This window comes from Actinoplanes sp. CA-015351 (assembly GCF_050955685.1).
Classification (GTDB): Bacteria; Actinomycetota; Actinomycetes; order Mycobacteriales; family Micromonosporaceae; genus Actinoplanes.
In genome coordinates, this window is sequence record NZ_CP192102.1 from 6,088,624 (window position 1) to 6,203,966 (window position 115,343).

91 protein-coding genes, 1 tRNA gene and 3 pseudogenes (2 of these 95 only partly in view) are annotated in these 115,343 nt (G+C 68.7%); 39 read left to right on the forward strand and 56 right to left on the reverse strand.

All coding sequences use genetic code 11. The features are described from left to right. From ACQP2E_RS27840 to ACQP2E_RS27855, 4 genes are all read right to left on the reverse strand, one after another. Positions 1 to 39, reverse strand: the 5' portion of a protein-coding gene (locus ACQP2E_RS27840) for an ABC transporter ATP-binding protein (RefSeq protein WP_433825908.1). It extends 753 nt beyond the left edge of the window; 39 of the gene's 792 nt are visible here — the first part of the coding sequence; it begins with the start codon at positions 37 to 39; the stop codon falls past the left edge of the window. Beyond that, on the reverse strand, positions 36 to 1,277 hold the full coding sequence (locus ACQP2E_RS27845) for a peptidoglycan-binding domain-containing protein (RefSeq protein WP_433825909.1): 1,242 nt from the start codon (positions 1,275 to 1,277) through the stop codon (positions 36 to 38). The genes ACQP2E_RS27840 and ACQP2E_RS27845 overlap by 4 nt, the downstream gene beginning before the upstream one ends. A 7-nt stretch (positions 1,278 to 1,284) precedes the next feature. After that, positions 1,285 to 2,214 (reverse strand): hypothetical protein, encoded by a 930-nt coding sequence (locus ACQP2E_RS27850; RefSeq protein WP_433825910.1) that lies wholly within the window; start codon positions 2,212 to 2,214, stop codon positions 1,285 to 1,287. A 96-nt stretch (positions 2,215 to 2,310) separates the two neighbouring features. After that, on the reverse strand, positions 2,311 to 2,844 hold the full coding sequence (locus tag ACQP2E_RS27855; protein ID WP_433825911.1) for a PadR family transcriptional regulator: 534 nt from the start codon (positions 2,842 to 2,844) through the stop codon (positions 2,311 to 2,313). A 532-nt stretch (positions 2,845 to 3,376) separates the two neighbouring features. On the opposite strand from ACQP2E_RS27855, the gene ACQP2E_RS27860 reads away from it, so the two are divergent. Beyond that, positions 3,377 to 5,098: a BTAD domain-containing putative transcriptional regulator gene (locus ACQP2E_RS27860; protein WP_433825912.1), complete on the forward strand. Its 1,722-nt coding sequence runs from the start codon at positions 3,377 to 3,379 to the stop codon at positions 5,096 to 5,098. On the opposite strand, the gene ACQP2E_RS27865 is transcribed toward ACQP2E_RS27860, so the two are convergent. The 3 genes from ACQP2E_RS27865 to ACQP2E_RS27875 are packed head-to-tail and all read right to left on the reverse strand — an operon-like array spanning position 5,052 to position 11,185. Beyond that, positions 5,052 to 5,903, reverse strand: coding sequence for an alpha/beta fold hydrolase (locus tag ACQP2E_RS27865; protein ID WP_433825913.1), 852 nt, complete (start codon positions 5,901 to 5,903; stop codon positions 5,052 to 5,054). The two genes, ACQP2E_RS27860 and ACQP2E_RS27865, sit on opposite strands and share 47 nt — an antisense overlap. Before the next feature lie 9 nt (positions 5,904 to 5,912). Continuing rightward, complete coding sequence (locus ACQP2E_RS27870) at positions 5,913 to 7,292, reverse strand: M1 family metallopeptidase (RefSeq protein ID WP_433825914.1); 1,380 nt, start codon at positions 7,290 to 7,292, stop codon at positions 5,913 to 5,915. After that, positions 7,256 to 11,185, reverse strand: a complete 3,930-nt coding sequence (locus ACQP2E_RS27875) for a Pls/PosA family non-ribosomal peptide synthetase (RefSeq protein WP_433825915.1) — start codon at positions 11,183 to 11,185, stop codon at positions 7,256 to 7,258. Before ACQP2E_RS27875 ends, ACQP2E_RS27870 begins: the two co-directional genes overlap by 37 nt. Positions 11,186 to 11,475: 290 nt before the next feature. On the opposite strand from ACQP2E_RS27875, the gene ACQP2E_RS27880 reads away from it, so the two are divergent. Next, entirely contained in the window at positions 11,476 to 12,252 is a 777-nt protein-coding gene (locus ACQP2E_RS27880; RefSeq protein ID WP_433825916.1) for an NPP1 family protein, read from the forward strand. A gap of 6 nt (positions 12,253 to 12,258) precedes the next feature. On the opposite strand, the gene ACQP2E_RS27885 is transcribed toward ACQP2E_RS27880, so the two are convergent. From ACQP2E_RS27885 to ACQP2E_RS27900, 4 genes are all read right to left on the reverse strand, one after another. Beyond that, entirely contained in the window at positions 12,259 to 12,942 is a 684-nt protein-coding gene (locus tag ACQP2E_RS27885; RefSeq protein WP_433825917.1) for a maleylpyruvate isomerase family mycothiol-dependent enzyme, read from the reverse strand. A gap of 310 nt (positions 12,943 to 13,252) precedes the next feature. Further along, a complete protein-coding gene (locus ACQP2E_RS27890) occupies positions 13,253 to 13,819 on the reverse strand; it encodes a Uma2 family endonuclease (protein WP_433825918.1) in 567 nt (188 codons plus the stop codon). A 398-nt stretch (positions 13,820 to 14,217) separates the two neighbouring features. Then, a complete protein-coding gene (locus ACQP2E_RS27895) occupies positions 14,218 to 15,072 on the reverse strand; it encodes a calcium-binding protein (protein WP_433825919.1) in 855 nt (284 codons plus the stop codon). Between the two features lie 80 nt (positions 15,073 to 15,152). After that, positions 15,153 to 15,434, reverse strand: coding sequence for a hypothetical protein (locus ACQP2E_RS27900; protein ID WP_433825920.1), 282 nt, complete (start codon positions 15,432 to 15,434; stop codon positions 15,153 to 15,155). 525 nt (positions 15,435 to 15,959) lie between these two features. Between ACQP2E_RS27900 and ACQP2E_RS27905 the strand changes: the two genes are divergently transcribed. After that, entirely contained in the window at positions 15,960 to 22,304 is a 6,345-nt protein-coding gene (locus ACQP2E_RS27905) for an RHS repeat-associated core domain-containing protein (RefSeq protein ID WP_433825921.1), read from the forward strand. Between the two features lie 30 nt (positions 22,305 to 22,334). Then, the gene (locus ACQP2E_RS27910) at positions 22,335 to 23,057 is read left to right on the forward strand and encodes a hypothetical protein (RefSeq protein ID WP_433825922.1); all 723 of its coding nucleotides are present in this window, start codon (positions 22,335 to 22,337) and stop codon (positions 23,055 to 23,057) included. Between the two features lie 180 nt (positions 23,058 to 23,237). Here the strand turns inward: ACQP2E_RS27910 and ACQP2E_RS27915 are convergent, their stop codons facing one another. From ACQP2E_RS27915 to ACQP2E_RS27935, 5 genes and pseudogenes are all read right to left on the reverse strand, one after another. Continuing rightward, positions 23,238 to 24,032: an SGNH/GDSL hydrolase family protein gene (locus tag ACQP2E_RS27915; protein WP_433825923.1), complete on the reverse strand. Its 795-nt coding sequence runs from the start codon at positions 24,030 to 24,032 to the stop codon at positions 23,238 to 23,240. A 66-nt stretch (positions 24,033 to 24,098) separates the two neighbouring features. Continuing rightward, positions 24,099 to 24,656 carry an alpha/beta hydrolase gene (locus tag ACQP2E_RS27920; protein WP_433825924.1) on the reverse strand — a complete coding sequence of 186 codons (558 nt, stop codon included), beginning with the start codon at positions 24,654 to 24,656 and terminating at the stop codon, positions 24,099 to 24,101. A 525-nt stretch (positions 24,657 to 25,181) separates the two neighbouring features. Continuing rightward, complete coding sequence (locus tag ACQP2E_RS27925; RefSeq protein ID WP_433825925.1) at positions 25,182 to 25,676, reverse strand: hypothetical protein; 495 nt, start codon at positions 25,674 to 25,676, stop codon at positions 25,182 to 25,184. A 141-nt stretch (positions 25,677 to 25,817) separates the two neighbouring features. Further along, the gene (locus ACQP2E_RS27930) at positions 25,818 to 25,943 is read right to left on the reverse strand and encodes a hypothetical protein (protein ID WP_433825926.1); all 126 of its coding nucleotides are present in this window, start codon (positions 25,941 to 25,943) and stop codon (positions 25,818 to 25,820) included. 469 nt (positions 25,944 to 26,412) lie between these two features. Further along, positions 26,413 to 26,565 (reverse strand): annotated as a pseudogene (locus ACQP2E_RS27935) (ABC transporter ATP-binding protein); the annotation flags it as partial. 352 nt (positions 26,566 to 26,917) lie between these two features. Here ACQP2E_RS27935 and ACQP2E_RS27940 point away from each other — a divergent pair. The 3 genes from ACQP2E_RS27940 to ACQP2E_RS27950 all read left to right on the forward strand — a co-directional run bounded on the left by ACQP2E_RS27940 (position 26,918) and on the right by ACQP2E_RS27950 (position 30,485). Next, positions 26,918 to 28,390: an MDR family MFS transporter gene (locus ACQP2E_RS27940; protein ID WP_433825927.1), complete on the forward strand. Its 1,473-nt coding sequence runs from the start codon at positions 26,918 to 26,920 to the stop codon at positions 28,388 to 28,390. A 75-nt stretch (positions 28,391 to 28,465) separates the two neighbouring features. Further along, the gene (locus ACQP2E_RS27945) at positions 28,466 to 29,728 is read left to right on the forward strand and encodes an amidohydrolase family protein (RefSeq protein WP_433825928.1); all 1,263 of its coding nucleotides are present in this window, start codon (positions 28,466 to 28,468) and stop codon (positions 29,726 to 29,728) included. Positions 29,729 to 29,771: 43 nt separating this feature from the next. Beyond that, positions 29,772 to 30,485, forward strand: coding sequence for a TetR/AcrR family transcriptional regulator (locus ACQP2E_RS27950; RefSeq protein ID WP_433825929.1), 714 nt, complete (start codon positions 29,772 to 29,774; stop codon positions 30,483 to 30,485). Positions 30,486 to 30,501: 16 nt separating this feature from the next. Here the strand turns inward: ACQP2E_RS27950 and ACQP2E_RS27955 are convergent, their stop codons facing one another. Then, the gene (locus tag ACQP2E_RS27955; protein WP_433825930.1) at positions 30,502 to 31,443 is read right to left on the reverse strand and encodes a DMT family transporter; all 942 of its coding nucleotides are present in this window, start codon (positions 31,441 to 31,443) and stop codon (positions 30,502 to 30,504) included. Positions 31,444 to 32,431: 988 nt separating this feature from the next. Here ACQP2E_RS27955 and ACQP2E_RS27960 point away from each other — a divergent pair. From ACQP2E_RS27960 to ACQP2E_RS27975, 4 genes are all read left to right on the forward strand, one after another. Next, positions 32,432 to 33,775, forward strand: coding sequence for a hypothetical protein (locus ACQP2E_RS27960; protein WP_433825931.1), 1,344 nt, complete (start codon positions 32,432 to 32,434; stop codon positions 33,773 to 33,775). Further along, the gene (locus ACQP2E_RS27965; RefSeq protein WP_433825932.1) at positions 33,772 to 34,881 is read left to right on the forward strand and encodes a class I SAM-dependent methyltransferase; all 1,110 of its coding nucleotides are present in this window, start codon (positions 33,772 to 33,774) and stop codon (positions 34,879 to 34,881) included. Before ACQP2E_RS27960 ends, ACQP2E_RS27965 begins: the two co-directional genes overlap by 4 nt. A 321-nt stretch (positions 34,882 to 35,202) precedes the next feature. Beyond that, positions 35,203 to 35,352, forward strand: coding sequence for a DUF72 domain-containing protein (locus ACQP2E_RS27970; protein ID WP_433825933.1), 150 nt, complete (start codon positions 35,203 to 35,205; stop codon positions 35,350 to 35,352). A gap of 103 nt (positions 35,353 to 35,455) precedes the next feature. Further along, on the forward strand, positions 35,456 to 35,869 hold the full coding sequence (locus ACQP2E_RS27975) for a CBS domain-containing protein (protein ID WP_433825934.1): 414 nt from the start codon (positions 35,456 to 35,458) through the stop codon (positions 35,867 to 35,869). Positions 35,870 to 36,203: 334 nt separating this feature from the next. Here ACQP2E_RS27975 and ACQP2E_RS27980 read toward each other — a convergent pair whose 3' ends face one another. From ACQP2E_RS27980 to ACQP2E_RS28050, 15 genes and pseudogenes are all read right to left on the reverse strand, one after another. Further along, positions 36,204 to 36,437: a hypothetical protein gene (locus ACQP2E_RS27980; RefSeq protein ID WP_433825935.1), complete on the reverse strand. Its 234-nt coding sequence runs from the start codon at positions 36,435 to 36,437 to the stop codon at positions 36,204 to 36,206. Positions 36,438 to 36,512: 75 nt separating this feature from the next. Then, on the reverse strand, positions 36,513 to 37,349 hold the full coding sequence (locus ACQP2E_RS27985) for an ABC transporter permease subunit (RefSeq protein ID WP_433825936.1): 837 nt from the start codon (positions 37,347 to 37,349) through the stop codon (positions 36,513 to 36,515). Continuing rightward, positions 37,346 to 38,302, reverse strand: coding sequence for an ABC transporter ATP-binding protein (locus ACQP2E_RS27990; RefSeq protein WP_433825937.1), 957 nt, complete (start codon positions 38,300 to 38,302; stop codon positions 37,346 to 37,348). Before ACQP2E_RS27990 ends, ACQP2E_RS27985 begins: the two co-directional genes overlap by 4 nt. Before the next feature lie 133 nt (positions 38,303 to 38,435). Further along, positions 38,436 to 40,982, reverse strand: coding sequence for an FtsX-like permease family protein (locus ACQP2E_RS27995; protein WP_433825938.1), 2,547 nt, complete (start codon positions 40,980 to 40,982; stop codon positions 38,436 to 38,438). A gap of 3 nt (positions 40,983 to 40,985) precedes the next feature. Beyond that, positions 40,986 to 41,726 (reverse strand): ABC transporter ATP-binding protein, encoded by a 741-nt coding sequence (locus ACQP2E_RS28000; protein ID WP_433825939.1) that lies wholly within the window; start codon positions 41,724 to 41,726, stop codon positions 40,986 to 40,988. Continuing rightward, a complete protein-coding gene (locus tag ACQP2E_RS28005) occupies positions 41,723 to 41,962 on the reverse strand; it encodes a hypothetical protein (protein ID WP_433825940.1) in 240 nt (79 codons plus the stop codon). Before ACQP2E_RS28005 ends, ACQP2E_RS28000 begins: the two co-directional genes overlap by 4 nt. A 137-nt stretch (positions 41,963 to 42,099) precedes the next feature. After that, positions 42,100 to 42,324 carry a hypothetical protein gene (locus ACQP2E_RS28010; protein ID WP_433825941.1) on the reverse strand — a complete coding sequence of 75 codons (225 nt, stop codon included), beginning with the start codon at positions 42,322 to 42,324 and terminating at the stop codon, positions 42,100 to 42,102. Between the two features lie 66 nt (positions 42,325 to 42,390). Beyond that, entirely contained in the window at positions 42,391 to 43,095 is a 705-nt protein-coding gene (locus ACQP2E_RS28015) for an alpha/beta fold hydrolase (protein WP_433825942.1), read from the reverse strand. A 12-nt stretch (positions 43,096 to 43,107) separates the two neighbouring features. Next, complete coding sequence (locus ACQP2E_RS28020; protein WP_433825943.1) at positions 43,108 to 44,061, reverse strand: alpha/beta hydrolase; 954 nt, start codon at positions 44,059 to 44,061, stop codon at positions 43,108 to 43,110. A 27-nt stretch (positions 44,062 to 44,088) separates the two neighbouring features. Beyond that, positions 44,089 to 44,550, reverse strand: a complete 462-nt coding sequence (locus tag ACQP2E_RS28025; RefSeq protein WP_433825944.1) for a RidA family protein — start codon at positions 44,548 to 44,550, stop codon at positions 44,089 to 44,091. 118 nt (positions 44,551 to 44,668) lie between these two features. Beyond that, on the reverse strand, positions 44,669 to 45,934 hold the full coding sequence (locus ACQP2E_RS28030) for a helix-turn-helix domain-containing protein (RefSeq protein ID WP_433825945.1): 1,266 nt from the start codon (positions 45,932 to 45,934) through the stop codon (positions 44,669 to 44,671). A gap of 165 nt (positions 45,935 to 46,099) precedes the next feature. Beyond that, positions 46,100 to 46,417, reverse strand: coding sequence for a hypothetical protein (locus ACQP2E_RS28035; RefSeq protein WP_433834286.1), 318 nt, complete (start codon positions 46,415 to 46,417; stop codon positions 46,100 to 46,102). A 124-nt stretch (positions 46,418 to 46,541) separates the two neighbouring features. Next, positions 46,542 to 46,649: pseudogene (locus ACQP2E_RS28040) on the reverse strand (ATP-binding cassette domain-containing protein); the annotation flags it as partial. Between the two features lie 138 nt (positions 46,650 to 46,787). After that, on the reverse strand, positions 46,788 to 47,597 hold the full coding sequence (locus tag ACQP2E_RS28045) for a MerR family transcriptional regulator (protein ID WP_433825946.1): 810 nt from the start codon (positions 47,595 to 47,597) through the stop codon (positions 46,788 to 46,790). Positions 47,598 to 47,630: 33 nt separating this feature from the next. After that, positions 47,631 to 48,881, reverse strand: coding sequence for a serine hydrolase domain-containing protein (locus ACQP2E_RS28050; RefSeq protein ID WP_433825947.1), 1,251 nt, complete (start codon positions 48,879 to 48,881; stop codon positions 47,631 to 47,633). Positions 48,882 to 49,035: 154 nt separating this feature from the next. On the opposite strand from ACQP2E_RS28050, the gene ACQP2E_RS28055 reads away from it, so the two are divergent. Together ACQP2E_RS28055 and ACQP2E_RS28060 are read left to right on the forward strand one after the other, a co-directional pair. Continuing rightward, positions 49,036 to 49,872 (forward strand): helix-turn-helix transcriptional regulator, encoded by an 837-nt coding sequence (locus ACQP2E_RS28055; RefSeq protein WP_433825948.1) that lies wholly within the window; start codon positions 49,036 to 49,038, stop codon positions 49,870 to 49,872. 176 nt (positions 49,873 to 50,048) lie between these two features. Further along, a complete protein-coding gene (locus ACQP2E_RS28060; RefSeq protein WP_433825949.1) occupies positions 50,049 to 51,320 on the forward strand; it encodes a serine hydrolase domain-containing protein in 1,272 nt (423 codons plus the stop codon). Positions 51,321 to 52,464: 1,144 nt separating this feature from the next. Here ACQP2E_RS28060 and ACQP2E_RS28065 read toward each other — a convergent pair. Beyond that, a complete protein-coding gene (locus ACQP2E_RS28065; protein ID WP_433825950.1) occupies positions 52,465 to 55,176 on the reverse strand; it encodes a hypothetical protein in 2,712 nt (903 codons plus the stop codon). Between the two features lie 558 nt (positions 55,177 to 55,734). Between ACQP2E_RS28065 and ACQP2E_RS28070 the strand changes: the two genes are divergently transcribed. Then, positions 55,735 to 55,941, forward strand: coding sequence for an MMPL family transporter (locus tag ACQP2E_RS28070; RefSeq protein ID WP_433825951.1), 207 nt, complete (start codon positions 55,735 to 55,737; stop codon positions 55,939 to 55,941). Between the two features lie 273 nt (positions 55,942 to 56,214). Here the strand turns inward: ACQP2E_RS28070 and ACQP2E_RS28075 are convergent, their stop codons facing one another. Beyond that, on the reverse strand, positions 56,215 to 56,730 hold the full coding sequence (locus tag ACQP2E_RS28075; RefSeq protein WP_433825952.1) for a hypothetical protein: 516 nt from the start codon (positions 56,728 to 56,730) through the stop codon (positions 56,215 to 56,217). A gap of 789 nt (positions 56,731 to 57,519) precedes the next feature. Between ACQP2E_RS28075 and ACQP2E_RS28080 the strand changes: the two genes are divergently transcribed. Both ACQP2E_RS28080 and ACQP2E_RS28085 read left to right on the forward strand, forming a co-directional pair. Continuing rightward, positions 57,520 to 58,227, forward strand: coding sequence for a hypothetical protein (locus ACQP2E_RS28080; protein ID WP_433825953.1), 708 nt, complete (start codon positions 57,520 to 57,522; stop codon positions 58,225 to 58,227). Positions 58,228 to 58,894: 667 nt separating this feature from the next. Then, positions 58,895 to 61,882 carry a CHAT domain-containing protein gene (locus ACQP2E_RS28085; protein WP_433825954.1) on the forward strand — a complete coding sequence of 996 codons (2,988 nt, stop codon included), beginning with the start codon at positions 58,895 to 58,897 and terminating at the stop codon, positions 61,880 to 61,882. A 13-nt stretch (positions 61,883 to 61,895) separates the two neighbouring features. Here ACQP2E_RS28085 and ACQP2E_RS28090 read toward each other — a convergent pair whose 3' ends face one another. Then, on the reverse strand, positions 61,896 to 62,480 hold the full coding sequence (locus tag ACQP2E_RS28090) for a Pycsar system effector family protein (protein ID WP_433825955.1): 585 nt from the start codon (positions 62,478 to 62,480) through the stop codon (positions 61,896 to 61,898). A 35-nt stretch (positions 62,481 to 62,515) separates the two neighbouring features. On the opposite strand from ACQP2E_RS28090, the gene ACQP2E_RS28095 reads away from it, so the two are divergent. Further along, on the forward strand, positions 62,516 to 62,887 hold the full coding sequence (locus tag ACQP2E_RS28095) for a hypothetical protein (protein WP_433825956.1): 372 nt from the start codon (positions 62,516 to 62,518) through the stop codon (positions 62,885 to 62,887). A gap of 280 nt (positions 62,888 to 63,167) precedes the next feature. On the opposite strand, the gene ACQP2E_RS28100 is transcribed toward ACQP2E_RS28095, so the two are convergent. Next, entirely contained in the window at positions 63,168 to 66,257 is a 3,090-nt protein-coding gene (locus ACQP2E_RS28100; RefSeq protein ID WP_433825957.1) for a CHAT domain-containing protein, read from the reverse strand. Between the two features lie 39 nt (positions 66,258 to 66,296). On the opposite strand from ACQP2E_RS28100, the gene ACQP2E_RS28105 reads away from it, so the two are divergent. Next, positions 66,297 to 69,263, forward strand: a complete 2,967-nt coding sequence (locus tag ACQP2E_RS28105; protein ID WP_433825958.1) for a CHAT domain-containing protein — start codon at positions 66,297 to 66,299, stop codon at positions 69,261 to 69,263. Here ACQP2E_RS28105 and ACQP2E_RS28110 read toward each other — a convergent pair. Beyond that, the gene (locus tag ACQP2E_RS28110) at positions 69,211 to 70,932 is read right to left on the reverse strand and encodes a CATRA conflict system CASPASE/TPR repeat-associated protein (protein ID WP_433825959.1); all 1,722 of its coding nucleotides are present in this window, start codon (positions 70,930 to 70,932) and stop codon (positions 69,211 to 69,213) included. The two genes, ACQP2E_RS28105 and ACQP2E_RS28110, sit on opposite strands and share 53 nt — an antisense overlap. Beyond that, complete coding sequence (locus tag ACQP2E_RS28115) at positions 70,910 to 71,266, reverse strand: CATRA system-associated protein (protein ID WP_433825960.1); 357 nt, start codon at positions 71,264 to 71,266, stop codon at positions 70,910 to 70,912. Before ACQP2E_RS28115 ends, ACQP2E_RS28110 begins: the two co-directional genes overlap by 23 nt. Positions 71,267 to 71,354: 88 nt before the next feature. Between ACQP2E_RS28115 and ACQP2E_RS28120 the strand changes: the two genes are divergently transcribed. The 5 genes from ACQP2E_RS28120 (at position 71,355) to ACQP2E_RS28140 (ending at position 81,352) form a co-directional block, all read left to right on the forward strand. Next, positions 71,355 to 75,395 (forward strand): CHAT domain-containing protein, encoded by a 4,041-nt coding sequence (locus ACQP2E_RS28120; RefSeq protein WP_433825961.1) that lies wholly within the window; start codon positions 71,355 to 71,357, stop codon positions 75,393 to 75,395. Positions 75,396 to 75,988: 593 nt separating this feature from the next. After that, positions 75,989 to 76,675 (forward strand): integrase core domain-containing protein, encoded by a 687-nt coding sequence (locus ACQP2E_RS28125; protein WP_433825962.1) that lies wholly within the window; start codon positions 75,989 to 75,991, stop codon positions 76,673 to 76,675. A 425-nt stretch (positions 76,676 to 77,100) separates the two neighbouring features. Beyond that, positions 77,101 to 79,713, forward strand: a complete 2,613-nt coding sequence (locus ACQP2E_RS28130; RefSeq protein WP_433825963.1) for a CHAT domain-containing protein — start codon at positions 77,101 to 77,103, stop codon at positions 79,711 to 79,713. Between the two features lie 542 nt (positions 79,714 to 80,255). Next, complete coding sequence (locus tag ACQP2E_RS28135) at positions 80,256 to 81,146, forward strand: transcriptional regulator (protein ID WP_433825964.1); 891 nt, start codon at positions 80,256 to 80,258, stop codon at positions 81,144 to 81,146. Continuing rightward, positions 81,143 to 81,352: an integrase gene (locus tag ACQP2E_RS28140; protein WP_433825965.1), complete on the forward strand. Its 210-nt coding sequence runs from the start codon at positions 81,143 to 81,145 to the stop codon at positions 81,350 to 81,352. The genes ACQP2E_RS28135 and ACQP2E_RS28140 overlap by 4 nt, the downstream gene beginning before the upstream one ends. A 77-nt stretch (positions 81,353 to 81,429) precedes the next feature. Here ACQP2E_RS28140 and ACQP2E_RS28145 read toward each other — a convergent pair whose 3' ends face one another. Both ACQP2E_RS28145 and ACQP2E_RS28150 read right to left on the reverse strand, forming a co-directional pair. Further along, positions 81,430 to 81,576: a hypothetical protein gene (locus tag ACQP2E_RS28145; RefSeq protein ID WP_433825966.1), complete on the reverse strand. Its 147-nt coding sequence runs from the start codon at positions 81,574 to 81,576 to the stop codon at positions 81,430 to 81,432. Positions 81,577 to 81,629: 53 nt separating this feature from the next. Further along, complete coding sequence (locus ACQP2E_RS28150; protein ID WP_433825967.1) at positions 81,630 to 83,267, reverse strand: hypothetical protein; 1,638 nt, start codon at positions 83,265 to 83,267, stop codon at positions 81,630 to 81,632. A 1,123-nt stretch (positions 83,268 to 84,390) separates the two neighbouring features. Between ACQP2E_RS28150 and ACQP2E_RS28155 the strand changes: the two genes are divergently transcribed. From ACQP2E_RS28155 to ACQP2E_RS28170, 4 genes are all read left to right on the forward strand, one after another. Continuing rightward, entirely contained in the window at positions 84,391 to 85,767 is a 1,377-nt protein-coding gene (locus tag ACQP2E_RS28155) for a hypothetical protein (protein ID WP_433825968.1), read from the forward strand. Between the two features lie 66 nt (positions 85,768 to 85,833). Continuing rightward, a complete protein-coding gene (locus ACQP2E_RS28160) occupies positions 85,834 to 88,050 on the forward strand; it encodes a DEAD/DEAH box helicase (RefSeq protein ID WP_433825969.1) in 2,217 nt (738 codons plus the stop codon). 88 nt (positions 88,051 to 88,138) lie between these two features. Beyond that, positions 88,139 to 88,705, forward strand: a complete 567-nt coding sequence (locus ACQP2E_RS28165) for a hypothetical protein (RefSeq protein WP_433825970.1) — start codon at positions 88,139 to 88,141, stop codon at positions 88,703 to 88,705. Beyond that, entirely contained in the window at positions 88,702 to 89,247 is a 546-nt protein-coding gene (locus ACQP2E_RS28170; protein WP_433825971.1) for a hypothetical protein, read from the forward strand. The genes ACQP2E_RS28165 and ACQP2E_RS28170 overlap by 4 nt, the downstream gene beginning before the upstream one ends. A 129-nt stretch (positions 89,248 to 89,376) precedes the next feature. Here the strand turns inward: ACQP2E_RS28170 and ACQP2E_RS28175 are convergent, their stop codons facing one another. Then, entirely contained in the window at positions 89,377 to 90,648 is a 1,272-nt protein-coding gene (locus ACQP2E_RS28175; RefSeq protein WP_433825972.1) for a hypothetical protein, read from the reverse strand. Positions 90,649 to 90,937: 289 nt separating this feature from the next. On the opposite strand from ACQP2E_RS28175, the gene ACQP2E_RS28180 reads away from it, so the two are divergent. Continuing rightward, a complete protein-coding gene (locus ACQP2E_RS28180; RefSeq protein ID WP_433825973.1) occupies positions 90,938 to 92,311 on the forward strand; it encodes a tyrosine-type recombinase/integrase in 1,374 nt (457 codons plus the stop codon). A 139-nt stretch (positions 92,312 to 92,450) separates the two neighbouring features. After that, positions 92,451 to 93,329, forward strand: coding sequence for a hypothetical protein (locus ACQP2E_RS28185; protein ID WP_433825974.1), 879 nt, complete (start codon positions 92,451 to 92,453; stop codon positions 93,327 to 93,329). A gap of 79 nt (positions 93,330 to 93,408) precedes the next feature. Here the strand turns inward: ACQP2E_RS28185 and ACQP2E_RS28190 are convergent, their stop codons facing one another. The 10 genes from ACQP2E_RS28190 to ACQP2E_RS28235 all read right to left on the reverse strand — a co-directional run bounded on the left by ACQP2E_RS28190 (position 93,409) and on the right by ACQP2E_RS28235 (position 102,618). Further along, the gene (locus ACQP2E_RS28190; RefSeq protein ID WP_433825975.1) at positions 93,409 to 95,355 is read right to left on the reverse strand and encodes a DUF7380 domain-containing protein; all 1,947 of its coding nucleotides are present in this window, start codon (positions 95,353 to 95,355) and stop codon (positions 93,409 to 93,411) included. A gap of 803 nt (positions 95,356 to 96,158) precedes the next feature. Further along, positions 96,159 to 96,830: a hypothetical protein gene (locus ACQP2E_RS28195; protein WP_433825976.1), complete on the reverse strand. Its 672-nt coding sequence runs from the start codon at positions 96,828 to 96,830 to the stop codon at positions 96,159 to 96,161. A gap of 27 nt (positions 96,831 to 96,857) precedes the next feature. Next, positions 96,858 to 97,097: a helix-turn-helix domain-containing protein gene (locus ACQP2E_RS28200; RefSeq protein WP_433825977.1), complete on the reverse strand. Its 240-nt coding sequence runs from the start codon at positions 97,095 to 97,097 to the stop codon at positions 96,858 to 96,860. Between the two features lie 234 nt (positions 97,098 to 97,331). After that, the gene (locus tag ACQP2E_RS28205; RefSeq protein ID WP_433825978.1) at positions 97,332 to 98,459 is read right to left on the reverse strand and encodes a tyrosine-type recombinase/integrase; all 1,128 of its coding nucleotides are present in this window, start codon (positions 98,457 to 98,459) and stop codon (positions 97,332 to 97,334) included. Between the two features lie 170 nt (positions 98,460 to 98,629). Then, a tRNA-Pro gene (locus ACQP2E_RS28210) sits at positions 98,630 to 98,706 on the reverse strand. Positions 98,707 to 98,758: 52 nt separating this feature from the next. Then, positions 98,759 to 100,195, reverse strand: a complete 1,437-nt coding sequence (gene der / locus ACQP2E_RS28215) for a ribosome biogenesis GTPase Der (protein ID WP_433825979.1) — start codon at positions 100,193 to 100,195, stop codon at positions 98,759 to 98,761. Beyond that, the gene (gene cmk / locus ACQP2E_RS28220; protein WP_111653368.1) at positions 100,192 to 100,872 is read right to left on the reverse strand and encodes a (d)CMP kinase; all 681 of its coding nucleotides are present in this window, start codon (positions 100,870 to 100,872) and stop codon (positions 100,192 to 100,194) included. Before cmk ends, der begins: the two co-directional genes overlap by 4 nt. A gap of 147 nt (positions 100,873 to 101,019) precedes the next feature. Beyond that, positions 101,020 to 101,484 carry a MarR family winged helix-turn-helix transcriptional regulator gene (locus ACQP2E_RS28225; protein ID WP_433825980.1) on the reverse strand — a complete coding sequence of 155 codons (465 nt, stop codon included), beginning with the start codon at positions 101,482 to 101,484 and terminating at the stop codon, positions 101,020 to 101,022. A gap of 5 nt (positions 101,485 to 101,489) precedes the next feature. Beyond that, complete coding sequence (locus ACQP2E_RS28230) at positions 101,490 to 101,969, reverse strand: deaminase (protein WP_433825981.1); 480 nt, start codon at positions 101,967 to 101,969, stop codon at positions 101,490 to 101,492. Position 101,970: 1 nt separating this feature from the next. Continuing rightward, complete coding sequence (locus tag ACQP2E_RS28235; protein WP_433825982.1) at positions 101,971 to 102,618, reverse strand: GTP cyclohydrolase II; 648 nt, start codon at positions 102,616 to 102,618, stop codon at positions 101,971 to 101,973. Between the two features lie 324 nt (positions 102,619 to 102,942). Here ACQP2E_RS28235 and ACQP2E_RS28240 point away from each other — a divergent pair, with 324 nt between their 5' ends. Then, positions 102,943 to 103,464 carry a GrpB family protein gene (locus ACQP2E_RS28240; RefSeq protein ID WP_433825983.1) on the forward strand — a complete coding sequence of 174 codons (522 nt, stop codon included), beginning with the start codon at positions 102,943 to 102,945 and terminating at the stop codon, positions 103,462 to 103,464. A 3-nt stretch (positions 103,465 to 103,467) separates the two neighbouring features. Here the strand turns inward: ACQP2E_RS28240 and ACQP2E_RS28245 are convergent, their stop codons facing one another. Further along, positions 103,468 to 104,061 (reverse strand): hypothetical protein, encoded by a 594-nt coding sequence (locus ACQP2E_RS28245; RefSeq protein ID WP_433834068.1) that lies wholly within the window; start codon positions 104,059 to 104,061, stop codon positions 103,468 to 103,470. Positions 104,062 to 104,170: 109 nt separating this feature from the next. Here ACQP2E_RS28245 and ACQP2E_RS28250 point away from each other — a divergent pair, with 109 nt between their 5' ends. The 3 genes from ACQP2E_RS28250 to ACQP2E_RS28260 all read left to right on the forward strand — a co-directional run bounded on the left by ACQP2E_RS28250 (position 104,171) and on the right by ACQP2E_RS28260 (position 106,341). Continuing rightward, a complete protein-coding gene (locus ACQP2E_RS28250; protein ID WP_433825984.1) occupies positions 104,171 to 104,380 on the forward strand; it encodes a helix-turn-helix domain-containing protein in 210 nt (69 codons plus the stop codon). A 66-nt stretch (positions 104,381 to 104,446) separates the two neighbouring features. Next, complete coding sequence (locus ACQP2E_RS28255) at positions 104,447 to 105,631, forward strand: calcium-binding protein (protein WP_433825985.1); 1,185 nt, start codon at positions 104,447 to 104,449, stop codon at positions 105,629 to 105,631. 140 nt (positions 105,632 to 105,771) lie between these two features. Beyond that, positions 105,772 to 106,341 carry a hypothetical protein gene (locus tag ACQP2E_RS28260; protein ID WP_433825986.1) on the forward strand — a complete coding sequence of 190 codons (570 nt, stop codon included), beginning with the start codon at positions 105,772 to 105,774 and terminating at the stop codon, positions 106,339 to 106,341. A gap of 3 nt (positions 106,342 to 106,344) precedes the next feature. Here the strand turns inward: ACQP2E_RS28260 and ACQP2E_RS28265 are convergent, their stop codons facing one another. Continuing rightward, entirely contained in the window at positions 106,345 to 107,058 is a 714-nt protein-coding gene (locus ACQP2E_RS28265; protein ID WP_433834070.1) for a sigma-70 family RNA polymerase sigma factor, read from the reverse strand. A 330-nt stretch (positions 107,059 to 107,388) separates the two neighbouring features. Then, the gene (locus ACQP2E_RS28270; protein ID WP_433825987.1) at positions 107,389 to 107,991 is read right to left on the reverse strand and encodes a TetR/AcrR family transcriptional regulator; all 603 of its coding nucleotides are present in this window, start codon (positions 107,989 to 107,991) and stop codon (positions 107,389 to 107,391) included. Positions 107,992 to 108,079: 88 nt separating this feature from the next. On the opposite strand from ACQP2E_RS28270, the gene ACQP2E_RS28275 reads away from it, so the two are divergent. Next, positions 108,080 to 109,012: an NADP-dependent oxidoreductase gene (locus ACQP2E_RS28275; protein WP_433825988.1), complete on the forward strand. Its 933-nt coding sequence runs from the start codon at positions 108,080 to 108,082 to the stop codon at positions 109,010 to 109,012. An 89-nt stretch (positions 109,013 to 109,101) separates the two neighbouring features. Here ACQP2E_RS28275 and ACQP2E_RS28280 read toward each other — a convergent pair whose 3' ends face one another. After that, complete coding sequence (locus ACQP2E_RS28280; protein WP_433825989.1) at positions 109,102 to 110,451, reverse strand: glycosyl hydrolase family 18 protein; 1,350 nt, start codon at positions 110,449 to 110,451, stop codon at positions 109,102 to 109,104. Between the two features lie 214 nt (positions 110,452 to 110,665). Between ACQP2E_RS28280 and ACQP2E_RS28285 the strand changes: the two are divergent. Both ACQP2E_RS28285 and ACQP2E_RS28290 read left to right on the forward strand, forming a co-directional pair. Beyond that, positions 110,666 to 111,946, forward strand: a pseudogene (locus ACQP2E_RS28285) (M14 family metallopeptidase); the annotation flags it as partial. Positions 111,947 to 111,959: 13 nt separating this feature from the next. After that, the gene (locus ACQP2E_RS28290) at positions 111,960 to 112,859 is read left to right on the forward strand and encodes an aminoglycoside phosphotransferase family protein (RefSeq protein WP_433825990.1); all 900 of its coding nucleotides are present in this window, start codon (positions 111,960 to 111,962) and stop codon (positions 112,857 to 112,859) included. 1 nt (position 112,860) lies between these two features. On the opposite strand, the gene ACQP2E_RS28295 is transcribed toward ACQP2E_RS28290, so the two are convergent. Then, entirely contained in the window at positions 112,861 to 113,400 is a 540-nt protein-coding gene (locus ACQP2E_RS28295; RefSeq protein WP_433825991.1) for a hypothetical protein, read from the reverse strand. Between the two features lie 133 nt (positions 113,401 to 113,533). Here ACQP2E_RS28295 and ACQP2E_RS28300 point away from each other — a divergent pair, with 133 nt between their 5' ends. The 3 genes from ACQP2E_RS28300 to ACQP2E_RS28310 form a co-directional block, all read left to right on the forward strand. Then, positions 113,534 to 114,328 (forward strand): S1 family peptidase, encoded by a 795-nt coding sequence (locus tag ACQP2E_RS28300; protein WP_433825992.1) that lies wholly within the window; start codon positions 113,534 to 113,536, stop codon positions 114,326 to 114,328. A gap of 82 nt (positions 114,329 to 114,410) precedes the next feature. After that, positions 114,411 to 115,076 (forward strand): alpha/beta fold hydrolase, encoded by a 666-nt coding sequence (locus tag ACQP2E_RS28305; protein WP_433825993.1) that lies wholly within the window; start codon positions 114,411 to 114,413, stop codon positions 115,074 to 115,076. An 18-nt stretch (positions 115,077 to 115,094) separates the two neighbouring features. After that, positions 115,095 to 115,343, forward strand: partial view of an SDR family NAD(P)-dependent oxidoreductase gene (locus tag ACQP2E_RS28310; RefSeq protein ID WP_433825994.1) — the 5' portion only. The gene runs 426 nt beyond the window's last position; 249 of the gene's 675 nt are visible here — the first part of the coding sequence; its start codon is at positions 115,095 to 115,097; its stop codon lies beyond the right edge, outside the window.

Here is a 115,343-nt window from a genome sequence, read left to right on the forward strand (position 1 = left end):
GCGGCTCACGCCGTCGAGGGCGAACGCGGGCGCCGTCACGGCGTCTCCCCGCCGACGATCACCGGAGTGCCCGCCGGGAGCGCCGCCGGATCGTCCGGAGCGACCTCGACCCAGCCGTCGGACTGCACCCCGGCGATGACCTCGACGTCGGTGTTGGTAGCCGGATCGCCCGCCTTGCGCACGGTCACGAACGCCGTCCCGTCGACGCGCTCGTTGACTGCCATCACCGGCACCACCAGCACTTCCCCGTCGGTGTGCCGGCCTTCGACGGTCACCTTGTAAGAGCGGCCGGCGCCGAGCGTGCGTCTCTTGTCCAGAACCACCGCGACCGGCACCTCGTCGCCGGACGCGTTGCTCTGCGAGCCGTCGTTCCCGGCCTCCGCTCTGTCCGCGGTGGTGATCTCGCCGCCCACCTCGGTCCCGTCGACGTCGACGGTGACCCGGGTGCCCTCCTCGAGAGCCTCGGACCGGTTGGCGGCGACCGTCCCGCGCAACCGGGTGGCCGCGGTGTATCGGGACAGCACGGTGTCCGCGCCGGCCGCGGTCTGCCCGATCCGCACGTCGACCCGGTCCACCGGGCGCGGCAGGCTCGCCAGGATGAACAGTTCGTCGGCACGGGCCGCGATCGTGCGTACGGTAGACGGCTTCTTGGGTGTGGCAGACGCCGCAGGCGTCGCGGAGGCCTCGAGCGGCGCGGGGTTCTGCTCCGGCTCCGCCGGCTGCTCCTGCACCTGGTACGGCGGCTCCCAGCCGACGTGGCGGTAAAGCTTGCCGAGTGCGGTCTGGGTTCCCTTGCCATAGACACCGTCGGCGTCACGAACGCGGTATCCGAGCTCGCGCAACGCGTCCTGCAGCTGTTCGACGTCCGGGCCGGTGTCGCCGTCGACGATGTCGCGGTAGGCACGGAACCGGCCGGGCAACGCGATGACCGGGCGGCCCTCGACCTCGAGGGGGACGCCACCCGCACGGACCGTCCCGCCGGCCTTGAGCCGGACCCGGGTGATGACGCCCTCGATGCCGGGGGTGAGCCGCAGCGACGCCTGCGCGGCGTCGTCCACATTGGCGCGGAACGAGAAGGTCTCGTTGAGTTCGCGCTCCTCCACCGCCACGACGACCGGCTCCGACGTCACGGCCTGCGCGTTGGCGATCGCCTCCGCCTGTGAGGTGACCCGGTCGCCGAGGATGAGGATCGTGCCTCCGGTGCTGACGGTGCTCACCACCGCGGTGAGCGCCACGACGAGCCCGACGCGCCGGCGGACCTTTTCTTCGCTGGACAACGCCTGACTACTTTCCGTTGCGAACGGCGGTGTTGAGTTCGGTCACCATCGCGGCGAGCCGGACCTCGTAGCGGTCGTTCAGCTTCTCGCGCGGCTCGGCCTGCAGCTTCTCCAGCTCGTCGACGAACTTCTGCTTCTCGCCGCACTCGACGTAGGCCAGCGCGAACTTCACCTCGTCGGCGCGCGGCGTGTAGCTGCCCGGATCGCTCGGCGGCACCACGATCACCTCGCCCTTCTTCAGGGCCGGCTGCTCCGGGACATCGGCCTCCACCCGGCCGGCCTCGATGCCGACGCCCTTGAGCATGTCGCCGAACTCGTCGGCCTCGATCGCGGCTTTCGGGTCCATCCGCTCGTAGCCGGAGTCGCGTACGCACGCCAGGCGCTGCGACAGCAGGTCGGTCATCGGCTCACTCGTCGCGTCCAGGAACGCGGCCCGGACCTCGGTCTGCAGGTCGGAGCTCTGTTTGAGCAGACCGTTGACGTCGCTCGCTGTGCGTTTGTCGAACTTGCTCTCACAACCGGTGCGGGCCTTGTCGAACGCCGGATCCTCGGAGATCACCGAGCCGGGTTCGGGCTTGGCGAACAGCAGCACCGAGCCGACCATGCCGTACTTGCGGGCGTGCTCGGCGGTGTACGGGCCCATCTCCAGCGGGTCGAGCCGCAACGGCTCGAAGTGAGCCTGCGGGGTGCGCTGCGCGGACAGCTCGTGAGCCCGCATCAGCTGCGGGAAACCCTCGTCCGCCATGCACTGCCGGACGTCGGCGAAACGTTGCTGTTCCAGCGCGCCGGTCAGCTCGACGATCTCGCTCATCGTTCCGGCCGTCACCTTCGCCGTCGCGGGTGCGCTCGCCTGCTGCTGGGCCGGTTGTTCGTCACCTCCGGCCTTGCTGCTGCATCCGCTCAGCAGGAGCGATCCGCAGACTACGAAAAGTCCCATCTTTTGCCGCTTGCCTGGCATAAGTCCCCCGATGTCGCGCAGCCGCCATCACCCGGCCGGCTCCATCGGAGCCGGCCGGGGGCGGTGCTCTGTTGATCAGCTGAGTTCGAGTGCCTTGCGGATGTTGTCGAGCCGGCGCTGCGTGCCGTCGATCCAGCGCAGGTCGGCGTCCAGGTGCAGAATCGCCAGGTCGGCGGCGACCACGGCGAGCGTGTCGGAGCCGGGCGCGGTCTTCACCGTGGTCATCTGGCGCATCACCGCGCGGTGCGCCGCCCGCTGAACGTCGAGAACCCGTTCCGCGTCGCGCTCGGTCAGGATCGCCAGCACGACCTTGGCGTAGAGGTCCGGCTGCAGGTACGAGTGGACGCCCTCCGGCTCGAAGAACCACTGATCCAGCCCGCTCGACCCCTCGTGGGTCGCCTGGAACGAGGTCCGCTCGGGTCCGGCGCTCTGGTCGACGCCGATGGCGGCGACCAGCCCGTCGCGCTGCAAACGCTGCAACGTCGAGTAGATCTGGCCTGATTTCAGCGGCCGCCGGAGCCCGAGCAACGCGTCGTAGCGCCGGCGGAGCTCGTACCCATGCAGGGGACGGCGCTCCATCAGCGCAAGGAGGGTTTCCGGTACGGCCACGACGCAAGTATGCACTCAGTGGCTAGTCCCGACAAGTCCTTCGTGGATCGTGTCGGAATAACGATGATCAATTTGATTCACGCCCTCGCGCACATGCCCACGCGCACTCGCGCCTCCTCGCGTGCGCGAGCGCTCGCGCGATTAAAAGACATTTCCAGGATTGCAATTATGAACGGGCCGGTAGCGCTTCGACGATCCGGCGAGTCCTCGGCTCCGGCATGCTAGCACGCGCCTCAAAACCGGGCGAACAACCGCAAAGACCCACCTCAGAGCGATGGCTGTCATAGGCATTGCGTAATCGATAACCGATGGGCGATGATGCGACTGCATCCACACGCATTGATGATCAGGAATTTGGAGACACTTCTCAAGGCAGTTGTACAATCGCTTACGACGGGGACGAAAAGTGATTGACATCGTGGCCGAGCCGCGCTCGCCCGTTCCATTCTTCCGCCTCTTGGGCCCACCGCGCATGGAGATCGCCGGACGCCCGGTTCCCTTGCCCGGGGTTCGTCAGCAGAGACTGCTGACCATGCTGGTGGCCAACGCCAACACCCTGGTCACCCGTGACCGGCTGGCCGAGGCCCTCTGGGCCGAGCCACCCCGATCGGCACGCCAGCAGCTCTACAACGCTGTCAACGGGCTGCGCCGGCTTCTCGCCCCCGCCACCCCGCACGCGACGCTGCTGACCGCCGCGACCGGATACCAGTTCCAGGCCGCCACCGACCTGATCGACGTCTTCTGCTTCGACAAACTCACCCGCCGGGCCGAGGAGGCGCTGCGCCGCGGCGCACCGGACCAGGCCCGCAAGCTCCTCGAACAGGCGCTCGCCCACTGGCGCGGACCGGCGCTGGAAGGGGTACGGGGACGCCACCTCACCCGGATCGCCGAGCAGCTCACCGAACGCCGGCTGGCCGCCGTCGAGCAGCTCTTCACCATCCGGGTGCATGCCGGCGAACAGGGACCGCTGATCGACGACCTCATCCGGCTGGTGGCCGAACACCCGTACCGGGAGATACTGCGCGCCACCCTGATGGAGGCGCTGTACCGCAACGGTCGCCAGACCGACGCGCTCGCCGTCTTCGAACAGGGCCGCACCCTGCTCGCCGAGAACTACGGGATGGATCCCGGTCCCGCCCTGCACGACCTGCACCTGCGCATCCTGCGCAACGAGATGGCCGACGAACTGACCGCGGCGCCGGACGCCGAACCGGTCGCGCCCACCGACGAACCGGAGACACGCAACAACTTCCTGCCGCACGACACCCCCGGATTCACCGGGCGCGACAGCGAGCTGGCCGTGCTCACCGAGGCCACCGCCAGCGCGATGGTCATCTGCATCGTCAACGGCATGGGCGGCGTCGGCAAGACCGCCACCGCGGTGCACCTGGCACACCGGCTCACCAGCCGCTACCCGGACGGCCAGTACTACCTGGATCTGCAGGGATTCACCCCGCAACGCGATCCGCTGACCTCTTCGCAGGCACTGGATCACCTGCTGCGGCAGGCTGGTGTTCCGGCCGGCGAGATCCCCTCCGACGAGGAACGCCGCAGCGCGCTGTGGCGCTCCCACCTGACCGGACGCCGGGCCCTGCTGCTGCTCGACAACGCTGCCGGCACCACCCAGGTACGCCCGCTGCTGCCCGGCGCCGCCGACATGCTGGTCGTCGTCACGAGCCGGCGGCGACTCACCGCCCTCGACCGGACCGCGACCCTCTCCCTCGACGTGCTCTCCCCGTCGTCCGGCGCCCGGCTGTTCACCCGGATCGCGGGCGAGGCCCGGGTGCAGGGCTTCGCGGCCGAGGTCGGCACCGTCGTCGAACTGTGCGGCCGGCTGCCCCTCGCGATCCGGGTCGCCGCCGCCCGGTTCCGCGACCACCGCACCTGGCCGATCGGCCACCTGATCAGCCGGTTGAGCGACAGCGGCAGCCGGGGCAGGCTGCTCGCCGTCGGTGACCGTGACGTGATGACGGTGCTCGCCGCGTCGTACCATCGGCTCGACCACAAGACGCAGCGCGTCTTCCGCCTGCTGAGCCTGAGCTCAGACGCCGACTTCGACGCCCACACGGTGTCCTCGCTGGCCGGCGTCTCCCTCGATTGTGGAGAACGGGCACTCGACAGCCTCTACGACGCGAACCTGCTGACACAGCACGGCGTCGACCGTTTCGGCATGCACGGGCTGGTACGCGACTGCGCCCGGGCGCTGCTCACCGCGGAGGCCGAGCAGTTGCTGTGGTCGACCGCCAGCAGCTGATCCGGCCGATACCGCGGACTCCGGCACCTGTCGCTCCAGACCTCGGCTGCCGCGAACATTCCGTCGGCGCGTGCCCGCCGTCGCGGTGGGCGGACTCGGTGAGGAAGGTTGTCACCTCGGTGGCGAAGGCTTCCGGGGCGAGGCTGTGCACCCGGTGGCCGACCGGGATCGTCGCCAGCCTCGCGTCCGGCAGCGCGGCGGCCACACCGGCCAGCCGGCGCGGCGGGATGCAGCTGGTCCGGCCGCCGGAGAGCACCAGGGCCGGCTGGCGCACCTCGCGCAGCCGCGCCCACCAGGCCGGATCCGGGCGGGACAGCTGGAGGAAGATCGACGCCTTGACGGCCAGCTCGTGGTCCGGGCGGGCCGTCAGCACACGACCGGCGACGTTCAGCAGCCGGTGCGGCCCACGCCGCGGCGGGGCTGCCAGGTCCTCCAGGACCAGGCCGGCGAAACGGTCCGGGGAATGCTGCGCTGCCGCGAGGGCCGCGTAGCCGCCGACCGAGTGGCCGACCGCCAGGACGTCTCGCAGGCCGAGTGTCTGCACCAGGCCGAGGAGGTCGTCGCGCAGGGTGTCCAGCCGATAATCACCCGTTCGCGCGCTGTCCGCGTGGCCGCGCAGGTCGACGGCGATCACCCGATGTCCCCGCGCGATCAGCACCGGCGCGAAGCGGTCCCACGTGCCTGCCCAGCTCCCGGTGCCGTGCAGCAGCACCGCAGGCGCTCCGCCCGGCTCGCCGGCCTCCCGGTAACCGAGCCGGATGCCGTTGACTTCCAGGGTTCCGAGGTTCGACCACACCGAAGTCATCCACGATGTTTACCAGATGTTCGGTGGCCGAAGAGCCATCCTCGGTAGCGGCGGCAACGCGGGACGATCCAGCCAGGCGGCGAACAGGTCGTCCAGGGGCTTGGCCGAGAACCTCGCCGCGTGCTCGCGGAACTGCTCCGTCGTCACCGTCTGGTGGCGGTGCTCGGCGACCCACGACCGCAGCAGCGCGAAGAACGACGCCTCGCCGATCCGCGCCCGCAAGGCGTGCAGGGCCAGCGCCCCGCGCTTGTAGACCACGGTGTCGAACATCCGGTCCACACCCGGGTCGGCGACGGCGATGTTCGCCGGGTGGGACGCGACCCAGGCGTACCACTGGGCCGCGTGCGCGTCCACGGACAGGCCGCCGGAGGCGGCCGACCAGAGCCATTCGGTGTACGTCGCGAAGCCCTCGTTGAGCCAGATGTGCCGCCAGTCCGCGACGGTGAGGCTGTTGCCGAACCACTGGTGGGCGAGTTCGTGCACGGCGAGGCGTTCGTGGGTGCGCCGGCCGTCGAGGTGGTTGCGCCCGAAGACGGCCATCCCCTGCGCCTCGATCGGGTCGTCCAGGTCGTCGTCGGCGACCACCACGACGTACTCCCGGAACGGGTACGGCCCGAAGATCCGCTCCAGGGCGATCATGATCTCGCCGTGCCGGCCGAAGTCGTGCCGGAAGACGGTACGCAGGCGCGGCGGGACGGCAGCCCGCTGGACCACCCGCCCCGGGGCCAGCTGGATCAGGTCGTACCGGCCGACCTGGACGCTCATCAGGTACGGGGCGGTCGGCTCGTTGCGCTCGTACACCCAGGTGGTGGTGCCGACGCCACGGCGCCGCTCGACCGGGTCGCCGGTGACCACCACGGTGTACGCCGAAGCCGTGGTCACCGACACCAGGAACGTTGCCTTGTCGTCGGGCCGGTCGTTGCACGGGAACCAGGACGGCGACCCGATCGGTTGACTTGCGACAAGGGCACCATCGGTCAGCTCGTCCCAGCCGATGTCACCCCAGCGTCCTGAGATCGGTGCGGGCTTCCCCGCGTACCGAATCTCGATCTTGAAGGTGGCGCCGTAGCCGATAGGTCTCTCGGGTCTGATCTTGATCTTGTTGGGTCGATGCTCGAATTTGGCCGGGCGGCCGTCGACGCGCACGTCCTGGACGCGGAAGCGGCCGAGGTCGAGGGTGAGCCGGGAGAGCTGCTGGACGGCTCGCGCGGTGATGACGGCCCGGCCGGCGAGCCGGTTCGTCGCCACCTTGTAGTCGAGGTCGAGGTCGTAGTGCAGGACTCGATAGCCGCCGTTGCCGTGGGCGGGAAGATAGGAATCGGTCGAGCGGTCGGCGCCCGGAGAGGCGGGTATCACGACCGCCGGGAGGCGATCGGGTTGCCGAGCCATTGACTGTCGTCGGGCACGACGTCACCGCGAGTGACCAGCGAGCCGGGTCCCACGGTGGTACGCGCGCCGATGCTGGCGCCGGGCAGCACGATCCCGTGCGGGCCGAGCGTGGCGCCCGCGCCCAGAGTGACCTCGTCCATGCTCATGATCCGATCATGGAACAGGTGGGTCTGCACAACGCACCCCCGGTTCACGGTCGCGCCGGCGCCGAGACGCACCAGATCGTACTCGGGAAGCCAGTACGTCTCCAGCCACACACCGCGGCCGATCCGCGCGCCGAGCGTGCGCAGCCACATGCTCAGCAGCGGCGTGCCATTGGCGAAACGGAACAGCAGTGGCGCCGCGAACGCCTCGACGAACGTGTCGGCGAGTTCGTTGCGCCAGACGAACGACGTCCACAGCGCGTGCTCGGTGACCCGGAACCGGCCGACCAGGATCCACTTCGCGGCCGACGCGACAAGCGCCGCGCCGATCGCCGCGCCGAGCAGCACCGGTCCGGCCGCGAGCGCGGCCACCCAGCCACCTTCGGTACGCCAGATCAGCGCCAGCGCCGCGAGAACGAGCACCGCCAGCATCCCGGCGAGCATCACCGGCACGATCCGGCACAGCTCGATCAGGGCGCGGGCCACCTTCAGCCGCGCCGGCGGGTCGAAGGTACGCCCGGCGTCACCGGTCTCCACGACACGACGCAGCGGCATCGGCGGGGCGCCGAGCCACGACGAGCCCTTCTTCGCCTTGTGCGGCGCTGACGACAGCACCCCGACCAGGCCACGCTTGGGAACCGACCGGCCCGGCGCCGCCATCCCGGAGTTGCCGAGGAATGCCTGCTTGCCGATCCGGGCCGGGGCGACCCGCAGCCAGCCGTGGCTGAGCTCGTAGGTCGCGACCATCGTGTCGTCGGCCAGGAACGCGCCGTCGTCGACAGTGGTCATCGCCGGCAGTGCCAGCACCGTCGACGCCTCGACGTTGCGGCCCACCTTGGCGCCGAGCAGCCGCAGCCAGACCGGCGTGAACAGGCTGGCGTAGATCGGGAACAGCGCCACCCGCGCCATCCCCATCAGGCGCTCGGTCGTCCACACCTGCCACGCGACCCGCCCCTGCACGGGGTGGAAGCCGGCCCGCAGACCGATGCCGAGCGTACGCACGGCGACCAGCACGACCAGGGCGTACCCGATCAGATAGAGGACCGAGGCGAGCGGGACGACGGTCAGCACCGCGCCGAGGTCCGGCTGCTCGGAGATCCTCCAGCCGATCAGCGCGAGCGCCGGCAGCAGCGCCACCACCGGCACGAGACCGAGCAGCTGAGCGGTGAGGCTGTACGCGCCGACCCAGAACGTCTTGCCCAGACCCGAACGAGCCGGGCGTTGCGCCGGCCAGCCCTCGGTGTCCTTGGAATTGACCCGGACGGCGGGTGAGCCCGCCCAGCGCTGACCGGCCGGCACCGAACCCGTCACTGTCGAACCCGCGTCGACCTTCGCGTTCTTGCCGACCCGCGATCCCGGCATCAGCGTGCTACGGGATCCGACCTTGGCACCCGCGCCGACCCGGACCATGCCGACCCGCACGATGTCGCCGTCGATCCAGTAACCGGACAGGTCGACCTCGGGCTCGATCGCCGCGCCCCGGCCGAGTTTCAGCAGGCCGGTGACCGGCGGCGCGGAGTGCAGGTCGACATCACGGCCGATGCGCGCGCCGAGCGCCTTCGCGTACGTGATCATCCAGCCGGCTCCGGCGACACCGTTCGCGCCGGTCAGCTCGGCGAGCCGCTCGGCCGCCCAGATCCGCAGGTGGACGCTGCCGCCACGGGGGTGGTCGCCGGGGCGTACGCCGCGCAGCAGCAACCGGGCGCCGCCGGCGGCCACCGCGATCCGGCCGGCCGGGCTGAACAGCACCAGCCAGCCCGCCGCGATCCACCACCAGGAGACCTGCGGGGCCAGGGTCGTCACCTTGCCCAGCGCGGCCAGGACGGTGAGCCAGCGCAGCCCGACGAGCGCGAGCATCGGCAGCATCAGCAGGCCCTGAACCAGCCCGGACAGGCGGGGCGTCGGCCGGACCTCACGGCGGGCGGTGGCCTCCGAGCTCAGCGCCTCGACCACTGTCGCCATCTGGGACAGCAGCGGGCTCTGGTAGATGTCAGCGACCGCCACCTGCGGGTACTTCAACCGGATCCAGGCGACCAGCTGCGCCGCGTTCAGGCTGCTGCCGCCGCTGCTGAAGAAGTCGGCGCCGGCCTGGGCAGGGCGGATCCCGAGGATCTCCTCCCAGCCGCCGGCGAGCCATTCCTCGGTGGCGGTGAGCTCAGCGGTGTCCTCTGTTGCGGACGCGAGCGGCCAGGGCAGTGCCGCCCGGTCCACCTTGCCGGACGTCCGGGTCGGCAGATCGTCGATCACGGCCAGCAGCGGAACCAGCGCGGCCGGCAGCTGCTCGCGGATCCGCTGGGTCGCGGCCGCCAGGTCGAACTCGCCCTCGCGCGGCACCAGGTAACCGACAAGCAGCTGGTTGCCCGCGGCGGTCTTCTTGATCGCCGCTGCCGCGCCGGCCACGCCGGGCAGCGCCTGCAGGGCGGCGTCCACCTCACCCAGCTCGATCCGGCGGCCGCCCAGCTTGACCTGCTCGTCACCCCGGCCGAGGAACAGCAGTCCCTCCGGCTCGGCGCGCACGATGTCACCGCTGCGGTACGCCCGCACCCAGCCGAGCGACGGCAGCGGCGCGAACTTCTCGGCGTCCTTCGCGGCGTCGAGATAACGCGCCAAGCCGACCCCGCCGATGACCAGCTCACCGGTCTCGCCCATCGCGACCGGGTTGCCCGCGGCGTCGACCACGACGAGCTCCCAGCCGGCGAGCGGCAGGCCGATGCGTACCGGGCCCTCACCGGTCAGCCGCGCGGCGCAGGCCACCACTGTCGCCTCGGTCGGGCCGTAGGTGTTCCAGACCTCACGACCCTCGACGGCGAGGCGCTCCGCGAGCTCCGGCGGGCAGGCCTCCCCACCGAAGATCAGCAGCCGGACGTCCTCGAGGGCCTCGACCGGCCACAGCGCGGCGAGCGTCGGGACTGTCGACACGACGGTGATGCGCTGCTCGGCCAGCCACGGACCCAGGTCGACGCCGCTGCGTACCAGCGACCGCGCGGCCGGGACGAGGCAGGCGCCGTACCGCCAGGCCAGCCACATCTCCTCGCAGGAGGCGTCGAAGGCGACGGACAGGCCGGCCAGGACGCGGTCGTCCGGGCCGAGCGGTTCTGTCTTCTCGTCGACCTTCTCGTCGACCTTCTCGTCGACCTTCTTGTCGACCTTCTTGTCGGCGAGGAACAGCTGTGCCTCGGCGTCCACGAACGCCGCCGCCGAGCCGTGCGAGACCGCGACACCCTTCGGGGTGCCCGTGGAACCGGACGTGAAGATGATCCAGGCGTCATCCGCCGGTCCAGGCCGTCGTTCCTCGGCCATTTCTTGGGTACGCCTCAGCGACACGGCCAGTCCGTCGCCGAGCACCGCGCAGACGTCCGCCTCGGCGAAGACCAGCTCGGCCCGTTCCTCCGGGTCGTCGGCGTCGACGGGCACATAGGCCGCGCCGGCCGCCAGCACACCGAGGATCGCGAGGTACAGCTCCGCCGTACCGGACGAGATCCGGATACCGACCCGGTCACCGACACCGACACCGTGGCCGGCCAGCTTCACCCGCAGCGCCTCGACCTCGTCGGCCAGCTCGCGATAGGTCAGCGTGGTTTCCCCGGCGTCGATCGCCGGTGCCCCCGGGTGATCGCGTACGGTCGCCTCGAAGATGTCGACCAGGGTGCGCCGGATCGGTGTCGACGTGGAACTGAACAGCGCCGGTGCCTCCGGTTCCTGCTCGATCCCGGGAAGCTCGATCAGTCGCAGGTCAGTTGTCACGGTCACCGTGGCGCGCTCCATTTCCACCTGAGAATCGCGGTCGGCCAGGCGCACGGCAGCGAGCCACCCAGGCGGCACTCAACGCTACGGGCGAAAACCAGAAAATGACGTCTCAATGTCGACTTCGTGTCGACCGCCACACTGACGATCACCCGTCTGTGCAGGTCAGCCGCTTTTGTCCGGGCCCTCGGGCGGCCCGGCCTCCCAGATTCCGGAACCGGAACCTATTGACCCGCCTCTATAACGCTGGCGAAGATCACTGCGAACCGCCACCCCGATGGAAGGTTTGACGACGTATGCGTCGTAACCGCACCCTGGCCCGGATCGCCACCACATCCGGCCTCGCCGCCCTCGTCCTGGCGATCTCGGCCTCCCCGGCCTTCGCCGACCCGCCCGGCAGCCTCCCGCAGAACGCCGGAGGTTACGAGCAGTCCTTCTCCCCCGCCTTCGACTACGACACCGACGGCTGTTACGCCACCTCGGCCATCGGCCCCGACGGCACGATCGCGGGTGGCCTCAAGACCACCGGCGCGGTCAACGGCAGCTGCCGCGACCAGGTCGACCTGGACAACTCACAGACCTACGCCCGTTCGAAGTGCAACAACGGCTGGTGCGCGATCGTCTACGCCAGCTACTTCGAGAAGGACCAGGCGGTGGCAGGCAGCGGGCTGGGCGGTCACCGCCACGACTGGGAACACGTCATCTCCTGGGTCGACCAGGCGACCAACCAGGTGGAATACGTCAGCACCACGCAGCACAGCTCGCAGAAGACGTACACCCGCTCGCAGGTCCGCTTCGACGGCTCGCACCCGAAGGTCGTCTATCACAAGGACGGCGCGTCGACGCACTTCTTCAGGCTGGCCAACAGCAACGACGAGCCGCCGGAGAACCATTACCACAACTGGCGCTATCCCCCGCCCGTCGACTGGAACGGTTACCCCAGCCTGGCCTTGCGCGACAAACTGATGGCGGCCAACTTCGGCTCGGCGACCATCAAAATCAAGGACGGCTCCTTCGAATCCCTCCTCAACGCGGCCAGACCCACAAACATCCCCTTCAATCCGTACGCATAGAGGGTTTCAGCCAAGCGTGAGCCACCGGATGCCCAGCCGCTCGACCCGCGTGATGTCCGCGGGTTCGAGTGCCCGGCGCCCGGTGGCTTTGCGGATGAACTCCAGGCGATCCCAGCCCAGCTCGTGCAACGCGATCGTCCACTCCGGCCCGAGCAGCAGCTCCGCCACGGTGTCGGCGGCCTGCCGGGTCAGCCAGGGCGCCCGTCTCAGGGCGTCCGCCAGATCCAGGCCGTGGACGGCGACCTCGACCACCCTGGTGACCAGGAAGTCCGAGAGCAGCATCGCGTCACCGTGCCGGGTGAGCACGACCCGGCCGGCACGCTCGGCGCGGCACAGCTGATCCACGCGGTGGCACGCAGCGGTGAAGTCCTGGACCAGCGCGGCGCCGCCGGCCTGTTTCGCCGCGTAGTCCTGCGCCAATCCGATCCGCGCCACATTGGTCGCGGCGGCGAACCGCTCATCCGGCCGGTAGTACTCAACGGCGGAGACGTCAGCCTGTTCAGGTTCGGCAGCGGCCAGCATGCCGGGCAGCCAGCCGATCGCCACCCGCACATGCCCCAGCAGCTCCCGAACCGTCCACGGCTCACACCGGGTCGGCAGACCCCAGTCGTCCTCGGAGAGGCCCGCGAGCGCCTGCGTCAGGGCCGTGGCCTCCCGACGGAAAGCGTCCAGTTCCAGGCCTGAAGTCATGCCGAGCAAGCTATCAACCCCCATGATCTTGCTCGCCCGTCTGGCCGCCACCAGCATCGTCACCACACTTTCGCTCGCCGTTATCGGCACTCCCGCTTACCCGGCCACCACCGTCGTTCGGCGCCACGCTGTACGCGGCCGTCGAGGGACGCACCCCGTTCGCTCGCGGTGACACCGAGGCGCCGACCTGCTCAACGGCGGCACCAGCAGTTCCCCGGGAGACTTCTGCTACGGCACGAGCCAGGACAGCCGAGTCAGCTGCGAGCGCTGAAGAACGGGCCGGAGGTGATACCGGCGGAGATCTCGGAAATCAGATCTGCCCGAGATCGACCTCGAGGGTGAAGGGCGCGGCCAGCCTCACGACGCCCGGAAAGATCTCGCTGTCACGGTAGCGGCCGGTCGCCGGGTCCAGGACGTATGTGTAGACGAGAGGCACACCAGTGGCCGCCTGCTCGACACGCCAGTAGAACTGGATGCCCGCCCTCGCGTACTGATCAGCCTTGACGATCCGGTCGGTCGTCTCCGACCCGGGTGAGACCACCTCGACCACGAGCAGCACATGCTCGGGTCGCGTCGGGGAGAGGTCGATGGTCTCCGCCCGGTACACCGTGACGTCAGGACGGCGATTGTTCAGCGGCACGTCCTGGAGCCGGACATCGAAGTCGGTGTCAGCGTTCCAGTCCGGCCCCGCGGCGGCGTCCAGAGCGTTCGCCAGAAGCCGGGCCAGGCGGTTGTGCCGCTTGGACGCGCTCGGACTCACCAGGACCATCCCATCCACGATCTCGATGCCGGCGCACTGCTCTGCCGTCCAGGTCGCATATTGCTCGGCCGTGACCTGCTCATGCATCCAGGCCGGCGCGACCATCTCGGCAGTCATGAACACCTCCTGGAATCAGATCGGCCACCGGTCTCAAGATACCGTGACCACGGCAACAGACCTCGGCCCTCAGCCCATGTCGAGCCAGACCTGGGTGGCGCCGGTGGTGGGATCCTGACCGTCCCGGTGCGCCGGCGTTGAACGTGTGGTTCGCGACCATGTTGCCCGGCCGGGTGGGCCCCACCTCCTGAAGAGCGACGATCTCGGCGGCCCGGCGGACGCCCGGCCCGCTGTCACGGCGACGGCCGCCGAACAGATCAGTACGGCGAGCAGCGCCCGCGACCTCCAGCTCGTCATGCGGAGTCCTCTGCGGAGGTTAATGATCGAGCGCACTCCATACGGGAGCGCCCGGCCGCCGACGATCGGCGGCCGGGCGGCCTCATCGAAAACCCGCGGAATTACGGGGTGAGCGTGTCGGCGCCGGCCCCACCCACCAGCTTGTCCTTGCCGGAGCCGCCGACCAGGTTGTCGTTGCCGGCATTGCCGTACAGGCCGTCGTTGCCGTACCCACCGAGCAGGTAATCGTTGCCGGCGCCGCCGTGGATGGTGTCGTCGCTGTCCGGCGCGTCGCCGTCGAGGACGCCGCCGATCAGGTCGTCGTTGCCGGCGTCGCCGTAGATCTTGTCCCTGCCGGGGCCGCCTTCGACGTAGTCGTTGCCGCGGCCGGCGCGGATGGTGTCGTTACCCTGACCGCCCTGCAGGTTGTCGCCGCCGTCGTGACCGAGGAGCGTGTCGTTGCCGTAACCGCCGAAGACGATGTCGTTACCGGTCCCGCCCTGCAGCCAGTCCTTGCCGGCCTGCCCGTCGACGAAATCGGCGCCTGCCCCTCCGTCGAGGCGGTCACGACCTGCTCCGCCGCTCAGCACATCGTTGCCGCTGCCACCCGCGGCGATCAGTACGACCTTGGTCTTGTTGGTGACCTCGTCGTTCTTGTTGCCGAGAGAGACCTTGAGCTCGGTCGGCTTCTTCGCCGTGGTGCACTTGACCTTGGTCTGGTCACCCTTGACCGCCTTGCAGCCCTTGCCCGCCTTGATCGCGACCTTGTCGTCGAGCGTCACGGTGCGCCCGGAGATCGTGATGACCAGCGAGTTCGCCTGCCCCGCCGCCGCAGTGAACCGGACAACGGTGGCGTTCTTCCCCACCACCGACGCCGTGGCTGCCGTGGCGGCCTGCGCCGGAGAGGCGAAGAAAGCGGTCGTGAGACCAGCCGCCACACCGATCGCGGCAAGCTTCTTACGGTCGAGACTGAACATGGGATCCCCCGTCTGCGCTGCTGTTACGCAGATCCTATGAAGACATGAGCACCCCTCGTCTCCTGCTTTCGTGTCACCTCTCAGGCGCGTTCCAACGGGAGAGCGATCATGCCCGGGAAGGCCGCGTCCTCGGCTTCGTCGACCGTGGCGGCCGCCACGGTCGCCCGGCTCCCTCGCGCGGGGAAGAATCGCCGCGGTGCCGCGGCGAGGCCGACCGTACGCCGGGTCGGGCTGAGCGGCCCGTTCGACAGCGTTACGACACCGGCGCCGGACACGCTTGGCTGCGCACCCAGGCCCGCCAGGCACTCACCGCCGCCGCTCCCTAGCCGGGAAGGTGGCGGCGCCTCGTCGAACAGAGCCATGCCGCCCTGTTGGCATCAGCGCGGTGACGGACGCTCGGCTCCAGGCAGGGCCCTGCCAGGTGCCCTATTTGTGAGTTCGATCATCGATGCGCGCGGTTGCGTCGCTGACGGTGACGACAGCTGGGCAGCCGCTTCCCAGCTCGGGCGGATGATCTAATCCCGGCCGCGGCCGGATCGTCGCGGGCCGTGACGCAGCGATGAGATCCGCCGCCGGTGGCGGGTTTACATCGTTGATTTTCGTTATCTACAGTCCACGATCAATGAAGATCGTTACTCGGGGGAGACGATGATGGACGCTGCGATCACGTCGTGTCGCCGACCGGCGGCGGCGCCCGTCTGATCGGTCCGCGGCATGAGGACCACCGCGTCCTCCCTGTTCCGCGCCGACCGGCAGACCGCACCCGTCCCGGCCTCATCCGGCGCATCGCCCCGTTCCGGCCATCGATGCGATGACGCCGAGCCACTGATGCGACCAGCCCTCCGGCTTCGATCGACCGTCCTGACACCTCATCGAAGGAGCCCTGGGTGAGCTCGCCCTCGTCTGCCGACCTGCCCCCGCCACGCAGATCACTGCTCACACCGCGGACGCTCATCGCCGCGGCCCTCACCGTCACTCTGCTGGCCGGTCTCGGCAACGCGCCGGCGGCCGCGGCGGCGGAGCCGAAGCCGTACTCCCCGCAGGCCGCGAAGGCGGTACCCGACGTACCGGTCAAGGCCGCCGAGATCACGCCCGCGCCGCCGGCCAAGCCGGTGCCGGCCGCGGCGGCGCGTCCCGCGCCGGTCTGGCCGGCCGCCGCGGCGGAGGTCCTTCAGGTGCAGGGCGAGGCCGCGACAGTTCCGGTACGAGTAGAGGCGCCCACCGCGGCCGCGGCTGCCCGTTCGGCACAGGCGGCGCCGTCCCGGGTCCGCGCGGAGGTCCTCGACCGTAAGGCCACCGAGCGCGCCGGAGTCCGCGGCGTGCTGCTGCGCCTCGACCGTGCCGACGGTGTCACGACCACCGGGAAGACCCGGGTCACCGTCGACTATCAGAAGTTCGCCACCGCATACGGCGCCGACTGGTCGAGCCGCCTGCGCCTGGTGACCCTGCCCGCGTGTGCGCTGACCACCCCGGCGAAGGCGGAGTGCACCGCCACCACGCTGGCCTCCGAGAACAACCCGGAGGCCCGGACCGTCTCGGCCGAGGTCGCGGTCTCCGGCGTCTCGACGCTGGTCGCCGCCACCGCGGCCGCGTCCGGCCCGTCCGGCGACTACAAGGCCAGCACGCTGAACCCGTCGTCGAAGTGGTCGGCCGGCGGCAACTCGGGCGACTTCACCTGGAACCACCCGATGCGGGTGCCGCCGTCGCTGGGCGGCCCGACCCCGCAGGTCGGCCTCTCCTACTCGGCGCAGTCGGTCGACGGCCGCCACGCCGCGAGCAACAGCCAGCCGTCCTGGACCGGCGAGGGCTTCGAAGCCACCGCGAGCGGCTTCGTCGAGCGCCGCTACGTGTCCTGCGCCCAGGACATGAACGGGTCGGCCAACAACGACAAGAAGACCGGCGACCTGTGCTGGGAGACCGACAACGCGGTGCTCTCCCTCGCTGGGCACTCCGGTGAGCTGCTTTACAACGCCACCGAGAAGCGCTGGCACCTGCGCGGTGACGACGGCACCAGGATCGAGCGCAAGACCGGCGCCACGAACGGCGACAACGACGGTGAACACTGGGTGGTCACCACCACCGAGGGCATCCAGTACTGGTTCGGCCTGAACCGGCTGCCCGGCTGGACCACCGGCAAGGCGCTGACGAATTCCACGCTGACCGCGCCGGTGTTCGGCAACGACCCGAGCGAGCCGTGTCACGCTACGGAGTTCGCGGACTCGGACTGTGTTCAAGGTTGGCGGTGGAACCTTGACTACGTGGTCGACCCGTCCGGCAACTCGATGTCCTTCTGGTACCAGAAGGAGACCAACAAATACAGCCGGAACATGAAGGCCGACGACGCCGCGAACTACGACCGCGAGTCATGGCTGGAGCGCATCGACTACGGCACCCGCCGGATCAGCGGCGTCGACTCGGTGCACAACACTCTCGCCCCGATGCGGGTTGACTTCGCGGCCGCCGACCGGTGTCTGAGCGAGTGCGACACGCACAACGCCACCCGCTGGCCGGACGTGCCGTGGGACCAGTCCTGCACCGGCGACACGTGCGACGACGAGGACGTCTCGCCCACGTTCTGGACCACCAAGCGGCTGTCCTCAGTGACCACGCAGGTCCGCAGCGGCACCGGTTACCGCAACGTGGACCGGTGGACCCTCACCCACACCTTCCCTGACCCGGGCGACGGCACCCGCGCCGGCCTATGGCTATCCAAGATCAGCCACACCGGGCTCGTCGGCGGCAGCATCACCGAGCCGGACATCGAGTTCACTCCGATCCAGATGCCGAACCGGGTCGACAAGACCGGCGACTTCGCACTCGCCATGAATTGGATGCGCGTCTCCCGGATCCGTAACGAGTACGGCGGCTCGACCAGCGTCGTCTACTCCGAGCAGGACTGCACGGCGGACGGGACCAAGCCGAGCCCGGCGTCCAACACCACCCGCTGTTACCCGGTCAGGTGGGTCCCGGACGGCTACGAGGAGCCGGTCACCGACTGGTTCAACAAGTACGTCGTCACCACGATCTACGAGAACGACAACACAGGTGGCGCGCCGCCGATGGGCAGCCCGCGGGTGGTCTACTCGTACACCTACTACGACGGCGCCGCGTGGCACTACACCGACGACGACGGTCTGACCAAGAAGAAGTTCAAGACCTGGTCGGACTACCGCGGCTACGGCCGGGTCGGGGTCACCATGGGCGACGCCGGCGAGCAGACCTACTCCGAGACCCGCTACTTCCGCGGCATGAACGGCGACCGGCTGGGCGCTGACGGCGGCACCAAGTCGGTGACCGTGGACGGCGTTGCCGACGAGGACTGGTTCGCCGGGCAGACCCGCGAGACCAAGGTCCTCAACGGGCCCGGCGGCGCTGTGGTGTCCCGCGTGGTGAACACCCCGTGGGCGTCCGCGCCGACCGCGACCCGCACTCTCAACGACGACACGGTGACCGCCCGATTCGTCGGCATCGGCACCACCACGAACCACGTCGTGCGCGACGGCGGCCGCGGCGAGCGGGTCACCAAGAAGGTCACCACCTTCGACACGTACGGCATGGCGGCCCAGGTCGAGGACCTCGGTGAGGACGGCGTCGACGGCGACGAGCAGTGCACCAAGCTCGACTACACCCCGCGCAACACCACCGCGTGGATCCTCAACCAGGTCCACCGGACCCAGAAGTACGCGGTCACGTGCGCCGCCAGCACCGGAACGCTCACCGAGGCACAGGTGATCGGGGAGACCCGCATCTCCTTCGACGGCCAGGCGTTCGAGGCGACACCGACCAAGGGCCTGTCGACGCAGGTGCAGACGATGTCCGCGTGGAACAGCGGCTCGCCGGCGTTCGCTGTGACCGGCAAGACCGGCTACGACGTCCACGGGCGGATCACCTCGGTCACGGACGCCCTCGGCGCCGTCACGAAGACGGCGTTCACCCCGGCCACGGACGGCCCCGTCACGGCGACGCTGGCCACCAACCCGCTGCTGTACGAGACGGCGACCACGATCGAGCCGGCCTGGGGAACGACGACCGCGACCGTCGACCCGGACGGCAAGCGCGTCGAGACCGGGTACGACGCGCTGGGCAGGCTCACCGGCGTGTGGAAGCCGGGCCGGGTGAAGGGCACCAGCTCGGCGAACCTGACTTTCGGCTACGACATCAACGTCACCACCCCGTCGGTGGTCTCCACCTCGACGCTGAACGCCAAGGGCACGTACAACACCAGCTACACGCTCTACGACGGCCTGCTGCGACAGCGGCAGACCCAGTCGCCGTCACCGACCGACGGCCGGATCATCACTGAGACCTTCTACGACAGCGCCGGGCGGTCGCGGCTGAGCTTCGGCTCCTACCACGCCACCGGCAGTCCCGGCGGGACGCTGCTGGCCACCACGGATCGGGCGTTCGTGCCGAACCAGACCCGTACCGTCTACGACGGAGCCGGCCGGGTCGTGGCGAGCGTCTTCCAGCCGTACGGCTTCGAGCGCTGGCGTACCACCACCGCGTACGGCGGCGACCGCACCGACGTCACCCCGCCCAGCGGCGGCACCGCGACCTCCGCCGTCACCGACGCCCGTGGCCGCACCGTGCAGCTTCGCCAGTACTCCGGAGCGGCGCCGACGCCGTTCACGGCCGGCAGCTGGGACGCCACGACGTACCAGTACGACGGGCGCGGCTACCAGACGGCGGTCATCGACACGCTGGGCAACGACTGGATCTACAAGTACGACGCCCGCGGCCGGCAGATCGAAACCGACGACCCGGACCGCGGCAAGACCACCTACACGCACGACAACGCCGGCAACATCCTGACCGTCACCGACGCGCGCGGCAAGAAGATCGCCTACCTGTACGACTCGCTGGGCCGCAAGCGCGCCGCCTACGACAACGAGGTCGGCGGCTTCATGCGCGCCCAGTGGATCTACGACACGGTGGTGAAGGGCCAGCTGTCCCAGTCGACGCGGTTCGTCGGCTCGGCCGCCTACCAGGTCAAGATCCTCGACTACAACAGCGAGAACCTGCCCGGCAACACCCAGATCATCATTCCGACCAGCGAGACCGGTCTGGGTGGCACGTACAACTTCAACAACACCTACAACGTCGACGGCTCGATCAAGTCGACGAGCGTCCCGGGCACCAATACCGACCTGCAGCCCGAGACGCTCACCTACGGCTACGACAGCCTCGGCCTGCCAACCACCGTCGACAGCCTCTACGGCAGCACCAACCAGCCCTACGTAACCGGCACCGACTACAACGCCCTCGGTCAGCTCGACCAGGTCAAGCTCTACACCGGCACCGGTGAGGGCAACCGGGTCTACACCAAGTACACCCGAGAGCTGGAGACCGGCCGGGTCACCGGCATCCGCACCGACCGTGACTCGGTCGCGCCCTACATCCAGGCCGACACCACGTACACCTACGACGATGCCGGCAACATCGTCAAGGTCGACGATGCCGCGCCGGCGAACGACGACACCCAGTGCTTCACCTACGACCACCTCCGCCGGCTGACCCAGGCCTGGACCCCGGCCGCCGGAGACTGTGCCGCAGCGCCATCGGTACCGGCGCTCGGCGGGCCCGCGCCGTACTGGCAGAGCTGGGGCTTCGACAAGATCGGCAACCGTACGCAGGAGGCCGTGCACTCGGCATCCGGCAACGCCACCACCAACTACGCCTATCCGGCCTCCGGCGCCACCGCCGTACGCCCGCACGCGGCCACCGGCACCTCCGGCGCGCGCACCGGCACCTACACCTACGACGCCACCGGCAACACCCTGACCCGGCCCACCGCCTCAGCCGGCACTCAGACGCTGACGTGGGACGCAGAGGGTCACCTCGAGACGGCTGCCGACAGCACCGGGCAGACCAGCTACATCTACGACGCCGACGGCAAACGGCTCGTCCAGCGTGACCCACAAGGCCGCACCCTCTACCTGCCGGGACAGGAGATCCGGTACCGCAACGACACCGCGGCAACGTCGTGCACCCGCTACTACACCCACGCAGGCGGCACGATCGGTTCGCGCCGCAGCTCCGGCGTCACCTGGTTGTCGCCGGACCACCAGGGCACCGCGTCCATCGCCATCAGCGCGACGAACCAGCAGTCGACGGTACGCCGGCAGACCCCGTACGGAACGCCGCGCGGCACCACCGCCGGCGCATGGCCCAACAACCGGGGCTTCGTCGGCGGCGTCACCGACAACACCGGGCTGACCCACCTCGGCGCCCGCGAGTACGACCCGGGCCTCGGCAAGTTCGTCTCCGTCGACCCGGTCCAGGATCTGTCGGACCCGCAACAGTGGAACGGCTACTCCTACGGCAACAACAGTCCGATCACCCTCAGCGACCCCACCGGCCTGAGCCCGATGCCGGACATGCTGCCCGGCTACGACGGCGACGGCAGCGACAGCGGCGGGGGCGGCATCCCGTGCCCGCAGTGTGACGGGACGTACGGCGACGGCGAGAACAGCGGCGACGGCGGCGGCGACAACAACAACAACGGCGGGGGCGGGACCACCCCCTCGCCCAGCCCGTCGCCGGGAGGCGGCACGTCCAGCGGCGGGACCACCCCGGTCGTGAGGCCATCACCCTCACCCAACCCCAACGAGAACCCCGCGAAGCTGGCGGACAAGTCCCGGCGTTTCGCCGAGATGTGCTCGCAGGCGCTGTTCGCGGAGCTGTGTGCGGACTGGGAGAAGCGCGGGTACGCGGAGGCGGTCAGCTGGCTTCCCTGGGTCGGCCCGGTCGCGGACGGTTACCTCGTCTACGACGCCGCAAAGCACGGCGACTACTGGGGCGCGGGCATCGGCGCCGGGCTTGCGATCATCCCGGGTCCGGGATCCAATTTCGCTAAACCGCTGAAGAACATTCCGCTCAAGAAGGACCTGAGCAATGTCCACGTCGTCAAGGAATGGGATCAGACGATGTGGAACAGGTATCTCGGCAACGCCTATCGGGACCACGTCGCCGAATACTTCCTGTCCAAGGGATTCAAGGTGGTGACCGATGCGGTCGACCCAGCGGCCGTCACCTTCAAGCTGCCGAAAGGCAAGAGCCGCATCTTCGACATCCGGGTGACCGACAAGCACGGTAACCACACCTACATCGAAACGAAGTCGGGGAACGCCGGGGAGGATCCGGTGCAGAACGCGAAGGACCAGTACCTCAAGAAGAAGTACGGGATCACGATCAACTATGTTTACGATGACCTGCCCAATGTCATGTACTGACGCGGCGTACCCGAGGCGAAGGACGGTGGCGTGAGCGTGGAGAGCGACCTTCTCAGCGAGGACGAGGACACATTTGAGGCGGCGCTCGTCGCGGCGGTCGCCTCAGGGGCTTCCGGGGAGCGCAAGCTGCTCGATGCCCTCGGCGCCGCGCAGGACGAGAACCACGCCGCGGGTATCGTCTCGGCGCTCGGGGAGGTCGACGGGCCGGACGGGCCCGCGGTGCTGCGGGAGATCATCGCGCAGCCGGCCGACCCGCTCGAGGTGCGTACCACCGCCCTGGTGGCACTCACCAAACGGGAGGGAGTCGCGGCATCCGGCGTCTTGCTGGGCTGCCTCACCGACGGCGATCCGCACATGCCGGGGTACGCCCTGATGGGCCTCGCGAGCGTCGGCGACGACCGCGCCCGCGGTGAGGTCCTGGGGTGGCTCCGGCACACGTTGGAGGGCCGGCCGGCCAACCCGGAGCACGATTTCGACGACCGTACCCTGGTCGCCCAGTCCGACATCGTCGCCGCGGTCTCCTATCTGGCCCGCCACTCCGCGGCCAGCTGGGAGAAGCAGGAGCCCGTGGTGCGGTTGCTGCGTTCGCGCTGGGACCGTCTCCGAGGCGCCGAGCAGCGCTGGCTGACCGTCAACTGGTCAGCATGCGATCCCGCGCACCCGGAGACCGTCACGGCGCTGGACCCGACCTGGTTCGCCGACTGGATCAGCGAGCCGCTGTTCGAGGTTCTCTATGCGGAGGACGCCGAATAGGACCAGCACACGGCGAGCCTGGAGTCCTCGTGGCTCCGGGCTCGCCGTATAGGGGTAGTCCCTCCAAGTCCCGGTAGGCACGCTTGACCATCCGGGCGCTCGGTCGTGCGGCCCGCACCCTGCCGACGTGCGGTAGATCAGGCCGAGCAGCCACCGGTAGTTGTAGACGGTGCGTGCCGGCTACCGCGCGCTGCGGGTTTGCGGGATGACGCCTTCGGCGCGTAGCGCGGCCAGTAGTGGTGGCAGGCTGACAGCGGCGGCTCGTGCGTACCCTTCCGGCGAGGGGTGGAAGCGGTCTGCGCCGAACATGCGGACCGGGTCGGCCTCGAAGTAGGGGTTGAGCAGTTCGGCCAGGGGGATCGGGTGGCCGCCGGCAGCCTCGACCGCGGCTGTTTGCGCGGCTGCCAGCCGTTGGCTGCGCTGGGCGGCCAGCCAGCGCAACGGTGGTCGTAGCGGTGGTAGGACCTTGAGGTTGGGGCAGGTCCCGACGATGACGTGGCAGCCGGCGACGCGGAGTTGCGCGACCGCGTCGCCGAGATGCTGTGCCGCCGTCCTGAGCGGCGCGAACCGGGTGACGTCGTTGCCCCCGATGAAAATGATCGCGACGTCCGGCGCCTGACTCAGTGCGGCGTACACCTGGTGTGGCAGATCTGATGACATGGCGCCGACGAAGGCCGGCCGGTGCAGTCGTACGGGCCGCCGGGCACGGCGGGCGAGGGCGGTACCCAGCAGGACGCCCAAGGTCTCCCGCGGTTTGGAGGCTCCGTAGCCGGCCGCGAAGGAATCGCCGAGGATCGTCATGGTCAGCGGTGGGCCGGGAAACCGCGGGCCGATCACGCCCTCGGCCCGCGGTGGCGGCTGCATCGCGACGGGAATGATGCGTTGCATCCGGCGTGCCTGCCCGGCGATGATCGCGATCGTGCCGGCTGCCACGGCAGCCACCGCACCGAGCACCGCGCCGAGAAGTCCGGTCATCGACGAAGGCTCTGAATGATCGCCGAGCCCGACTCCTCTCTCCGGCTATCGGGTTCTGGGCTCACCTCACCGAGCCGTCGCAGCGCGGACGATCAGGTCTGCTACCGGCTCGGGGTGGGAGACCCCGACAGCATGGGACGCTTTGCGGATCTCCACGGTTTCCACCGGATCGAGAGTCGCGCCGAGGGTGCTTCCGGGGAACGTGTTTGACAGCTCCAGTGCGCTTTCGCCCCGGTCGGGTGCGAAGGCCGCGATGTAGACGAGCGCTGTGACGTCCGGGTCGCCGGCGGCGGCGTCTGTCATCACCGCGCCTCCGTACGAGTGGCCGGCGAGCACGATCGGGCCGGAGATGGAGTTGATGACGGTCCGGAGGTAGCCGGCGTCGGAGCTGAGTCCTCGCAACGGGTTGGCGGCGGCAACGACCGGGTAGCCGCGCCGCTGGAGTCGCTCGATCACACCGGTACCACTCGCGGCGTCGGCGAACGCGCCATGCACCAGAACGACGGTCGGCATGGGCTCGGCATGTGCGCCGGCCACCGCGGCGGATGCGCCGGACACGGCGGTGGCGCCGGCCAGAGCGACGGTGACGGCGAGGACAGCCGCCTGGGAAGTGCGGAATCGCATGGATTTTCTCTCTTCGAGTTCAGTGATACGGCGGTTGCGAGGTATCAGCCGATCGACGTGGCAGCCCGGATGATGAACTCGGCCACGGCGGCGGGTTGCGAGGCGGGGATCGCGTGCGACGCCCGGGCAGCTCCACGCCGCGTCGATGCCGACCAGAGCATCCACCGCGGCCAGGGCGTTCAGTGCGGCGGTGCGTGCCAGGTCGGCCGCCTGTGCGACGTCGACGCAATGCCGTCGCATCATCGGCCGGCAACTGCATGAGGTTGAATCGATGAACGCCTTCCAGCCCGGCAAGCAGCCGGCGACTGGTGATGACGGATCGTCACCACGCCGGCCGGCCCTAGCGGCGGCCAAGAAAGCCGGCTGGTCGACCGCGGGCAACGCCAGCGCCTGGACGGTACGCCGTTGCGGCGCCACGCTGCGTTCCCGTTCCATGTCGCTGATCGCGCGGGCGCTGACTCCCGGCCGCTCCCCCAGTTGTCCATCGTCAGCCCGGCCGCGTGCCGGTGTTCTCGCCGCGGGCAGTCAGCCGGCCGGAGTGGCGACGCCAGGGCTGGTGACGGTGACGACGCCGACCGGCTCGCCGTCGCGCACGAGGAGCGCCCTCGTCGGCGGCTTCGTGCCACCCGTTTCAGCGGCCCACGCGGTGATCGATTTCTGCGCCTCAGCGGGCAGTTCGATTCGTTTGTCGCTGCTGGTCACGGTGATGGTTCCCAGCCGCTCCCCGAGCGTGGCGCAGATGGCTGAGCCGGCCGACTCGACATACCAGGAATCGAAGTCGCACGGTGCCGACAGCCCGCCGAACCAACCGTCCTTCTGGCCGGTGGGTGCCGTTGTGGTCAGCTCATCCTCGATGAGGTGAACCTCGACCTCACTCGCACCGGTGGGTAGTCCGGCGGCCTTGGCCGGCCATCCCAGCCACAGCACGCACGCGGTGATCAGCACGGTGACGGCAACCGTCCCCCAGATCAGGGTGGGACTGAGCCGGAATGTCGCCGGGGCGTCAACGGGAGTGCTCATCGGGTGCTTCTTTCGGTCGATGCGGAGAATGTGGCCGATTCGTGTGCCTCGATCACGGGAACGACGTTACGGACGCGGAACGGTCCGGCCATCCGACCGCGGTGCCCATTCGCGGTGGTACCGCGGTACCGGTAACCGGGGTCAGACGAGACCGTGCGTGTGGGTCCAGATCACCGCTTGGACGCGGTCGCGGGCGCCGAGTTTGGCGAGGACCCGGCCGGTGATCCGAGGCGAAACGACCGCCTCTCCACCGGCGACCGTGCGCACCGCCGAGACGAGGTCGGCTGACGGGACGTCCTTGAGCAGGAAACCGCTGGCTCCGCCGCGGCCGTCACCAGCGCAGGCCCTCCTGTTCCTTCTCCCGGGCGAGCCGGGCCGCCGAGGCCACCACGGTGACGCCGTAGAAGAAGATGAAGGTGCCCAGGCCGTCGCGGCCGGACCGGTGCACGGTTTCGGCTCCCAGCACGGCGAGCGACCCGAGCGTGCCGGCCGTCGCCTCGTTCAACGAGCGGTTCGACGCCAGCGAGTACATCGCCACCGCGTACGCCGCCACCAGGGTTGAGCCGGTCAGGGCGTCGCCGGTGACCGTCACCGTCAGCACGAACCACGGCCATGATCGTTGCCAGATCAGCGACAGCGCCACCACCGCGTCGGCCGTCAGACTCCACCAGCCGGTCCGTCCGGGACCCCACAGCAGCACGTCGCTGCCGAGGCCCATCAGGAAACAGAACGCGGACCGCAGCAACGACCGGATCCAGATGATGCCGTCGGGATCCATGCCGTTCGCCGGCTCGTCGAGCAGCGCCGCCGGATCGAGCAGCAGCGCCACGGCCAGACCGAGTCGCTGCCGCATACCCAGCGAATAGTCGCGGACGCGCCGCCCGCTCGCGTCGCCGACCCGGACGCCGGCCGGGCAAGCCCCACCATCATGCGCATCGTCGTGGACTTGAGGCGAAAGGACAGGTTGTCGACTGCGGTGACGGCGCCGAACGTCTTGGTCAGTTCATGCCTCCCGCGCCATGATCAGGTCCGGGACTCGGCGGTGTCGGCCCGTTGCGGGGCCGATCTACGTCCCCTGCTCGCGGCGTAAGTCCCAGCGACCCCTCCCAGGGCCAGGCCCCATCCAGCGTGACCGGAACGCCAGCGCGACCGTGACGAACACGTTCGTTGCGAACTTGTTTTACATACTGTACGTTCCTAACGAACACGTTCGTTGGAACCGGTCGTCCTGAGGAGTTCCCATGTCTGCTGCCCCTGCTGCCCCTGCGGCGCCTGAGGGCGGGACCCCGCACATCCGTCTCGCCCTGCTCGGTGTGATGTTCGGTCTGCTGTTGTCGATGCTCGACGGGTTCATCGTCGGGACGGCGATGCCGACGATCGTCGGTGATCTAGGCGGGGCGTCGCTGTTGTCGTGGGTGGTCACCGCGTATGCGCTGACCACGGCGGTGTCGACGCCGATCTGGGCGAAGTTCGGGGATCTCTTCGGCCGTAAGCGGATGTTCCAGCTGTCCGTCGCGGTGTTCGTGGCGGCCAGCGTGCTGATCGCGGCGGCGCCGAGCATGGGACTGCTGATCGCCACCCGGGCGCTGCAGGGCATCGGTGCCGGCGGATTGGCGGTGGGCGCGTTCGCGGTCATCGGCGACCTTGTCCCACCGCGGGAGCGGGGCAAGTACCAGGGTCTGACCGCGATCGTGGTCGCGTCCGGCACGATCGGCGGTCCACTGGTCGGCGGTTTCATCACCGACACTCTGGGCTGGCGCTGGGCGTTCCTGATCAACCTGCCACTCGGTGCGCTCACCCTGGTCTGGGTCGCACTGGCACTCAAGCTGCCGGCGGTGCGCCGCCAGGCCCGTATCGACTGGGCCGGAGCCGGTCTGCTCAGCGTTGCGATCGCGGCCCTGGTACTGCTGACCACCTGGGGCGGATCGGAGTTCGCGTGGGTCTCGGCGGAGGGCCTCGGACTCGTCGCGATGAGCGCGCTGGCCGGTGCCGGCTTCGTGTGGCGGCAGCACCGCGCGCCAGAGCCGCTGCTCCCGCTGGGCGTGTTCGCCTCGCGTAGCTTCACGATGGCCTCGATCATCGCGTTCACCACCGGCGCGGTGATGTTCGCCAGCGTGCTCTACCTGCCCCTGTTCCAGCAGACCGTCCAGGGCGCCTCGGCGAGCACGTCCGGGCTGCTCCTGCTACCGATGATGATCCCGGTCGTGGTGGTGTCACAGATCGCCGGCCGGGTCATGACCCGGACCGGGAAGTACAAGATTTTCCCGGTCATCGGCGCTGCCTCGACACTCATCGGCGCGCTGCTGCTGACGACCATGACCGCGAGCACTCCGTCCTGGGTGACCGCCGTCTTCATGATTTTCATGGGCGTCGGGTCGGGCCTGACGCAGCAGATGACCACGACCATCGCGCAGAACAGCGTCGAGCAACGCGACATCGGCGCCGCCTCCGGCGTCGTCACGCTACTGCGGACCCTCGGCGGCTGCATCGCGGTTGCCGTGTTCGGCACCGTGTACACCGCGCACACCAACGGCCTGCCCGCCGCGGCGCTGGGCAACGGGGTCGCCGACAGCATTCAGATCATCTTCGCCACCGTCGCGGTCGTGGCCGCCTGCAGCCTGGCCGCCGCCCTCGCGATCAAGCAGCTGCCCCTGCGCGGCCGCCCGGCCACCCCGACGGCGCCCGCCCCCGTGCCGGTGGCCGCCACCCGATAGGCCCGGTCCACGACCCTCGAGCCCTGCGGCATCGACCACCAGCGTCATTCCACCCATTACGAAAGGTCAACCACCATGAAAACCGCAATCATCAACGTACGAATCTTCGACGGGACCGCGGTGCTCGATGCCACGACCGTGCTGCTGGACGGCGACCGGATCACCGCGGTGGGCAGTGAGCCGCCGGCGGACGCGACGATCGTGGACGCCACGGGCGCGACGCTGCTGCCCGGCTTGATCGACGCCCACGTGCACACCAACCCGGCGAACCTGGCCCTGGCGCTGCGGTTCGGAGTGACGACCGAGCTGGAGATGCAGGGCACCAACACCCGGCACAACCGGGCTCACCTCATCGAGAACGACACGGTCGCCGACGTACGCTCGTCCGGGTTCGGGATCACTCCGCCCGGTGGGCACCCCAGTGAGCTGTTCCCCAAGGATTTCCGTCCCGGCCCGCCGCCCGGTGCGACCCCGCCGCCGGGAGCACGCCCGGCCGGCCCGCCGCCGGTGATGCCGTTCTCCACCACACCGGAGGAAGCGGTGGCGTTCGTTCCGCAGCTGGTCGAGACCGGCTCCGACTACATCAAGTTCATGGTCGACGACGGCAGCGTCGAGGGCCACCCCGGACTGCCCATGCTGGACCAGGCGACTCTTGACGCGGGCGTCGCCGAGGCCAAGCGGCACGGCATGCTCACCGTCGCTCACACGCTGACCATCGACGCGACCCGGATGGCCATCGAGGCCGGGATCGGCGGCCTGGCACACCTGTTCATGGACCGGCCGCACACGGACGAGATCATCACCCTGGTCGCCGCTTCCGGAGCGTTCGTCGTGCCGTGCGTGGTCCTCAACGCCTCGATGATCGGCATCACCGGCGGCGAGCTGGCCGACGACCCCCGCGTGGCCTCCCGGCTGCCCGACGACTGGATGACGACCCTGCGTTCCAGCTTCGGCCATTACCCGCAGGGCAGCCTCACCGACGTGCTCGCCTCCGTGAAGGCCCTGCACGACGCCGGGGTCGACATCCTGGTCGGCACCGACGCGTCGGTGGCCCTGCCCTTCCTCGGCGGTCTGGCCCACGGCGCCAGCGTCCACCACGAGCTGCAATACCTCGTACAGGCCGGGCTCACTCCGGTCGAGGCCCTGCGCGCGGCCACCAGCGTCCCGGCCCACCGCTTCGGCCTCGACGACCGCGGCCGCATCGCGCCCGGCCTGCGCGCGGACCTGCTGCTCGTTGACGGCGACCCGACCACCCTCATCAGCGACACACTCAACACCCGGGCCGTCTGGCGCCGCGGCACCCGCGTCGCCCTTGACCGCATCACCACCGAGCGCTGAGCCAGCTGTTGTTGCGGACGAACGCGTTCGGTACGATCGCGTTATGAGCCCTCGTCGAGTTCCGGTCAGCCGGCGTGACCGGCCGGCCAAGCCGCCGCTGAGCCGCGCGGGTGCCGTCACCGTGGCACTGCAGATCATGAAGGAAGAGGGGCTGGAGCGGGTGACGATGCGGCGGCTGGCCGCTGAGCTCGACACCGGCCCGGCCTCGCTCTACGTCTATGTGCAGAACATGGCCGAGCTGCACGGCGCGATCCTCGACGAGCTGCTCGCCGGCCTCACCCTGCCCGATCCGGGTGGGGCAGGCGAGCGCTGGCGCGACGAGCTGATCGGGCTGCTCACCGGCTACACGCAGTTGCTGCTCGGCCAGCCCAGCCTGGCCCGGTCGGTCCTGGCGCTGCGTCCGTCCGGCCCGCGATACGTACGCCTGATCGACACGCTGCTCGGATTGCTGCACGCTGGCGGCGTGCCGGTCGCGCAGGCGGCCTGGGGTGTCGACCTGCTCCTGCAGCACGGCACCGCCACCGCCGCGGAGCAGGGGGTACGCAGCGAGACGGCCGAGGCGCAGACGGAGCAGGACGCGTTCGTCGAGGCATTGAACGACGCCGCCGACGGCGACTGCCGAAACATCGCCCGAGCCCGGTACGAGCTGTTCTCCGGCACCGGAGGCCAGCGCCTGGCCTGGATGTTCGACGCGATGATCGCCGGCATCTCCACCGTCGCCGCGCCGGAGCCGGAGCCGGAGCCCTCAGCGAACTAGCGGGATTCCGGCCACGTCATCCGCGGCTGACCTTCTCCGACTCCGCCGTCTCCGCGACCAGCGGCTCGGTGTCGGCGGCCGCCCTCTTGCGGGTCACGATGAAGACCACCGCCGCCACCACCATGCCGGCACCGACGAAGTCCTGCCAGCGCAGCTGCTCCCCGCCGACGAACACGCCGACGGCCACCGCCACCACCGGAGTGACGAAGGCGTAGGCCGACGTCCGGGTCGGTCCCCACTTGGCCAGCAGGTAGGTGTAAGCGGTGAAGCCGACCATCGAGCCGATCACGACGAGGTAGAGCCAGCTGCCGAAGGCCCGGGCGTTGGGCATCAGCCCGTCCTCGGCGAGCCGGCCGCCCTCCAGGACCAGCGAGACGGGCAGCAGGAGCAGACCGCCGATGAGGTTCTCGTAGGCCGACATCAACGGCGCCGGGTAACGGCTCAGCAGGCCGCCGCCGTACACCCCGGCCCAGTCGTAGATCAGCGTTCCGACGATGATCGCAACCGTTCCGGCGAGGACGCGGGTGTCCGCCTCGTAGCGGATCTGTGTGAGGATCAGCAGCGCGACTCCGGCCAGCCCCAGCAGCAGGCCGACGAGCTGCCGGCCGAGGACGCGCTCCTTGCCGAGCAGCACCGCGAAGGCGAAGAGACCGATCGGCACGAACCCCTGGACCAGCACGCCGGCCAGACCGGACTCGACGTACTGCTCGCCCCAGAAGATCAGGCCGAAGCAGATGCTGATCGCGCCGGCCGACATCACCACCAGCCGTCCCAGGTCGGGCCGGGAGATCCGGTGCCAGCCGCCGACGAACCGCGCGACCACCAGCAGCAGCAGGCCGGCGACCACGAACCGGCTCGATGCCAGCCAGAGCGGTGGTGTCTCCTGGACGCCGATCCGGATGGCCAGCCAGGTGCCACCCCATGCCAGGCAGAGGGCGACGAATGCGAGAGCAGGCAACGGTTCTCCCAAGTTGTAGAAGGGGCGGCGCAGGTGTGGCGCGAGAGCCGAACGAGACCGGTGGACTACGCGACATCATTCGAGCAGCTCAGCGCAACCACTTCTCCCATCAATACTATTGGATATGAGATTTACGCCTCGATCGCAATCAACAGGATAAGCATCTTTCACCCTCATGGCATTCGTCATGGAACCTATCGGCGACAGCCTTCAGGAACAACCTTGACAAGTGTTACGCGGGCGTAAATTTTGCCACTTGTTGATCTCGCTTTACATCCGCCCGCCAATCGCGCACTCGTTCAACCCGGGCAGCCTAGAGCACATTTCCGCAGCTCACGAACCGGTTAGCGACGGCGCGGTGAGCTACCTTTACTACTCTTTTTGCCTTTTCGTTTCGCCCGTTTTGTACTTAAAAGTAGGAGCTGGTTCGTCAGGTATCCGACTGGACGAGGCTTTTCATAGGAATGCGCCGGCCGCTCGCTCGCCCACTCGGCGCAACCCTGCCCGCCGGCCCGGTTGAAACCCAGGGCTAGCAGGCGATTCCCCGACCGAGAAGGAATCCTTCACTGACGAAGTAGATCGACCTTCATGCTTGTAACTCGTACCCTTGACCCGATTTGACACGGATAGTGGGATCTGATGGTCGACGACGATCAATGTGAGAAGCGCTAAAAAGCGGCCCTGGCGCATCGATGCAGTCACATGCAAGGATCGCTACCGTTGAATGGTCCCACGGGGGAGGGTCTGTCCATGGATTCCGTGCTGCGGTCCAGTGTGCGTCGTCGCTCAATGGGCGTTCCGGCAGTGGCGAAGCACGAATAACCGCAATCGGTTCCTATTTCCTGCCACTGACGCCGACCGTGTCCGCACATCGCGGATCGTGCCCGATCGGCGCCTTTCACGCTGTCCGTCCTGACGATTCTCGCTGTCCGCAGAATGGTCAGGAAGTGGAACAGCCGACCCTGGTTCACACGATTGAGGTGCCTACGTGACTGTGATCATCGATTCCCGAGGCGTTCCGCATCTTGTCGGCGAGCCGTCGGACGGGGAGCTCGTCGAGCGCGCGATCGTCCAACTGGTCTCCATGAAGCTGGACTACGAACGATGTGGTAGGTCCGATCCGTCCTCCGCCCCGGCGGCGCTCCGGCTCATGCTCGCCATCGACCTGCTCTGCTCCATGGAACGACCGCTCGCGGCGGAGGCCGCCGGCATCTGCGCCTCCATTTTGGAAAGCGGGCCCGCGGAGCCGCGGACCAGGGCGATACTGACCGCGATCCAGTCGTGGAGCACCGGCGATCTGGTCGGCGCCCGCAACGGCCTGCAGGCCGTCATCGACGAATACCCCGGCGACGCCGTGTCGGTGTTCGCCGCGCACATGCTGGACTTCTACATCGGCGACGCGGCGCACATGCTGTCGTCGATAGCCGGCGCCATCGAGTTTTTCGCCGCCGACGACCCGGTCATCGGGTACCTGCACGGGGTGTACGGGTTCTCGCTCGAGGAGAACGGCCAGATCGAGCCGGCTGTCGAACACTGCCGGATCGCCCTGGACCGTAACGCCGACGACGTCTACGCGATGCACGCGATGGTGCACTGCCTCTACGAGACGGGCCGGCACGACGAGGGAGCCCGCTACATCCAGGAGTACATGCGCAGCCGGGACAGCTCGACTCCGATGCGCATCCATATCTGGTGGCATTACGCCCTGTTCGAGCTCTACGCGGAGAACATCCGGGAAGTCCTGGCCTGCTATCGCATCGGCATCCGCCGGAAGGCCGCGCTGAGATCGGCCGAGGATTTGGACGCCGTGACGCTGCTCTGGCGTCTGGCGCTGATCAAGCCGTCGCTCGACCTCTCGGCCTACTGGGAGTCGCTCTTCCAGGACTGGCAGCCCTATCTCGACGAGAACTGGTACCTCTTCAACGACTTCCACGCGTACATCGCCTATTGCCAGGTCGGGGATCTCGGACGCGCCGATTCCCTGCTGGAGGCGGTCCAGGCACGCGGAGAAGGAAAGGACGTGCCGGAGGAGATCGTCGACATCTTCCTCGGTTTCCGGTCCTTCGCGACCGGCGATCACGCCGACGCCGCGACCCGGCTGGCCCGCGGTTACCACCGCTCGTTCCTGATGGGCGGCAGCAACGCTCAGCGCGACGTCATCGAGCTCACCGGGCTCGAGGCCGCCATCCGCTCGCAGAACTCCGAGCTCGCGGAGCAGTTCCGCGTGTCCGGCCGGATCCTCCGGCACCAGGGTCCGGTCCTCCAGAAATACCAGGACCGGCTAGCGGCTCTGCGCTCATCCGATCACCACGGCCAAGGGGTACCGAAGTGAGTCTCTACCAAGCAATTCTCGATGGCTCCGTACCGGACGGAATGCGACTGACCACGACCGAGCTGGCCGACCGGGACACCGTGTGGCAGTTGGAGGGCTCGTCCGGGTTCGCCGTGAAGGTGGCTCGGGGCCGGGTGGCGATCTTCATCTGCAAGAAGGTCGCCGTGCTGACACCGGACGTACTGAAGGCGTGCTGCGCCCCGTTCGGAGTCGGCGAGGCGGTGGAGTGCGACGAGTCGGAATACATCCTGGCGATCGGGCTTCTCGACGACACCGCGCTCACGGTTCTCAGCACGGAGAAGGACGAGGAGGGCGTGGCATCGGCGGTGGAGTTCTCCCCCACCTGCCAGGACGTGCGGACCATCGTCAGCAAGCTCGACGACTACTACTTCGGGTACGAGGACCGGTACCGGACCGTCTACGAGAACGGCGCGCAGCTGTGGGAGTCCGCGGAGCCGAATGCTTCTCTGCTGCAGATCATGCGGGACCGCCCGGACGTCTTCTCCGGCCGCATCATCGACCTCGGCTGCGGCGAGGGCCGCGATTCCCTCTATCTGTTGTCCCAGGGGTACGACGTCGTCTCGGTCGACGTGTCACACTCAGCGCTGGGCCGAGCCCGCCAGCGGGCCGCCGCAGCGAACCTGGACGCCTCCGGGTTCATGGAGCGCGACATCATCTACCTTCGCGGCTTCGACGAGAACGGTTTCGACCTCGCCATGAACATGGGCTGCCTGCACATGCTCATCGATGACGTCCAGCGGGCGCGGCACATCTCCCGGGTGTTCGACATCGTCCGCCCTGGCGGGCATTTCATCGTGGACCACTGCGCGAGCGAATGGGGCAAGGGTTTCTTCTCCATTCCGGAGTACGACAAGGTGGCCGCGGACCTCGTGCCGGGCCGGGTGATCCCGCGCAAGATCCGGGTCACCGGCGGTGAGAAGAACATCGACCTGGAGGTGCTGCCCTACTCCGAGCGGTCCGGTGACGCTCTGGTCGAGGAGATCAGCCGGTACGGCTTCACGCTCATCGACAGCACCTACACCAACACCGAGGCCTTCGGGTCATCGACGATGCTGCTGTTCCAGAAGCCGGCGACCACCTCCTGAAACTTCGACGGACGGGGGCCCCGGAGTTTCCCGGGGCCCACATCCGTCAGGCGAGCGGCGTGCTCACCGCGCACGCGCCGCCCTACCGAGTACAGCCTGTCCGGGGTTCCCACCAGAGTTCAGCGAACGAAACCGGCGCGATCAGGACCGCGGCGTCGGTCGCAGCACGCCGCACTGAGCGCGGATGTCGGCGTACCAGGTCCCGTCTAGAGCGAGGCGCCACATTCGCACTGACTGCCGTAGGTGTAGCCCGCGTATTTGTTAGTCCTGGACCTGGTTGGACGCCGGGCCGAAGCCGGCGACGTTCGCCAGCTTCTACCGGTGGCGTACTGCGTGAACAGCCTCGCCTGGTGGGCCGACCGGATCCGGGAGTGGAACGGCCAGGGCCGAGAGGTCTACGTCTCCTTCAACAACGACGGTGAGGGCAACGCCGTCCGCGACGCGGAGACTCTCCGGCACCTTCTCACCTGAACGAGGCCGTCACCGGTCGGCGATAACCGATCGGCATCGGCGAATGATCCGGGCCGTCCCGGGTACGCCCCAGGTAGAGCGATTTAGGGAAGGGAGCTGCATCATGACCACCGCACGCGACATTATGACTCCCGACGTCACCTGTGTCGGAGAAAAGGAAAGCCTGGGCGACGCGGCCAGGAAGATGGCCGATCTCCGGGTTGGTTCGCTGCCGATATGCGGCGAGGACAACCGGCTCAAGGGCATGGTCACCGACCGCGACATCGTGGTGAAAGCCGTCGCGGCCGGCCGCAACCCCGCCGACGTGAGCGCCGGCGAGCTCGGCACCGGGAAACCTGTCACGATCGGCGCTGACGACGACGTAGCCGAGATCCTGCGCACCATGGCCGAGCACCAGGTCCGGCGGCTGCCGGTGATCGACGGCCACCAGCTGGTCGGCATCGTCGCGGTGGCGGACGTCGCCCGCGCGCTGCCCGACCGCCCGGTCGGCGACCTGATCGACGCGCTCAGCGAATAACCCTGTCATCACCGTGATTCTGTTCCCCGGCGTCGGCGAGTGAGCTGCCGGCGCCGGCAGCTGCGTCGCAGGGAGTGATGTGAAACGCCGTCATGGGCTCTCCGGCGTGAGCATCGCTGCCTTCATCGATGAGTCCGCTCCGCGCGGGCGGGGCTCCGCCGGCAATGTCCACGAGCCCGGCATTCGTGACCTGTATGCCGTGATACTCCGATCCGCTGAAACCGACGCTGACGGTAGACCCGTCGCCCTCAGCGGCCAGATGAGGATGCCGGTTGCGTTGATGAACCGACGATCAGGCGTCACTGAGTGAGCTGAACTGGATACCAGCCAGCCGCTAGCCTTCCGGCAGTTCGACCCAGGTCTGACTGACGCGGACCGCCAATGTCATCTCCTGCTCGCGCCAAATCGAGTGACCACGCTGGACGCACCGAATGATCGCCGCGTGACCGTAGAAGCACACCTCTCCGTCGCTGCTCTCCAGGCTCGTGTAGGCGAACTCGGCGAACTTGCCGAGCCATTGAAGCTTGTCGAGCACGAAGCCCTGTTCCCCCAATCGACCGGAAGTCATCGGTCAACAACCCGTCCAGCGAATCGAGGTCGCGGTGGACCGCACACCGCTCCCGAGCGGACTCCGCCGACAGCTTCAGGCGTCCCTTCGCCGAAGCAGCACGCCGGCCACAGCAAGCACGGCAGCCACCCACGCGAGCATGACCCCATATCCCGCCCAGGGGGACAGCGCGGTGCTGCTCGATGCTGTGACCACCGATCCGGCGTCCCCGGCGAGCAGCACCCGGCTGCCGGCGCTGGCCGGCAGGTAGGCGCCGAGCGTCTGGAGCGGTTCCCACGGGACCAGCGCCAGGGCGTTCTCCAATACCAGCAGCAGAGCCAGCACGATCACGATCCCGCCCGCCGAGCTGCGCACGATCGTCCCGATGCCGAACGCCAGGGCTGTCGCGGCGGCGAGGTAGAGCGGCACGCCGAGCATGATTCGGGCGTCCTGCTCGCGGGACAGATCGATCGACAGGCCCGTCTCGTCGAACCATGGGGCACTGCTGGCCCACGCCAGCGCGATGCCGACGAGGGAGGCGACGACGACCGCGGCAAGTGTGACGAGCAGCTTGCCGGCCAGAGCCGGTATACGGGCGGGGGCCGCGGCGAAGGTCGATCGGATCTGCCCCGTACCGTATTCCCCGGTGATGGCAAGGACACCCAGGGTGCAGAACGCGAGCTGGGTCAACGCGACTCCCGAGGTCACGTAGACAGCGCCCACCATGCCCGGCTGGCCGGCCAGCTCGGGGACCTGGGCGATGCTCACCATCCTCGACACGGCGAAGGCCGGGATGACGAGCACTCCGAGCGCCAGGATCCACCAACTCGACCGCACGGTACGAAATTTGATCCATTCGGCGATGACGAGCCGGGGAAGGGTCGACGGGTGCACTCGTACCCGATGATTCGCAGGCGCGGTCGTGGCGGTCATCGTGCGTCTCCTGTCGTGGCGCGGGCGCCCGCCGGGGCATCTGAAGGAGCAGCCGAGCGGTACTCGACTTCGGTGGCGGTCAGCTCCATGTAGGCGTCCTCCAGGGAGACCTCCACGGGGGTGAGCTCGTGCAGCACGAGTCCGGCAGCGGCGGCGAGGGCGGCGATCTGCGGGGCGGTGCTCCCCGTGACGTCGAGGGCGTCAGGCTCCGTGAACGTGACGCTGATGTCGGGTCGGGTACAGAGCAGGGCACGAAGCTGCGCGGCCATGGGCGTCCGGACGCGGACGCTTGCCCCGTGCGCCCGCGACACGATGTCACTGACCGGGGCGTCGGCGATCACTCGTCCGCGCCCCAGGACGATCAGGTGGTCCGCCGTCAGCGCCATCTCGCTCATGAGGTGCGAGGACAGCATTACGGTTCGGCCCTGCGCGGCGAGCGCGCGCAGCAACTGACGTACCCACAGCACGCCCTCGGGATCCAGCCCGTTGACCGGTTCGTCGAGGATGAGGGTGTGCGGGTCGCCGAGCAGCGCGGCGGCGATGCCGAGGCGCTGTCCCATGCCGAGTGAGAAGGTGCCCGCACGTTTGCGTGCGGCGGCGCCCAGGCCGGTGGCGTCGATGACTTCGTCAACGCGCCGCCGAGGAATGCCGTGGGTCGCTGCCTGGGCGAGTAGGTGGGCGCAGGCGGAGCGCCCCTTGTGCAGAGCTTTCGCGTCGAGCAGGGCGCCGACTTCGCCGAGTGGGGCGCGGTGCTGAGCGTAAGGCTTGCCGTTGACGGTGACCGAGCCGGCGGTCGGCCGGTCCAGGCCGACCATCATCCGCATCGTCGTGGACTTCCCGGCGCCGTTGGGTCCGAGGAACCCGGTGACCCTTCCCGCGCGAACGGTGAAGGAGATTCCGTCTACGGCCACCTTCTCCCCGTACTTCTTCGTCAGGCCGACGGCCTCGATCATGATTCCTCCTGGTTCGGTGTCGCATGTGTCAGGGCGATCGGGACGCCGGTACATGCCTGATGGGTCATGGTTCGGCCTGTTCGAGAACAGAGCTCGGGACACCGGGCTTGGCGACTGGTCCTCCCCGTGCCGGTCATGGTCGGGCCAGCGCCGCGGCGGGTGGCGTGCGCAGTGCCTGGCGGGTCGGCATTTCGGTGGTGAGGAAGGCGAGACCGACCACCGTGGCCGCGATGACCGGGAGCAGCCACAGCGGCCCGGCCGGCCACGGCCGGCCGAGGAAGGCAACGCCGAGCAGGCCGAGCGGCACGGCACAGACCGCCAGCGCGCCGACGAGTGCGCCCGCGCACACGATCGCCGTCTCCCACCTCATCACCGCGAGCACCTGACGAGGGGTGGTACCGACCAGCCGCAGGGTTGCGATGTCCGTACGGCGCTGCGCGGTGGCTGCCACGAGGCGGTTGGCGATGCTGAGCAGCAGGTAAGCCAGCAGCACCGTGACGACGGCGAGATTGACCCACACCTCGGGTGGTGTCTGCTGCCCGATGCCGGTTCCCTCCTCGACGCGTCGCAGGACGAGGCCCGGTGCCGAGGTGAGCGCCGTGAGCCCGCGCTGGGCCTGGGGGCTTCCGTCGGTGCGCACCAGGATGCTCTGGTCGAGTGCGGCCGAGTGCCCGGCGGTCAGGTCGCGTGACAGCACCACCGGGCCGAAGCCGAGAGTGCGTGCATAGATGGCGACGACTCGTGCCTCGACGGGAACGCCGTCACCCAGCGCCAGCGCCACGACCTCACCCACCGCGGCTCCGCGAGCCCGCGCGGCGTCCTCTCCGAGTGCGATCGTGCTCCCGGAAAGCCCGTCGAGGCTGCCCTCGCGTACATCGAGGTCTATCAGTTCGGGAGCTTCCGGGGTGAGCACCATCGCGCTCGCCGCCGAGATCTCCTGCTCTCCGAAGAGCCGCTGGCTCCATACGACGGTGGTGGTGGAGACGGGTGCGGCGGAGCGTACGCCCGGCGTCGTGCGGACGTCTTCGATCAGGCCGACGGGCAGACCACCGAACTGTGGGGCGCTGATGCTCAGCTGGGCCAGGGTCCCGTCGTCCACCTGCCGGGCTGTCGCGGAGATGACGGTGGTCTGGGCGAGCACGTAGGTGAGGGCGAACACGACGGCCATTGCGAGGCTGGCGACTGTGCCGGCGATGCGCAGCGGGTGCCCCTGGATGCCCGTGACAGCAAGCCACCGTGGTGCGCTGACATCCCGTGGGAGCAATCGGGCCAACTGGCCGGCCGCCGGGCCGACGAGGGCCGGGCCGGACAGGGCGAGACCGATGGCCGCGAGGATTCCCGCCATCGAGGTGCCAGCGGCACCGACCGGACTGGGCGCGAGCAGCGGAGCAACGGAGAGCGTGGTCGCGGCGGCGATGAGCAGCAATCCGACGCGTGCCCGGGTGGCCGAGGGCGTACGCGCCTCACTGGCCGACTCGGCGACGGCCTCCACAGCGGGCATCCGGGAGGTACGCCATGCGGCGGCGCGCGCTGCGATCTGCACCACAGCGCCCAGCAGCAGCAGGGCCAGCAGCGCTGGCAATGGGCTGACACTCAGCGGCAGAGCCGCGGGCAACAGCCCGCCGTCTACGAGCAGCTCACGGAACTGCTGGGCGACCGGGTAGCCAAGCGCCGCGCCGGGCGCGGCGGCGACCGCGGCGATGGCGCTCGCCTCTGCGGCGGCTAGCCGCCGGACCTGCTGCGGCGTGGCACCGATGGCCCGTAGTAGGGCGAGTTCACGACGCCGGCCGGCGATCCACACGGTGAGCGCCCCGGCGACGGCGAAGCCGACGACGAGCAGGGTGACGCCGGCGAGGGATCCCGCGATCAGCAACAGCACCGATCGTGCTGCGCCCGAACCGGGGGCGACGGCGTTGCCGAGGTCCCCGCGGGCGAGGACTGTGAGGCCGCCGGGTGCGTTTCGCAGGTGCTCCTGCACGGCAGCATGCACCGCTGATTCACGGCCGGAGGCGACCCGCAGCCCGACGAGGTCGACGGTGTCTGCGCGTACTCCGTACGTGCGTGCGGCGAGGGCGAGTGCCGTCGTGTCGTCGACGTACAGGCTGGCGTCGGGTGAGTCGATGTGAGCGGACACGCGGTAGGTGCCGGAGCGGCCGGCCACCACGACCGTCACGCGGTCGCCCAGGTCGGCACCGGCGGCCACGGCGAGGTCCGTGCCCAACGCGACCTCACCCGGACCGGCGGGTGCCGAGCCCTTGACCCGGGCGCTGTCGAGCAGGACTGTCGAGGACCAGCCGTGTCCGGCGTCGCTCGGGTTCTCGACGCCGGGGATGACCCGGCCGCGAGCGTCGACGACGGCAGCGGGGAAGCTGACGTCGCCGACGGCGGCGGTGACACCGGGCACGGTGGCCAGCGCGTCGACGAGGTCGGCGGGCATGGTGGCCCGTTCCGGCAGGGTGACAGTCGAGAGCCCGAGCTCACCGGGGGGCGCGAGGCTCTGGGGCGCCGCGACGACCAGGTCGGCGCCGGCAAGGCGACCGGGGGGCACGTGAGAGCGCAGACCGGACTCCGCGAGCACGCCCGTCGTGGTCACCAGGGCGGTACCGCCGAGCACCGCGAGGGCGACGGCTATCAGGGCGGCGACGCGTCGGCCGGCCATACGCAGGGCGAGGACCAGCACGGATCAGCCCTGCCCGGCGGAGACCAGGGAGACGAGTTCCTCCGCCAGCTCGGCCGCCGTGGGTGCCAGCATCCGATCGACGACGCGGCCGTCGGCCATGACGAGGACCTCGTGAGCGCGAGCGGCCGCCGACGGGTCGTGGGTGACCATGACGACGGTCTGGCCGAGGTCCTCGACCAGGTCGCGCAGCAGTCCCAGCACCTGGTGCGCGCTGCGCAGGTCCAGGGCCCCGGTCGGTTCGTCGGCGAAGACGACCGCGGGTTTCGCCGCCAGTGCCCGCACGATGGCGGCGCGCTGTTGCTGCCCGCCGGACAGTTCGGCGGGGCGGTGACGCAGCCGGCCGTTGAGGCCCACCCGCTCGACCAGCGATGAGATCCAGGCGCGGTCGGGAGCGGTGCCGGCCAGTCGCAGCGGCAGCGTGATGTTGTCGGCGACGCTGAGCGACGGCACCAGGTTGTAGGACTGAAAGACGAAACCGATCCGCTCCCGTCGCAGCTCGGTGCGTCGCGTCTCGTCGAGCCGGCTGATCTCGGCCCCGTCGATGACGACGCTGCCGGCTGTCGGGGTGTCGAGCCCAGCGGCGCAGTGCATGAGCGTGCTCTTGCCCGAGCCCGACGGGCCCATGACAGCGAGGAAGGTGCCGCGTTTGACCGTGAGGCTGACATCGTCGAGTGCTGTGACGTCGTCGCCGTAGGTTCTGCTGACGCCGCTCAGGACGATGGCCGGGGTCTCGGCGGCGCTCATCGGCGGCGTACGCGGCGCGCGATGAGCAGCGCCGCGCAGCAGAGGGTGATGACGCCGGTGGCCAGCTGCACCGGCAGAGGCCAACCGGCGACCGAGGAAAGCGCGTTGAGAACGAGGGCCATGACCAGCGCCGACCACAGCAGAGCCGGCCGGCCGGCCGGCGCGGCCCTCGGAGGGCGGCCGGGCGCCGCCGGGACGTCGTCGCGGTGCTCGGGCAGGGCATAGGGATCTGTCATGGTTTCGTCCTCCGGTTCGTCGGCTGACGCGGTCGTCAGCGTGGATTGCTTCTCGGTGCGGTGGCAGGCGCGCGCCCCGCCTTCTGGTGAGGTCACCGCGGCGGGGCGCGGCCTGCGGCCGCCGGGACCGGGTCGGGTCAATCCCTGGCGCGGACGATGAGCTTGACGACCAGGTCCGGCCGTGACCCATTTCCGAGGAACCAGGAGGGAATCGTCTTCCACGCCGGTTCCCCGGAACCCTCGCTGAGCGCCGTGTCCCGGATCGGCCGCTGGGTGATGGCCATCAGCGCGGCATCCTTCTTGGACACGTCAGCGGCGAACGCCGTGCCGGTGAGAACGATGGCGGCGGCGAGCGCCGCCACTGTGGATATACGGACGCATGATGCTCTTCTTCGATCAGGTACGAAGAGGGGCCCGGACCCCGGATGTCAGACGATGGCGGTGGCGGCCTGCAGGATGATTCCGGCGACCGCGGCCGGTTCTGAGGTGGGGATGGCGTGTGAGGCGCCGGGCAGTTCCACGCGCTCACGGGCGCCGGCACGCTCGGCCATGAAGCGGTGGGCTTCGAGCGGGATGTTGTGGTCCAGCTCCGGGTACACGAACCAGGACGGCACGGTCTTCCAGGCCGGCTCGCCGGATCCCTCGTTGAGCGCCGTGGTGTTCAACGGGCGCTGCGCGGCGGCGTCGAGGGCGGCGCGCTCGGCCGGGACGTCGGCGATGAACTGCTGGTGGTATTTGTCCTGCCGGATGTACAGGTCCACGGTGCCGTCCGGAAGCGGCACCTCGGTGAGGGTGTCGCCGAGGGTTCCGCCGGGAAACTTGCCGGACAGTTCGCCGATGCTCTCGCCTGCCTGCGGTGCGAAGGCGGCGACGAACACGAGTGCCTTGACGTGGTCGTGGCCGACGGCGGCGTTGGACATGACCGCGCCGCCGTAGGAGTGGCCGACGAGCACGATCGGCCCGTCGATGGTGGCCAGGACGCTGGAGACGACGGCGGCGTCACCGGACAGGCTGCGCAGCGGGTTGGGCGCGGCGATCACCGGGTAACCGTCGGTGAGCAGACGCCGGGTCACCTCGTTCCAGCTGGCGGACTCGGCGAACGCGCCGTGGACGAGAACGATCGTGGGTTTCATGGCAGTGCCCTTTCAGTGGGTCGACAGGACGGTGGACAGGAAGTCGGCGGCCTGGCGGATCGCGCCTTCGGCCGCATGGGTGTCGCGCAGCGCGTTGAGCATCACGAAGTCGTGGATGACGCCCTGGTAGCGCACCGCGGTGACGGGCACGCCGGCCTGGCGCAGTTTCTCGGCGTACGCCTCGCCCTCGTCACGCAGGACGTCGGCCTCGGCGACGATCACCAGGGCCGGCGGCAGTCCGGTGAGCTGCTCGACGGTGGCGCGCAACGGCGAGGCGGTGATCTCGGCCCGCTGGGCGGCATTGGTGGTGTACTGGTCCCAGAACCACCGCATGGCGTCACGGCGCAGGAAGTAGCCCTCGGCGAACTGCTCGTACGAGCCGGTGTCGAAATTCGCGTCGGTGACCGGATAGAACAGCACCTGCCCGGCAAGGGACACGTCACCGTGCTGCTTGGCGGTCAGTGTCAGGGCAATGGCCATGTTGCCGCCGACCGAGTCCCCGGCGACCGCGATGCGGGCCGGGTCGAGTCCGTGGTTGGCGCCGTGGGCGAGGACCCACCGGAGGGCGGCGTAGTTCTCCTGGATGGCGATCGGGTACGCGGCCTCGGGCGAGAGGCTGTAGTCGGGGAACACCACGGCGGCGCCGACGCGGACGGCGAGTTCCCGGGCGAGGCGGTCGTGGGTGTGATCGTTACCGAACACCCACCCGGCGCCGTGGATGTAGAACACCACTGGCAGCTGGCCGGTGACGCCGGTGGGCCGGAACACGGTCACCGACACGGATCCGGTCGGCCCACCGGGGATGGTGAGCGTCTCCTTGTCGGTGCCCGGCACGTCGACAGCGGGACTTTGCACCGCGTCGACGGCCTTGCGGCCCTCGGCGGGCGGGATCTGGAACAGGTACGGCGGAGCAGCGGTCGCCTCGGCGAAGGCCTGCGCGGCCGATTCCAGTACGGGCTTGTTCATGGCATTGCTCCGGTTCGTTGTCTGAGGTCAGGGCGTGATCTCTACGTGGAGTTCCACCTCGACCGGGCTGTCCAGAGGCAGTACCGCCACACCGACGGCCGAGCGGGCATGGATCCCGGCCGGGCCGAAAACGTCATGCAGGAAGGTGGAGGCGCCATTGAGGACCTGAGCCTGACCGGTGAAGGACGGCAGCGACGCAACGAACCCGATCACCTTGACGACCCGGACCACCGCGTCGATGCCGACCAGTGCGTCGACCGCCGCCAGGGCATTCAAGGCGGCGGTACGTGCCAGGTCTGCTGCCTGCGCGACATCGACGCTGTCACCGACCTTGCCGGTGACCGGCAGTGTCCCGCCCACGAAGGGCAACTGACCGGAGGTGTAGACGTACATGCCGGAACGGATCGCCGGCGTGTAGCCGCCGACCGGTGTGGCGACATACGGCAGTGTGATGCCGAGTTCGATGAGCCGGTCGTTCCAGATTCCCATGCTGTGCGCCTCTCGTGTGGCGGGCGGGCCGCTCTGCTGCGCCCGTCATCGATCTCACCCGGGCCGGGGGCCGTGGAACACGCGTAACCACATGCAGAAGTGCTTCCGCATGTGCAGATCAGCCGGCGAGCGAACGACGCCCGCCTGCCGGCTCCTCTTCGGCGAGCCGTTCCCGGGCGAACAAACGGATCAGGTTGTGGAAGCGGTACCGCCCGTCGACATGGGCTTGCAGGAGGCTCAGTTCCACGAGCTCGTCGAGGGCGTCCTCGATGCCGTCCGGGTCCGCCGGATCGAGTGATGCCGCGATCCGTGCGTCGAAGTCCGAACCGGGCGCCAGCGACAACCGGCGGAACAGACGCCTGGCCTGTGGGGACAGCTGCGCATACGAAAGATTGAAGGCGGCAGCGATCCGCAGGTCCCCGGCGATGAGCTGGTCGAGGCGCCGCCGTTCGCTGGTCAGCCGGTCGGCCAGATGCCGCACTGTCCATCGCGGCCGGCTCATCAGCCGGTTGCCGGCGATACGCAGCGCCAGGGGCAGCCGGCCGCACAATTCGGACACCTCATCCACCGCGTCGGGCTCCCGGTCGCCGATGATGCGCCGTAGCAGTGTCGCCGCGTCGTCGGCCGGGAGTTGCGGGAGGTTGAGCCGGTGGACGCCCTCGAGTCCGGCCAGCAGCCGGCGACTGGTGATGACGGTCAGAGAGGGTCCGGGACCGGGCAGCAGCGGCCGGACCTGCGACTCGTCCGCGACGTTGTCGAATACGACGAGCACTTGCCGGTGCAGCAGTGACTCCCGGTACATGCCCGCACGGTCCATCTCAGCAGCGGGGATCTCGTCGTCTCGGACGCCGAGCGCACTGAGCAGGCGGGCGAGGGCTTCTGTGGCAGGTGCCGGGCGGGTGTCCATTCCCCGGAGGTCGATGAAGAGTGTCCCTCCGGGGAATGCTGTGCCGAGCAGGTGAGCCGCCTGCACGGCCAGCGTGGTCTTGCCGGCCCCGGCGGTGCCGGACACGGTCACCACCGGCGCGACTGCCGGTGCCGGTCCGGCCGAGTTCGCCACCTGGGTCAGCTGTGCCAGCTCCCGGACACGGCCGGTGAAATCGGGTACCGGGCGCGGTAAGGCACAGCAGCCGGGCGGCACGGCCGCCGTGACTTTGGGACGCCCTGCTCTGGCTGCGGCGAGAAAGGCCGGTTGCTCAGTCTCGGGCAATGCCAGCGCCTCGGCCAGCGCCTGGACGGTACGCCGTTGCGGTGCGACGCTGCGTTCGCGTTCCATGTCGCTGATCGCGCGGGCGCTGACTCCCGACCGCTCGGCCAGTTGCTCCATCGTCAGCCCGGCCGTGTGCCGGTGTTCTCGCAGCCGCCGACCGAACGTGTCACTCATCGATCAGGCGTGCCGTTCTCCGCCGAGCGGGCTCACACACGTCGCATCCTCTCGTCCCCGTAGCGTCGAACGCTGGCATGGGGTGCACCGTCCTGCCAGGGATGGTCAGTCCCTGGCAGGACGATGGCGCTGGAGTACGCGCAGGTCATGGGCGACACGAGGCACTCAGGTGGCAGGAACGGCGACGTCCGGGTTTGCGACGGCGACGATGCCGGCCGGCTCGACGTACCAGGAATCGAAGTCGCACGGCGCCGAGAGGCCACCGAACCAGCCGGCCGCCTGGCCGGTGGGTGCCGGTGTCGTCAGTTCGTCCTCGATGAAGTGGACCTTCACCTCGCTGGTGCCGGCGGGTAGCTCGGCGGCCTCGGCCGGCCAGCCCAGCCACAGAACGGAGGCGGTGATCAGAGCGGTGACGGCGGTGATTCCCCAGATCAGGATGGGGCTGAGCCGGAATTTCGCGGAGGTGGCAGCGTGCGTGTTCATCGCGTGATCCTTTGATAAATGTTTGTCGATATACATGAATCGCCTCCACGTCGAGCAGCGCACCGACCGACCGCAGCGGCGCCTCCAGATCCCGGTACGGCCGGCCGTCGATCAAGCACTGTCCGGACGCCGGCCGGTACAGGCCGACCATCATCCGTATCGTCGTGGACTTACCCGCGCCGTTCGGACCGATGAACCCGTTGACGACACCCGGCCCCAGCCGGAACGACACATTCTCGACCGCGGCGACACCACCGTGGGTTGGTCAGTTCATGGACTTCGATCACGGGAATGACGCTACGGACGCCACGGCCTTCAGCCATCCGACCGCGGTGCCCTCTACCGCTGGTACCGCGGTACCACACGACCGCTATCGATCGGCGCGGCAGATCGGCGCGCTGAACTCCACGCCGTCCTCGTGGCTAAGGTGACGCAGTCGCCCGATGTCCAGGAAGGCATCACCGATCGGGTGGGCGAGCAACCGGCTGATCGCCGTGCAGTACTTCGCCATCGAGTGACGGCCCGGCATGGTGATCGACAATTCGTCGCCGCCGCTGTACTCCTGCGCCTCGACGTCCGCGGGCACGGCAGCCAGCATCGTGGCGTCGCCGACGACCGGGATCTGCACCAGCCAGAAGGCACCTTCCCGGGCGAGGGCGGCCCTCGGAGCCAAAATCCGCCAGGGCCGGCCGGCCGGCGTAGCGCCGCACGACTCCACCACCTTGATCAGGTCCCCGGTCGCGGCGGTCAGGGTTTTCTCGGCCAGGTCCCAATTCTGCCGGTCGTGCCCGAGCGGGGTGACCGGTGCCGGTCTCGACACCACGGTCATCGCAGGTACGCGGCACACGCACGGTTCCGGCTGTGCCTCAAGCAGGTCCCGGGCGGTCCGGATCGCCTCGTCCTGTTCTTCACGTTGTCGCTGGACCTGCTTGGCGTGCTCCCGCAACAGAGCGGGTGCGGCGTCCGGTTCGTCACGAGCCCTCTTAACCTGCTGGACGCCCAGACCGGCCTGCCGGAGGACGGTGATCAGCATGGCCTGCTCGACCTGATCGAAGGTGTACGAGCGGTATCCGGTCTGCTCGTCGACCCGGGCGGGGACGAGCAGACCTTCGGCGTGGTAGTACCGCAGTGTCTGCGCGGACAGGTGCGTCATCTCGCTGAAGTCTTTGATCGACAACATGGTTCCAGCGTGGCCCTTACAGCGGGCACAAGGTCAAGCCGGGCCTATTCCTTGACCGCGCGTCCGGCCCTTTGTGGAGTCGGGTCGCTGCGGCATCTCGCCGAGCACGGTGACGAACAGCGCTTCACGCAACGCCACCTCACGCGGGTCGTCCCACAGGTGGAAACCGAGCCGGTTCATGGCGTAGGCGAATCCGATTCCCGTATCCGGATCGGCGAAGCCGAACGATCCACCCAGGCCCATCGTGCCGAACGCTGTACCCGAGGCGGACCCGAACCGGAACGCGGGGAACGGCTTGACATACCCCAGCGAGTACTGGGTGGGCAGGCGCAACACCTGATCGGCGAGTCCCCGGGACGGCGGCTGCGCCGGGTTCTTCAAGGCGTCGAGCGTCGACGCGGTGAGCCCCAGATCGGCGCCACCGGCCGCGGCGTCACCGTAGAGCCGTGCGATCGATCGCACCTCCCCGACACCGTTGACCGCCGGAATCTCCGCGGCCTGTACATCGGGACGGTTGATGTTCTCGGGGACTCCGAGCACCCTCGGGTTCTGGAACGCGCGGGCGGTCAAACTCCGCGGGTTCGCGAACGCCCATGCGAAAGCCGGCGGCATCGCGCTGATGTGCAGCATCATCTCCCAGGTCCGGAAGCCGTGGATTCGGGCGATGCGGCTGCGGTCGGCGCTTTCCGGCAGGCCGATGTGGAATTCGAGGGCCAGTGGCGCGGCCACCTCCTCGGCGAAGAACCGCCCCAGGTGACGGCCTTGCGGGTCGATCCGGCTGACGAGTTCGCTCTCGTACCAGCCGAGCGTCTGGCCGTGATACCCGTGCCGCTCACCCGGCGTCCATGCCGGTCGCTGCTCCGCCAGCGCCGCGGCCAGCGTCGCCGAGCCGGACAGGTCGGGCAGATCAAGCGGACGGTCGATCACCGGCAAACCGGCCTGATGGGAGAGCAACTGACGCACCGTGACATCGGCCTTGCCGGCGGCGGCGAACTCGGGCCAGTAGGCGGCCACACGCTCGTCATAGTCCAGCAGACCGCGGGCGTGCAGCACCGCGACCGCCGTCGACGACACACCCTTGCTCGTCGAGAAGACCGGCACCATCGTGTCGCGCTGCCACGGCTCGCGTGCCACCCCGTCGCGGTAGCCGCCCCACAGGTCGACAACCTTGCGGCCGTCGCGATAGATCACGCAGGCGGCGCCGACCTCCTGGCCCTGCGCGAAGTTGCGCCGGAACGCATCAGCCACCGGGCCGTAGCCCTGCTCCACATCACCATGAACCATGGCCGACGGCACTTGAACCCTGAGAACCAACTCGATCTCTCCTCATCCGCAAGACACCGAACAGTGCCAGGAGGCGCAGGCCCCTACCAGGGATTGGCAATCCCTGGCATGCGGGCACAACGGCAGGTCAGAGACCGCGTCGTACGATCACGAGGTGAATCGCGAAGAGTTGGCAGACTTTCTGCGGCACCGCCGGGCGGCCCTCACTCCCGCTCACCACACCACTCGCCGAACCCGCGGGCTACGGCGCGAAGAGGTCGCCGAACGCGCCTACATCTCGATTGACTACTACACCCGGCTCGAACAGCGGCGCGGGCCACGACCATCACCCGAGGTGGCGTCGGCGCTCTCCCGGGCGCTGGACCTGACCATCGACGAGCGCGACCACCTGTTCCACCTGATCGGCCACAACCCGCCCCAGCAGACCACGGACCTCGACCTGATCGATCCAGGCCTGCGCCGAGTGCTGCACGCGCTCGACGGCAATCCCGCGATGATCATGTCGAACCTGGCCCACACCCTGGTACAGAACCCGTTGGCCCTGGAGTTCTTCGGCGACCAGACCCACTTCACGGGGCTGAACCGAAGCGGCTACTTCCGGTGGTTCATGATGCCGCAGGAACGCAGCTGTTATCCCGCGGACATCCACGCCGGCCAGAGCGCGACTTACGCCGCCGCTGTCCGGGCAGCGGCAGACCTGGAACCCGATCCCGCCGAAGGCCAGCAGATGATCGCGACGCTGCTGGCCGAAAGCGCCGAGTTCCGCGAGTTGTGGGACAACCACGATGTGCGGCTCTGCCGTCAGGAGACCACGTCGCTGCTGCATCCGACCGCAGGGCGAGTCGACTTCGACTGCGAGGTTGTCTTCAGCCACGGCCGTCGGCAGCGGATGCTCGTCTTCACCGCCCGCGACGGGAAGGACCTGCGAAACCTGGTGCCGGCCGGCCGGACGGGCGGCCGTGCGGGATCAGCTGTCGTTGGCCGTTCGTGACATCCGCCCGCTGCCGGACTGCGAAGGGACTGAGCAGTCCTTCGGGCGGCTGGTTGATCGGCAGGCCGGTCGCTTCGAACTCCAGCGGCCGTGCCGTGGCTTGGTACAGCAGGCACTACCGAAACCGGGGAGCCAGCTGCAATGACGACGAACCCATATTTCGCAACGATCAATGCATGACGACGGACATCACCACAGCGAAGGCCATGCGCCACCTGCGGAAGACAGCAATCGTGCTGACCACTGCTGTCGCGCTCACCGGCTCAGGCGCCGCCGCCGCGGCCGCTGAGACGCCCTTGGGTACCGGCGCCTACGGCACCTCCGGAAGCGGTCCGACAATGCGCGATGTCGCGCGGCTGGTGCTGGCCGCCGGGGCTCCCGGCTATGTCGCTCGCATCGACGACGGCCGGCGCGTCTCAGCGACGGCCGCCGGGGTTGCCGACCGGGCGACCGGGCGACCACTCACGGCGCGGGACCAATTCGAAATCGGCAGCAACACGAAGACGTTCACCGCGGTCCTGGCCCTGCAGCTGATCGACCGTCGCCAGCTGCAGCTGGACGCACCGATCGAGAAATATTTGCCCGGCCTGGTGCCGAACGGGCGGAACATCACGGTCCGGATGCTGCTCAGTCACACCAGCGGCCTGTTCAGCTACACAGCTGACGCGGACTTCTTCGCCTCAGTCAATGCGAACCCGCAGCATGTCCACACTGAGCAGGAACTGCTGGACGTGGCCTTCCGGCACGAGCCGAACTTCGCTCCGGGCAAGGGCTGGTCCTACTCCAACACGAACTACACCGTGCTGGGAGTGCTCCTGCGGAAGCTGACCGGCAAAAGCCTGCCCGTGCTTGTCCAGCAGCGCATCACCGGACCGCTCGGGTTGAAGCACACCTACTTCGCCGACCCGCGGGCGACGAACACCGGCGTGGGCTATGCCCACGGGTACTCAGTCAGGTTCGCCGGCCCGGAACCGATCTACACCGACATCTCCAACCGGCCGCTCGGCGGGTTCGCCGGTGCCGCCGGCGCGATCATCTCCACTCCCGGGGAACTGTCCCGCTTCTTCTCGTCGCTGCTGAGCGGAGAGCTGATCTCACCGCGGCAGCTCAAGGAGATGAAGACAACGGTGGCTCTGCCGGAAACGTTCGGCAAGGGCGGATACGGGCTGGGGCTCATGCGCATCGACTCGCCGTGCGGGAGCGTCTGGGGCCACGGCGGTGACACTCTGGGACATCACAGCACCGCCGTGACGACTGGCAACGGCCGCCGCAGCGCTGTCAGCAACACCACCGCCAACCTCGGCGACGGCACCCCCAACGAGGGCGTGAACCGGTTCATACAGGTCGTTACCGCGGCCGACACGGTGACCATCTGTCACATGCTCGGCAGATCGGCTCCGGGCGAAGTCATCAAGGCTCTGCACGGCGGCAGCATGACAACGAGCTAGTGCGCTGACCGGAACGTTGGCCGGGTTGAGTCAGGCCGCGTGGGCGGCGAGTCGACCCCATCGATGTTGGCGTCCGCTGCGGACGCAGGCTCGTTTCGCCTTGAACGGCACCCCGATGTCCGCTACGCAGCCAGCATCTCCTTCATGACGCGGGCTGATGCCGGGTGGACTGGACGGGATCAGCCGGGACACCGCCCCGGAGGCCGGTGCTGACGGGCGGACCCCGCACACTGAAGACACGTATCGCCACGCCAGGCCGGCACCGATCAACCGGCTTCGTCCTGTCGCGGAGGTGTCGGGGTATCTACAAAGGAGCACGCTCACGCTGGTTGTTCGTGCTTCCAGCCATGAGGTTCGGCACGTCGAGATTGATCACGCAAGTTATGAACGCCCTGCTTAAACGGCGGCCGCTCCCGGCGCGAGCCCGATTCATATGAAGACTACGGATCAACGCCGAGTAGACGACCGACAAGATCGCATGCGAACCCGTGACAACCGTACGCGCGTACGTGCAAAAACACGTGTCACGCCGCCGCGAAAGCATCGATGCGTGAAAATGAAAAAGGTCAGCTGAGCTGGCCTTTTTACAACGTCGAGCTGACAGGATTTGAACCTGCGACCCCTTGACCCCCAGTCGCATTACAATTCGATTAAGCAGTGCCAGCAAGTGTCAATACATACGTAAAAGTGGACAGAACGGCACCGCCATGCCGTCCCATTTCGTCCAATCCTGGAGAAGTTGATCTTCGCTGTGACCAGGCGTGTGACCACGGAAAATCAAGTGCGCTGCCTGCCATTCACTCCGAGGCCGTTTATCGACGAGAACGAAGAGCCTTTGATATCGCGCCGTGCGCGAGGAGTCATGGGCCTGCCAGAGCCTGCGGACACTAGATAGCATCATACGAATGGGCGGGGCCGCAAAAGCCGACCACTTGACAGCTTATGAGAGGCTCGTCCCTCCCCACAAGAAATCGCGGAGTTCGAAGTTCCGCACCTTGCTTCCAAATTCGATACTACCCGCCACCAATCCGCTGCGACGATTCCACGCGCCTTTCCCGTCCGAAGAACACCACGAGCTGTCATCTCCCGCGAAGCGCATTCACGCCGACTTGCGTGCCGTGCGGATTGAACCGCTGTTCCGGCGTCAGGACACGGCGCTGGATAGATGGAAGACCTGGACCGCCTCAGACGGCATCTCGGCAGCCCACCCTAGCGAGACACCGGCCATGAGCTGTGCCGTCGGTTCCTGGGTGTGCTCCGCGTAGTCACGGATGGACACCGCGATGCCCGCCGCCTCCAGCATGTGCCATGTCCCTTCGTTGTCGAGAGGGAAGGGGTCACGCACGAGTAAAGGCAGCAGGGCGGTGTCGCAGACGATGCACGTCGGAGGCACCTGTTCCAATCCCAGATCGTCGGTGGTCAACGACAGGCCGGAGTACTTCGGCGATGCACTGGTCGTGCCGGTCACAGGGTCTGCGACATCCAGCGCCAGAGCGGCCTGCCACGAGTTAAGGATCAGGACGAGCGGCTTATGGTCGGCGAAGCCCTGCAGCACCTGGCGAACCTGATCTTCGTCCGCCGCCTTGGACACCCGGCCGGCGAGAAGGCTTTCCAGAATGAAGCGGTTCTCGCCGGCGGCCATGCCGTTTGCGACATCAGTAGCCAGCTCCGCCGGTTCAAACATGTGCCCCGGCAAGGTGACGAAGTATTGGCGGGGAACCAGGGTGTTGATGGAGTAGTTGCGCGGCTCCTCCTGCATGGGCGCCCCTGTCACATGTGGGAGGAGATCAGCGAGGCGGAACGGGTTCTCCTGCAGCGATCGCGGGACAGCCTCGACGAATTTCTGGATCCTGACCTGCTCGAGCGGCTTACGGAGGATTTCGTCGCGTTGCGCCGCCTTGCCGGTTTCGACGAGGCGGGTGAGGCGCTCCGTCACTGCACTCAGGCCCGGCCGCGCCAGGCTCGGGAAGTGACGCAGCGATTCCTCAGCGAGCGGGACGGCACCGAGAAGCATGGTGGCCTGTTCGTGGTCCTCGCCGACCGGGGACTGCGGCAGGGTCATCCCTTTCCGCTCGGCCATGACGAGGGCGGCTGCTGCGAGGTGACCGTCGAAAGTCATGACGTGGAAGGTGAGCGGCTCCTTGATCGCTATCTCCCAGTTCTGCCAGCTTGGGCGACGGCACCCGACAGCGTCCGCGTAGGCCTGCCAGATCAGATGACCGGGCACTAGGTCGGCGAGAGTCTCGGCGAAGTGGACCAGCCGCGACGCATCTGAATCGCTTCTCTTCGCGGACAAGAACGTCCAGGCGAGAAGAGCGAGCAGCACCGTCGCCTTGCCGTCGGACGCAGCACGCCGCTCGGCACTCGTCGTAAAGAAGGTCCGTGACGTCTCGAAGTATGGCAGCAGCTTGTCGAATGCCTTCGGATCACGCGCGTCGATACAGGCCTTAAGTGACTCCCCGAATGTCTCGGCGGCGAACTCTCGCAGTACTTCCCCCAGTTCGGCGTCATCGGAGCTGACCGCGCGAAAGTACAAGCTCGTCAGGTTCTGCATACTGACCGCGACGTAGTCCAACGGCAACGGATCGCGTGCTTCGATGGCACACCGCACATGGGTCGGGTAGAGCCACAGGAAATCCCGTAAGGCGCTGAGATCACCCGCTTTGAGGGCGGTCCGGCACAGGGAGTAGCTGTGATCCGCGGCCAGCGTCAGGCCACGCGATCCCAAGGTACGAATGGCCACCTCCGTAATCTCGCGGATGTTGATCTGGAGCCATTGCCAGTGCGGCCCGTACGACCGGAAACGCAGTCCCACGTCCAGGTCCCGGTTACCGGCCGCGGACAGGAGCGCGGAGAACAGCGCCTCGTGCGCGTCCAAGCCCTTTGCGAGCGCCCCGGTGACCCCGGTGCCGGCCGCGACGAGCATGCTGTCCTTCAACGTGATCAATTCATCCTTGATCGCATTCTCGGCATCACTGCCCCCGCTCCCCGCGGCGGGCCGGATGTCGACGCATCTTCTCAACAGCGCGGCGGCCCTCTTCGTCAGCGCCGCACTGACCGGCTCGGCGGTCACCAGGGTGAACAGCCGGTCTCCCGCCACGACACGTGCACCCAGCCCACATTCGATCCGAAGGAACGGGTCGACCGCATTCATAGCGGCCTCCTGCGGCGCCGAATCTCCCGGGTGAGGCATCGACGCTTTGAAGCCGGGCGGCGGAACGAGCCGCAGAATTTCCACGGCGGCCGACTTCAGCCCGGCGCTGTCGAGATCGTCGAGGTATTTGTCGTCGTCCAGCTCCAGCAGCGGGGTCTCGTGGGCTCCCACCGGAGTCTGCGCGTAGCGGGCAACAGGTGATGCGGTGGGGAACATCTCGTCGAGCCGTGCGTTCGCCATCGACATCAGGCGCAGCTCGTGCAGGCCCCCGCCGATCTTGTCCCGGAGCACGGTCAGCGCGGCGGCTCGTGCTCCCTCAGCGTTCAGGAAGTAGGCGGCTACACGAAAGTACGAGAATCCGATGAAGACGACCGTCGCCACGAAGCAGAAGATGAAACAGATTAGGACACCGGCCGCGCCGCCGATCCAGGTGGCGACCACACCCAACGCCACGTTCGTCGCCCCGGCGTAGAGCAGCAGGCCTCGGAAGAGGGTCAGCCGGAAAAGCACTTCCCGGCTGCTGCTGATGGCGATGGGCGGAGTGCCCGCCAGCTGAATGATCAGTGCTAGTCCGGCGAACGCGATCGCGGCGATCGACGTCTGCACCTGCCACGCCAGGCCCAGAACTTCCGTCGGGTCCTTCGGTGCCCATTCGGGCAACACCGTGGGGCCTAGCACGCGGAGAATGATCGCGCAGGACATGACTACTACGGCAACACTGATCCCGAGCCACGGCGACTGGAGCACTCGCTCGGCCCGCACCTCGCTCGCCACGCGACGGTAAGGATTGCTCCGCCTGAGTTCACCGGCCAGCCAACCCGCGTCCTCCCGTTGCGGCGACCCGAAATGCTCTCGCTTCTCAGGCTCGACCTAGGTGCCGACGAAGCGTAACGGTCGCTCCGGGCCAGCACAGCGGGAGCGGTGCCTGTGTCGCCTGGCAAGGTGCAGCGTGGCCGGAAGGCCGACGATGTCGACCTCCCGGCCACGCTCATGTACGAACCGTCAGCTGGGCAGGGTTTCCTCCTCCGGGGCGGGGCAGTTGGTGGCGATGCAGTCGACCCGTTGGGCGTTGGCGTTGTTGCCCCAGGACCACAACGTGCCGTTCGTGCGAAACGAGCGATTGTGATGCCGACCGATATCTCATTCATCGTGCAGTTTCTGCTGGTCCTGATCGGCCTCGGTGTGGGCATCGACTAGGCCCAGCTAATCGGCACCCGCTGGCGCGAGGAGTTCGACCGCGACGCCGACCCGGCCGAGGCTGTGCACCGCTCGATGGCCTCCGAAGGCCGCTCGGTGTTCTTCTCCGGCGTCACCGTCACGGTCAGCCTGGCCGCCCTGATCGCCCTGCCGGTCCCGTTCCTGCGCGGCGTCGCCTTTGCTGGCCCACTCATCCCGGTCATCAGCGTGCTGGCCGCGCTGACCCTGCTGCTCGCGCTTCTCCTCACGACCGGACGACGGCTGAACTGACCGCACCGGCGTACGACTGATCCGGAGATTCGGCTGTGGCGCCGGATCGGCACCGCAGCGGTGCGGTACCGCTGGTGGGCGGGCCGCCGGAGCCACGCTGCTGCTGCTGGCGCTGGCCGCGCCGGTGCTCACGAGCCGGCTCGGGCAGCCGACGAACGCCTCGCTTGCGTCAACCGGCGGCGCCGCCGGAGCGGCGATCACCCGACTGAGCGACTCGCGGGGTCGAGGCTTTCGTGCCCGGTGTGGTTTGAGTGGAAGCCCAAGCGACCCTGGTCACCGCCCTCCGGTAGCGGCTACCGCGGCGGAGGACTGGATCCGTTTCTGGATGTGCGTGGTCACGTCGTCGGCCAGTCTCCTGGCCAGGATGTCCCTGGCGTCCCGCAGCAGACGGGCGCTCTCCTCCTCCGCTGCGGCCTCGCGGGCCTGGAGCTTCTGGATTTCGGAGCCGAGCTCCCCGAACCGCCGACGGTACTCGACCTCGGCGCTTCCGGAGACCGCGTTGTGCAGCAGCGCCTCCTGCACAATGGTGAACTCCGAGACGGCGGCCGCGCGCTCGCCGCCAGCTTCCCGGATCTCGGCGACCGCTGACTGGAACGCGGCGCCGAGACCGACCCGGTCCAAAACGGCGTCGGTGTCGGCGCACTCCATGACTTCGTCCCAGAACGGCAGCCGCGTCGTCAGGAGACCCAACCGGAACCGATAGCGATCGAGGCGGCCCGGCGCGGCGAGGACATCGGCGGCCAGGCCGGTGTCGTCGAGATCGCCCATCAGGTCGCGCAGAATCTCCATTTCGAACACCCGACGACGTTCGGCCGACACGCCTTCGTCGGCCGTCCGCTGCGCCTTGCGGGCGAGTTTGATCGCGACGATCGCGCGAGCAGGCCACCCAGTCCGAACAGCGTGCTGGCACTGCCTATGACCACGTTCGCCCAGTCGCATTACAATTCGGTTAAGCACTGCCAGCCTATGTTTAAATGTACACGAGAACGGACAGAAAGGCACCGCCGTGCCGCCCGATTTCACCCAATTCAGCGGAAGTTGATCAACGCTGTGACCACGGCCAATCAAGTGCGGTATGTGCCATTCTATACATTGGTATTCTCAGAACGACAGAGAGCCACGCCGTAGCTCTCATGGACACTGAATTCGGAATCGAGTCTTACAAGGTCTTCGCTGCATGGCACAGTTCACAGGCGGCGTTGCGGGGCTGGGCACTTGACAACCCATGAGAGGCGCGCTTCTCCCCTCCGCCGTTAGAACCGGCGACCGCAAACCGCACCTTCCATTAGAAACAATACTCTGCGCCATTCGCTTTCTCATTCGACCTGCCAGGGCATCCTCCTGGCTTCCTCCGGCATCGCGACCACCCCGCGGGACCGGTCGAGGGACGCTGAAACGGCAAGCGCTGACTCCTGCTGGCGTTGCCCTTGTTCGCCATCTGAGCGCCCTCGCGGATGCGGTGGCCTGCACGGCGACCGGCCGCATCTCATGTCCGCCCGACCGGTGGAACTTCAAGCATCAGCATGCAACCGGGCGAGACCATGTCAGGCTGGCATTTCATCGGCCGAGGAGGTACGCGTGTTTCCAGACGTCCGGCTGTTCCACGACCCGTACGAAGGTCTCGAGTCCCAACTCGCGGAGCTGCTTGGCATGGCGCGCGTTGTTCCCCCGCTGATCGAAGCCGACCGTCAGCGGCGCTGGGACGAGATCGGCTCCCGGCCCGCCGGGCCGGACAGCGACGACATGATCTCCGTCTATGAGCGGGAGGCCGGGCCCACGGAGGGCTACGGGCATGCCCGCTACGATCACGCTATCTACGCGGCCGTGGCCATCACGGCGTGGGAACTGTTCCGAGACTGCGTGACGCGCATGCTCCGCGAGTCGGCGTTGAAGGTAAACGTGGCCGGTCACCCGCTGCTCGCCAAAATCGTCGACGACGAAAAGAAGCAATGGGACCGCAACTTCTCGAAGGTGGAGACCCGCCTCAAAGAACACACCGGCGTCGATGTCACGAAAGACGCCTCGTGGCGGGCTGTGCGTCACGTCCAGCAGCTGAGGAATGCGCTGGTGCATAACATCGGGCTCTACACGGCGCCGTACCTGAGAACGCCCGGAGCTATCCGACCGAGTGTCGAGGACCTCCTGGGCGCCCGCGTTCCAGCGGATGAAGACTTGGTCGACAACGTGGTCATCCCGCTCTCCGCCGATCTGATGGCTCAGATCGTCGACCAGATGCTGGCCGCGGCCCGTTTCGTTCAGGACACGCTCGGCAACCAGTCCGTCTGAGCTGGTCGGCACCGGCCGGCGGTGTCTGCTGGATCGGATCGGGCGGGCATCCAGACATTCCTTGACCGAAGTCGTCGGCCGAGTCTCGCTTGGAGCTAACGCCGTTCGAAGTGTCACCAAGGGGTTACCCGCCCGCAGCTGCGTCCGTTCCGGCTCTGCGTCAGTCTGCTCAGTTGACGGCGCTGACGGCGAATCCCACGGCGGTGACTGCCGCCCCGTGCCGACGCAGACACCACCGATACGACCACAGTCGTGCCCTCCGTCGAGCCGACCATCGCCCCCGCTCCGGAGCCGTTCCCCTCAGCCGCGGAGGAGCCGACCGAGACGACCGACGCCCCCGCCGTCCGGTCCGACCGATGACACCACGACTCCGGACCTACACTCAGGCGACGAAGTACCTCGACAGTAAGAAGCCGCTCAACGGCGGATTCGCGACCAACGCTGTAACCTTCTCTGCTCAGCACGGTCAACGTCTCGGTCGGACACCCGTAGAAGGTATCGCTGGAACTGGACGGCTTCGTCAACCTGTGGATGACCTGCTCAAGCCGAGGCGTCAAGACCGACGATTCGCGCAGCACGCGAAGTTCCCTCGGCGACCCCGTCGTCACGCAGTAGGCAGCGGCTCCGGCGGCTTCGGCGCGGCGACCACGCCGATACGATCGGTCCTATGGCCGAGCCAACCGTGCCGCCCGATCGGGACAGGCTCGTGGCCGGCGTGCGGGACCGGCTCCGCCGTTACATCGCCGGCGACGACGAGGCGGTGTTCGGCCCGCAGGCTCTGATCGACGTGGGCGCGCTGCTGGCCAGCATCGACCAAATCACCGACGACCTCCCGGCAGCCTGGTACGCCGGCCAGCTGCTGTGGGTGCGCAGTCTCTCCCTGCCCGAGGACCAAGACCACATCGCCCTGATCCCGGCCCTGGCGTTGCTCGCCCCGGTGTGGCAGCAGAAGCCGGACGACGTACCGAAGCCGATAGCGGAGTTCCTCGCCACCGCGGGGCCGGACACGACGAAGCCCGCCGACGCCTGGCACGGACCGGCTCTCGCCCTCGCCGACCTGGTGCGCCGTACCCGGGACGCAGCGACGGCGACCGTCGTGGTGGAACTGGTCCGCAAGGCGGTGGCGGCGACCGCGCGCGACGACCCGGAACGCGGTGAGTGCCTGGCGAACCTGGCGGTCGCCCTCCAGACCCGGTTCGAGCTGACGGGCGCACCCGCGGATCTGGCGGAGTCGATCGGACTCGGCCGGCGTGCCCTCGCCGCCTTCCCACCCGGCGACGTCCGCCGGATCGCCCCGATGGCAACGCTTGCGGTGGCCCTGCGCCGCCGGTTCGGACTCACCGGCGCTCCCGCCGACATCGACGAGGCGGTCGACCTGGGCCGGCGGGCACTGGCCGCCACCCCGGCGGACCGGCCGGAACGGGAGGACTGGCTCACCAACACCGGCGTCGCCCTGCAGTACCGCTTCGGCTGGTCGGGACACCCGGAGGACATCGCTGCGGCCGTGGCTATGCAGCAGCAAGCGGTGACGCAGACGGAGCACGGCCATCCGCGCCGTGGCTCCCGGCTGGTCAACCTGGCCGCGGCGCTGCTCACCCGGTTCGAGGCGACCAGCGCGATGGCGGATCTGGAATTGGCGATCGAGGCCTGCCGGGCGGCCGACGCCGACGATGCCCGGGTCCGCGCCGCGCTGGGCACGACCTTGTGCGGTGCGCTGCGGCTGCGGTTCCGCTACACGGGGCGGTCAGCTGACCTGGACGAGGCCGTCGGGCAAGGCGAGTGGGCGGTGGCAGCCGTACCACCCGGGCATCCCGACCGGGCCGGGGTGCTGACCGACCTCGCCCTGGCCCGGCATGCCCGGTTTCACCGGCAGACCTCGCCCGGGGACCTGGATCAGGCCGTCGCGGAGCTGCGCGAGGCGATCGACAGCACCCCGCACGGCCATCCGGATCTGCCCGGACGCCTGTCTAACCTCTGTGATGCGCTGCTGACCAGGGCCGAGTCCGCGGGCAGCCGGACCGATCTGGACGCCGCGGTGGAGGCCGGGCGCCGGGCCGCCGCGTCCGACGGCCCGGCGATCCACCGGTCCAACCTCGGCAACGCCTTGCTCACCCGCTATGAGATGACGCACGACCGGACCGCCCTGGATCAAGCGGTCGAGGCCGGCCGGGAAGCGGTCGAGGCCTGCCCGCCTGGGACCCGGCACCGTGCCGCCTGCCTGACCAACCTGGCAGTCGCGTTACACACCCGCTTCTCGGTCACCGGCCGGACCACCGATCTCGGCCAGGCCATCGACCGCAACCGGGAGGCCGCCCACGAGGCCACCGGACGCATCGACATCCGGGTCCGCGCCGCCGCCCGGTGGGGCCACTGGTCGGCTGAGGCCGGTGACTGGCCGGCCGCCACCGCCGGGCTGGGCCAAGCTGTGCACCTGCTCCAGCAGGTCGCCCACGCCGATCTGCCCCGGGGCGATCAGGAGTTCGAGCTCGGACAGGTGGGCGGCCTCGGCAGTGACGCCGCCGCGTGCGCGCTGAACACCGGTGACCTGACCGCCGCCGTACGGCTGCTCGAACAGGGCCGGGCCATCGTGCTGAGCCGGGCTCTCGGCCGGCCCGGTAGCACACCGGACCGGTGGCCCGACGACACGGCTATGAGGGACCTGGCCGGTGAGGGTCCGATCGTGATGATCAACGTCAGTCGGATCCGCAGCGACGCGCTGCTGCTCACAAGGGACGGCATCCTGGTCGAGCCGCTGCTCGGTCTCTCCCCGGCAGCGGTTCGGGCACGCACCGAGTCCTTCCTGGTCACGGTGGCCGACGAGGACGCCTCCGGCGGGTTGTCGGCCCTCCTCGACTGGTTGACCACCACGATCACTGGGCCTGTGCTGCGCCGGCTCGAGCCGTTCCTCCGCCGGCCGGAGCCGCGACTCTGGTGGTGCCCGACCGGCTTGCTCTCCCTCTTGCCGGTCCACGCCGCCGCGCCGGCGGACTTCAGCCAGGTGGTCCCTTCCGTCACTCCGTCGCTGCGCGCGCTGGCTCATGCTCGTCGTCCCGCCGGCCCTGGCCCCAAGGCGGAGATCGCCGTGGTCGCCGCCCCGGACCGGCCGGGACAGCCCCCGTTGCCGGCCGCCGCCGCCGAGGCCGCCATGGTGGCTGGTAGCTTCCCCGGCGAGGTCACGCTGCTGGTGGGAGAGTCGGCGACCAGGACGGCCGTGCTGGCGGCGATACGCGGTCACCGCCGCATCCACCTGGCCTGTCACGCGGTGGCCGACCTGGACCATCCGTCGCAGAGCGCGCTCCTGCTCGCCGGGTCCCCGCTGACCGCGGCAGATCTCGGCAACCTGCAGCTGGCGGACGCCGATTCGGCGTTCCTCTCGGCGTGCGAGACGGCCCGGACCGGACCGGTGCTGAGTGACGAGGCCGTCCATTTGGCGTCGGCACTGCTCGTGGCCGGTTATCGCGAGGTCGTGGCGACACTGTGGCCGGTACCGGACCGGCCGGCTTTGCGGCTGAGCCGGGCGGTGTACGACGATCCGGCATCCCGTACTGGTGCCGTGTCAACAGCGGCGGCAGTGCACCGGGCCGTCGGCACACTGCGCCGGCGGTATCCGCTGAGCCCGTTCGCGTGGGCGAGCCAGGTGCATATCGGTCGCTGAGCGAGCCAGCCCGTCACCCCAGCAGGCTCAGCACTGCGGTGGCGGCGAGCAGGCTCAGGGCGAACATCAGCACGGCGACGGCCACGTTCAGCGCCCGGTACTTGCGGGTGGCCACCTTGGCGTTGGCCCAGACCTGGGCGGACAGGGCGGAGAACAGGGCCGGACGGTCGCTCGCCAGCTCGGAGTACGCGGTGACGTAACCGTCGGGGTCGTTACCGAACCGGTCCGAGATGCTCCGATAGAAGATCAGGCCCGCTGACGTACCGCTGCTGGAAAAGCGGGGAAACAGCGCCACACCAGCGGCGACCGCTGATGTCGTGATGGTGGCGGCGCATGCTGCTGCCACCACGGAGAACGACACCGCCGGCTTGTCCACGCGGCTGACCAGTGTGTAGAGCAGTCCGGCGAGCAGCCCCGCGGAGGCCAGCGCCGCCGTGGCCTTGCTCTCGGCATGTTTGATCCAGTCGACCACCAGGGACAACATGCGCCAGGCATCGTCGGTCGACGGCACCACCTGTTCAGCAGCCGGCGCGGTGCCCGGTGCCAGTGCGAGATCGATCGGCCGCTCAGGCGACCGGCGGCGGCTGAAAATCGTCAACGGCACCTCCCCTGGTGGCCAAATGTAATCGCTTGATGACAGTAGTGGATCCCCCGATCGGGGCAGTGCGTCCGGCACCGACAACGGTCACGATGGTCACTGGGCACGAGCGGGAGGTCGCCTTGGGCGTCAGTGACGAGGCCGCCCGCCGCTCCGCCGAACTCGACCGGGCCCGGGACCTGGCCGATCAGACCCTGGCCGAGGTGACTCCCGGTGAGGCCACCTACGCCGACGCCGCCTCCGCTCTCGGGGTAGCCGCGTGGCAGCGTTTCGAGCACACCGGCGGCCTGTCCGATATCCGGCGCGCGGTCGATGCCTGGCAACTGGCGGTGGAGCACTCCGGCCGGCTCCCCCACCCTCGTCGAACGCTTGTCGGATCTCGGGATCGCCCTGCTGGGCCGATATGAACGCACTAGCCAACTCCCCGATCTCGACCGGGCGGTCAGCATGGCCGAGCAGGCCGTCGCGGCCGGTGCTTTCGGCCCTGGTCACCCGGCTCGGCTGTCGAGACTGGGCGGTGCGCTGCTCTCCCGCTTCGGGCGTTTCGGGAATGTGCCGGACCTAGACCGAGGCGTGTCCCTCAACGAGTAGATGGCGGCAGCAGCCGATGACGACATCCTGAAGCCGATGCATCTGGCGATGGTATCCGCCGGGACGCCCCCGGAGCCGTCCCGGCGGTCGGCTACGTCACCGGCCGATATGCATGAAGGACGCCCAGCCACTCGGATTGCGCGGGAACCGACGCCGCTGCGACTGCACCGTCTCGTTCAACGCCTCCGCCGAAGCCCCGGCGTCGAGCTGGCCACCCACCAAGATGCGGCGGTAGACGCCGGCGCTGACTTCGGCGGCCCGGCGGTCCGGCACCGACCAGAGGGTACCGACGACACGCCGGTACCCGATGTGGTGCAGTGCAGCGGCGACGGTCAGGGCTTCATCCAGCAGTCGTACGCCGCCGGCCGCCGTTCGACACGCGGACAGGAACGCGAAGTCGCCGTGCAGCGCGGGCGCCCCGGCCCGCAGGTCCGCGACGGTGAGGAAGCCGTCGTGCAGGGCCAGCCCGCTGCGGCTGGGATCGCGGACGTTCTGCAGCCCGTGGCAGCTGAGATGCGCGACCCGGTGGTCGGCGACCCGCGCGGCGACGGCCGCCCGGGTGGCCTCGTTGCCGTCGAGTTCGGTGAGCCGGCCCCCGGTCAGCTCCCGCAGAGTGTCCTGTTCGCGGACGGCGTTCGGCAACGGCACCATCCCGGGTGTGTCCCGCTGGATTACCGCGAGAATGCTGTCGGCCGGAACGCGGGTCTCCGGCCCGTCCGACTCGGCGAGGGCCCGCACGGTCGGCGTGTACGACGAGACCACCCGGTCCATCGCGGACTCCCGGCCGTCCGGGCTGGTCGCGGCGTGCAGCGGTAGCAGGGTGAGCGGGCCGGTGGGGCACCACCAGACGCGGTGGCCGGGCCCCGGGCGGATCTCGGCGAGCACCGGGGCCACCACGGCCGTCCAGAGCCAGGTCAGCATGCCGGTGATCGCGGCGTCGTAGGCGGCCGGCTCTCCCCTGCCGTCGGCGGTCTCGTGGGCGCGTAACAGGTCGTTGGTCCGGTCGTACGCGTCGTCGAAGGTCAGCTTCGGGAGCCGGACGGCCCGTACCCCGGCGGGGGTGACCAGCAGGGCGTCGCAGCGGCGCCGGCTGACCGTGATGATCACCGTGGTGCCGTCCGGGAGCCTGTCCCGAAGGTGCTCGAACGACGGTAGCCGGAGGAATCCCGACAGCCCCGGCAGCCGGCGCGCTTCGGCCACCGCAGACTGCCATTGCTGCGCCGCGGCCATCCGCCGGTCCGGCGGTGGCCGTTCGCCGGTCACCGTCGTCGGTGCGCCGTCGATGATCTCGCGCGACTCCCGCAACCGGGCCGCCAGCTCGGGCGACGCGGCGGTCACCGCAGACAGGTCACTGCGGGTGGCGAGCCACTGCCCCCACAGCACGGCCCGCCCGGCCTCGACGAACTCCACCGCCTCGGCGGGCCGGCCGGCCTCGATCGCAGCAGCCGCCGCATCGTCGGCCAGGCCGGCGCAGGCGGTCAGCAGGCTCTCCCGCTCGGCCGCCGGCAGGCCCGGCCAGGCGACCAAAGGCAACAGATCAAGAGCCATCCGATACGCCTGGAGCGCGCCGGAACCGCCGGCATGCAGGTCCGTCTCGAGGTCGGCCCAGGCGCGGGCCGCGTCCAGACGAACCTGCGCGGGCGCGACCACCGACTCCGCGGCCTCCCGGAACAGCGCGATGGCTGCGGTGGCGTCGTCATCGTCGCCGGTCGTTTCGAAGCGGGTACGCAGCGACTGGGCGAGTCCGATCGCGTCCTGGGCGCGGGCCGGGTCGTCCGGAAGCGATGCGGTGTACCCGGCCCGGCTCGCCCGGACGGCCGCGTCGAGATCGTTCAGGTCCCCGGTGTTCTCGAAGCGCACGTGCATGGCAATGCCGAGGTTGACCGAGGCGGGTGCGGAGAACCGGTGACCGGGTTCGAGTGACGCGGCGGCCTGCTGGAGCGTGGCGACCGCCTCGTCCAGGTCGCCGGAAGATTTCGTGTGGAGGTGCCGGTCGAGCAGGGCGCAGCCGAGGTGGACGGCGCACGGGACATGGAAGCCGTCGCCGAGTCCCCGACGGCCCGCGTCGACGGCCGCGTCCAGGTCGGCGACGTCACGGGCCAGGCGGAACCGTTCGCGCAGGGAGGCACTGTGGTTGGACCACAGCGCGACGGCGTCGGTGTGGTCAGGGGCGGCTTCGAGAGCCCGGGTCTCCAGGGTGATCGCTTCGTCGAGGTCGGCCTGGGACCGATAGTGCCCGTACCGGATCCGCAGCAGGTTGGCCAGGTTGCTGAGGTGCCCGGCCCACCGCAACCGGTCCGGATGACGCGCCGTGACGGCGTCCCGGGCCGCCGTCACGGCGGCGGTGAGCTCCGCGGGCGCGCCGGTAGCCTCGAAGAGGTTTCCGAGCTGCACCGCCAGCCGGGCCAAGGCCTCGGCGCGGGATGCTCCCCCGGCAGGCAGCAGGTCGGCGCGCCGCCGGGCGACCTCCGCCGCCCGGTTCAAGTCGCGGTGGTCGCGGGTCAGCGCGAAGCGGTGGTCGAGGGCGATGGCCAGCTTCGCCAGCAGGTGGCCGGTTCCCCGGGCGGCCGCACCGGACAGCTCCCTATCGATCATGGCAATGGCCTCGTCCACTCTGGCAAGGTCGGTGGAATTCTGGAGCACCAGAGCCGCGCCGAGGTTGGCGACCAGGACCGGAGTCTGCGGGTCGCCGGTCGCGCGGGCGAGCGCCACCGCGGAACGGCCGGCGCGCACGGCCTCTTCGGCGTCAGCAGGATCCCGCTGACGCTGGTACCGGACGATGAGAGCGGCGCCGAGTTCGGTCAGTGCCGCGAGCCGCTCGTCGACATCGGCGGGATCGGTGGGTTCGTCGACGGCCGATGAGGGCAGGACGACGGGCCGGAGCAGCGGCGGCACCCGTTCGGGGGAATATGGAGCGATTTCCGCGAAGAGCTGTTTCGCTGTGAGGTATTCGAGCTCCCGTCGGCCTGGCGGGAGCACGGCGTAACGCGACCAGTGCAGCGCCGCCACGAGATACTTGGCCCGGAGGGTTCCGGCTTGATCGAAACGGTCTTCCTCGATGGCTTGACGGACGGCTCGCACGTCGGCCAGGGCCGCCTCGGAGGTGACCGCGCCGGTGTTCCGTTCCGCCAGGAAGGCACGGATCCGGTCGCCGAGGGCGGTCAGCAGGTCACGTTCGACAGCCATCCGTCCATTGTCACCGACTGACTACGGCAGGAGCGTGTGGTGCCTGACGGCGAGGCCGCCGGAAGCGAGTCATGGGCCCGGGAGATGGACGAGCTGGCCGAGTCGTTCGTCCAGGACGGCGATCTGGACCGGGCGATCGCGGCCAGGCGGGAGGCGCTGGCCGGGCTGCACGGTGACGTGCCGGAGTGGATCCGCCTCGACCTGTTCACGAACCTCGGTATCGACCTGATGGACCGCTACCGGCACGACGACGACCTGGCCGACCTGCGGGAGGCCTGCGCGATCGGCGAGCGGGTCTGGCGGGCGTCCTCGCCCGGCGCGCGCCTCGAGGTGACCGCCAACCTGGCCGGCCGGCTCGCCACCCGATCCCTCTTGCCCGGCGAGCCCGACCACACCGAGCACGCCCGTGAGCTGCTCGAACAGGAACTCGCGGCGGCGCCCATCGACGACCCGCAACGTCCGGTGGACACCTCGGCGCTCGCCGGGATCCACCTGCAACTGTGGCGGCGCAGCGGCGACCGGGACCGGTTGCGCGCCGCGCTGCGAGCGCTCACCGACTGTCTAGACCCGGAGAACGCCGGCCCCGAGGTGGTCAACGTCGCGGGCCTGCTCGCCACGGCCGCGGAGGAGAGTTCCGACCGGGACCTGCTGGATCAGGCCGAGACACTGACCCGGGCCGGGATCGCGGCCGAACGTCCGGCCACCGCGACGGTCCGGATGACACTGCACCGGTTGCTCGCGTCGGTGCTGCACACCCGGTACGAGTGGACCGGTGAACCGGCCGCTCTCACGGTGGCGATGAAGGCCGCCGAGGCGGCGGTCCGCGAGGCCGGCACCGCACCGGACCGCGCGCTCGCACTGTCGATCCGGTCCACGACGCGATCCACTGCGGCGCGCCTGCGCAACGATCGGGACGGGTTCACCGCCGCCGTCGAGGACGCGCGGGAGGCGCTCGACGCCACCGCGGACCACTGGCGGGACGGTGAGTACGCCACCAACCTCGCCACGCTGCTGGCCGAGCGATACGACCTGTTCGGCGACAGCACCGACCTGAACGAGGCCATAACCCTGCTGGACCACCTACTGGCAACCGACCCGGACCCGGACATGGCGCCCACGGTCGCCAACAACCTGCTGGCCCGCTACGAACGCGACACCGTACCGGAAGATCTAGACCGTGCGATCGACCTGGCGGAGCAGGCCGTCGCCTTGACCGCCCCGGACAGCTCGGACCTCGCCGCCCGCCACGACACCGCCGGGCGCCTGCACGCAGCCCGGGCCCATCACCGCCAGAGCCCGGACGACCTGGACACCGCGATACGGCACGCCGGTCTCGCCGTGGCCGCCACCGCCGACGGTTCCCCGGACCGGGCACTGTACCTGAACAACTGGGCGAATTGGGAATCCGAGCGCTGGGAGCGCGACCGCGACGAAGAGGTGCTGTCGCAGGCCATCGATTTGCTCGAACGGGCGCTGGCCGCGGCCGGGCGAGCCGAGGACGACATCGAGGGCTCGTTGGCGGCGACGATCGCGTTCAACCTCGGCGCCCGCCTGCACGACCGGTTCGACCTGCACCGGTCCCGCGGCGACACCGACATGGAGACGCTGCAACGCGCGGCCGACCCGTTCGGCGAGGTGCTGGGCGCCGGCTACCCGCATTTGGCGGTGGTCGCCGGCCGCCGGCTCGGTAGCATCACCTGGCTGGCCCGGATGTGGCCGGAGGCCCAGCAGTCCTTCGCGGCCGCTCTGGAGGCCGCCGGTGAGCTGACCGGGCTGCGCCCACTGCACGCCGACAAGGAACGGGCCCGCTCCGGCGTGCAGGGCCTCGGCGCGCTGGCGGCTCTCGCCGCGGTGCGGGCCGGTGACCCCACGGCAGCCGCCGTTCATCTGGAGCAAGCGTCCGCGACCCTGATCGCCGAAGCGATCGGCATCCGCGCCGAAACGGTTACCCTCGACGGCATCGTGGCCTCGGCCGCCCGGATGAACCGCCACGTCCTGATGCTCGGTAGCACCCCGGCTGGCGGCGTCGCGGTGCTGGTCACCCCGGACGGCACCGTCGACGTCACGGAACTGCCGCTGGTGAACGAGGTAGCGATGGCAGAGGAGGCCACCGTGTTCCGGCAGGAACTACGCCGGGCCGAGGACGCCCCCGACCCGGCCGGGATCCGGTTGACGGCGGCGGACCGATTCGCCGCGTGGACGCTAATCGCGCTGGTCACCCCGCTGCTGCCGCTGCTGGCCGAGGTGTCCCGGGTCGCCGTGCTCCCGCTCGGCCGGCTCGCTTGGCTGCCCATCACGACCTGCGGTCGGCCGGGTGAGACTGCCACGCTGAGCGACTTCGATCCGATCCTGCTGATCCGGGCCGGTGTCTCCGGCCAGGCCCCGGTGGCCGCGGGTAAGGCGCCCCGGGTGGTGGTGTGGGCGGACACCGGACCGGCGGACCGGCCGATCCCGGCGGTCGCGCGAGAGGCCATCGAGGTGGCCCGCCAGCATTACGGAGTGAGGCCACGTGTTGACGAGACGACCGAGCTGAACGGCGACGCTGCGCTGGACCGTCTGCTCGAGGCCGACCTGGCGCACCTGGCTTGCCACTGCGACGTGGACGTGGACAGCCCTCAGGAGACGGTGCTGCGGGTACGGCCGCCGATCCGGGTCGGGCTCCGGCCGGACGCCGGGCGCCGGCGTGGCCACATCGTGCTCAGCGCCTGCGACGCCGCCCTGACCGGCGCGGTGCTGCCCGATGAGGCGTTCAGCGCGGCGACCGCCTTCCTGCTGGCCGGGGCCGGGTCGGTCACCGCACCGCTGTGGCCGGTGAACGACGTCACGGCTCCGAAGCTGATGCGCGACTATCACGCGTTGCTGGCCGAGGGAGTTTCACCGGCCAGCGCGCTGGCGGCGGTGCAGCGGCGGTGGGCGCGGAGGCGGCCGGCGTACGTGCACGGTCCGTGGGAGGTCACCGCCTGGCCGGACGCCGCAGCCGATCAGCCGGTCCCTTTCTGTCGCTGACATGCTCAGCTCCGGGAACCCACAGCCAGGCTCGCTCGGCGTACTCTTTGTTGCCGACCTGGCACGGCGTCAACACCCCTAGGGGCATCCGTGCCCACTTTTCCTTGATGACGAAGCGGTGCAGGATGTCCGATATCAAGGTCACCGCGTCGACGTCGGGATTCTCGGTGGCCGCGTCGCGTAACTGAGGGCTGTTGAGCAGTCGGTCGGCCTCGATGGCGACCTCCCCGGAGAAGCCGATCGCACCTGGACCGAACGTGCCGACCGCCGCCGATACGCGGAGGCGGATGCGGTCGCGGTAGGTCTCGTTGTCGGCAGCCAGTTCCTGACTCAGTGCGTCCAGGAAACGCGGTAGGGCATGGTGCAGCTGCTCGGATGCCGGTAGGAAGACCTTCTGGTCGTCGCCGAGGCCCTGCCGGGGCAGGTCGTTCAGGTTCAGGTTCAGCCGGCCGAGCGCGCTGCGCATGATCTCGACGAGCCGCTCCTGGGCCTTCTTCTTGTTCGGGCCGGAGCGGCTGCTGAAGGCGACGATGTCGACCGCGAAGCACAATCGCAGCTCGAGCCGGTCTGGGACCGCCGGCAGCGGGGGCGGTGGTGGCGCCGCGAGCACCGACCGCTGCGGCCCGGCATCGCGCGACCCGCGTTCAGCGTGCACACGGCGGACGGCACGCAGCCGTTCGGCGAGGTTCTCCAAGTAGGCGATGTCATCGGGGACCCGCTGCAGCAGCGCCTCGGCGACCCTGTCGCCGTCTAGGGAGGGAGACCATGCCTGCTGCATGTTGGACACCGCGATCTCCGCGGTCCGTTGGAGATCACGCAGGTCGGCGAGGGTACCGGCGAGAACCGGCTCGTCGTCCGCCAGCGCGTCCACCGGCGGAGGCGTCAAATCGAGCCGGTCCCTGATGGCCGCGTGCAAAGCGCGCAACCGGGTGCCGTCACCACGTACCCGGGATTCGTACCGCAGTTTCGCGGCGTGCATCAGATACCGTCCGAGCGGCGGCATGGTGACGCTGCCATCGGACCAGGTGAGGTCGCTGAGCTCCTCGTCCTGGTCCGGCGCGGCCAGCACGACCAGCCGCCGGTAGGGGTCGTCCCCGGCCCGCGATGTCTCCCAGAGGACGAACCCGTCGTCCGTCCGGCGAGCGGTCCGCCACCATCCCGGCGCTTCCTCCGCGCCGGCCGGCAGGGCCGCTCTGACCTCCTCGGCGAGCGTGACCGGGTCAGCGTCCGGCGCAGGCGTCTTACCTTGGAAGATCAGCGTGACTCCGAGCATCGCCGTGGTGCCGTCCAAGGTGAGTTGCCGCCACCATCGGGCGAAGTCGGCCCAGCCGAACGGGACGGACGGACCGAGCCGCGTCCGCCGATCGCCGATCGGCGTCGCGAAGACCATGGAGAGGTTGAGAATGTCGTGGCTGCGCCGCAGGATCGCCTGACGGTCGGATCCGAGATCCTGCTGGGCTGCGATGACCTCGAAGGGCCCGGCACCGGGCCACTGTGCGGGAAGATCAATGGTCGGCACGCCCCGGATCGGCTCGGTCATCTGGAGTTCGGCGCGGCACTGCCGCCAGATCCCGGTGAGCTGACGGCGAGCGGTGTCGGCATAGGGGCCGTCCACCGTCGCGAACAGGTGGGCGACGAACTCCTGCTCAGCCGGCCGGTCGGTCGTCACGGCGGCTATCCGGATCCTTGGCCGGGCCGACCGGGGGAAGCGGCACGACTTTCCCGATCGCGTCTATCAGGCGGTTCTGACGTTCGGTGACCGACGGGTCGGGCCCGTCGACTTCCTTGGTGCCGATCCGGTTGGCACGGACCGGCCCGTGCAGCTCGAGCTGGCTGGTGGCATCGCGCAGGCCCTCGTCGTCGCCGGCCGCGAACGCCTGCCCCATCCGGTCGAGGATGGACCCGATCTGCTCCCAGCGCAGCGGCGGCAGCCGCCACTGATGGAGATCACCCAGCACGTCGAGGGCGTCCTCGAGCGTCTCCTCATCCCACCGGCCGTCCACGACGACCACTGTAGTGGATCTGCCGCACCACGATCGGGTGGTAATCGCCAGTCCCTCGGGCCCGTACCGGAGGAGCAGGATGGACGTCATGCCGACCGACGCGCCCGCGCTGTGGACCCGCCTAGCCACCGAGGCGTCCACCTTCGTCGACGCCGCCGAACCATCGCGGAGGGCCGCGGCGTTAGCCTGGTTCCAGGAACACCGGACCGCACTGGCCGACCTGCTGCCGGCTATCCTGGCCGACGACGCGCGGACTGCGCTGGACGCCACGGAGCACATGCTGCCGTTCCTGCTCGCCGTGGCGGATTGGGCCACGATGGCCGAGATCTGCGAGGTTGGTATCACCGCGGCACGACGGCTCGAGGCAGTCGGCCCCACCCTTCGTCTCATGCACACCCTCGGCGTCGCCCGCCAGCATCTCCACGACGACACCGCCGAGCAGATCTTCGCGACCGTCGCCGAACTCGCCGACGGCGTCGGCGATTTCGGCGACCTGCGGGCCAAGGCGCTTGCGCACCTGGGCCAGTTGGCGCGAGCCGCCGGAAACCCGGAGAGGGCAGCCGCGTACCAGCATCAAGCAGCCGTCGCGTACGCCGCCGCGGGCAACCGCGGCGGCGAGGCGCGAGCCCTCGGCGATCTGTCAGTGACTCTGCGAGACCTCGGTGACGGGGAACGCGCGGCTGCACAGGCCGAGACCTCACGCGCGATCTTCGAGGAGATCGGCGACGCGGAAGGTGAAGGTCGGGCGTTGCGCTACCTCGCGGCTCACCGTGCAGAGCACGGTGACCTCGACGCAGCTCTGACATTAATCCTGAAAGCCGCAATGTTGTTCGACACGGTGTCGGCTGTCGCGCTGGCCGCTGAAGCAGAGTACGTCGCGGCGCAGTTGCACCGTGCAGCAGGCGATCTTCCCGCCGCTCGCCGTCTGGCCCAGCGCTGCATCCGGCGCAACCCGGGACAGCCCGGGGATGCCGGGCCGTTCCTCAAGATCGTCGAGGCCGAGCTCGCTCTGCGGCGGCTCATCAGCGCACCGGACGACACCGCCCGCGCGGACGTGCTGGAGCGGTATCCGATATTGCTCGACGACTTCAGCACTCGGATCATCCTCGAAAACGATGTGGATACTGCGGGAACGCGCTGGCTCCTTGCGCATCCCGACGCGGCCGCCGCCCGCTGGTTCGCCGAGGAATGCCAGGAAATCAGCCGGTACGCCAACATGAGTCATCTGTCGCCGCAACTACCAGGTCTGGTCCGAGAACTGACGGTCTGCACCGGTGAGGCGCGCGGCGAACTGCTCCGCCAGATCCTGGCCGTGACACCTCCGGGAAGTCCACCCGGCGTCCGGGGGAAATATCTTCTCGCGCTGGCCCGTTACCAGACGGACGAGCCACAAGGAGGCGGCGCCGACCTCGGAGAATCCCGGGCCCTCGCCGCCGAGGCCGCCGAACTGCTGTTCGAGGCAGGGGCCATCGAGGACGCGGCTGCGTCCTTCGTCCTGGAAGGAACCCTGTGGCGGCAGGACCGAACAGGAGACCACAGGGCCAACAGCGACCGCGCACTACGCGCTCTGCGTCGCGCACTGCGCCTTTTCCGTAAGACTGTGTACCCGCATGAATGGGCGAGGACGATGTCCAACCTCGGCAACGTCTACTGGCAGTATCCCGAGGACCGCCGCCGCAACCTACGCCGTGCCGTGGCCCGGCACACCGCGGCCCTGAGCGTACTGACCGCGGACCGCTATCCGGAGGACCGGTCGACCGCCCTGGCCAACCTGGGTCTCGTGCTCTCGGCCCCGGAGCTGGCCTACCGACAGGATAACGCCGAGGCTGCCCTCCGGTACCTAACCGAGGCGCTCAACGGGCTCACGTCACCGAGCACCCGTGCACTCGTGCTGATGAACCTGAGCAACCTGCATCGGTACCGGGCCGCCGCTGACTACGATGCCAACGCTCAGCGGGCTCTGCGATACGCGCGCGAGGCATACGCCATCGTCGAGCAGATCGGCTCGCCCAGCGACGTTGCTGACGCCGCCCAGTCCGTGGCTGACTCACTGGCCCACCTCACCGCGACCGACGCGAGCACCCGCGAGGCCGTCTCCTGGTATCGGCGTGCCCTGCAGGCGGTGCCAGCCGAGCTGATGCCCCACCACCATGCGGCGATAGCGGACAACCTCGCCAACACCTTGCGTCAACTGCCGGAACCGACCGAGGAGGACTTGAGCGAGGCCTGTGCCCTGCACCGGCGGGCTGGAGAACTGTTTCGACGCTCGGGCGATCGAGGGGAGATGGCGCGCGCGCTGTTTAACCTGGCCGCAGCGATCGGCAGTCGGCCGGAAGCCGACCTCGACGAGGTGGTGGCACTCTACGAGACGAGCATGGCAGACCGGCCCGTTGAGACGGTCCCTCTGGAGTGGGCGCAGTCGGCGATCGCGCTGGCCCAGACCTTGGTCCGACGGGGCCGGGATGACGACCGCGACCGCGCTGCCGGACTGCTCCGGCAGACCGTCAAGCTCGACGCCCTGGAGGGCGCACCGCACGACGCGGCACGGGCGTGGGGTCTCGCTGGCGCGTTGCACGCAGACGCCGGCGAATGGGACCAGGCCGCACGAGCGCTTCGGCGCGCGCTGACCGCTGCCGAGTCCCGGTACGTCGTGGCCACCCTGGCAACGAGCCGGGAGTCCGAACTCACTGATATCGGCGGGCTACCCCATCACACCGCGTACGCGCTCGCCCGGGCGGGGCACACCCGGGAGGCGGTCACCGTACTGGAGAACAGCCGCGCACGGGAGATAGGCCGGCTGTTCGACCGAGATCACGCGGACCTATCCACGCTGGATACGACTTCACCCGATGCTGCCGCCGCTTACCGTGCCGCAGTCGCCGCCGTTGCACGACTCGAGTCCGACCAGCGCACCAGCGCCCCGACCGACACGGACGACGTCTCTCGGATCCAGGCAGCCCTCACCGACGCGTACGCGCGGTTGGCTGCGGTCCTCGACATGATCCGGCAGATCCCTGAGCACACCGTATTCGGCCGCGCGCCGGAGGCCGCGATGCAACGCGCCACCCAAGCCGGGGTTCCCCTGGCATACCTGGTGACAACCGGATACGGCAGTGTCGCCCTGCTGGTCGGCGCCGGGCCGGACGGCGAGGTCGAGGCGGTGCACGGGCCGCTCACTGAGGAAGACCTCTCCGACAGCCTGCAGGCGGCCGGCACCCAGTTCAGCTCTCAGCTTCTCGACCAGCTCGGCACCGGGTTGCTCGGCAACGTCGCGCAGCGACTGCTCGACCTGCGTCAGCACCGAATCGTTCTCATCCCCACCGGCCTGCTCACCATTCTTCCACTGCACGCCGCTCGCTACCAGCGCGTGAACCGAACCACATACCTACTCGACGACGTCACCGTTTCCTACGCCCTGTCCGCACGACTCCTGCTCGCCGCTCAGAACAAGGCGGCGCACGGGTCGACACCACGTCTGGTGGCAGTCTCCGACCCTGTCTCCACCGGCCTCGGCCGATTGGCCTGGGCGGAACCGGAAAGCCAGGTGCTGCTGCGGCTCTTCGCGGGAGCGACCGCGTTGCTGAGCGGCGCCGCTGCCACCCGAACGGCGCTGGAAGAAGCGCTGCCGGGGGCCACACACCTGCACTTCGCCTGTCACGGTTCCTACGACAGCGATGACCCCCTGCGGTCCGGCCTGCACCTGGCCGGAGACGACCGGTTGACCCTGCGCGACCTGCTGAACATCCGGCGCCTCGAAGGGATCGAACTCGTCGTGGCCTCGGCCTGCCAGACCGCCCTCAGCGACGTGCTGCGAACCCAGGACGAGGCGATGGGACTACCCGCAGGGCTGGCCTACGGCGGCGCTCGTACGGTGGTCGGCACATTGTGGGAAACCGGCGACATGTCAGCGGCGCTCCTGGTCAGCCGCTTCTACACGAACCACCTACGCGACCGGATGACGCCGGCGGACGCCCTCGCCGCGGCACAGCGATGGCTTCGTAACGCCACCCAGGTCGAACTCGCCGACTTCGCCCGGAGCGTCGGTCTGCCTGAGCCGACCCGCCGACTGGGCCATCCGATGCACTGGGCGCCCTTCATCGCCATCGGCGCCGCCAATGAGCGATCTTGACGATGGTGGACGGCTACTGCCCGGAAGACTGACGATCGCACGATCTCTGTCGCCGAAACCTCATTGGTACACCGGCGGCGACGCACGAATTCCCGGTCACCGCTAAAGTACGTCAGCCGCACGTGGGCCATGCGCCCGGTGCGATTCGCCTGTACCGCGCCAGAACTGCTCGCACATGGTGTGAGCTGGCGTTTTCCGATTGCCGCCGAGGATTCGGTGCATGGTTGTTCGACTGCTGTACCTGACCGCGGTTCGGGTGTTCGGCTGGTTGCCGCAGGTGACGCGTTCCGAGTCTGCGATGGCCGCCGAGCTGTTGGTGTTGCGTCACGAGGTCGCCGTGTTGCGTCGCCAGGTCGGTCGGCGGCGGTTGTCCTGGCCGGACCGGGCCGCGCTGTCCGCTCTGGTCCGTGCTCTTCCCCGGGAGTTGTGGCGGCATCGGATCGTCACCCCGGCCAAGCTGATGTCTTGGCATCGTCGTCTGGTCAGCCGGCACTGGACTTACCCGAATCGCCCGGACGCCCGCCGATCAGCGACAAGCTACGCGACCTTGTCCTGCGCCTGGCAGGTGAGAATCCCGGCTGGGGCATCGCCGCGTGCAAGGCGAGCTGGTCGGTCTTGGCCACCGGGTCGCCGCCGGCCCCATCCGCAGGATCCTCGCCGCCGGCAGGGTCGGCCCGGCGCCCCGCGAGGTCGACACCAGTTGGCGGACGTTCCTGCGCACGCAGGCGTCCGGGCTGCTCGCGACCGACTTCTTCCACATCGACACCATCACATTGCGCCGACTCCATGTGCTGGTCGTGATGGAGATCGCCACCCGACGGGTCCACATCCTCGGCGTTACCGCCCATCCGACGGCCGAGTGGACCACCCAGCAAACCCGCCACCTCGCCATGAACCTCGGTGATCAGATCAGCGGCTTCCGGTGCCTGATCCGGGACCGAGACGCCAAGTTCACCGCCTCGTTCAACGCCGTGTTCACCGCTGAGAACGTCCAGGTCGTCAAGACCCCACCCCGGAAGCCTCGCGCGAACTGCTACGTCGAACGGTTCATCCGCAGCGTCCGACCAGAGTGCACCGATCGGATGCTGATCTACAACGAGCGCCACGCTCGGGCCGTGCTTGGCGCGTACGAACGTAACTCCAACGACCACCGTCCACACCAAGGCCTCGACCAGCACCCACCCGACCACGACCCCGACGTGGTCGTCGCGATCGACGCACCGGTACGGCGCAGACGAGTTCTCGGCGGCATGGTCAACCAATACTCACGGGCCGCCTGACCGGATCAAGCTAGCCGCAGGTCACAGGCCATGCAGTGAGTTCTGGCACGGTACAGGGTGCAGCCGGGAAGGAAGAGCGCGCGCCACTACCTGCGATAGTTCCAGGGCTTCCTGAAGGTGCGGCAGGCCCTGACCGTACGGCAGTTCCTGGCACCGCGCGATGAATAGGTCAGCCATCGCGGCGGTGCCGACGCGTACAGCCGCAACCGGTCGGACTCGCGAAGGGCGTGCTCGGCGAGGACGGCCGAGTCGTCCTCGTCGGCCAAGAAAGGCTTGAACCCGGCGCTCAAGACTCCGGCGAAGCCCCGTTACCTCGGCCTCCATGATTCGATCATCTCAGGAGGCCGTTCACTCGGCAGAAGGACGCGCCTACGGTCGGCAACCTGAGGCTGGAACTCCCGGCCCTTGCACCGCATACTCGTTGGGTGGAGTCTGTTATCCAGCAGTGCATTCACCAGACTCAGCTCTACCGGCAGACCAGTGACATCGCCTCCCTACGGCGGGCGCTCACGTTGGGTGAACAGGCCTACCTCGAGAACGCCGGCGGCATCAACCGGGTGCCCGCCACTCAGGCCTTTGCGGACGCGCTGGTGAGCGACTACGCGCTGCGCGGGGACTCGGCCGTGGTCGAGAAGGCGATCCGGATCCTCGATGGACTGTTGCCGACGGACAACGACATCTACGACGCGACCACCCGCACGGTCCTGCACCAGGCGAACGCCGCCCGCTACGAGCGGACCAACCGGGAGGTCTTCCTGGAACGGTCCGCCGAGCATTCCCGGATCGGGGTGCGCCGGGCACCGGCCGGTACCCCGTACGAGTTCGCGAACCTGGTCAACCTGATCGGCTCGGTGTGGCTGCTCGGCCGTCACCGCAACGACCCGGCTCTGCTCGACGAGGCCATCGCCGCCGGGCGCCGGATCTCCAGCTTCCACCAGCCCGACCCATGGCTTCGGGCGATCGGATTGCAGAACTTCGCGAATGCGCTGCGGCAGCGCGGCACGCTGCGTAACGAGGTGAAGACCCTGCGCGAAGCGGTCGAGGCCCATCGGCTGGCGCTGGCCCGGCCGGAGCTCTGCGGCATCCGCCTCCCGCTGTTCATCGCTGAGTACGGTGCCACGCTGATGGTCTACGGCGATCGCACCGGGAACCGCGAGGTGCTCGACGAGGCCATCACCACGCTGCGCGCCGCGCTGCGCGGGCAGGTGCCGCCGGCGATCCGCGCCAACGTGCTCTCCGATCTCGGCATGGCGTTGCAGAAACGCGTCGAGCTGGGCGGCACCCGATACACCTACCGGGACGCGCTGACCGAGTTCGAGCGGGCGGTCGAGATCGCCGCTGGCGCGAACCCGGCAATGCGCCAGGACATGGTCATGAACCTCGCCAACGCGCTGTTCATGACCGCCCGGGAGACCGGCTTCGACCCAGCATTTCTGCGCCGGTCCGTGACGCTGACGTCAGAGCTGTTACGGGCTCCGGACCTCAGCCAGTCGTTGCGCGCCCGGGCACTGGGCGGTCAGGTGCGTAGCCTGATGCTGCTGCGGCGGGTCGAGCCGGACGCCGTGGATCCCGCCGAGGTCATCGGACACCTGCGGGAGCTGCTGCCGCTCATCCCGGAGCCCACGCAGCGGGTGGTCCAGCTCGGCACGCTCGGCCAGCTCCTGGCCGACCAGGGCGAATGGGGCCAGGCGGCCGGTACGCTGCGCGAGGCGATCGGGCAGCTGCACCGGATGGCCTCTCCCGCCCACGACCGGTCCGACGTCGAGCACGTGGTGAAGGACCTCCCGCTGCTGGCCGCCGAGGCCGCCGCCTGCGCGCTGAACAACGGCGACCCGAAGCTCGCCGTGTCGCTGCTGGAGCACGGCCGGGGCATCCTGATGAGCCATGCGCTGGCTTTCCGCGGCGATCTGAGCGAACTCCACGACGTGGACCCGGCCCTGCACGACCGTCTCACCGGGATCCTCGACCAGCTCGCGGCGCCGTCGCGGCCGGTCGCCGATCTGGTGGACGAACTCGAGCGGACCCTCACCGGCATCCGGCGGCGGATACCCGGGTTCTGGGAGGCACCCGGCTGGGCGGAGCTGGCCGTCGCGGCGTGCGAGGGCCCGGTGATTCTGATCAACGTCAGCCGGCACCGCTGCGACGCGCTGGTCGTACGCGCGGGGGGCATCACCGTGCGCCCCCTGCCGGTCACCCTCATCGAGATCGCCGCCATGGCGGACCGGTTGCTGGCGGCTCTGCATGACCTGGACGACGAGGTGGTGGCCGACACGGTGCGCCGGCTCGGAGAGCGGGTGGTCGGCCCGGCCCTCGACGGCCTGAGCGCCGGCCGGGTATGGTGGTGCCCGACCGGCCCGCTCGCCTGGCTTCCGCTGCACGCCGCCGCACCGCCCGAGCTGGTCAGCTCCTACACGCCCACCCTGCGCGCGCTGATCGACGCCCGCCGCCGGTCCGGTCTGCCGGTGACCGGCCGGCGGCTGCTGGTCGGCGTGCCGGAACGGGCGCCAGGGCTGCCCGGCGGTCCGCTCACCGGAGTGGTGCGCGAGATCGACGCCTTGCGGGCCCGCTTCCCGGACGCCGATGTCCTGATCGGCCCGGAGGCGAGCGTGAAAGCGGTCACCGCGGCGCTGGCCGGCGCGAGCCTGGTGCATTTCGCCTGCCACGCCTACCGGCAGGCGGGCGCCATGTCGTCGGGCCGGCTGCTGCTGCACGACGGCGACCTCGACGTGCAGACCGTGGCCCGGCTGCCGATCCCCAGCGCCTCGCTCGCCTTTCTCTCCGCCTGCGCCACCTCCCAGCAGGACGAACGCTTGCCGGACGAGCCCACGACGCTGGCTGGCAGCATGCAGATCGCCGGTTTCAGCCAGGTGGTGGCCACCCTCTGGGAGGTGTCCGACATCGCGGCATCACGCGTGGCGCAGCGCTTTTACCGGGACGGCGCCGACGCGGCCGCCCTGCACGCCGCGGTGGCGGAGATCCGGGACCGGTTGCCCGGCCAGCCGCTGCTGTGGGTGCCGTTCATACACATCGGCCCGTGAGGCACATGGGCCCGGGTAACGACCTCACGGACCTGACGGCCAGAGGCTCGCCCGCGGAGGGCTGAGCGGTGAGTAACTTAGCCGCGAAGCGCGGAGGCCGGCTGACCGCACGGGACCTGATTGAGTTCGCTTCCGCAGTGGCCGAGAACGACCACGTGGCATTCAGCGCGGAGTACGGCGTCGGGCGATCGTTGACGCTTTGTATGCCTGCCCCCGAGGGGCGGTGGAGTACGTGATAGGCGGCAAGGCCTTCTGTGCATGCTGGAGACAGGCAGGACTACTCCGCTGCGTGATCTGCCGATTTCTAATTCCAGACACTCACGGCGGTTCGTGCGCACCCAGCTTTCCGCGTACGCGCTCTCTCGCGGCGCTCGCGTTGACTCCGCAATACCTCGATGCCTTCGCTGGAGAACACTGTACCTGCCGACAAATGCGTCCGCGCTGGTCAGGGGACATTCCGACATACGAAGATGATCTTGGTTTGTCGGGTCGCGGTGTCCTGATGGCCATCGTTGTCGGTGACTGGGCGATGATGCCGTCTCATGCTGCTGCGACTGGCGTACCTGGGCATCACCAACGCGTTCGCGCTGCTGCGGCTGTTGCCGGGCAGCGACGGGGACAAGGACGCGGAGATCCTCGTGTTGCGCCACCAACCCGCGGTACTGCACCGCCAACTCGACGGGCAACGGGTTCGGTTCGACCCAGCCGACCGGGCATGGCTGGCCGCGCTGCTACATCAACTCCCCCGACCCAGCCTGCACCGCCTTCGGCTGTTGGTGCGGCCCAACACGATCCTTCGATGGCACCGCGACCTGCTCGCGCGGCGCCACGCGGCAGCGTCACGGCCCCGACGGCGGGGCCGGCCACGCACCGTCCGTTCGATCCGCGCCTTGGTGCTGCGCTTGGTCCGGGAGAACCCGTCCTGGGGGTACCGGCGGGTGCACGGCGAACTGCTCACCCTCGGAGTCACGGTTGCCGCGTCGACGGTCTGGGAGATTCTGCGCGCGGCGGGGATCGATCCGGCCCCGGAGCGGGCCGCGACCACGTGGGCGCAGTTCCTGCGCTCGCAGGCCGAGGCGCTGCTGGCCGCGGACTTCATCGAGACGATCACGCTGACCGGCACGAGGCTTTACGTCCTGGCGGTCATCGAGCATGCCAGCCGCCGCATCCGGGTCCTTGGTGCGACCGCACACCCGAACACCGCGTGGGTAACCCAGACCGCCCGCAACCTCGTGATGGACCTCGAGGACACGGGATGGCGGGTGAAGTACCTGATCCGTGACCGTGACTGCAAGCACCCGCCCCTGTTCGACGCGGTCCTCGCCGACGCCGGCATCCACGTTGGGCTCAGCGGCGTCCGGATACCCCGGATGAACGCGGTGATGGAACGCTGGGTGCGACCTGCCGGCGCGAACTGCTCGACCGTACTTTGATCTTCAACCAGCGGCACCTGCTGTACGCGCTGCGCCAGTATGAGGCCTTCTACAACGAGCACAGACCTCATCAGGGCATCGCCAACGCCCGGCCACTGACCCCGCTACCCGAACCGATCGCCGACCCGAACCGGCTCGCCCACCTGAACATCCACCGACATGACCGCCTCGGCGGCATCCTCCACGAATACAAGCATGTCGCCTGACCTGCTCGGATGGCATTTTCGGCAGGTACAAGGTCTTTGTCCGTGCCGTCACCGGCCGGATTCGGTTCAAGGTTCGCCTACGGCAGGTAACGATGGGCGATGCTCAACCCGCGAAGCAACGCTCCCGTGAGTTTCTCGGTAAGGACATCTGGCGCGGTGAGCAGCTCGCCGGTGCCCGCGGTGAGGGTTCTTTCATAGGTGTAGTCCTCGTAAGGAGACACCATGTCGTCATTGCCGTTCTGCAGGTAGTCGTGGGCGATCGCGTCTCGGATTCCGGTCAGTCGCAGGCCGACGCCCCAGGGGCCGTCGTACCGGCGTGGCGCTGGGCGAGATCACCGGCGAGCCGCAGCGTGCCGTGTACGAGCCCGACGATCAGGGCGGGCAGGATCACCCGGCGCCTGGGGAGTGCGCTTGTATGCCCGATTGGTCGCCATGTCGGGGGCGCCATGGTGGTGGCGCGGCCACAGATCACGCCGATCTGGCCGTTCTCCGCGACTTTCACGACCAGCAGCGAGTCTTCTCGGACCGATCCGTCTTCGCGCACGCCGTTCTCGTTGACCATGCCGCTGCTGCGACGCCGCCACATCCCTTGGCCCAGGTCCGGGGAGAAGGTCGATTGGCCGCGGGCGGCGCCCGCACGCTGGATTGCGGCGTTCAATTCGCCGGCCGTGGAGGTGCTGCTGATCTCAGCAAGCGCGTCCATCGCCGTCCCGGCCGGATGAACAACGAGGAAGAGACGCCCGTTCTGCGGCTCAGCGTTGCCCGGCGTGGGATCGGTGGCGGCGAGTGCATCCAGCAGGGATGTGATGTCCGACGCCGTGGGCGGCGAGACCTTCGTGGTCGTATGGGGATCACTCCTGACGGCCGTCGGTGTGGCCGCCGGGTTGGGCGCTTCGAGCGTGGGGTGGGCTCCGGCGGTTTCGCCGGTCACCAGTTCGGCGAGCAGCGCGAACATCACCTGCGCTGAGGTGCGGGCGGCGAACTGCTTGTAGCGGTCGTCTTTCTTGGTGTCGGCGTGATCCATTACCCCCTTGGCGACCAGCCAGGGCAAGCCTCGGTCTTGGGCGATGGTGGCGATCGTCGCGGCCTCCATCTCGATCGCGGCAATCTTCCGGACGCCCATCGCCTTCAAATCAGCCCATTGTTTTGGGTCGGAGATGACGGCGCTGCCGCTGGCCATAGGGGCAGCCAGCACCCGGAATGGCAGGTGCTGCGGGCCGTCGACGTCGTCGTAGAGCCGCTGCTGCACGCGATCGGACCCCACAGGGGTCAGCGAGGGCTTCCCGGCAGAGTCACGGACAATGAAACCGCCGACCTCCAGTCGGTCCAGCCGGGGTTTCCACGTACCGGCCGGGAAGTATCGCCCCCGCGCGGGATGGGTGCGGGGCTGCTGCTCGCGGTACAGCTGCTCGAGGACCCACAGCAGCGCTTCCTCTTCGGTGGCTTCGCCGTAGCTGGGCAGACCGGCGGGATCGAACTCCTGCGCGGCCCGCAACCACCGGCTGTTCATCGGGATCTGCTGGTGATCGCCGTGGAAGGCCGTCGGTGAGCGCTTGCCTTCGTCCCATTCGTAGACGGGAGCGCCGACTACGACGTCGCCCAGCGCGGTCTCCTCCGGGTCGCCGGCGCACACTCCCGCCATGGCCAGCGCCGCCGGGCGCAGTCGATCAGCGATCGTAGCGGCGAAAGTACCTGTCACACGGCCGCCCATGTACGTCGGCCGGGCCAGGGCAACGGTGAACCGCGTCTTGCCGGCGACGCGGTACTCGCCCCACCAGTACGGCAATTCATTCAGGTGCCGTTGCTCCCACTGGGCGACACCAGGACCGTCCGGGTTGCTGGCCAGCCCGGCCTCGCGGGTCGCTTCCAACTCCTCCGGCAGCACCGCGATGACCAGTACATCGGCGTGGCTCACGGCACGCCCGGATCCCCACGCACAGCCGCCCGGCGACTCGTCCCCGGCCGTGCGGGCAGGGATAACGGCAGGGACGGGCGCGTCGGGCACCTGCGGCTCGGGCGCCTGTGCAGAGCCGGGATCTACTATCCGCGGATCGGATTCCCAGAACTTCGGACGCAGTTCCCAGTAGTGGTGCAGATCCTTGACCCGGCGGAACCGGCGAACCTCGCGGCCGATTGTGGCTTGCCAGGAGGCGGAACCGGCACCCCCGAAGCCGGTGGATCCCCATTGCTCCGAGTGAAGTACGCGCCTAGCCGGTTGAGTACCTCGTGGTCCTGCGCCGAGGTCAGGCCCAGAAGGTCGCCTACTTCGGCGGAGGTCAGGACCGGCCGGAGGTGAGGTTGATCGGCCGGTGGGTCGAAATCGCGGTCCAGTTCGATCGCGTGGCGCACGACATCGAGAAACAGGCTGAGTTCTCGCTGTGCCCGTCCGGTCGCCGCGGCGCCCGCGACTGTCAACGCGACCCGCGTGTCCGGGCTGATCCACACGTGACTGCCATGACCGACGCCATACATTAGGCCGGGCGGCAACTGCGGCAGCAACTGTGCCGCGTCGAGTTCCTGCTCACGATTGAGCCGCTGATCGAGCTCGTGGAAGGTAGGCCAGCGTCCGTCACGGACCAGGAAGTCCCAGATCGCCGCGATGGCGAGCTTCTGGGCATCGTCGACCGGTTCAGGCTCTTCACGATGCGATTGTCCGCCAACGCGCTATGCGCCGAACGGCCAGGCCAGGCCCAGCCACCCGCTAGTTAGGGTATTGCGCCGTCGGGCCGGCCGCGAACGGGGTCCATGATGACCGCGGCCCGTAACTACGACGCGCGATGTATCGAGATATTGGGGATGTCGGCCGCACGGGACTCGTTGAGAATTTCCAGCCGTCGGCGTCCTTGTCGCCCCAGAAGATGATTTGCTCCCCGTGGTGAGTCAGGGCAGAGCGGCGATGGTGTCGCCGCCGCAGCCGATGCCTTCGAAGTGCCGACCTGTCGGCGCAGCTGTTCACTCACTTCACGATGAGCATCTGGTTCGCTACTGTAAGCGACGTGCCACATCGACGTTCAAGAATTACTCCAGCGAAGCCCGGTGTGGACATCGAGCGTGTTCTGCAGCGTCTGCGCACGCCAGCGGATCTGCCGGTGGAGTCGAAGGAGGATATGGCTTCTGAGGTGCATGTCCTTGCGGAGAAGAAGCCGAGGCCGAAGGGCAGCATCAGCTATCTCAAGGCTCCCGTCCCGGTGACCGTAAATTCGCCTCTCACGACGAGTCCGGCCGACATCCTGCGTGAGCTCGGCGTGGCAACCACGTTCGTCCACCAGTCCCGCTTTCTGCCCGTGGCTCAGTTGTGGGCGCATGTCCGGTACTGCGCGACGATGCGCGCCACCAGCCGCGGCTTGCTTGCGTTGTCTCCTGACGCGGCGAAGTCGGTGGTGCATCACCACAAGGTGACGCAGTCGGAGCAGTTGGGTATCGGCCTTGCTCTCGTGGTTGCTCGGGCGGTCCTGCGGAAGTTGCATCCGACATTGGACTATCACGTCGTCGACGCTGATGTCGCGTTGAAGGCCGGGTACATCCGGGGCATGCCGGGCGAGGTCCGCAATCGGCCGGCGACGAAGAAGCGGCCCGACTATTTCCTGGTCGGCTTTGACCGGCGAACTCCGGGCGCTGCGGTGCATGTGACGGTGCTGGAGTGCAAGGGCACCCACCTGACGATGCGGGAAGTCAGAAAGCAGCTCGCGGATGCGTGTCTGCAGGTCCGCACCGTGGTTGTCGGAACCGAGCCGTTGTACGGGTTGATGGTGGCGTCCCGCCTGGAGGCCACGGGTATCCGGTCGTATGTCTTCGACCCTCCCGGTGATGACCAGTTATGGTCCGGGGATCGCGAAGATCTGCAGGACCTGTTGTCGCACCGGCCCGAGGAGAAGCATTGGAGCCCCGGCAGGTGGATCGCCCCTCCCCCACCGCCGAGTAGCGGGTCTTCGCCAGCTGATCCAACAACGGGCGGCGCCGATGCGCAGGTGCTGGGTACGCCGCCGCCGTATCAGATTCCGGCGCAGGAGCGGCGCTGGTTCACTCAGGTGCTCAGCTCGACGACAGCAGCGACGATGCTGGCCTGGGCCGGAGACAACGCAACTGCCTCCGGCTACGCGACCGCCCGCCAACTGAATTGGCAGCAGGAACCCTTGGACGACTTCGAGTCGTGGCCGGTCTCGACCAGTGACCGGATTCGTTTTGCGCAGGGCGGACCGACGCTGCTGGGACACACCCAGCGGATGCAGATGGGCGACGGCGGACCTTGGCGGTGTTCCGCGGACTGGAAAGCCATCTGTATCGGCAACTGGCCGACGGGAACCTCAATCGATATCTGCGTAACGCCGGTTGGCTGCACCGGTGGTGGACGCAGCGACGGCGCCGACCGCCCGGGGATGCTTTCTCGGTCGGTGAGGACGGCAGCGCTCTGGTGATCAGGATTGAGAACGACTGATCATGCAGCGTAACGCGATGCCGCGCATAGTCGTGCGGAGCAGTCGGTGAGCGCGGCCAGCGCCCGGCCGGAACTGTCGGCCGCGTTCTTCGACCGTCGAGCAGCCCGGCAGATTGTTGCCGCCGGCGAGGGCCTGTACCGCGACGCGCAGCGCCTCGACGACGTCCCCGATTACTTGGTCGTTGAGTTACGGCGCGAGTACGCGCGCCTGTGGGAGGCGCTGGTGCGACAACGCCTCGAGGCCATGCCGGTGGCCGAGCTGCGGGGGTTCGTCGCCGGGCGCCTGCCTGGGCAGAAGGCGCTCACGAAGAACGGCTATCAGTCGGTCTGGGCGGTGTGGACCGCGGGCGAGCATCGCCTCCGGGCCGTTCCCGGGCTAGGAGGACCATCGGTCGCGACGATCATGCAGGCAGCGGCGTCGGCACGGGCTTCGGTCGCCGAGGAGACCGTGGTCCGGCTGGACGCGAGCCGTCCGACACCAGCTCATACCGCGCTGCTACGAGGTCTGCGGGAGTTGGTGACCGCGGCGCGGATCGTCACCGCAGCTGACGAGCCGCGGCAGCGGCTGGTCCGCGGGTTACCGGCAGCGGTCGCGGACGCGAGCCGAGGCCGCGGCTGGCTGCGCCGCACCTTCGCAGCGCCGGCCACCAAAGACCGCGACCAGCAGGCATTGGGCGTACTCGCCGCGCTGGTCGACGGCCCGGATGCCGCGGCGGTGGATGCCGCTTTCGCTGATCTGAGCGCCGTCCGGGACGAGGCGCGGCGGGCGCCGGAGGTGGTGGTGTGGCGCGACTTCAGCCAGGCGGCTGCCGTGTATCAGACGTTGCTGGCGGTCGTGCGTGGTGAGGCGGCCACGGCAGCGGCGGAGACCGGCCACGTGCCGCAAGTGGTGGCGGACGCCGCCGAGCAGGTCGATCTGGATGTCACGCTGCTGACCGTCCGGTTACGCGCCTACCAGGCGTTCGGTGCCCGGTACGTGTTGTCGCGTCCCGGAGCGATCCTGGGTGACGAGATGGGCTTGGGGAAGACGATCGAGGCGATCGCGGTGATGGCGCATCTGGCTCACCACGGCCCGTTGACCGCTCTGGTCGTCGCGCCGGCGAGTGTGCTGGTGAACTGGCTCGTCGAGATCGGCTCCCACAGCCGGCTGCCGGCGGTGCGGATTCATGGTCCGGACCGGCAGGAGACGTTGCAGACGTGGGCCGCCCGCGGCGGTGTCGCCGTGACGACGTACCGGATGCTCAGCACTCTGGTCCTGCCGGCCGGGTTCCGGTTCGATCTGCTGGTCGTGGACGAGGCACACAAGATCAAGAATCCTTCGACGGAACAGTCCCGGCAGGTCGGTGCGCTCGCCCGGCACGCGGGGCGGGTCTTGTTGCTGACCGGGACTCCGATGGAGAACCGGGTGAGCGAGTTCCGCAACCTGGTCCGGTATCTCGACCCGGTCCTGGCGGACCGGCTGATTCCGAACGAGAAGGTGTTCGTCGATCCGGTGCGGTTCCGGGAACGGGTCGCGGCGGTGTATCTGCGCCGCAACCAGGAAGACGTGCTGCAAGAGCTGCCCGAATTGGTGGAGATCGACGACTGGGTCGAGATGGAGCCCGCCGAGGCCCGCGTGTATGCCGATGCGGTCGCTCGGCGGCATTTCGCGGACATGCGGCGGGCCGCGTACGCCAAGGCGAGCCGGGGCGTGCCCGCGAAGATCGTCCGGCTGCGGGAGATCGTCGCCGAATCCGCCGACGACGGCTGGAAGGTCATCATCTTCTCTCAGTTCCGGCATGTGATCGACGCGATCTCGGCGGCGCTCGCCGGTTCACCGCAGATTGTGCTGACCGGCGAGGTTCCAGCGGCACGCCGGCACGTGGAGATCGAGCGGTTCACCGCTCATGACGGACATTACGTGCTGATCGGGCAGATCGAGGCGATCGGCCAGGGCGTCAACATTCAGGCCGCTTCGGTGGTCGTGCTCGCCGAGCCGCAGCTCAAACCGTCAACGGAGGAACAGGCGATCCGGCGGGCGTACCGGATGGGGCAAGCGCGGATGGTGCGGATCCACCGACTGTTGGCCAAGAACTCGGTCGACGAGCGGCTCGAAGAGTTGCTGTCCGACAAGCGCAGGCTGTTCCGGGCGTACGCGCACGACAGCGACGCCAAACGAGCTTCCGGCGCCGCAACCGACCCGCGCCTGGTCGATTACGAGGTGGGTGCTGTCGACCAGCAACGCATCATCGACGACGAGACCGACCGTTTGCACCGCGGGTGATCTGCCATAGACCGCGTGGCTAGCAGACCCGCCCGCGATTCCACGAGCCGGACAGTGCGTCCTATGGAATTCAGGAGACGAACACAGAGTGGATGCTGATCTTGACCGTGAACTGCGGCAGCTACGCGAGCAGGCGACGACGCACGTCGTCCGATGGTCTTTGCGGATGCCGATCAAGACGATGTTGTACCACCTGACACGCGGCCGTATTGACCGCAGGCCCCGGCCCACCCTTGGGGACCTGCCCAGATTGAACAGCCCGTGGCAGGACACCGACTCCGGCCGGTACTTCGGGTGGCGATGCCGGCAGGCGAACCTGCGCGGCGGCGAGGCGTTCGTCGTGGAGTACATCGTGTGCTCGCGCTGCGCGATCGGCTGGGTCGACCGGCCTTATACCGATGAGCGATATCAGCGCAGCGGATTGGCTGCGGCCGGCTTTCAAGCTCTTCGCGTCGAGCATCCCGAGGTGACGGCCTGGTACGCCGCAAGCTCGCTCATGCCCGACTCGAAAGCTTTCTGGGCAGCCGTCGGTACCGGCGTTCCCGGCGGCTACAGCTCACAGGAACTGTGCCGGCATGTCGCTCATCAAGGTGGCGTGTTGCCGGGTTGGGCGCTGAAACGGCTAGCTCGGGCTGCAGGAGGCCGGGCAGCGTGAATATCGATCTTGGGCGCGAACTGCGGCGACTGCGGGAGCAAGCGGCCACCCATGTCGTTCGCTGGCCTCGCCGGGAGCCGGTCTGGACCGCGGTGTACAACCTGACTCGAGGACGAATCGACCGACGGCCGCGGTACACCACCGGACAACTGCCGACGTTGAACAGCCCCTGGCAGGACACCGACTCCGGTCGGTACTTCGGCTGGCGATGCCGGCAAGCCAACCTCAACGGCGGTATGGCGTTCGTCGTGGAGTACGTCGTTTGCCCTCATTGCCGGATCGGATGGGTCGACAAGCCGCACACCATAGAGCGATACCAGCGCAGCGGCCTCGCTGCTGCCGCTCTTCGCGCCCTGCGCATGGAGCACCCCGGGGTGGTCTGGCACACCGGCAGCGGACATGCGAATTCGTCCAAGGCGTTCTGGGCGGCGGTAGGTAACGGGGTTGAAGGCGGGTACAGCGAGCGCAAGCTGTGCACGCACGTCGCTCGGCACGGCGGACTATTGCCGGTCTGGCTGTTGAAGCGGCAAGGTCGTCTCTGATGTGACTTTTCGCTGGAGGCCGCTCGGATTTCAGTTAGGTCGAGCGTCCTCCTCCGAGGTTGTCGTTCGCTGAATCTCCCACAAGCAAGGTGATACAGGTTCACGCCTGAAGCTGGCATTTCTCGGTGGTCAGCTGCTGGCACGGGCAGCTTCAAGTTGGGACCGAGAGAGACGGGTTCCCCGGGGCAGGTCAGTGGAAAGGAGCCGTTCGAGGCCCTCCGGCGCCCCGCGCGTGTCGTCGGCAGCTCGTGCCGTGATGTCGTCCAGCAGCCGATGGATCAGTAACGCGAGTGCGCCGGGCCCGTTGCCGGCATACCCCCATCCGAGACCCCACCTCGGATCTTGTGGTGCCGGGTAGACGGTGCCGTCGGCGGTCCGGATCCAGATCGGATCGTCGAGCACCAGTTCGGCCAGCGGCGATGTCGTGGGAAGCCACTGGCTGACCGCGATCCGGATGCGCTGGCCGTCCTCGTCGGCTACGCGAATGGCCGGGGCGTCGGTGGCCGGATCTACCAGGGTCTCAGCGTCCGGTGGCGCGTCGAGGAATCGGAACGCGGCCGTGCGGGCAGTGGGTTCGAGACGGTCGATGACCTCGTCGCTGATCGGGTCACCGGGAGCGAGGTCGACCGGCGCGCCGAAGGGGCAGTCTCGGCCGCCGTCCCAGCGCACCAGCTGCTCCACGCAGGCATCGGCGAGCACGTCGGCGCGTCCGAGGATTTCCAGCCATCCCGCTCTGCGTACCGTCTCCGGCAGCTCATCGGGATGGGCTCGGGGCACCGGTATCGGTCGGGCTGCGATCACTATCGTGCCGTCGAAAGTCATGCTCTCGGCCATGGCGATCATCTGGGCGGCGGCCTGGGACTCACGCCATGTCACCGTACGGAACAGCCTGGAGAGCACCTGCGCGGCCGGGTGATCGCAGTCGTAGAGCGCGGCCAGGCGCAGCAGCACGTCGAGATCCATTTCGGGGTCGACGGCCAGTGCCTGCACGGTTGGTCGGCCCGGCTGCCACGCGTCGATCAACCGCCGCTGCTGCAGCGGGATCGGCCAGTACGGCAGGGGCTGGCCCAATGCCTCGGCCAGTTGGTCCCAGGCCACCTCCGGCGCGTCGGCGACACCCGGGATGGACACCTGGTGCAGGGCGGGTCCGCCGACGCCGAAGTGCGGCATGGCCCGCAGGGCAGCACCAACCCCGACCGCACGCAGCTTCTCCCCCAGCTCGGCGTCGGATGTCGGCGGGCCGTCGTAGGCGTTCCATACCAGCGCGATGATCCCGGCTCGCGTCCTCCAGCGCTGCACGGCCAGGCCGTTGACCCGCGTCGTGCCCAGGTATTCGGCCGGCTCGTTGGGCCGTGCCCGGCCGGATCCTCGATCTGCGGGGACGTCGAAGTCAGCACTCATAGCCGTCACGATGCCAACGTTGCCGGCAACGGTGGAGGCTTCCGGGTGACTTTGGGAACGGGCGAGAGAAACGGAACGACCTGTTGCTTGCCCGAGACCTCCGAGGCAGGGCGCACGCGGAGAGGATCGACACCAGTCCACATGTCCATCGTCATGTACGACCTCATGCTGCAGCTCGCACCGCCTAGACCATCCTAGGATAATGGGTGTCGAAGTCATGCCACTCGTGAGGAGGAGCCTCCCCGTTCGGCTTACACCGCCCCTCCCTGGTGCGCGTCAAGGTCGACTAATGGCTTCTATCCATGCACGAGGAAATTCGTTCTGCGTCCGATGGCGGGCAGCGGGACGACGGCAGCAATGCTGCACGTTTTCCGGCCCCTCCACCTTCAAAGCCGTCGCCGCCAAGCAGTACGTCGAGGCGCACGGCGCGCAAGTCAGCAGTGCTCAGGAGTATGCGGCGATCGACCCGAGTTCATCGCGAACGCTGGCGCGACCGCCGACAGTGCTGCTGCGCGGGTGGATCGATCGGTGGCTGGCCCTGAAGGTCGATGTCGCCGCCACCACCCACGCCGAGTACGCGCGGGTCCTGCGCGGACGCGTCGCCGCGGTCCTCGGCGATCTGCCGGTCGCCGAGATCACCCGGCACGAGCATCTGGACCCGTGGAAGGCGGCTTTGTCGCGGGAGCTGATGCCGGCCGGGGTGCGTAAGCACTGGGTGGTGCTGAGCCAGGTGATGCAAGACGCGGTGCCGTACCTGCGCCTCGACAACCCGATGCGTTGTCCGCCCGGTCGGCGCAGTAACGGCCTGCCCCGCGTCACCCCGCGTCCCGCTTGCATCCTCGACGCCTATCAGGCCGGCATTCTCCTACGGCATTGCCCCGGGGCAATCATTCACTTGGTGATCGCGCTGCTGGGAACAGGGTTGCGGCTGGGCGAACTGCTCGCTCTTCGCGTGCAAGATGTCCGCCTCGGTCGCACTCCGATGCTGCAGGTCGTGCGGACGCTGCGTCGCGACGGCGTCTTCACGGAGCCGAAGTCACAGCGCTCGCGGCGCACGGTGACGCTGACGCCGACCGTAGCGGCGATGTTCGGCCGTTTGATCGCGGGCAAGCTGCCAGACGACCTGGTGTTCACTGCGCCCGGTGGCGGACCGTGGCGGGCCGGCACCTTGCGGCAGCGGTACTGGCAGCCTGCTGTCACCGCCGCTCAACGCTGCCCGCAACACCCACCGGCCGCCGCGGCGTCCGGGTGGGTCAGTCCGCGAGCCGTGTCGACCTGCCATTGTCCGAGTCGGCTCCGGGGGCGGCCGCGGTTGCAGGATATACGGCACACCCATGTCGCCTATTTGATCGCTGCCGGCTGGGACTTCCTCGCCATCCAGCTTCGACTCGGCCACGCCTCGATCAGAACCACCTTCGATGTGTACGGCCACCTCCTGCCTCACGGCGAACGAGCACGGCTCGCCGGCCTGGATGTCCGTATGCCGTTTCTGGGAGCCGGCTTCGGACCGCGGGTTGCCGGCCGTCGTCTGGTTCATCCGCTTGCTGGTCGTCGTCGGCCGCCCGGCCACTGCGAAGGCTCTGACGGCGCGACCCGTCGCGGTCGTGCGCTTCCCGGGTCACGACGGCGCCGCCGCGGTAAGGCGAGGGTTCGCCGATGGTGAGGCGAAGCTCGGTCGAATCGGCGGGAGAGCACACCAGTCGCAGCCATTGCCCTTTCGGTACGCCGCGGGCATCGCTCGAGCCGGCCATCGCCGCTACCGTTCTGGAATGTCTTCCGACGTGTCAGCCAAGCGGGCCGCGATGCTGGCCGACCTGAGCTCGCCCCGACAGCGCATCGCCGACGAGCACATGTTCCGGTTTCCGGCTGGCACCGGCCGACGGGCGACGTTCCGGTTGCAGCTGTTCACCGCATCGGGTGCCCGTCCCGTCGCCGTCTCGGCGCAGATGACCGGCGACGGCGACGGTGCGTCCCTGATGAATGTGGCGGAGCACTGCGCTGCCGAGGTCTGGCGCCGTCACTTCCCCGACGACGCCCAGCCGCCCATCTGGATCCAGCACATGATCATGGGTGAGCGGCGCCACCTGAGGTTGGCGAGTTTCACCCCGGGAGCGGCCGAGTACGCCCTGCACAACCCCCGATGGACGCCCGTCACCCCGGCCGATGTCAACATGCTGGTGGGCCAGCCGGTCGACCTCGAGCGAGGCGAAGGCTTCGTCCCGGCCCTGCCGGAACCCGAGCCGGAGCCGGTGTACGCGGCGGCGCTGGTGGTCCTGCTCACCCGGCCTCAGCCGTTCCGGGAGCAGGGCTGCATGGCGAGCGGGGTGCCGTGGTGGCGTCGCCTCGGCCGGCAGCTCGTGCCGCGGCGCGGCGGCCGCGACTGCTGCTGGTACCACGGCGGAGACTGGCACACGGTGTCGCGCCTCGCGGTGCGCCTGGCCGGACAAGCCCGCGCGGCCGGAGTGAGTTTCGACGACACCACCACCTGGGTCACGAATCATCCGGACGTGCAGGCCCTGACCACGTGGGATCGCGACGCCGTACTGTCGCTGTTTGCCGACACGATCCGGCCGGACGCCCGGTGGCCGTCATCCGAGGGCTACAACAATGGCCAGCACCGCGCGCAGGCGCTGCTGGATGCTGGCGTGCGGCGGACTGTCATTGAGCTGACTCCCGGGTAGTCCGCAGGAACTGCGACACACCCCGGTGGCGTTTCTGATTGCCGCCGGCCGATCAAGCTGCGACTGGATGATGCGTCGATCAGCGAAAACGAGGTAATCGGCGCTGCATGCGGCGGGCCTGAGTCAGTCGGAGCCGCCATGCGACGCGTTCGATGAGCCCGGCGAGGCGGTTGAGTCGCCGCCCGGCGGGGCTGGTGGCGGGTGTCAGGGAGGTGAGCAACGCCATCAGTTCATCGCGGTCGCGGCGCAGGCTGGTGTCCTGCCGGATGGTGGTTACCGGGCCGGCGACGATCGCCAGCACGGACACGGCACGCAGGATCAGGGCGGCGTGGGCGGGGGTCATCGGGGCGGGCAGGCCGTGGGAGACGTCGTTGCGCAGGTTCGCACCCCATGGTCCGGCAAGCAGCCAGTTGAAGAAGAATGCCCAGGACTCGTCGAGGGCGAGGGCTTCGAGATTGGTCAGCAGAGCGTAGAGGCCGGGGTAGCCACCGACGCTGTTGGCGGATTCGGCGCGGTAGATGCCTTCGTCGAGTTCGATGAGCAGGGCGCGGGCCGCGGTCTCCACCTTGGGTACGGCGAGGTGGATCGCCGACTCGAAGTCTTGGTGCCAGAAGTGGCGCAGGGCCTTGGCCAGGCTGCGCGCCAGGGCGGCGTCGCGGGCGCCGCGGGTCAGCAGGTAGTCGACCAGGTCGTCCTCGGCGGGGATGCCGTAGCGGTCGGCCAGGCGCAGCAGTCCGGTGGCGAGCAGACGTCCGTGGTTCTCGGCCAGGACCTCGGCGTAGAAGCTCATCTCCTGCTTCTCGAGGTCGGCGTCGGTGTCGGCGGCGGCGCGAGGCAGGCCGCCGGTGAAGCGGACGGGTCGCAGGATCCGGCTCAAGGGGCTGTGGTTGGCTGCGGCTTCGGCGCGCAGGTTGGCGATGTCGCCGGTCGGGCAGTCGCTGTGCAGGAAGACGTCCATCGCTTGCTGCCAGCGGTCGGGGCGGGTGAAACCGTGCAGCAGCGGCTCGACGACGTACGCGGGCAGGGTGCTGGAGGCGGTGAAGGTGCGCATGCCCAGCGACGCCGGGTCGATGTTCTGCATCTGCCGGGCGGCGTCGCGTTCGAGGTCGCCGAGGCCCCGCTCATGGGCGATCTGCGCGGCGGCAGTCAGCCGGGCCATCCGCACGGCCGGGTGCGAGGCGTCGTCGGCGTCGCGGAAGTAGGCGGCGGCCTCATCGCGGGCCATGGCATCCAGCACCGCGGGGTCCTGCACGCCCGCACGCCGGTAGCGAGCGACGGCGCTGGCATCACGGCCGCGCCGGCAGGTGTCGGCGGCTCGCGACAGCAGGGCGTCGACCTCGATCGGGTCAGCCGGCGGCGGCCCCTTCTTTGGCCGCAGCGGGCCACGGGCCAACGCCGCCAAGGCGGGCAGCAGGATGCCCGGCCGTTCACCAGGCCGGCCCGTGAGGGTGTCTCGAGCGATCTGCGCGAGCCGGTCACGAGCCTGTCCGTCGAGGTCGGTGTCGCCGATGCGACGCGCGAGAGTCCAGGCGCGCAGCAGGTTCTCCATAGTGTTCATGTCGGTGTCGGCGGTGTCGGCGAGCTGGAGGTAGGCGCGTGCGGCGCGCCCGGCGTGCAGGCCAGCTCGTTGGTCGCGGCGGCACCAAAGCAGATCCGCGAAGCGTGCGATCGCCGCCGGTTGCGTGACGCCGTCGGCGACGGCGCGCCACAGCAGGATGACCGGGTCGGGCAGGTCCCGGACCGCAGGCAGCAGGTCGTTGCCGTCGGTGTTCAGTTCGCAGCCGGGTTCCTCGTCGCCGAGCCCGAGGCGCAGCGAGTACGTCAAGGCGCGGCACAGTTCACGTCGAAGCGCGGTGAGGTCACCGATCTCGTCGCCGGCGGGCGCCGCGTTGACCGCCGCGGCGGCAGTCCAGCTGTCAGTGCTAGCGCTAAGAGCCTGGTCGATGATGTCGACCGCGAGGCTCGCGTGGGTGGGCGAGAACTCGTACGGCGTGAAGCCTTCGGCCGCGTCGCCGTGTTGCTGCATGTGTGTAGCCCCGTCCCTGATCGTCGGTCTGCCCGCTGACGATCGACATTCACATGGGCAGAGGCGGTCTGTCACCTCGGTTACCCGGCGAGCTTCGTTCGTCGCAAGCCCAGGCCGAGGCCTTTTGATCAGCGAATTCGGGGGCCAGCTGTCAGTCGGCCCCGACGTTCTTTGGCCCGCGTTGGTCGCCCGATCGGGGGTAACTCGGGCGCAGCAGATTCGATGCTCCTGACCGCCGCTTGGCTGCGTGGGTTCGCGAGGTGGCTGGTGAGCGATCCCAATGACATCGAGGGAGCGGCGGGAAACAGGCTGCGCCGCGCAGTCCCCCAGCCAAAGACGACCTGCTGCCGCCCCAGCTCGAGATGCGCGGAGACTATTCGGCCCACCGCCGCTAGATCGACGTTCCGATGGGGGACCAGGAATTACCTCCCACCACCTTGGAAACATCAGGACGGCTGTCACCCTGCGACCCCCGGCGAATTTGCGCTATCAAAGCGCCAACGCATCCTAGGAACAACCAGAGTTAAGGGGTCCATCATTTGATGAGCGACCCCTTAACTCGACCAATATAAAATGGATGGCATGAACCAGAACGGCCGCCGAAGCGATAGATGCGGCGAGGAAACCGGGCGCAACCGCTCCCCTGACCCCCACACTGCCAGTGTGGCGGTCGCTGTCCGCGCAAGCCGAGGCAGGCATGGGACTTGCCTCCATTCTAAAGCCTGGCAGACCCTCTCCCTCGGCCCCTCCCCTGCCCCGATTCGCTTCAATGGGCGCGTTCGTCATGGCGCAGCAGCCCGGCGTCAGGCTTGCTTCGGCGCCTCCAAGTCGATCGAGAAGGCGTGCACGTGTGCGGGCCCGTCGCCGGTCGGCTGGAACCACGACTGAACGCGCATGTCAGTCGCACCGAATCGGGCGGCGAACTCCTTATCGTTCTCGAAGCCGTCCATGTCAGCCCGGTAGAGCCACTCGTGGTCGATGTCTTCGAAGGCAGCGTCCTCGAAGTCGAGGTACAACTCCCGCGCCTCCTCCCGGTCAACGAGCTCGTGATCCACGAGCAGGTACTGGGCCCGCTGGATGACGAGGTACAGGGCGAGAGCCTCGCCGAGCGACGTCGATGGCATCCACTGCTGCGCGGACAATCGGCCGGTGACCATGACGGTCGCGACGTGGAAGTTGCGCGCGAAGCGACCGTTGTACTGGTGGGCGAAGCGCTGCGGTAGGTCCTCGAGGACGAAGTAGGCGCCTTCGCTGTCAGCGACGCTGCCGCCGCCGTCTGTGGCCAGGGTTTCGATGTCCTGGAACAGTTCGTCGATGATCTGCGTGGCAGCCATGATCAGCGCTCCCGCGGCGAGCAGCGATCTCTCCTCGTCGCCGTCGACGGCGAAGGTGGCCGGCTCAAAGGCACGGACCAGTTTCGCGTGATCCATGGTCCACTTACGCCAGTCGACTCCTCCGACCTGCGAGTCGCTCATCTGTCCATCCTTTCGCTCATGAGCGAGTCAAGTCGACGCCCGCTCTTCGATTCCTGCAGGTGGTTCACCGTGCGAGGGAACTTCGTCATCGACCGGCCGTGCCGAGCCGGTCGCGCCGAGGACCGTCAATAGGCCCTCGACGGAGACGATGTAGCGCCGGCCGACCCGGATGAACGGCGCCGGGAAGTCGCCGGATCGAGCCAGCGTGTAGGCGGTTGTTCGGCCGATGCCCAGCACCGACGCCGCCGTCTCAATGTCCGTTGCCATGCCGAGTTCTCTCACCTGCGCCACTGTCCATGCGCGCCTGGGCATCGGTCCCCCTTCCGCTCGTGGCACTCCCCCCGCATTTCCCGTGATCGTCCGGGATGAGCAAGGAGGATTGCTCCTTGACTAAGCGCACCACAACGAGCGCAACGCGGGCAGTTGTCCGGGGCTGTCTTGAGCTGTTCCGCTCAGGCCGACCGACGTGATGGGCGGGGCGCTTACGCGCCCCGCCTATCATCAGGCGGCTTCTTCACCGAGGGCGGAGTCCATCAGTTCGGCGGCTTTGCGTTCGCTCTCGGGCAGGACGTGGGTGTAGACCTCGCGCGTTGTCCGGGCGTCGGCGTGACCGAGCCGTTTCTGCATGACGTGCTCCGGAACACCGGCGTCCGCTCCGGCTGTGGCAGAGGTGTGCCGAGCGTCGTGCAGCACGATGACCGGCACGCCGGCTGCCAGGCACGCGTTCTCCCACTGGTCGGTGTAGTAGCGCGGGTAGTAGGGCTCGCCGTCCTCGCGCGGGAAGACCCAGCCGTGATCGTGATACAGCAGCCCTGCGGCCGCCTTCTCCCTGTCCTGGCGAGCTTTGTGCTCCCGCAGGACCCGGACCATCGCCGGGCCGATCGCAATCGCACGACGGCTCTTGCCCTTCGGCGCCTTCTCGATGACCTTGTTGCCGGAGATCGTGCGCTGCCAGTGGATGTAAACGATCCCGTTGTTGAGATCCACCATCGCCCACTTCAAGCCGGCGATCTCACCGCGCCGGGTTCCGGCGACGACCGCAAGGGCCCAGGCCGCATATAGGCGAGCGTCGCGATGAAACTGGAGGAACCGCTTCGACTGCTTCGGTGTCCACACGCCTTTGCGCCCTTGGTCCTCGCGTTGAGCCGGCCGCGGCTGCCGGACCGCGCCGAGGTCGATCCCGAGATCTTTGAACGCCTTCATCAGCACCCGGTGCACGGTCCTGACGGTCGTCTCCGACAACGGCTTCTTCCCGTTGCCGCCTTCTTTTACGAGCGTCTTGTACATGTCCTGCACGACGCGCTTGTCGAGGCTGTACAGCTGCCGCCCGCCGATGTGCGGGATCACGTACATCCGGAACAGGTTGCGATAGTTGTCCAAAGTGGTTTCCTCGATGTCGAGTTCCCGCTCGGACAGCCACCCGGAAAGCTCGGCAGCGACACTGCCATCCGCGCCGATCGCGGCCTCGCCGTACGCCTTGCGTGCCTCGGTTTCGGCTTTCTCCGCCGCAGTCTTGCTGGGAAACCCTCTTCGCTTGTGCTGACGCCGCTTACCATCGTCGCCGACCGGCAGATCGATGACGAAGAACCAGAGAGTCTTGGTGGAAGTTTGGTACGAGCCGACGGTCATCTGGGCACCCCCCGTGGTCACAGAGCTGAGCTGACCTCATCCACGGTAGGCCCGTCTGTGACCACGCCTGTGACCACAAGATCCACTAGAGCGATCTTGGTCAAACGACTGCCGTCCATTAAAAAAGCCGCTGACCAGGACTTTCGTCCTTGCCAACGGCCTTCGAAAGCTGGTCGGGCTGACAGGATTTGAACCTGCGACCCCTTGACCCCCAGTCAAGTGCGCTACCAAGCTGCGCTACAGCCCGATCCCGCCCCGAACCCCAGCCCGGCGCGACATCTCCTAGAGCCTACCAACCGCTACCCATGAGCCTTACCGCGGCCCCCCGGCCCCAGCTTCTTCCGAGGTTTCACAGAGATCTCGATCGGCGACCCCTCGAACCCGAACTCCTCACGCAGCTTTCGCTCGATGAACCGGATATACCCGGCATCAAACGGCCCTGTCGTGAAGAGCACGAACCGAGGCGGAGCCACCCCGGCCTGGGTGGCGAACAGCACCCGAGGAGCCCGCCCACCACGCACCGGGTGCGGTGTGGCCTGCGTCAACGCGGTGATCCACTGGTTCAGAGCGCCCGTGGCCACCCGCTGCTCCCAAGACGCCAGCGCCTTGCGCAGCGCCGGGGCCAGCTTGTCGACGGCGCGCCCCGTCTTGGCGGAGATGTTCACCCGGACGGACCAGGCGACGCGCTTCATGTCGCGGTCGATTTCCTTGTCCAGGAAGATGCGGCGGTCGGGGTCGACCAGGTCCCACTTGTTGTACGCGACCACCAGGGCACGCCCGGCCTCGATGACCTGGGAGATGACCCGCTGGTCCTGTTCGCTGATCACGTCACCGGAGTCGAGCAGCACGACCGCGACCTCGGCGGATTCGACGGCGCCGGCGGTACGCAGGGACGCGTAGTACTCCGTACCCGAGGCTTGGTTGACCCGTTTGCGCAGGCCGGCCGTGTCGACGAACTGCCAGATGTCGCCGTCCATCTCGACCAGGCTGTCGACCGGGTCGACGGTGGTGCCGGCGACCGAGTCGACGACGGCGCGTTCCTCTTTGGCGAGGCGGTTCAGCAGGCTGGACTTGCCGACGTTGGGCCGGCCGACCAGGGCGACGCGACGCGGGCCGCGCGGGGTGCCCTCGATCACCGGCGGGGTCGGCGGCAGCGCGGCCAGAATGCTGTCGAGCAGGTCGCCGGATCCGCGGCCGTGCAGCGCCGAGATCGGGAACGGCTCGCCGAGGCCGAGCTGCCAGAGCGACACGGCTTCGAGTTCGAGGTTCTGGTTGTCGGCCTTGTTGGCGACCAGGATGACCGGTTTGTGGCTGCGGCGCAGCATCTTGACCGCGGCTTCGTCCACGTCGGTGGCGCCGACGGTGACGTCGACGACGAAAATGACCACGTCGGCGGTCTGCACGGCGATCTCGGCCTGGTTGGCGATGGCCGCGGCGCGGTCGCGGGCGTCGGGTTCCCAGCCGCCGGTGTCGACGACGGTGAACCGCCGGCCGTTCCACTGCGCGTCGTAGGGCACCCGGTCACGGGTCACGCCGGCGACGTCCTCGACGACTGCCTGGCGGCGGCCGATGATGCGGTTCACCAGGGTGGACTTGCCCACGTTCGGGCGGCCGACCACGGCGACAACCGGGACAGGTCCGGAAAATTCCGATGAATCATCGGAACCGTCGGTATCGGAAAATACGAGCCCACCCTCGAAATCATTGAGATCGAGGTCGGCGGGGAGATCAGTCACTTACTTACCTTGCTGTTGAGCAGATCGAGCAGATGCGCCACAACCTCGTCGATGCCCATCCCGGTGGTGTCCACCTCGATGGCGTCGGAGGCCTGGCGCAGCGGGTCGACCGCGCGGCTGGAGTCGAGCTTGTCACGGCGGGCCAGGTCGGCCTCGGTGGCGGCGACGTCGGTGGCGTCCTCGGCGCTGCGCCGGGCGGCGCGTGCGGCGGCGGACGCAGTCAGGTAGACCTTCAGATCGGCGTCGGGGGCGACCACGGACGCGATGTCGCGGCCCTCGACGATGATGCGCGGGTGTGCGGCGATGATCGCCTGCTGCAGCGCGACCAGGTGCTTTCGCACGGCGGGAACGGCGGCGACGGCGGAGACAGCGCCGGTCACCTCCGGGCCGCGGATGGGCGCGTCGACGTTGGTGCCGTTCGCCGCGAAGTGCGGCGCCGACGGGTCGGTGCCGATCGACAACTCGGTCTCCAGCGCGATCTTGGCGATCGCCTCGGGGTCCGCGAGGTCAGCGCCACCCTGAAGCACGGCCCAGGTCAGCGCCCGGTACATCGCCCCGGTGTCGAGGTACACACCCTCGACCGCGACGGCCAGCCGCCGGGAAACGGTGGATTTGCCCGAACCGGACGGGCCGTCGACGGCAATCACGCACGTTTCCGGCCGTTCCTGAAGCGCCACCGTTCCTCCTGAATCCCACGCCCGAAGTCCCACGCCAACCAACCCTCCCATTGTGCCCGCTCACGCAGGCACCGGCGAACCGGGGCTCTACCAAGAGAAAAGACCAAGATCAAGATCAAGACCCTTGATGCGTACGCCCACCGGGCGTCAGCCGGCAGCGAGGCGCGGGAGCAATTTCGAGGTGATCTCGCCCAGCTGTGCGACCTCGTCCGGGGTGAGGTTGTCGAAGACCAGGCGGCGCACCTCGGCGACGTGGCCGGGGGCGGCCTCGCGCAGGGTGGCGACGCCCAGCTCGGTGAGGCAGGCGATCTGTCCGCGTTTGTCGTTCGGACAGGCCTGGCGCTGGACCCAGCCGCGTTGTTCGAGGCTCGCGACGGCGTGTGACAGGCGGCTCGGCGTGGTGCCGACCATGCGGGCCAGATCGGTCATCCGCATCGAACGGCCCGGGGAGTCGCTGAGGTTCGCCAGGATCTGGTAGTAGGCGTGCGGTATCCCGGTGTCCTCGCGCAGCTGCCGATCCAGGGTGGCCGGCAACAGGATCAGGACCTGGGCGAGGTTGAGCCAGGTACGCATCTCGGAGTCGGTGAGCCAGCGCGGTTCGGCCTCGGTCACGGTTGTCATCCTGCCTGGCCGGGCGCGAGGACGTGCGCGTTGACGGCGCGGACGTGGTGGGCAAGATCGGACAGCTCGATCACGTCGACGCCCGCGAGGCGCAACGTGTCGACGCCGTCGCAGTCGGCGAACAGCAGCGGTTCACGCAGAGCGAGCACGACCCGCCCGAACCCGGCGGCGATCACCAGCTGGGTGCAGGACGCGGGCCGGGAGCGGCGGCTCGTGCAGGGCTCCATCGTCGTGTAGATCGTGGTCCGGGACAGATCGGTGCCCGGCAGGATCTTGGAGAGCGCGGCCTCCTCGGCGTGCTCGTGCGGGTCGTTCTCACCGGTGTAACCGGTGGCCAGGATGCTGCCGTCGTAGTCGACGACGATCGCGCCGACCGCGTACCGGGAGTCGACGGGCGGCGCGAGCCGGGAGAACGTCAGCGCGGCCTGCATCCAGTCGTGATGGGTGGCGAGGGATTCGACGCGGGTGACGGTCATCTCAGCCGGCCAGCGGCAGGTCGAGCGTGTGCGCGGTGTGGTCCCGCTTGGCCGTCAGGTACCGGGCGTTCGCCCCGGTCAGGTGCACCCCGGTCGGGATCCGCCGGGTCACCTCGATGCCCAGGCCTCCGAGCTGCGCCGCCTTGTCCGGGTTGTTGCTGAGCAGCCGGATCTTCTCAGCGCCGAGCGTGGTCAGCATCTGTGCGGCCGGCGTGTAGTCCCGCTCGTCCTCGGCGTGCCCGAGCGCGAGGTTGGCCTGGTAGGTGTCGAGGCCGGTGTCCTGCAGGGCGTAGGCGTCCAGCTTGGCGTACAGCCCGATGCCACGGCCCTCCTGCCGCAGGTAGAGCAGGAATCCGCCCTGCTCGGCGATCCGCTCGACGGCCTCGCGCAACTGCGGCCCGCAGTCGCAGCGCTCGCTGCCGAAGACGTCGCCGGTGAGGCACTCGCTGTGCGGGCGCACGAGAGGCGCCTCGTCCGCGGTGAGCGCCGCCCGCCACGGGCCGAGGCCCAGGGCGAGGTGCTCACGGCCGTCGGCCAGGCCGGTGAAGGTGAAGACGTCCGCCGTGGTGGCGTACCCGTCCGGGAACCGCAGTGGCACCGACACCCGGGTACGCACCCGAGTGGCTGGCAAACCCAGCGTGACCGTCATGGCGTCCCCCAACTTGTTGAAGTTTCACCAAGAGCATCCGCCCGCGATATTGAAACTTCAAGGGTGTCGATCACCACGCCATCGACGTACCCCTTCGCCGGCCCTGGCTCAGCGCCGGGGATATATAACTTCGCGTCACACCCGTTGCGGGTGTGGTTACGCCCGCAACGGGTGTAGTCACATTTGCGGTATGCCGCCTCACTCATGTGCCGACCGGCCCGGGTATCACTGGCCGCCGTTGCGTTTCCTGAGACGGATCAGGATCGAGGTCGCTGAGGCGTACCCAAGGGATTTTGTCCTTTTGGTTTGGGTATGGGGCGCTGCGTGACTATCGAGATCGTGGATTACGACCCGGCGTGGGCCGAGTTGGCGCGGCACGCCATCGGTGAGGTGATCGTCGCGCTGCCGGGGCGGGTCTCCGAGGTGGAGCATGTCGGCAGCACCGCCGTTCCCGGGCTGGCGGCCAAACCGGTGATCGACCTGATGGCGGCCACCAGCTCGCTCGACATGGTCATCGCCGGGGAGGCGCACCTCGAGGAGATCGGCTACCGGCGACTCGACACCGGCATGCCAAATCGGCTGTTCTATCGCCGCGAGGGCACGCCGGTCGCCTATCACCTGCACGTGGTCGGCGCGGATTCGTGGGAGACCCGCAACGAACGGCTGCTGCGCGATCACCTGCTGCAGACGCCCGGTGACCGGGACGAATACGCCGACCTCAAACGCGAGCTCGCCGACCTCGACGCGGAGACCTACACCCGGCGCAAGACGCCGCTGGTCCAGCGGATGGTCGACACGGCCCGGGACCTGCGCGGACTCCCCCGCGTCGACGTCTGGGAGGAGTGACGGTCACTCGATCAGGGTGCCGACCGCCTCCAGCGCCGGCTCGCGGACGACATATCGGGTGATACCCCACCGTTTCTCGTGCCGCTGCAGCGCAGCGCGGATCTCCCCCACCGTTCCGATCATCACGAACGGCGCATCCAGCAGCTCCGCGACCGGCATCCCGAGGCGTTCGGCGTGCGGCGCTGCGGCTTTTTCGGCGTCGTCGGTAACCTCGACGACCTGCACGAGCGCTTCGAGCGCGGGCTTCACCGCACGGCCGGCGGCGCCGGCCACCACCCGCTCCACCTGGTGGTCGATCTGGGCGGTCCGCCACCGGGCCTCATGGCGATGACCATCTTCGAGGGTACGCCCCAAGCCGCTCAGCCCGACGATGTCCGCGTGGCCTCCGGCCCAGTGCAGCAGGCGTGAGTTCGCCGTGCCGATCGTCATCGGGACACGCTCCTGAACCGGCCGCGGTTTCTCCAGCCCGCCGTCGAGCAGTTCCCTGACCGCCTGCGCCACCTGCAAGCATCGGTCGATGCGTCCGCGCACGTCAGGGCACTCTTTGCCGATGGCCTGCCACTCCGCCGGGGTGTGCCCGGCTCCCAGTCCGACGATCGCCCGGCCGCCGGAGACGACGTCGAGGGTGGCGGCTGCTCATGCTGGTGATGTGGGCGTTGCTGCGGCAGGCCACCCATCGGCGTACCGAGATGCACGCGGTGATCTGATGCCGATCGTCGTACGCATCGATGTGCAACTCGCCAAGCGCAAGATGAGCGTCGGCGAGTTCGCCGAGCGGGTTGGTCTGACCCCGGCGAACGTGGCGGTGCTCAAGAACGGCCGGGCCAAGGCCGTGCGGTTCAGCACCCTGGAGGCGATGTGCCGCGTCCTGGAGTGCCAGCCGGGCGACCTGCTCGAATTCGTCGAGGACGAATAGTGACGCGATAACCGATCCCGCCCCTCTATGATGCGCACACACAACATCGGGGGATATGGATAAGTGATGCGTAAGCAGTGGCCGGCGCGTGCCGGCCTCATTCTTCTCACGACGATCGCTGCCGCAGCGGCCACCGCGCCGGCGCAGGCCGCCGCTACGGTTTCCGGTTACGCCAAGGCCGGGACCTCGACCGTCACGTTCGAGGCGGGCACCGCCACGAACAAGGTCGTGGTCACCCGCTCCGGAAGGACCGTCACGATCGACGACCGGGTCGTGATCCGGCCCGGCAAGGGCTGCAAGAAGGTCAAGGGCGACAAGACAAAGGTCCGTTGCACGACCAGGAAGACGTCCAAGAAAGTCGTCGTCAATCTGTACGACCGCAACGACTCCGTGGTCAACCGAAGCGACCTGCGGATGGAGGCGGACGGCGGCGCCGGCAACGACAAGCTGACCGGTGGACCGAAGGCTGACTTCCTCACCGGTGACGACATCTTCACCCGGTACGACAACGGCAATGACAAGATTTACGGCGGTGGCGGCGACGACGAGATCTACGCCGGCGAGGGCGCCGATTACGTCAACGCCGGCGAGGGCGCCGACACGGTCCACGGCGACGCGGTCTGCGAGTGCTACGGCCCGCACCGGCCCGGCAACGACGTGATCCACGGCGGCCGCGGAAACGATTTTCTGGTCGGCATGGCCGGCAATGACAAGATCTACGGCGGCCATGGCCACGACGTCCTGCTCGGGTTGACCGGACGGGACCGCCTCGAAGGCGGAGCCGGCAACGACGAGCTCGAAGGCGACGACAGCGCCACGACAGCCGTCGCGGACGTGCTGCTCGGCGGCTCCGGGACGGACACCGTGGACTACTACGGTTACACCAAACCGATCGTGGTCGACCTGGACGGCGTCGCCGACGACGGCCTGCCCGGCGAGCGCGATCTCGTCGGCGCCGACGTCGAGAACATCTGGGGCGGCGACCGCAACGACCGGCTGACCGGCAACAACGCGGCCAACGCGATCGATGGCTCCTCCGGTGACGACATCGTCCTCGGTGGCGGTGGCAACGACCGGCTCCAGGGCGGCGAGGGACGCAACAAGCTCTACGGCGAGGCCGGCGCCGACACCCTCGACAGCTGGTCCGACAACAGGGGCAGCCTCCTCGACGGCGGCACCGGCGCCGACAACTGCCGGTTCGCCGTGAAGGACACGCTGGTCAGCTGCGAGACCTCGGCGAGGAACTACTAGTCACCATGCCGGCACCCCGACCGGGCCTTCGGCCAGCGGGCCAGGGATCACGACCAGGGTGCTTCCCTGGCTCGGCCGGGGTGCCGGCGCAGGCAATCTGGGTGCAGCCGAAAACGGCAGCCGAACAGGGAGCAGCCCAGATGTCCACGATCCGCCTTCATCAGAACACCACTGTCATTCCGGAGCAGTTCGTCGCCTCGATCACCGGCTTCGGGCCGGGCCGGGCCGGGCCGGGCCGGGCCGGGCCGGGCCGGGCCGGGCCGGGCCGGGCCGGGCCGGGCCGGGCCGGGCCGGGCCGGGCCGGGCCGGGCCGGGCCGGGCCGGGCCGGGCCGGGCCGGGCCGGGAGAAGATTTTCGGCAACAGCGCGGACGCCGACCTGCGGGTACACGCACAAGGGCCGGCATCCGCCGACGTGACCGAGGGGTCGGGCGGGATCTGGGAGCGGCTCAGCTACGACTGGTCGGATGTGCGCCGGGTGACGATGCGGACGACCGATTCCCATGCCTGGGGTGGACGTTCCGGTCACACGTACACACTGACGCCGCTCGCTGACGGGACCACCGACATCGATGTCGTGGTGGTCCGCGACGGCAAGAACCTCAAGGGCCGCACCCTCGGCTTCCTGTTCCGCTTCGCCGGGCCGACCTTCCTGGGCAAGGCCCTGGCCAGCACTGTCACGGCGGTCGAGGCGCGGGTCGCCGCGGGCTGAAGGTCATGCGGCCTCGATCCGGCGCCGCAGCTTCGCGAGAGCCCGGGCGAGCAGACGGGACACCTGCATCTGGGAGATGCCCATCAGGCCGGCGATCTGTGACTGCGGCAGGTTGCCGTGGAAACGCAGGACGACGATCCGCAGATCACGTTCGTCCAGCTGGTCCAGGGCCGTCTCGAGGGTCAGCCGGCCTTCGACCAGCGCGTACCCGGGGTCGTCGGCACCGCAGATGTCACCCAGTTCACCGGTGCCGGCCGCACCGTACGGCGTGGAGAACGACGTCGTGTGGTGGGCGCGGGCGCCCTCCAGCGCCTCGATGACGGCCTGGTCGGTGACATTGAGATAGTCGGCGATGTCGGCGACCAGGGCGGGCCGGCCGAGCAGGTGCGGCAGGACGCTGTTCGCCTCGACGATCCTCAGCTGCAGTTCCTGAAGCCGGCGCGGAACCCGCAGCGCCCACGTCCGGTCCCGGAAGTGTCGTTTGATCTCACCCAGGATGGTGGGGATGGCGTATCCGACGAACCCGTGGCCCAGCTCCGGGTCGAACTTGTCGACGGCCTTGATGAGCCCGATGACGGCGGTCTGTGCCAGGTCCTCGAACGGCTCGCCACGGCCGTGGTAACGGAAGGCGAGACGCCTCGCCATCGGGGTCCAGGCGCCGATGACCTGGTCACGCAGTGCCGGGCGGCACGGGTCGCCGGACGGCATCGCCACCATCGCGTCCAGCAGGGCCGTGGCCGCCGCCTGTTCCTGGAACCAGGCTTCCTCCCTGTCGAGAGGAAGTTGCCGGCCGGGCGGCGACGTGCGCTGTTCGGTGGCGAACCGCGGCCGGTGATGCCTGGCGGTCAGGGGAACGGTCATTTCAACCTCGGCAGGATTCAGTGAAGTCTGGCGTGAAGTCACCGCTGCCGAGGTCTTGAGCAGGCAACCTCGAGATTACTGCGCTTAGTACGCGCGCGCACACGGAGCGCGAACGATCATCGGTTTGTGTCACCGCGTCGGCGGGTGCACCTCTGGCAAGGCCGTCGGGGCGACCGTGACACCGGGTCAGCCCATCCGGGGAGGGTGCACCGGTAGCGGGCTCGCGCCGGCCGGGCGCAGGCCGTCGAAGATGATGGCCAGGTATCGGCGCCACAGGTCCGGGCTGCTGCCCGGCGGGGCGAAACCGGCCACGTGGCCGGGCGCGCACATCAGCAGGACCACGTCGGCGCCGGTGATGTCGGCACGGACCGCCCCGGACTCCCGCGCCCGCGCCACGAGTGTCTCGATCAGGGAGAACATCCGCCCCCGAGCCTCGGCGAGCCGCGCGTTCACCGCATGAGCCTCCCGCAGAACCGACATGTCGGCGTTCTGCTGCCGGTCGGCGGCCAGGGTGAGGAACTCCAGCAGCGCCGCGCCGGGATCGCCGGAATCGGCCAGCCGCTCGCCCGCCGACGTGAGCGCGCCGATCCGGTCGAGCATCACCTCGGAGAGCAGGTCGTCCTTGGTCGGGAAGTGCCGGAACACGGTCCCCTTGCCGATCCCGGCGCGAGCCGCGATGTCGGCGACCGAGGCGTCCAGCCCGCGCGCCGCGAACTCTCGCTCCGCCGCCGCGAGCAGCAACGCACGGTTGCGGGCGGCGTCGGCGCGCAGCGGCCGGTCGGAGGTCATGCCACCCAGTCTAAGTAAGTTGACCGCGCGGTCCGCTTAGGGCTAGCCTCATAACCTGACCGGGCGGTCCGCTTAAAGGGGGCATGTGGTGAAGGCTGTCGTCGCATCGGATTACGGACCTCCGGAGAGCTTCACGTTCGCCGACGTCGAGACACCGATACCCGGGCCGGGGCAGATACAGGTCAAGGTGCGAGCCGCCGCTCTCAACCCGGTCGACCTGAAGATCGCCGCCGGTGGCATCGCCGAGCTGACATTCCCGCACGTGCTCGGCAACGACTTCGCCGGCACGGTCACCGCGATCGCCCCGGGCGTCACTGCCTTCAAAAACGGCGACGAAGTCTTCGGGCACGCCGTGCCACGAGCGTTGCGCGCCATCACCGGGCGCGGCAAGCCGTCGCTCGGCACCGGCACCCTGGCGGAGTTCGTCGTGGTGGAGGCGGACACCCCGTTCATCAGCCACCGGCCACCGTCGCTGCCTGCCGTCGAGGCCGCTGCCCTGGGCACCGCCGGCCTCACCGCCCGCGCCCTCGCGATCACCGCTGCTGTCACACCCGGCGAGCGAGTCCTGGTGATCGGCGCGACCGGCGGTGTCGGCACCGCACTGCTCCCCCTGCTCAGCCACGCGCACGTGATCGCCACCGGCCACCCCGCGGACGAGACCTTGCTGCGCAAGCTCGGCGCCACCGAGACGATGGGGTACGCGGAATATCCGCCGAACGTCGACGTGGCACTGAACCTGGCCCTGCCGAGCGACCAGCTGGCCGATGTCGCGCGGGTGATCAGACCGGGTGGGCGCCTGTTCACGATCACCTTCCCGTTCCCCCGCCAGGAGTGGATCGGCCGTGACGACGTCGAGTTCCGCCTGGTTCTCGACAGCGAGGGCGCCCTGGGCGGGGCGGCGGAGCTGACCGGGCTGAGAGCGACGATCGCGCGGACCTATGCGCTGGACGAGGGCCCACAGGCCTACCGCGATCTGGCTCACCGGCACACCGTGGGAAAGCTGGTGATCGAGATGGGATGAGCGGTGCCGGCCCCCGTGAACCGGCACCGCTCAGCACCTCAGGAGGATCGGCACCTCAGGAGGATCGGCACCTCAGGAGGATCGGCAGATCAGGGCAGGGTCCAGCGCTGGTTCGCGCCGGCGAAGCAGTCCCAGATCTGCAGGCGGGTTCCGTTCGCCGAGCTGTTGTTCTGCGCGTCCAGGCAGCGCCCGCTGGCCGGGTTGCGCAGCGTGCCGTCGGAGGCGGCCTGCCAGGCTTGCGCACCGGTGCCGTTGCAGTCGTAGATCTGCACGAGCGAACCGTTCGCCGCACCGGCGGCGTTGACGTCCAGGCACTTGCCGAGCGCCCGGATGGTGCCGTCAGTGCCGACGGTCCAGGTCTGCGCGCTCGTGCCGTTGCAGTCGTAGATCTGCACTGCCGTGCCGTTGGCGCTGCTGGCCGAGGCGACGTCAACGCACTTGCCGCCGATCCCGGTGATCCGTCCGGTGCGGCCGGCCGGCGGCGGGTTGCTGCCCATCACCGTCTCGTAGATCGCACTGACCAGCGAGTTCGATCCGGTGGCGTCCTGCGACAGCTCCCAGTTCATGATGCCGCCGGCGTTCGCGAGGGCCCACTGGGTCTTGCGCCGGATGGTCGGCAGGCCGTTGTAACACTCGCCGGACGGGGTGCAGTCCCGGTTTGCGTTGGCCGGATCCTGCGCGACCAGCTGGGCGTACGTGAGATAGCCGGGCCGGCTGTAGAACGGCACACCCAGCACGGTCTTGGCCTTGGGCAGGCCACGGTTCTTCCAGAAGTTTGCCGCGTTGATCGACCAGTCGTAGTTGGCGTGCGGGCTTCCGCCGTCGTACGCCATGATGTTGAGCCAGTCGACGTAACCGAACACGGCCGGCTGCACCCCGTTGGCGGTGCCGCCCTCGCTGACCACGGCCGCGGTCAGCAGCTTGCCCTCGTTGTGCAGGGCGGTGCCGAGCTGGCCCATCAGCGCGGTGTAATTGTTGCCCGACGTGCCCGGGTCCGGGTACTCCCAGTCCATGTCGACGCCGTCCAGGTTGTACTGGCGGACCGCGTTCATCACCGTGTTGACGAACGTGGTGCGGGTGCCGGAGTTCGCGGCGAGCGACTCGAAAGCGGAGTCGTTGCCGTCGTTCCAGCCGCCGATCGCGAGCGAGATCTTGACGTTGTTCTGGTGGCCGAGCGTGACGAGCTGCTGCAGCTTGGCGGTGTTCTCGATGGGCTGCAGCGTGCCGTTGGCGTTGGGCAGGGCGAACGAATAGTTGATGTGGGTCAGCTTGCCGAACTGGATGCTGGCGACATTGCCGGCCCAGGACGGCATGTACCCGACGCTCTTGAACCCGTTGGGCAGCACGGCTGCCTGCGCGGTGCCCTGCGTGGCGAACGTGAGGCCGGTGCCGGCCAGGACAACCGCGAGCGCCGCGGCGACCGATCTTCTGATGTTCATGGGGAACGCGACCCTTCATGGGGGATGACCAGGGGCGCATAAATGTTAAGAAGATTAACAGATATTGGTCAATGCAATCCGCCGGTTCCGGAACCAAATGACGTGTTACATCACCCCGGGGTAGGTATCGCTTTGGCATGGCCATCTATATTGCCGAGCGTCGATCCCGGGTGGTGGGGTAGGTGCACCATCCCCCTGATCCCGGAGGTCGTTCATGCGACGACGTTCCCTTGCGGCCTTCGCCGCGGTCGCGATCTGTGCCACCGCTGCGCTCACCGCGTCCGCCCCCGCTGGTGCGGGGCCGGTTCCCGACCCCGCCGCCGAGTACGAGATCTACGACGTACGCACCGAGGCGCAACGCAACAAGATCGCCCGCGCCGGCGCCGCCATCGAGGACATCGAGCACGGCGTCGCGGCCGTCACCGCGACCGGCGCCGAGGTGAGCAAGCTGCGCAAACTCGGCTTCACCGTCAAGGAGGCAGCGGCTGAGGCCACCGGTGACATCGGCACCCTCGACTTCCCGTCCGCCGACTCGGCGTACCACAACTACGCCGAGATGATCGCCAAGGTGAACGCGGCCGTCACGAACTACCCGGCGATCGCCAGCAAGCGGGTTCTGGGCAAGTCGTACGAGGGCCGCGACATCGTGGCCGTGAAGATCTCCGACAACGTCGGCACCGACGAGTCCGAGCCCGAGGTGGTCTACCAGGCCAACCACCACGCCCGCGAGCACCTCACCGTCGAGCAGGCGGTCTACCTGCTGGCCCAGTTCACCAGCGGGTACGCCACCGACAGCCGGATCAAGACCATCGTGGACAGCCGCGAGATCTGGATCATCCCGTCGGTCAACCCGGACGGCTCCGAGTACGACGTCGCCACCGGCAGTTACCGCTCCTGGCGCAAGAACCGGCAGCCGAACAGCGGATCCAGCTACGTCGGCACCGACCTGAACCGCAACTACTCCTACAACTGGGGTTGCTGCGGCGGCTCGTCCGGCAGCACCTCGTCGGCCACCTACCGCGGCCCGTCGGCGTTCTCCGCCCCGGAGACCAAGGTGATCCGCGACTTCTACAACAGCCGGGTCGTCGGCGGCGTCCAGCAGGTCAAGACCGTGATCGACTTCCACTCGTACTCGAAGCTGGTGCTCTGGCCCTACGGGCACACCACCGCGGACACGGCCACCGGCATGACCGCCGACCAGAACAACGTGTTCGCCACGTTCGGCCGCCAGCTGGCCGCCACCAACGGTTACACACCGCAGCAGTCCAGCGATCTCTACATCACCGACGGTGACTCGCTCGACTGGCTGTGGGGCGTGCACAAGATCTTCGCGTACACGTTCGAGCTCTACCCGGGCAGCGCGTCGGGCGGTGGCTTCTACCCGCCGGCCAGCGTCATCCCGGCCGAGACCGCCCGCAACCGCGAGGCAGCGCTGCGGGTCGCCGAGGTCGCGGACTGCCCGTACAAGGTGATCGGAAAGCAGTCGACGTACTGCTGATGATGAAACGATGAGGATCGACGTCGCCACGGTGCGGAAGCTGGTGAGGACCCAGTTCCCCGAGTGGGCCCATCTGGACGTGCGCCAGGTGCCCTCACACGGAACGGTCAACGCCATCTTCCGCATCGGCGACGGCCTCACCGCCCGCTTCCCCCTCACCGGGGGAAACAACCCCGACCCTGCCGAGATCCAGGAGATCCGGATCGGTCTTCAGAGCGAGGTGTACGCCTCAAAGCGGCTGCTCGGCCGGACCAGATTCGCCACACCCGCTCCGGTGGCCCTCGGCGAACCGGGGCACGGATTCCCACTGCCGTGGACAGTGCAGACCTGGTTGCCGGGCACCGTCGCCACTGACGCCGACCCGGGTGATTCGGTGGAGTTCGCGCACGACCTGGTCGAGTTGATCACCGAGTTACGGGCGGTCGGTACCGAGGGCGACACGTTCCACGGGCCGGGTCGTGGCGGCGTGCTGGCCGATCACGACGCCGACGTCCAGGCGAATCTCACCGGAAGCGGGCGGCTTTTGCGCGTACCCGAGCTGCGGACCTTGTGGGAAGCGATGCGTGAGCTTCCCCGCGGCAGTGACCCCGATGTGATGACGCACAGTGACCTGATGCCGGGCAATGTCCTGGTGACCGAAGGTCGCCTGGACGGCGTGCTGGATGTCGGCGGATTCGGTCCGGCCGATCCGGCGCTGGAGCTGATCGGCGCCTGGCATCTGCTCGAAGCCGGACCCCGCAAGATCGTGCGCGAGGGCCTGAACTGCGACGACACGGAGTGGGCACGGGGGCAGGCGTGGGCGTTCGCGCAGTCGATGGGTCTGGTCTGGTACTACGAGCACACGAATCCGGTGATGAGCGGGATCGGCCGGCGGACCCTGGACCGGATCCTGGCCGACCCCGCGATCTGATTCACCAGCTCAGATATTGGCTCTTCCAGGTGGCGAACGGCCCGCCGAACTCCTCCTGGGCCGCCGCCACGATGTCGTCCGGCTCGTCGGCCGGCGCGAGGCCGAACGTCTCGTCCAGCCAGGCGACGTAATCGTCGTGGTGCGCGGTGTGCTCGTCGTCCTCGTCGCGGTAGAAGAAGACCTCGTCGTGGTCGACGCTCGGCTCGCTGTCGAAAGCGAGCAGCTGGAACAGCTCGCGCACGTTGCGGGCGATCACGTGCTCGCCGCCCTCGTCACCGAAGACGATCACCGGCAGGGTGGCGAGGTCGGCGCGGTCGTCGATCTTCCACAGCGCGTAGAAGGAGCCGCCGCCGGTGGCGCGGGCGAACGGCAGCAGTCCGGACAAGAATTTCGGGTCCTTGGACCAGCCGGAGGCGAGGCCCGAGTCGGGGTCGTTCCAGTCGTCCAGGCCGAAGCATTCGGAGTACGACTCGTACCCGAAGCGGTCCTGGAACGCCTTGAGCGCGTTGAGTTCGGGAACCGGCGAGTAATCGTTGCTCACGCCGTCCGAGCCTACCGAAACCCACGGTCGGCGATATGAGTGACCTGAGATTTAAACATTTGCACATATGAATGACAGGATCCTCTCAGCGGCGCTACCCACAGGGCGCGCCCTGACTGAGGAGGACCCCCAGATGCGCAGATGGCGAACCCTTCTGGCGACAGTGGCGGCAGCGATCACCGCGGCCACCATGGGTGTGCTGGTCGCACCCACGTCAGCCGTGGCGGACGACGTCACCCCGTACGTCGTCGGCGGCACCCGCGCCGCGTCGGGCGAGTTCCCGTTCATGGTGCGGCTCTCGATGGGCTGCGGCGGCGCGCTCTACAGCTCGACGCTGGTGCTGACGGCCGCGCACTGCGTGAGCCGGACCGGCGCCAACACGTCGATCACCGCCACCCTCGGCACCATCGACCTCCAGTCGAGCACCCGGGTCACCCGCAAGTCGAACTACGTCTACCGGGCACCCGGGTACACCGGCGCCGGTGACGACTGGGCGTTCATCCGCCTCGCCAGCCCGGTCACCGGGATCGCCACCCTGCCGATCGCCACGTCGACCGCGTACGACTCGGGCACCTTCACCATCGCCGGATGGGGCGCCGCCACCGAGGGCGGAGCGCAGCAGCGTTACCTGCTCAAGGCCACCGTGCCGTTCGTCAGCGACACCACCTGCAACTCCAGCTCGATGTACGCCGGAGAGGTGATCGCGGCCGAGGAGATCTGCGCCGGGTACACCGCCGGTGGCGTCGACACCTGCCAGGGCGACTCCGGTGGCCCGATGTTCCGCCGCGACGCCGCCAACGCCTGGGTCCAGGTCGGCATCGTGAGCTGGGGCGACGGATGTGCCCGCCCGAACAAGCCGGGCGTGTACACCCAGGTCAGCTACTTCTCCTCGGCGATCCGGTCGGCCGCGACGAGTCTCGGCGGCTGACGCCTTCCTTGGCTCTCGGCTCTTTGTTTCACGGCCGGGCCCGAGACATGATCGGAAAATGCCGGAGCTGAGGACCGTACCGTTGACAGAGCTGGAACTGGCACTGCGGGTGTGGCAGGCCGCCGAGAGCGGCCACCCACCCGCGGTGCTACTCCCCGCTACGGGCAAAACCTCGTCCGATTGGGATCAGGTCGCCGCCGGCCTCGCGGCCGGGCGGGCGGTCATCGCGGTCGATCTGCGGGGCCACGGCGCGAGCTCCTGGCCCGGAGAGTACGCCCTGGACCTGCTCGCCTCCGACATCGTCAGCGTCCTCGACCACCTGGCGCTCGGGCCCGTCGACCTGATCGGGCACTCCCTCGGCGGCCTCGTGGCCTGCATCGTCGCGTCGTCGCGACCGGATCTGATCCGCCGGCTGGTCCTTGAGGACATCGGTGTGCCACATCCGCGAACGCCGGGGCTGCCGGCCCGGCCGGACGGCGAGCTGCCGTTCGACTGGCGGATGGTCGAGCAGGTCCGGCCCCAGATCGACGAGCCGGACCCGGCCTGGCCGGCGATCTTCGACGCGATCACCGCGCCGACGCTTGTGCTCGCCGGCGGCGCGTCGAGCCCGGTGCCGCAGCAGCACGTGGCCGAGCTGGCCGCACGCCTCGCGGACGCCCGCCTCGTGACGATCGAAGCCGGTCATCTGGTGCACGAGACCGAACCGGCCGCCTTCCTCGCCACCGTCACCGAGTTTCTGGACGGCTGACCCGGGCATCCCAATGACATGGAGATTCGTCAACGCGTGGCGATCGTGACCGGCGGCGCGTCCGGGACCGGACGAGTGATCGCTTCCCGCCTGTCCGGCCTCGGCGCCACCGTGATCACCGCCGACCTCGCTGACGGCGTCGACGTCACCACTGAAGCCGGCCGCGCCGAGATCATGCGATCCGCCTCGGCGGCGGGCGGGCCGCACATCCTGGTCAACAACGCGGGCGGCTGGAGCCCGTCGGGTCTCGGCTTTCCCGACGCTCCC

Coding starts and splice junctions, on each gene's coding strand:
- ACQP2E_RS28175 (WP_433825972.1), bottom strand. CDS start 90,648: ATGAGTGCTGACTTCGACGTCCCCGCAGATCGAGGATCCGGCCGGGCA.
- ACQP2E_RS28030 (WP_433825945.1), bottom strand. CDS start 45,934: ATGAGTGACACGTTCGGTCGGCGGCTGCGAGAACACCGGCACACGGCC.
- ACQP2E_RS27945 (WP_433825928.1), top strand. CDS start 28,466: ATGAAAACCGCAATCATCAACGTACGAATCTTCGACGGGACCGCGGTG.
- ACQP2E_RS28260 (WP_433825986.1), top strand. CDS start 105,772: ATGTCCACGATCCGCCTTCATCAGAACACCACTGTCATTCCGGAGCAG.
- ACQP2E_RS27920 (WP_433825924.1), bottom strand. CDS start 24,656: ATGCGATTCCGCACTTCCCAGGCGGCTGTCCTCGCCGTCACCGTCGCT.
- ACQP2E_RS27980 (WP_433825935.1), bottom strand. CDS start 36,437: ATGACTTCCGGTCGATTGGGGGAACAGGGCTTCGTGCTCGACAAGCTT.
- ACQP2E_RS28265 (WP_433834070.1), bottom strand. CDS start 107,058: ATGGTGGCGATGCCGTCCGGCGACCCGTGCCGCCCGGCACTGCGTGAC.
- ACQP2E_RS28120 (WP_433825961.1), top strand. CDS start 71,355: ATGCCGACCGACGCGCCCGCGCTGTGGACCCGCCTAGCCACCGAGGCG.
- ACQP2E_RS28100 (WP_433825957.1), bottom strand. CDS start 66,257: ATGGCTGTCGAACGTGACCTGCTGACCGCCCTCGGCGACCGGATCCGT.
- ACQP2E_RS28005 (WP_433825940.1), bottom strand. CDS start 41,962: ATGACAGATCCCTATGCCCTGCCCGAGCACCGCGACGACGTCCCGGCG.
- ACQP2E_RS27900 (WP_433825920.1), bottom strand. CDS start 15,434: ATGGCTCTGTTCGACGAGGCGCCGCCACCTTCCCGGCTAGGGAGCGGC.
- ACQP2E_RS28095 (WP_433825956.1), top strand. CDS start 62,516: ATGACAGTAGTGGATCCCCCGATCGGGGCAGTGCGTCCGGCACCGACA.
- ACQP2E_RS28270 (WP_433825987.1), bottom strand. CDS start 107,991: ATGACCTCCGACCGGCCGCTGCGCGCCGACGCCGCCCGCAACCGTGCG.
- ACQP2E_RS28195 (WP_433825976.1), bottom strand. CDS start 96,830: ATGAGCGACTCGCAGGTCGGAGGAGTCGACTGGCGTAAGTGGACCATG.
- ACQP2E_RS28300 (WP_433825992.1), top strand. CDS start 113,534: ATGCGCAGATGGCGAACCCTTCTGGCGACAGTGGCGGCAGCGATCACC.
- ACQP2E_RS28035 (WP_433834286.1), bottom strand. CDS start 46,417: ATGAACACGCACGCTGCCACCTCCGCGAAATTCCGGCTCAGCCCCATC.
- ACQP2E_RS28290 (WP_433825990.1), top strand. CDS start 111,960: ATGAGGATCGACGTCGCCACGGTGCGGAAGCTGGTGAGGACCCAGTTC.
- ACQP2E_RS28230 (WP_433825981.1), bottom strand. CDS start 101,969: ATGACCGTCACCCGCGTCGAATCCCTCGCCACCCATCACGACTGGATG.
- ACQP2E_RS28025 (WP_433825944.1), bottom strand. CDS start 44,550: ATGGGAATCTGGAACGACCGGCTCATCGAACTCGGCATCACACTGCCG.
- ACQP2E_RS28200 (WP_433825977.1), bottom strand. CDS start 97,097: ATGGCAACGGACATTGAGACGGCGGCGTCGGTGCTGGGCATCGGCCGA.
- ACQP2E_RS27860 (WP_433825912.1), top strand. CDS start 3,377: ATGCTGGTGGCCAACGCCAACACCCTGGTCACCCGTGACCGGCTGGCC.
- ACQP2E_RS28075 (WP_433825952.1), bottom strand. CDS start 56,730: ATGGAGATTCTGCGCGACCTGATGGGCGATCTCGACGACACCGGCCTG.
- ACQP2E_RS28205 (WP_433825978.1), bottom strand. CDS start 98,459: ATGACCGTCGGCTCGTACCAAACTTCCACCAAGACTCTCTGGTTCTTC.
- ACQP2E_RS27915 (WP_433825923.1), bottom strand. CDS start 24,032: ATGACCGGACTTCTCGGCGCGGTGCTCGGTGCGGTGGCTGCCGTGGCA.
- ACQP2E_RS27890 (WP_433825918.1), bottom strand. CDS start 13,819: ATGACTGCCGAGATGGTCGCGCCGGCCTGGATGCATGAGCAGGTCACG.
- ACQP2E_RS28050 (WP_433825947.1), bottom strand. CDS start 48,881: ATGGTTCATGGTGATGTGGAGCAGGGCTACGGCCCGGTGGCTGATGCG.
- ACQP2E_RS28250 (WP_433825984.1), top strand. CDS start 104,171: ATGCCGATCGTCGTACGCATCGATGTGCAACTCGCCAAGCGCAAGATG.
- ACQP2E_RS27870 (WP_433825914.1), bottom strand. CDS start 7,292: ATGGCTCGGCAACCCGATCGCCTCCCGGCGGTCGTGATACCCGCCTCT.
- ACQP2E_RS27940 (WP_433825927.1), top strand. CDS start 26,918: ATGTCTGCTGCCCCTGCTGCCCCTGCGGCGCCTGAGGGCGGGACCCCG.
- ACQP2E_RS27990 (WP_433825937.1), bottom strand. CDS start 38,302: ATGATCGAGGCCGTCGGCCTGACGAAGAAGTACGGGGAGAAGGTGGCC.
- ACQP2E_RS28015 (WP_433825942.1), bottom strand. CDS start 43,095: ATGAAACCCACGATCGTTCTCGTCCACGGCGCGTTCGCCGAGTCCGCC.
- ACQP2E_RS28065 (WP_433825950.1), bottom strand. CDS start 55,176: ATGTCCTGCGCGATCATTCTCCGCGTGCTAGGCCCCACGGTGTTGCCC.
- ACQP2E_RS28020 (WP_433825943.1), bottom strand. CDS start 44,061: ATGAACAAGCCCGTACTGGAATCGGCCGCGCAGGCCTTCGCCGAGGCG.
- ACQP2E_RS27865 (WP_433825913.1), bottom strand. CDS start 5,903: ATGACTTCGGTGTGGTCGAACCTCGGAACCCTGGAAGTCAACGGCATC.
- ACQP2E_RS28255 (WP_433825985.1), top strand. CDS start 104,447: ATGCGTAAGCAGTGGCCGGCGCGTGCCGGCCTCATTCTTCTCACGACG.
- ACQP2E_RS27950 (WP_433825929.1), top strand. CDS start 29,772: ATGAGCCCTCGTCGAGTTCCGGTCAGCCGGCGTGACCGGCCGGCCAAG.
- ACQP2E_RS28085 (WP_433825954.1), top strand. CDS start 58,895: ATGGCCGAGCCAACCGTGCCGCCCGATCGGGACAGGCTCGTGGCCGGC.
- ACQP2E_RS28135 (WP_433825964.1), top strand. CDS start 80,256: ATGCTGCTGCGACTGGCGTACCTGGGCATCACCAACGCGTTCGCGCTG.
- ACQP2E_RS27975 (WP_433825934.1), top strand. CDS start 35,456: ATGACCACCGCACGCGACATTATGACTCCCGACGTCACCTGTGTCGGA.
- ACQP2E_RS28000 (WP_433825939.1), bottom strand. CDS start 41,726: ATGAGCGCCGCCGAGACCCCGGCCATCGTCCTGAGCGGCGTCAGCAGA.
- ACQP2E_RS27885 (WP_433825917.1), bottom strand. CDS start 12,942: ATGACTTCAGGCCTGGAACTGGACGCTTTCCGTCGGGAGGCCACGGCC.
- ACQP2E_RS27880 (WP_433825916.1), top strand. CDS start 11,476: ATGCGTCGTAACCGCACCCTGGCCCGGATCGCCACCACATCCGGCCTC.
- ACQP2E_RS28180 (WP_433825973.1), top strand. CDS start 90,938: ATGGCTTCTATCCATGCACGAGGAAATTCGTTCTGCGTCCGATGGCGG.
- ACQP2E_RS28280 (WP_433825989.1), bottom strand. CDS start 110,451: ATGAACATCAGAAGATCGGTCGCCGCGGCGCTCGCGGTTGTCCTGGCC.
- ACQP2E_RS28185 (WP_433825974.1), top strand. CDS start 92,451: ATGCTGGCCGACCTGAGCTCGCCCCGACAGCGCATCGCCGACGAGCAC.
- ACQP2E_RS28145 (WP_433825966.1), bottom strand. CDS start 81,576: ATGGTGTCTCCTTACGAGGACTACACCTATGAAAGAACCCTCACCGCG.
- ACQP2E_RS28060 (WP_433825949.1), top strand. CDS start 50,049: ATGACGACGGACATCACCACAGCGAAGGCCATGCGCCACCTGCGGAAG.
- ACQP2E_RS27925 (WP_433825925.1), bottom strand. CDS start 25,676: ATGAGCACTCCCGTTGACGCCCCGGCGACATTCCGGCTCAGTCCCACC.
- ACQP2E_RS28235 (WP_433825982.1), bottom strand. CDS start 102,618: ATGACGGTCACGCTGGGTTTGCCAGCCACTCGGGTGCGTACCCGGGTG.
- ACQP2E_RS27850 (WP_433825910.1), bottom strand. CDS start 2,214: ATGGGACTTTTCGTAGTCTGCGGATCGCTCCTGCTGAGCGGATGCAGC.
- ACQP2E_RS28190 (WP_433825975.1), bottom strand. CDS start 95,355: ATGCAGCAACACGGCGACGCGGCCGAAGGCTTCACGCCGTACGAGTTC.
- ACQP2E_RS27985 (WP_433825936.1), bottom strand. CDS start 37,349: ATGACCGCCACGACCGCGCCTGCGAATCATCGGGTACGAGTGCACCCG.
- ACQP2E_RS27895 (WP_433825919.1), bottom strand. CDS start 15,072: ATGTTCAGTCTCGACCGTAAGAAGCTTGCCGCGATCGGTGTGGCGGCT.
- ACQP2E_RS28045 (WP_433825946.1), bottom strand. CDS start 47,597: ATGTTGTCGATCAAAGACTTCAGCGAGATGACGCACCTGTCCGCGCAG.